This is a genomic window from Nocardia inohanensis NBRC 100128 (assembly GCF_001612945.1).
Lineage (GTDB): Bacteria > Actinomycetota > Actinomycetes > Mycobacteriales > Mycobacteriaceae > Nocardia > Nocardia inohanensis.
In genome coordinates, this window is the sequence record NZ_BDBK01000008.1 from 570,352 (window position 1) to 685,694 (window position 115,343).

A 115,343-nucleotide genomic window follows, 5' to 3' on the forward strand; every position below is an offset into this window, starting at 1 on the left:
ACCGCCTAGAAAGCGCGGCAGGACCGGATGTCGGTCGCCAGGATCGCCTTGGCGCCGAGATCGGCCAGCTGATCCATGAGCTCGTTGCCGTTCTTGCGCGGCACGAGCGCACGGACGGCGACCCAGTCGGGATCGGTGAGCGGCGACACGGTCGGCGACTCCAGACCGGGGGTGATCTGCACGGCCGCGTCGAGCAGATCCTTCGGGCAGTCGTAGTCCAGCATCAGGTACTGCTGGGCGAAGACCACGCCCTGGATGCGAGCGACGAGCTGATTGCGCGCCTTGTCGTTCTGATCCGCGCCCACGGCCTCGATCAGCACGCTCTCCGAATCGCACAGCGACTCACCGAAGGCGACCAGGTTGTGCTGCCGCAGGGTGCGGCCCGAGCCCACCACATCGGCGATGGCGTCGGCCACACCGAGCTGGATGGAGATCTCGACCGCGCCGTCGAGGCGGATCACCTCTGCCTCGATCCCGCGTCGCGCGAGGTCGGCGAGCACCAGATTCGGGTAGGAGGTGGCGATGCGCTTGTCGTAGAGGTCCTCGACCTTCCACTCCCGGCCCGCGGGCGCGGCATAGCGGAAGGTGGAGCGGCCGAAGCCCATGGCCAGGCGTTCCTGCACGGGCGCACCGGAATCCAGCGCCAGATCCCGCCCGGTGATGCCGAGATCCAACTCGCCGGAGCCGACGTAGATGGCAATGTCCTTGGGCCGCAAGAAGAAGAACTCGACCTGATTGGCCGGATCGAGCACGCTCAGATCGCGGGCGTCGGAGCGCTTGCGGTAGCCCGCCTCCGCCAGGATGGCGACGGCGGCCTCGGAGAGCGCGCCCTTGTTGGGTACTGCGACGCGAAGCATGGAGTGTCCTTTCGGGACGATGGAGTGGAAGTGACGACTACGGACGGACGGTCGAACGCCGCGCGGTACGCGCGGCGCGCTCAGCCGTCACAGATGTCGGTAGACGTCTTCCAGCCGCAGCCCGCGGCCCACCATCAGCACCTGCACCCAATACAGCAGCTGCGAGATCTCCTCCGACAGCGATTCGTCGCTCTCGTGCTCCGCGGCCAGCCACACCTCGCCGGCCTCTTCCAATACCTTCTTGCCCTGTGCATGCACGCCGGCGTCCAGGGCGGCGACGGTCCCGGACCCCTCGGGGCGGTTGACGGCACGATCCTGTAGCTCGGCGAACAGGGCCTCGAAAGTTTTCACGATCGAACATTCTTTCAGATCACCGCACACGCTCCCCCGCCGCTCCCCCGCCACTCCTCCGCCTCCCCGCTACTTTTGCCGATCGCCCAGGTGCGGTGCGACTTTCGTCGCGGACCGGCGGTTCGGGAAATGGCCGGGTCAGCCCGTCCCCCCGGAGTTACCCGAGCCGCCCGAAATCAGTTCGCCGCCGCAGCGCGCCCGCCTGCCGATTCCGCCGTCAGGGCGCGGCCGCGGCGGCCCGCTGCCGGGCCCGATACACCGAAGGGGCGATACCGAATTGCGCGGTGAATGCCTGGCGGAGAGTCTCGGCGGAGGCGAATCCGCATTGCGCCGCAATATCGTCGAGCCGCAGGCCGGTGCCCGTCAGCAGCCGTGCGGCGGCCTCCACGCGGGTGCGGCGCACATAGCGGGCCGGCGTCTCCCCCAGCTCGGCCACGAACAGCCGGGTCAGCTGCCGTTCGCTCAAACCGACCGCGGCTCCCAGCGCCTCGACGCCGAGGTTCCCGGCCAGATGTCCGGCGATGTGCTCGACGAGGCGATGCACCATTCGATGCGCGGGTTCCGGGTTCCCCACGAACACGCTCACCTGAGCTTGGTCCCCCGGCCGCCGCAGATAGGTGACCAGGCCCATGGAGATGCGACGCGCCAGCTCCGCGCCGTGGTCCTCTTCGATGAACGCCAAGGTCAGGTCGAGGGCACTGGTCACCCCGCCGGAGGTGGCGACCTCGCCGTGCCGCACGAAGATCGGTTCCGGGTCCACCTCGACGTTCGGGTAGGCGGCGGCCAGCTGCGCGGCGTAGTACCAGTGCGTGGTGGCGCGGCGGCCGTCGAGCAGTCCGGTGGCCGCGAGGACGCTGGCTCCGGTGCATACCGAGGCGACGCGCCGGGCCTGCCGGGCCAGCCGCCGGACATGACCGACGAATCGTTCGTCGGCGGCGGCATCCAGGTGGCCGAGGCCGCCGGAGACGATCAGGGTGTCGATGGTGGCGTTGAGCTGTTCCACGGCCTGATGCGCGCCGAGTGTCAGCCCCGAATCGCATTCCACGGCAGCCCCGCCCGGGGTGGCGATCGTCATTCGGTAGGGCGGGGCGGCGCCCATCCGGTTGGCCATGTCCAGGGTGGAGGTCACCGAAGCGATGTCGAGCAGCTCCACGCCCGGGTAGCCGACGACCACGACCAGCCGTTCCATACCGCCGATCCTAGTGAAACCGCCACGAATCCAAGCGATTCGGTCATGGGGCCGGTTCCGGCTGGTCCGGCCCGTGCTGCGGCGCGACCGTGATTTCCATGCACGACACCACGATTCGGCCGCGCGCCTTCGCGGTCTGGCCCGCACTCGCCGCCCTGCTGCTGGCCGCGGCCACCGCTTTCGATCTCAGCACCGGCGTCGATCTCGCCCAGATCGTCGCCGCCTCCGCCATCGTCTACCTCGGCAGTGCCGCGCTCGCCGATCCCCGCGCCGCCTGGCCGGTCTTCCTGGTCACCTTCGTCGTCATCGGCGTAGCGAAGGCAACCGGTTTCGACGGCACCTGGATACTGCTGGCGCTGGCGGTGCCCGTCGCGAGCTACGGCCTGCTGCGCCGCCGCGACATCACCCTCCAGGGGCTGGCCATGCTCGGCTTCGGCGCGGTGGCCGCCCTCGCGCTGCTGCTCGATGAACACATCGGTGCGTATCTGGTGGCCGCCGGGCTGCTGGCCCACACCGCTTGGGACATCCGGCATTTCCGCACCGGCCGGGTGGTGGTGCGGTCGATGTCGGAGTTCTGCATGGTGCTCGACACGGTGCTGGCGATCGTCGTCATCGCGCTCGAAATCACCTGATCCCGAGCCGAATACCCGCGTCTAGGCCATGGCGAAGCGCAGCAGCGCCTGCATATCGCCCTGCTTGATCTTGCCTTTGCGATCGAGGACCTCGAGCTGCCAATTGGGGCCGCTGCGGAAGGCGCGGGCAATGGCATTGGCATTGTCCGCGCCGAGCAGCGACGGCCAGATGTCGGCGACCTGCTGGGTGGAGCCGCCGGAGGCGTCGTAGATCTTGAACGAGATGTTGTTGGCCTTCTCGAAGGACGAGCCCTTCTTGAAGGCCGACGCCACGAAGATGATCGAGTCGATGGCGGTGGGCACGTTCCCGAAGGTGACGTGTACCGTCTCGTCGTCGCCGGAGGCCGCACCGGTCTGCTCGTCCCCGGTGTGCACCACCGAGCCGTTGCCGAGCGGGTCCAGGGAGTCCAGGCCGGCGAAGCGCACCGGCTCCGCGCCCTGCATGAGGACCGCGACCAGGTCCAGGTCGACGCCCTTCTTGCGGCGCGCGATGCCGAGCAGACCGCCACTGGTGCCACCCGAGGGGTCCCAGCTCACCCCTACGCTCATCTTGGTGATCCCCGCGAGATCCGCTGCACCATCTTCTTTTCGAAGCGTAATCACAAATCACACCCTACCCACCGAAACGGACACGGGTGTGGCGCAGCGGAATCCCCCGGATGAACGCCATCACTCTTCCAGCAACTCCACGAGTTCGGCTACCGCGCTCCGCAATTCATCGGCGAAGCCGAACATTTGCTGGGCCACCGATTTCGGGGTGGCCAGGTAGAGGTTCCAGCGGTCGGGCAGCAGCACGTAGGCGATGCCGATGCAGGTGGGGCTGGTGGAACCGAAACCGAAGTAGCGGATGTTCACCGAGGGTGCGGAACTGGTGCTGAGGTAGTCGTCGCGGGTGATCCGCCAGCCGGGGCTGTCGTAGAACGCCATGGGCGCCGTCGCACCCAGTTCGTCTCCGCGCCGCCGCTGGATCATCTGCAATTCCCACAGATGTTGTTCGGGCGCTTCACCGCGCTGGCACTCCTGCGCCCGCCGCACGTGCGCCTCGGCGGCGGTGCGCGCGGCGGCCCGCTTGGCGTCGGCGTCCGCCTCCGGATCGACCATGGCGGCAACGAATTCCAGCATCTCGGGGGTCACCACCCGCATCGCCTCGGTGCGGCCGTTGCGGAACTGCCGGGTGGCGATGGACTCGTAGGTGGCCCCCGTCAGTCCCTTGCTGCGCCGGTGTGCCAGCTGATAGCTGAGCTGCGCCAAGGCATCCGGGGACATGCGCAGGCTCTTGGCCTTGGCGGTGCCGAAGTCGAACGAGACGGTGGTGGTGGCATTGTCGGCGGCGTATTGCGCGAAGGCCGCGGCGGCGGTGGCGACCACCGATTTCTGCTCCGCGTCGAAGACGAACTCGATCGGTTCCACCGCGGGCATGCCCTGCGGCTGCGCGCCGGCGAGCGCGGCATGCTCGGCCACCGGCGTCTCCAGCAGGGTGTCCACGAACGACAGGATGGTGGTGCCGTCCAGTCCGCAGTGCTCGATATTGATGCCCGCCTGCCCGTCGGAGAAGACGATGAACGACACCGCCTTGTCGAACCAGCGGTTGCCGCTGTCGCCGTGCAGCAGTTGATCGCAGGCGTGCAGTTCGTCGCGCGGCGCGAAATCCTCCAGGCAGACGCAGAACAGCGCGGTCTCGATGGTCTCGAAGGCGGCGGAATTGGCCGGCTGCAAGGCTTTCCGCACCGGCGCCCACTCCACCCGGGCCATGGTGGTGAGATGCCCGGGCGAGGCGCTGATGGGCGGGCGGCGGGTGCCGGCCTTCATGACCGCGCGCAACCCGTCGGCCAGATCCTCGGGCGTATGCGGCACCCCGGCCGGGCCGAGCACATCCATCCGGAACATATTGCCGCGGTAGAACACCACGATATGCCGGGCCTGCGAGGGGCCCGGCCACTCGTCGCTGTAGGGCACCCGCACGCTGTCCTGCGGATCGCCGGGAATGCGGGTCTCGGAGAACAGGAATTTGTTCTGCGCCATGTTCAGCCGCGTCCCGCGCTGGGTGACCGGCGGAATCTCTTCCTTGTCCAAGCGCAGTTTGTAATCCACGGCCGCGGTGACCAGCGCCGCCGCCCGCTCGGCCTGATCGGCGGTGGTGGACTCGGCCAGCACCGTGTCATCGCGGAAGAGGAAGAAGAAGTTGGCGTTCAAGGCGATTCGATCGCGACGCCCCAGGTAGCGCGTGGGCCAGAATTCGTCCAGCCAGCTGCCCACGCCCGGCGTCTCGTCGAACCGTTGCAGGTCGGCGTGCAGGGTGCGGGCGGGGCTGTCGGGCCGCAGCAGGTCTTCGACGGCGGCCGCGGTGGCGGCGTACTCGTCGTCGCTGAGCAGCGGCGCGGACCAGTGCAGGAACCGCGTGCAGCTCTCCTCCAGAGTGGGGAGCGGCACGCGGGGCAGCTGGTCGTCGTGGGCGAAGGTCCGTTCGCTCAAGAGAGTTCCTCGGGGTCGATGGATAGGTTCACGGACGGTCGGGACAGGTAGAGCTGGGCGTACAACCAGCCGTCGGATTCCAGGCCGGTGGTGTCGATCCCGTTCTCCTCCAGCGTATTCAAAACTTTGGTCTGTTCGGCGTCGGAGGCGAATCTGCGCTGCCGGAACGCTCCGGGCATGCGCTGGGTGCGGTACCCGAGCGCGCCCAGCCGGGCGGCGATGGGATCGAAGGCGAACATGCGTAGCACGAAATGCGCCATCCAGGGGAGCTTTCCGCCGTGTGCGGTGGCGACCCGCAGCAGGGTGCGGTCGGTGATGTAGCCGACGCATCCGGTGGAGATGACCAGGTCGGCGGTGGCGAGCACCAGCCGTTGCGGTTCGGTGGGGTCGCTCGCTTCCAGGTCGGCGTGCACGGTGTCGTCGAGGAATCCGGCCTCGTGCGCGTATTTCAGGGCGGGGCCGGAGGCGTCCATACCGATGAACCGCACCCCGGGTAGTCGGTCCCGCGACCCGAGCAGTTCCCGGTCGGCGGCGATCAGATCGTCACCGTCGTGCTCGCGATAGTGCCCGGCGAGTTCGTCCATGCCCAGGTCCAGGCGCAGCAGGGCCGGGTTCACCCCGTAGGAACAGCCCAGGTCCAGCACGGTCGGCGCGCCGATGCCGGTGGCGGCGCGATGGTCGGCGATCAGTTGCCGGAAGTGCGGGGCCGCCAATTCCGGTATGCGGTAATCCAATTCGGCCATGCGGGCGTAGTAGGCGCGGGGATCGGGCCGCTCGTAGATGTCGTCGAACGAGGCTTTTCCGGTGTTGTGCAACGAAACCGGCATGCGGTCCCCTCTCAGTCGAGCAGTCCGTCGCCACGGACGGTGGCGGCGGCGAGATGATCAGGCAGTACCCGGCCGAAGAGTTGCCGGGTGCGTTCCACGGTGCCGATGACGCCGGGGCTGTCGCTGTAGGCGAAGATCGCCGAATGCCGTTGCACGGTGCCGCCGACCGGGGCCACCCGGTGCAGGGAGAAGCGGCCCTGGAACAGTTGCAGGTCACCGGGGCGTAGCTCCAGCCGTCGGATCAGGTGCTCGCCGTGGTCGGTGATGACGTCGTTGACGTCGGCGAAGTTCTCGGCGGTGCGGGAGCGGATGTTCGGGCAGTACTCGAACACCCCACCGCACTCCGGCTCCTGGGTGAGCATGCTGACGGTGAATTCGTTGGTGTCGAAGTGCCACGGATGCGACATGCCCGGGGCGACCACGTTCAGGCAGAGCCCGGCCAGCGGGTCGGTGTATTCGTGCAGTTCGTCCAGGCCGAAGCAGTCGGCGATGAAGCGCTGGAAGGTCTTGCTGGTGTAGAGGCGGTGGATGAGCGCCTGTGCGGGAATCAGATCCCTTGCCACGAAGGCGTTTCCGCGGCGCAGCACGATCCGGCCCGGATGGTCCGCGGGCAGATCGGCATCGAGCGGAATGTTGTAGGCATTGACCTGCTCCACCGTGTAGTAGGCGTGCGGCGCCATGGCCACGCCCTCGGAGCGCAGCGTTCGCACCCGCTCGGGCGTGATGAAGCCGCGTAGCACGCAGCACCCGTCGGCCGCCAGGTCGGCGCGCGCCGCCGCGACGACGGCTGCCCACCGGTCACTGCCCGGCGCGTCCAGCGGATACCGCACAAAGTCAACGCCGGGTACATCGCACGCGTCTACCCAGCCCCCGGTCCCAACCATGACGACCATTCTGGACGCAGCAACCGCCGACACGCCCGGAATGATCAGTGATTGTGGATAACCACTTTTCCTGTGCGCCAATAGTTTTCATGCGGTATGGTTCGGGCCAAAAGTCCGGTTCGCCGCCGGGTCGCCGAGCCGTGCTCGCACCGGAATGCCGAATGCCCGGAGATAGCTCAGGATGCCCGCTATGCCGCTGGCAGCCCGAGCCATTGCGCTGGATCGGCGTGCAGCTCATGTACTCCCTCTACCGCGCCGCCGACCACCGCGAATCCACCCTCGGCCGCACCTCGCGGATCGCCGAGGCGGCGAGCCTGATATCCGGGCGCTGAAGCGTCACGAACCGGTGCAAGCACACCCGAAAGCACCTCATTTCTGCTGCGTAACAATGGTTTTCGCACCGTTTGACAGCTCTCCGAATCCGGGTAAACCGGAGGTGAGAGGACTGCATCATGGGTATCGACGGATCCTGGAACACCATCACCCGCGCCTTGAACCAGGTCAGCGGCCCGGGCCGCCGCGGCACGGAGTGGATCACCTACCTGTGCCCGGTCCACGAGGCGGACGGCCGCCGCCATCACCCGTCCCTCGGTGTCGTCTACAACCGGCAACGCCGGCGCACCATCGTGAAATGCTTCGCCGGCTGTTCCGACGAGGAGGTTCTCGACCGGCTCGGCCTGCACGTCCGCGACCTCTTCGACGGCCCACCGGATCCGCTGCGGCCCCGGAATCGAACCGGCCCACCCCCGGCGCTCGCCCTGGCCGACCGAGCCGTCCTCGCCGCCGGATTGCCGCTCTCGGCACCCAAGCCCGACCCGGGTCCACCCCTACGCCGCCCGATTCGCGTCGCCGCCTACATCTACCGCCGCCCCGACGGCTCCCCCGCCGGCCGCGTGATCCGCCTGCGCACCCTACACGCCCGCGGCCACGTCAAATCCTTCTACCAGCAGCGCCGCACCGAATCCGGCTGGGAGCCGGGCGGATTCCCCCACCTCCCGTTCCACCTCCCCGAACTCCTCGACGCCATCAGCAAGTCCCGCGACATCTACATCTGCGAGGGTGAATCCGACGTCCTGACCGCCACCCACGCCGGTCTCACCGCCACCTGCAACGCCGGCGGCGCGAATGCCTGGCGCCCCGGCCATGCCGCCTGGTTCCGAGGCGCGCACCGCATCTGGATAGTCGCCGACCGCGACGCCCCCGGCTACCGGCACGCCGCGAAGGTCGCCGATTCCCTCCGCGACTTCGCCGACGAGCTCCGCGTGGTCCAGGCCCGCGACGGCAAAGACCTCACCGACCATTGCAATGCCGGCCATCTGGTCACCGAACTCGAACCCGTGCCGATACTCGACGCGCATTACCGCGGCGTATGACGGGCTATCCGAAGTATGCCGGGCTATCCGAAGAAGATGAGGAAATACGCACGGCCGGAAAGGATCCAGAGCGCATAGGCGATCGCCGCGATTCCCAGAACGACAGCGATGGCCGTATCGCCTCCGGTCGCCACATCCGAGGCACCGAACACGAAGCACAGGACCGCGAAGATCATCAGGATGCCCGCGACGATCACTCGCCCGATCCAGCCGAAAACCGTCGAGACGGCGCCCAGCGGATCCGATTGATCCTCGTGGGTCCAGAAACTCCATCCCGGTGGCGGCAGCGGCCATCTGGGGTCGGGCTGCCATCCGGCCGGTGGGGCCCAGCCGCGCGGCGGAGTGGGCCAGCCTGGTGGTGGATTGAATCGCACGCCGCACCTCACTAATAACAAAACCGACCGGTAATTCGGCCATTTGGGATTACCTGTCCCACAAGTGAAGCGAATTCGCGGTCGCGCCAATACTGCCATCGGGCTATCGATCAGCGGCTAAAGACCCTATCGCACGAGCTATTACAAACCACAGACTCGAATCACTTATGCGGCTGTCGAATACGTCAGACAGGAATTCCGTCGTGTCCGATCTCTCTCCGGTCCCGCAACTCTTGGGCCGTGCGCTCGTCCAGTCACCATCGTCGCCGCGACAGCTATGGCTCCGTCCGGCCTTGAGCGAACGCGAGGTCGAGGTCATGCTCGCCTGGATTCTCAGCGATTCCAAGAGCGATGTGTGCGGCAAGCTGTTCATCGCGCCGGGCACGATCAATACGCATCTGGCACGGATCCGCGATAAATACCATCGCGCCGGCCGGCCCGCGCCGACGAAGGCCGCGCTGCTCGCGCGTGCCCTCCAGGACGGCTATCTGCGCCTCGACGATCTCTGACCGCCGCACCGTCCCCCAAGCTCCGGCCTGGACTCAGTGGGGTGAGCCCAGGCCGGAATCCAGCTGTGCCACCAGCGTTTTCGGTGCGACCGCACGGTAGGCGTCCTCGACGATCTCCGCGATCTCGGCCCAGTCCACCGGCACGTCCAGGCCCACGCCCAGCCAGCCGCGATGCCCGACGTAGGGCGGGCGGAAGAAACGCTCAGGCTCGCTGCCGACCAGTTCCTCCTGCACGCCCGGCGGGGCGGCGCACCAGAATCCGAGGCGGCTGCCGTGGTGTTCGGCGGAGAACATGACGAAGGATTTCTTGCCGCGTACGAACCAGGTGGGTTCGCCGTGGCTGAGGCGTTCGGTCACTTCGGGCAGGGCCAGGCACAGGGCGCGCAGGGGTGCCAGCACATCGTCCATATCCGCAGGTTAGGTGATCGGTGCGGGGGTGTGGCTTGGACGAATGGGAATCGGTCAGGCGTGGCGGGCGCGGACCAGGTCGTGCAGGTGGTCGGCGGTGAGGCCGATGAGGGAGTCGCGGAAGACGCGGCCGGGGGCGTCGGGGACCGGGATCTCGCAGGGGATGACGATGACGGTGCAGCCGGCGGATTCGGCGGAGAGCGCACCGGTGGGTGAATCCTCGATGGCGACCGCGCGGTGCGGGGCCACGCCGAGCAGTTCGGCGGCGCGCAGGTACAGGTCGGGGGCGGGTTTGCCCTGGCCGACCTCGTCGGCGCAGACGGTGGCCGCGAAGTTCTCCCGGCCCAGGGTGTCGAGGCCGTATTCGGTCAGGGAGCGTTTGGTATTGGTGACCAGCGCCATCGGGACGCCCGCCGACCGGAAGGCCGCGAGCGCGTCCTGCGCGCCCGGCCGCCACGGGATCGGATCGTGGAACAGCTCGGTGACACGGCGTTCCAGCCAATGCCCGGCATCGCGGACCGCGTCGGGGGTGGGGTCCAGGCCGAGGCTGGTGAACAGGATGCGCAGCGCGTTCGGGCCGGAGGCGCCGATCAGGGCGTGGCGGATCTCCTCGGTCATCTCCCGGCCGAGCTCGACCGAGAGTTCACGGACCGCGATGTCCCACAGCTTCTCCGAATCCAGCAGCGTGCCGTCCATATCCCACAGCACCGCGTCCGCGCGCATCAGCGAATCACCGTTCCCTCTTACGACCTGACCGTTCCACTCACGAACCTGACAACGGCCCGCACCCGGCGGGCCGTTGTCCAGACTAACTACCTGCGATCGGTGCCGCTCACCCGCGCTGTGAGTCGGCGATCACCAGGCGGCCGCCATCCGAGGAGACCCGGAACCAGCGGCGTTCGGATTCGGTGAAGCCGTTCTTGTGGACATAGGTGATGGTGCCGGTCACGGTGTCGCCCTGCTGGGTCAGGCCGGAGGCGCTGACCGAACTGAACTGACCGAAGAACGCGGAGTAGGAACCGAATCCACCGGCGGAGCTCTGATATCCCGGCGACAGCATGGCCCAGGCGCCGTTCACATTGCCCGGCAGCTGGCCGTAGTAGCTCTGCACGAAGGCCACCTGCGCCGCGGCGTTCGGCGGCCCCAACGGTGCGGTCGTTGTCGGCGGCGGCGTAGTGGTGGTCGTACTGGGCTTGCCGCTGGGACTCGGGGTGGCGGACGGCACGCTGGAGGTCGGCTGCTGCGGAACCTGCCCCGCCGCGCTGGTACGCGAAGGCTGTTGTCCCGCACCGCCATCCGATGCCCCGGCGCCGGCCGAGCCGCCATCGGAACCGCCGCCCGTCCCGCCGCTGTCGGGCTGCACCGGCGCCCCGGTCGTACCGGCCCCGGTCGCGACCGGCGGGGTATTGCCGCCGCCGTCCCCGCGATTGAGCGTCGATCCGATGGCGAAGGCGATGATGATCGCGGCCGCCACGCCCAGCACCGCCAGAATGAGCGGACGGCGGTTGCCATCGTCCGCACCGGATTTCGCGGCGAACGGCACCGGCGGCACCGGCACATCGGGTGCGGTGCCACGCGCCCCGGTCCCGGACGCCCCCGTGCCGATGTACTCGGTCGCATCGCCGGAATTGGCGGTGGAGGCCCCGCTGCGCGAACCCGGCAGCACCGTGGTCGCATCCGAAGCGCCTGCTGCTCCACCGGTTCCGCCGCTCGTGCCACCGCCGCCGGAGGTGCCCGCGGCACCACCGGACCGACCGGAGTCACCGGATCGCGGACCGGACCCGCCCGTGCCGCTGCTCGAACGACTCGCGGCCGCGGCGATTCCGGCGGCCCCGGCGGCGATCCCGCCGCTGCCGCCGGTGCGGCCCTTACCGCCGGTCCGTCCGCTGCTGCCGCGACCGCCGGTACCGCGCGGCCCGAAACCACCGGTGCCCGGCCCGGATTCGTTCTCCCCGCTCACCGGCAGCACTTTGGTGGCGTGCAACGGCGCGACCGCCCGGCCATCGGCGACGGCCTGTAGTCGCTCGGCCGCCTGTTCCATGGTCGGCCGGTCATCGGCATCGGCGGCGAGCAGATCCACCAGCACCGGCCAGAGCGCGGCGGCGTGCGGCGCCTCCGGCACCTGTGCCCGCGCCACCGAATGCAGTACGGCCAAGGGATTGTCACCCTCACCGAACGGCGGCGCACCCTCCACGGCCGCGTAAAGCGTTGAGCCCAAGGCGAATACGTCGGAGGCCGGTTCCGGGTTCTCCCCGCGCGCCACTTCCGGCGACAGGTAGGCCGGGGTGCCGGCCAGGAATCCGGTGGAGGTGACGGTGACGTCCCCGGTGGCGCGCGAGATACCGAAGTCGGTGATCTTCACGGTGCCGTCGTCGGCGACGAGGATATTGGCCGGCTTCACATCGCGGTGCACGATCCCGGCCTTGTGCGCCGCGGCCAGCGCCGCAGCCACTTTCGCGCCGATCCGCCCCACCTCGGTGGGTTCCAGCCGCCCCTTCTCCCGCATGAGCGCGGCCAGGCTGACCGCGTTCACGTACTCCATGACCAGCCAGGGCTGGCCGTCCTCCTCGGCGACGTCGAACACGGTCACCGCATTGGGATGATGCAGTCGCGCCGCGATCCGCCCCTCGCGCATGGCCCGCATCTTGGCTTCGATGGCCGCCGACCGGGTCAGCCCCGGTCCGAGCAGCAACTGTTTGACGGCGACTGTTCTGCGCAATCGCACGTCGGTCGCACGCCACACGACCCCCATCGCACCGGTGCCGATCGGATCCGTTAGTCGGTACCGCCCCGCAATCAACCGGTCAGAACTCATGTGGTTGTGCCCCTCCTGCTGGCTATCGCGCCGAGCAACCCCTGCAACTCTGCGCGATAGCCCGGAAACCTCTTGAAAATCTTAGGCGTTGAAGTACTTCGCTTCCGGGTGCAGCAGGACGAAAGCATCCGTGGACTGCTCGGGATGCAGTTGCAACTCCTCCGACAGCATCACTCCGATCCGCCCGGCATCGAGCAGGTCGACCAGTTTGGCGCGGTCTTCCAGGTCGGGGCAGGCGCCGTAACCGAACGAGTACCGCGCGCCACGGTAGCCGAGTTTGAAGTATTCCAGTACATCGGACGGATCCTCATCGGCGACGGAATGTCCCTCCAGGGTCAGTTCTTCCCGGATCCGGCGATGCCAAAACTCCGCCAGCGCCTCGGTGAGCTGAACGCCGATACCGTGCACCTCGAGGTAGTCGCGATAGTTGTTGTCCGCGAACAGCTCATTGGCGAAGTCGGCGATCGGCTGACCCATGGTGACCAGCTGGAACGGCAGTACGTCCACCTGACCGGTCCGCGCCGCGTCCGCCCGCGACCGAATGAAATCGGCGATGCAGAGGAACCGGTCGCGTTGCTGACGCGGGAAAGTGAAGCGATAGCGTTCCGGCGCATCGGGTTTCGGTTCGGTGAGAACGATCACATCATCGCCCTCCGACACCGCCGGGAAGTAGCCGTAGACCAGCGCGGCGTGCTGGAGCACCCCCGAGGAGGTGAGCCGATCCAGCCAATACCGCAGGCGCGGACGGCCTTCGGTCTCCACCAGCTCCTCGTAGGACGGGCCTTCTCCGCCGCGTTGCCCGCGCAGACCCCACTGCCCGAGGAACAGCGCCCGCTCGTCGAGCAGCCCCGAGTACTCGTTGACCGAGAGCCCCTTCACGATGCGGGTGCCCCAGAACGGCGGCACCGGCACCGGCAGATCGGCGGCCACGTCCGAGCGCGCCGGGACCACCACGGGCACCTCTTTGGCCTTACGCTCCTCGGCGATGCGCTTGGAACGCTCATGCCGGGCTTTACGTTCGGCGGCCTTCTCGCGTTCGGCGATGGCCTCCGGGGAATTCCGGTCGATGCCGCCGCCGCGCTTGACGGTCATGATCTCGTCCATCAGCCGCAGGCCCTCGAAGGCGTCGCGGGCGTAGTGCACATCGCCCTCGAACACCTCGGTCAGATCCTGTTCGACGTAGGCGCGGGTGAGCGCCGCGCCGCCGAGCAGCACCGGGAACTGTTCGGAGACACCGCGGGAGTTCATCTCCTCGAGGTTCTCCTTCATGATCACCGTCGACTTCACCAGCAGCCCGGACATGCCGATGACGTCGGCCTTCTTGTCCACCGCGGCGTCGAGGATGGCCGAGATCGGCTGTTTGATACCGAGATTCACCACCTCGTAGCCATTGTTCGACAGAATGATGTCGACCAGGTTCTTGCCGATGTCGTGCACGTCGCCCTTGACGGTGGCGAGCACGATGCGGCCCTTGCCGGAGTCGTCGGTGGCCTCCATATGCGGTTCCAGGTGCGCCACCGCGGTTTTCATCACCTCGGCGGACTGGAGCACGAAGGGCAGCTGCATCTGACCGGAGCCGAACAGCTCACCGACCGTCTTCATACCGGACAGCAGCGTTTCGTTGATGATCTGAAGCGGCGGAACCTCTTTCATCGCCTCGTCGAGGTCGGCCTCCAGGCCGTTGCGCTCGCCGTCCACGATGCGCCGGGCGAGCCGCTCGAACAGCGGCAGCGCCGCCAGCTCCTCGGCCCGCGACGCCTTGGACGAGGCCGTGGAGACGCCCTCGAACAGCGCCATCAGCTTCTGGAGCGGGTCGTAGTCCTCGGTGCGGCGGTCGTAGACCAGGTCCAGGGCGGTCTGTCGCTGCTCCTCGGGAATCCGCGCCATGGGCAGGATCTTGGAGGCGTGCACGATGGCCGAATCCAGTCCGGCTTCGACGCATTCGTGCATGAACACCGAGTTCAGCACCTGCCGCGCCGCCGGGTTCAAACCGAACGAGATGTTCGAAAGACCCAGCGTGGTCTGCACATTCGGGTGCCGCCGCTTGAGTTCGCGAATGGCCTCGATGGTTTCGACGCCGTCGCGCCGCGACTCCTCCTGGCCGGTGCCCAGGGTGAAGGTCAGCGTGTCGATGATGATGTCGGACTCGTCCAGGCCCCAGTTGCCGGTGATATCGGCGATCAGCCGCTCGGCGATGGCCACCTTGTGCTCGGCGGTGCGCGCCTGGCCCTCTTCGTCGATGGTCAGAGCCACCACGGCCGCACCGTGTTCGGCGACCAGCGCCATGGTCTGCTGGTACCGCGAGTCCGGCCCGTCACCGTCCTCGAAGTTCACCGAGTTGACCGCGCAGCGGCCACCCAGATGCTCCAAACCGGCCTTCAGCACCGGGGTTTCGGTGGAGTCGAGCATGATCGGCAGTGTGGACGAGGTCGCCAGGCGCGAGGCCAGCTCCGTCATGTCCTTGGCACCGTCGCGGCCCACGTAGTCCACGCACAGGTCGAGCATGTGTGCGCCGTCGCGGGTCTGATCCTTGGCGATGTCCAGGCACTTCTGCCAGTCCTCGGCCAGCATGGCCTCGCGGAATGCCTTGGAGCCGTTGGCATTGGTGCGCTCGCCGATCATCATGATCGACGCGTCCTGCTCGAACGGCACCTGCGTGTAGATCGAGGACACGCTGGGCTCGTGTACCGGCTTGCGCACCGCGGGCGTCACCTCGCGCACGGCCTCGGCGACCTGCCGGATGTGCTCGGGGGTGGTGCCACAGCAGCCGCCGACCAGCGCCAGCCCGAACTCGGACACGAACTGGCGCATGGAGATCGCGAGTTCCTCGGCGGTCAGCGGGTATTCGGCGCCGTTCGCCCCGAGGATCGGCAGTCCGGCGTTGGGCATCACCGACACCGGCAGCTGCGCGTGCTTGGACAGATGGCGCAGGTGCTCGCTCATCTCGTCTGGACCGGTGGCGCAGTTGAGCCCGATCATGTCGATGCCGAGCTTCTCGAGCGCGGTCAGCGCGGCACCGATCTCCGAACCGACCAGCATGGTGCCGGTGGTCTCCACGGTCACGTGGGTGATGATCGGAATTCGGCGGCCGGCCTTCAGCATGGCGTTGTGGCTACCGGTCACCGCGGCCTTGACCTGCAACAGGTCCTGGCAGGTCTCGATCAGGATGGCGTCCGCGCCACCGTCGAGCATGCCGAGCGCGGCCTCGGTGTAGGCATCGCGCAGCGAAACGTAGGGCGCGTGGCCCAGGGTCGGCAGCTTGGTGCCGGGCCCCATCGACCCGAGCACGTAGCGCGGGTTGCCGAAGCTGGTCGGCCCCATTTCGTCGGCGACCTCACGGGCGAGGCGGGTGCCGCGCTCGGACAGATCCCGGATCCGGTCCGCGATGTCGTAGTCGGCGAGGTTGGGCAGGTTGCATCCGAAGGTGTTGGTCTCGACGGCGTCGGCACCGGCCTCGAAGTACGCGCGGTGAATGTGTCGCAGCACGTCGGGGCGGGTTTCGTTGAGAATCTCATTGCAGCCTTCGAGGCCGCGGAAATCATCGAGCGTGAGATCCGCGGCCTGCAACATCGTGCCCATCGCACCGTCCCCGATCACAACACGTTGTTTCAACGTGTCCAGTAGGGTGGTGTCGAATTCGGCGCGGCTGCGTACAGACATGTACTCAAGAGTAGTGGGAGGCCCGGACAATCCGGGCCTGGGACCGGCATGCCCGCCCCGCAGCGGCTTTGCGCGTCGCTGGCACGTCCCCCCTTTACACACACTAGGCTGACCGGGTGAACGCCAGTGAATCCCCGGTGCCAGCCGAATCGGACCTGCCTACGCTGCGGGATCCGGTCCTCGTCGCCGCTTTCGAAGGGTGGAACGACGCCGCCGATGCCGCCAGTGGGGCGGTCGAACATCTGGAGTTGATCTGGGACGCGCAACCCCTCGCCGAGCTGGATTCCGAGGACTACTACGACTATCAGGTGAACCGGCCGACGGTCCGCCAGGTGGACGGTGTGACGCGAGCCATTCAATGGCCTTCGGCCATGCTCTCGGTGTGCTCGCCGCCGGGTAGTGATCGCGATGTGGTCCTGCTGCGCGGGGTGGAGCCGAACATGCGGTGGCGCTCCTTCTGCAATGACATTCTCGAATTCGTGGAGCAGCTGGGCGTCACCACGGTGGTGATCCTCGGCGCGCTGCTGGCCGATACCCCGCACACGCGTCCGGTGCCCGTCACCGGGACCGCGTACAGCAAAGAGGCGGCCGAGCGTTTCAATCTCGAGCAGACCCGCTACGAGGGACCGACCGGTATTACCGGGGTGCTCCAGGATGCCTGTGTCCGCGCGGGCGTGCCGGCCATCTCCTTCTGGGCCGCGGTGCCGCACTACGTATCGCAGCCGCCGAACCCGAAGGCGGTCATCGCGCTGCTGCATCGCGTCGAGGACGTGCTGGATGTGGAGGTTCCGCTCGGCGGTCTGCCCGAGCAGGCCGAGGAGTGGGAGGCCGCGGTCAACGAAATGACCACGGGTGATGAGGAAATCGCGGAGTACGTGCGCTCCCTGGAGGAACGCGGCGATGCCGATGTGGATCTGAACGAGGCGATGGCCAAGATCGACGGCGATGCCATCGCCGCCGAATTCGAGAAGTACCTGCGGCGACGCGGGCGCGGCGGGTTCGGTCTCTAACGGAATTCATTCACGCGTCACTTGGGTGTGGTTGCCCTAACCTAAAAAGGTTGTCACTACACTTCCGGCAATGACCTCGCCTCGGATCGTCGCGCACCTGAACGCATTCGGCGACCGGTCGGCAGTAGTCGGTGGCGGGGCGGGCGAGCTGACATACAGCCAGCTCGCGACCCTCGTCACCGATTTCGCGGACCGGCTGGGCGGCGAACGCCGGCTGGTCGCGCTATCGGCCCGCAACGATATCGGTTCGCTCGTCGCGTATCTCGGCGCACTGCACGCCGGCTGCGCGGTGCTGCTGACCGGTTCGATCACCGATGAGCTGCTGCGCGTTTACGATCCGGACGTCGTCATCGAATCCGGTGATACGGGCGGGATTCCGCGGCCGCGGGCGCGGCGGGCCGGATCGGCGCATGCTCTGCACCCGGATCTGGCGCTGCTGCTGAGTACTTCGGGATCGACGGGATCGCCGAAGCTGGTGCGGTTGTCCTATGCCAATCTGCTGTCCAACGCGGCGGCGATCGCGGAGTACCTGGAGCTCGAGGAAACCGACCGGGCGGCAACGACATTGCCGTTCTTCTACTGCTACGGGCTCTCGGTCGTGCACTCCTACCTGTTGCGCGGCGCGAGCCTGCTGCTGACCGACCGGTCGGTGCTGGAGCCGGAGTTCTGGGACGACTTCCGATGTCATCGCGCGACCTCCTTCGCCGCCGTCCCCTACACCTTCGAGCTGCTGGACCGCGTCGGTTTCGAGCGAATGTCCCTGCCGCACCTGCGCTATGTGACCCAGGCGGGCGGCAAACTGGCCGCCGATCGAGTACGGCACTACGCCACCCTGAGCGAGTCCCGGGGCTGGCGTTTCTTCGTTATGTACGGCCAGACCGAAGCCACCGCGCGCATGGCTTATCTGCCGCCGGGCATGGCGGCCGAGCACCCCGACTGCATCGGAATACCGGTCCCGGGTGGATCTTTCGCCCTGGAGCCGGTGGCCGAAGGCGGCACCGAACTGGTCTATCACGGCCCGAATGTGATGATGGGCTACGCCGAATCGACCGCTGAGCTGGCGCTCGGCCCGGCGCTGACCGCCTTGCGCACCGGCGATCTGGCCTGCCGCACCCCCGCGGGCCTGTACCGGGTGATCGGCCGCCGGTCCCGCTTCGCCAAGATCTTCGGCCTGCGCATCGATCTGCAACGCATCGAATCCGGGCTGAGCGCAGCCGGATACACCGCCCTCTGCACCGATGACGCCGAAACCCTGGTGGTGGCGGTGGCGGGGCGCAATGCCGCCGCGGCCACCCAGCTCACGGCGCAATTGTCAGGATTGCCGGTTTCGGCGGTCCGGGTGTGCCTGGTCGAGTCCATCCCGCGCCTGCCCACCGGAAAACCGGATTATCAAGCCATAAGGAAACTTCCGGGCATTCGACCCACTCCGCGCGCGGATGTCCGCACCCTCTTCGCCGAGGCGCTCGGCCTGCCTCCCGCGCAGGTCACCCGCGACTCCACCTTCGCCGATCTGGGCGGCGATTCGCTCACCTACGTGGCGCTTTCGGTCAAACTGGACCACGCCCTGGGTCAGCTGCCGCTCAACTGGCAGACCATGACCGTGGCCGAACTCGAATCGCTGCCCCGCCGGCGCCGCCGCTTCGGCCGCTCCCTGGACACCTCCACGCTGCTGCGCGCGCTCGGCATCATCGCCGTAGTCGGCTCGCACATCGGGGTTTTCGTGCTGTGGGGCGGCGCACACGTGCTGCTCGCGGTGGCGGGTTTCAACTTCGCCCGGTTCGGGGTGACCGCCGCGCCGGCTCCGGCCCGGCTGCGCCGCACCCTGCGCACGGTGGCGCTGATCGCGGCGCCGACGGCGGCCTGGGTGGCGGGCACCATGGTCTTCAGTGATTACTACGGCTGGCAGAATGTGTTGTTGCTCAACAAGATTCTGGGCCCGCACGACAGCCCGACCGCCGGCCACCTGTGGTTCGTCGAGGTCGCCGTCTACTTCATGCTGGCCGCCGCGCTCCTGATCCGGCTGCCCTTCGCCGACCAGCTGGAGCGGCGCGCGCCGTTCTGGTTCGCGCTGGGGCTGCTGGGTGTGGCGCTCATCGTGCGATACCAACCGCTCGATTTGTATACGCCGCACGACATTCCGTTCTCCCCGCTCACCTTCTGGTTCTTCATGCTCGGGTGGGCCGCGGCGAAGGCCACCACACTCCGGCAACGGATACTGCTCAGCGGCGTGGCGCTGCTGACCGTGCCGGGCTATTTCGGTGAGCCGGAACGGGAACGGCTGATCCTGGGCGGTCTGCTGCTGCTCGTCTGGCTGCCCTCGGTGCGGGTGCCCGCGTTGATCGCCGGGGTCGCGGCGGTGCTCGCGGATGCGTCGCTGTTCGCGTATCTGCTGCACTGGCAGGTGTATCCGCTCTTCGGCGACCGGCATTGGGTCGCGCTGGCGGCATCGCTGCTGGCCGGCGTGGCGGCCGCGCGGCTCATGGCTTGGGCGCGCGGCATCGCGGCGACACGCGGTACAGACGGATCAGTGTTCGACGGCCCAGACCTGGGCGGCCGCCTCATGAGCCAGTTTCGCGATCAGAATGTCACGCGGAATCGTCTGGCCGGCAAGGTGATCGAGTGATGGCACCACCACGTGGTGAGCGTCGGCTCGCTTGAGTTCGGCGGTCAGTTCCGCGAATGCGGTGCCGTCGCCAGGGGTCGATTCATGGAAGGTGGCGGCGAAGCACATACCGGCCGACTGAGCCAGGCCGCACATGGCGTCCTCCAGCTCGTCACTGCGGCCGTCGGCCAGATCGTCACGCACGTACCCATAGATCAACGCTTCCACCCGAACCTCCGTTGGATTGGGGATCGCTGTTCTGAAGTGTGCCCGTCTCAAGCTTGGCGTACTCGAAAATGCAATTGCAGATGTCAACCCACTGACATCCAGATGCCCTATCCGGGTCCATCCGGCGTTAACTGGTGAGATACTACAGAGCGTGTCCGCAGGTGACGATCGACCCGTCTGGGCTGTCCGAATGCGTGCCGAACGCGATGCTCGGGGGTGGTCTCAGGCCGACGCGGTACGCGCCATGAGAGGCAAGTCGACCCACAATCTGCCAACCGACAGCACACTTCTGCGCAACTGGCGCAGATGGGAGTCCGGGGAGTCCCGCCCCGACGATTTCTACGCCCCCATCATCGCCGCGGCCTTCGATACGGTGACGGCGGCGTTCTTCCCCAAGGCGCGGCCGAACCGCGACGACGAGCTGCTCTCGGCCACCGGAATGGACACCCTGGAGTTCATCGGCCGGCTGCGCATGTCCGATGTCTCTTCCGCCACACTGGATGCCATTCGCATTACCGCCGACCGGTTGTGTTCCGAGTATCCCTGCTGCGACCCGCACGAATTGCATGCCGAGGGCACGGCCTGGCTGCGGCGCATCACCTCACTACTGGACGGTCGTCTCACTCTGGCCCAGCATCGCGAGGTGCTGGTACTCGCGGGTTGGGTTGCCCTACTGGTCGGTTGCGTCGATTACGACCTGGGGTGGCGCACCGCCGCCGAGGCCACCCGCCGGGCCGCGCTGTCGCTGGGGCAGGAGGCCGAGCACACCGAAATCATCGGCTGGGGCGCGGAAATGGCCGCTTGGTTCGCACTCACCCAGGCCAATTACCGCGGTGCCATCGAGGCCGCCGAGGCCGCACACGCGGCCACCGAACGACTCGGGGTGGGCGTGCAGCTGGCCGCGCAACGGGCCAAGGCGTGGGCTCGCCTGGGCGACCGCAAAGAGGTGGAAATCGCGCTGGGACAGGGTCGTTCGATCTTGGATCGGCTCGATCACCCCGCCAATCTGGAGAATCACTTCGTGGTCGACCCGCTCAAATTCGACTTCTACGCCATGGACTGCTGCCGGGTAGCCGGTGACAATCGCCGGGCCGAAAGCTATGCCCGCCAGGTCATCTCGAACTCCACCCGGCCGGACGGGACCGTTCGCAAACCCATGCGGGTCTCCGAGGCGCATCTGACGCTGGCGGTGGTGGCGGTGCGCGAACGCAATCTGGAGCTCGCCCTGGACGAGGGCACCCGGGCCTTCGCCGGCAAGCGGCGCTCACTGCCCTCGCTGATGTGGATCGCGGGCGAGGCGGCACGGGAGATGATCGAGCACTTCCCCGGGGATCCGCGCACCCGCTCCTACCTCGAGCAGTTGCGCGCCCTCACCGCGAGTTAGACGGGCAGGCCCAGACCTTTGGCCAGGGTCGGCCAGGACGCGAAGAACTCGTCGCGGAAGTACCCCCAGGCGTGCATACCGACGGGATTCAGCTCGACCGTGGCGGGAATGCCCAGCGCGGCCAGGCGCTCGGCGAAACTCCGCGTGCAGTAGGCGGTTCCGGCCTCCGTCGGGCCGTCCACGGCGAAATGGTCTATCAGATCGGGCAATTCGGAGAATTCGCCGGTGGTGTCGTACGGGCCGGGCAGGCCGGTGCCGCTGGAGAGGAAGAGTTCCATACCGCGCAGTTGCTCGGCGTGCACGTAGGGATCGTTGGCGGCCCACGCGGGATCACCGACCGGTCCGTACATATTGTCGGCATTGCCGCCGTTGACGCCGACGACCAACCGCACGAACGAATTCCCGACCGGATCGCTGATCTGCGAGCACCCGCTGTAGGCCGCCGCCGCGCGATACCGGCCGGGCGCGGCGATGGGCAGCGCGAAAACGGCGGTGGCGGAACCGGACACGCCCGCGAGCGCATTGACCCCATTGGTGCCGAGCGTGCTGTCGATCAGCGGCGGCAGTTCCCAGAGCAGGAAGGTCTGCCATTTGTTGACGCCCAGCACCGGGTCCGGCGCGCGCCAATCGGCGTAGTAGGCCGCCCTGCCGCCCACCGGCTGCACCAGGTTGACATCCTGCCCGGCCAGGAAGTCCAGCACCTCGGGGGCCCGGACCCGCCAGCTCTTGGTGGTCAGCCCGGCATCCGCGCCATTGAACAGGTACAGCGTGGGACGCGGGCGCGAATCATCGGCGGGGCGTTGCACATCGACGCGGATCGACTTGTCCATGGCGGCCGAGTACACCGTCAGGGTCCAGTGCTTGTCGTCGGTCTTGTCGATCCCGGTGATCCGGGACCCGTCGGCGGCCACGACCGCCGCGCCGGGGGGTTCCGCGGGCGCCGCGACCGGCCACAGCACCGTCGCGATCGCGAACCATCCGGCTGCCCAGGCTGTTCCGATCCGGCGCATGCTCACCCCTGCCCGTATTGTCGCCTGCTGATCTTATCGCCCATTAGGCTGCGACCCATGGACTTCAGTCTGTGGACCTGCGCCTTTCGAGGGCATGAGACCTACGCCCCCACCGAACCCGAGCTCGCGGTCCGCTTGCACGTCGCGACTCCGGCCGGGGAATCGTGGCGTTGTCTGCGCTGCGGCGATTTCGTGCCGGGCGAGCCGCGCCGGAGCGGTCCCGCCGACGACGCGCCCGAGGTGCCGCGCGGGCGGCTGCTGCGCGACCGCATCATCATGCGGCTGCTGGCGGCCGAGCGGGTGGGGCGCGCGCTGGTGCTGATCCTGCTCGGGGTGGGCGTGCTGAAGCTGCGCAGTTCGCAGGATTCGTGGAAGGCGGCCTGGGACAAGGAACTTCCGCTGGTGCGGCAGCTGGCCGACCAGGTCGGCTGGGATCCGGACCATTCCAAGATCGTGCATTGGATCGACGAGGCGTTCAGCTTCTCCCCCACCACGCTGGCCTGGGTGGCGGCCGGCATCTTCGCCTACGCGGGCATTCAGATCCTCGAGGGCGTCGGGCTGTGGCTGATCAAGCGCTGGGGTGAGTACTTCGCGGTCATCGCGACCTCGATCTTCCTGCCGCTGGAGATCTACGAATTGACCGAGAAGGTCACCTTCCTGCGGGTGGCCGCCCTGCTGGTCAACCTGGCCGCCGTCACCTGGCTGCTGTGGTCCAAGAGCCTGTTCGGGTTGAACGGCGGCGCGAAGAGGTACTACGCCGAGCATCACACCGAAAGCCTGCTCACCGTCGAGCGTTCGGCCCTCGCGACCCGATAGGGCGGTACGGCAAAGGGACCCGGCGCGACCGGTGCTGCCGCGCGGGTCCCGCTGACCGGGTGTTCAGCCCAGTGGCTGGGCGAAGCGCAGGTGGTTGCCCCACGGGTCGGCGAAACCACAGTCGCGCATGCCGTACGGCTGATCGACCAGCGGCTGCTCGACCGGCACGCCGGCCGCTTGCAGGCGCTCGAAGGTGGCGTCCACATCCTCGGTGCCGAAGATCAGGGTGCCCATGGCGCCGCTCTCCAGACGCGCGCGATTGGCCTGCTGGGCGGCCTCGTTCGGGTTCATCGCCGGAATCTCGAGCATGAACTCGATGCCGGGCTGCGCGGCCGGGCCGACGGTGATCCAGCGGGCGTCACCGAAGAACGGCATGTCCTGGCGCACCTCGAGACCGATCACATCCCGGTAGAACTCCAGCGCCTGCTGCTGGTCACCGACGAGCACGGCGACGTGGCTGAGTACGAGATCTTTTCCGATGGTCATGGCTGTCCTTCTTCCTTGCGGTCTTGCGTAACCGGGGGTCGTGGATGCAGACGAAGCCGCATCGACAAATTAATCGGTCCGGAGCGCTCGGTCGGGCCACTCGAACGAACGAGGCGAATCGGGCACTGGGCGCGCCGACACCCACGGCAATTCGGGACCGGTCGGTGCGCGGTATTAACCTTCTCCGGTGACCGAGTCCGCTGACGGATTGCTGCCCGACCCGAGAGGGGTCGATGCCGTGGAGTTCGCGCATGCCGACCGGCTCCGGTTGTTCTCCTTCGCGACAGCCGAGAAGCGGGGGGACTACCTGTGGGTTTTGCGTGCTTTCGATACGGCGCGGGCGGCGTACGTGGTGTTGCTGCACGCCTCCGATGTGGTCGAGACGCTCAATCGTTGCCCGGGAGCGCCGGGGTTCACCGCGACCGAGGTGGGGCCGCTGCTCGAGCAGTTGCATCAGTGGGGCGTGCTGGAGCGCAGTTACGACGGGACGCGGGCGGCGACGCTGGCCGAGTACCGGAACCGGCATTTCGTGTACCAGTTCTCGCAGGCCGGATATCAGGCATACCGGGCGGTATCGGATGTGCTGGAGGCGCGGCTCGACGAGGCTTCGCTCTCGCGCCTGGTGTTGCCGGAACTGCTGAGCGATCTGCACACCCTGGCCGAGGCCAACAAGACCGGTGACGCGCCGCGGGTGTACCGGGTGCTCAACCGCCTGGACCGGGCGCTGACCGATCTCGCCGAACGAGCCGCGCACTTCTATCTGACGCTGGGCGATCTGGTGCGGACCACCGAGGCGACACCGGAAGCGTTCCTCGCGCACAAGGACGCGCTGCTGGCGCACATGCGGGAATTCTCGATGGATCTGGCGCGCTTCGCACCGCGCCTGGCCACCGCGATCCTGGAGGCCGAGGCGACCGGGGTGGACGAGCTGATCGAGCGCGCCGCCCGGATCGACGAACGCGTGCTGCTGAATTACGAAGAGCGCGAAGCGGATTGGCGGGCGCGCTGGCACGGGCTGCGGGGCTGGTTCCTGCCCGACGGCGAGGGCGGGGTCACCGAATGCGAGCGCCTGCGCGAGGCGACCATGAGCGCCATCGCGGCGGTGCTGTCACTGCTGCGCCGGGTCACCGAAACCCGCAAAGGCGGCGTGAGCCGGGAATCGGCGCTGCGCCATCTCGCCGGCTGGTTCACCGCCGCCCCCTCCGCCGAAGCCGCGCACGCCCTGTTCGACGTGGTCTTCGGGCTCGGTAAACCCCGCCACCTGGCCATGCACCACCCCGACGCGGACGTGATTCCGGCCATCCGATCCTGGTGGGACGCACCGCCTTTGGAGATCGCCCGCACCCTCGCCGAAACCGGCCGCCCGCCCACTCCCGGCGCACCCGCCCGCCTGCAACGCAATGACGCGAGCATCCGCCGCCTGCGCGAAGCCCAGCTCGATGCCCAGCGCGCCCGCGCCGCCGCCGCGCGCTCCCTGGCCGCCGCCGACGTCTACGAACGCGAACTCGACGAGGGCGAAACCGAGGTGCTGCTCAAACTCCTGGACGCCGCCTCCACCGCCTGGGTACCGGTCAGTGGCAAGGTCGGCACCACCGGCTCCGACAACGGCGTCACCCTGACCGTCTCCCCTCACGAAGGCTCGACCGCCATTCGCACCACCCGCGGCCTGCTGCATCTCAACGGCCGCAGGGTCGAGGTTCGCGAAACCGCCGCCCTGCGTAAAAGCAAGGCCGCCAACGCAGCCGGCAGCCACCGCAAATCGGCCGGGGCCGGGGATCTCGATGGAAAGGACGTGGGCTGATGCACGCGCGGTCCATCGATTCGCTGGCTCTCGACAGTTATCAGCGGGCGGCGCGGGTGGTGCTGGCCAATCACCTGATCACGCGGAGTTACCCGGATCGGATTGCGTTGCCGTTGATCCGGCGGTGGGCGACGGAGTTGCGGGAGGATCTCGCCGAGCTGTTCGGGTATCGGCTGGAGGTCACCGAGACGACCGCGCGGTTGTTCCCGGTCCACGATCAACTGGAGTCGGCGCGGCCCGCGCGCACGCCCGCCGAGCGGGTGTTCGATCGGCGGCGGTACGCGTATCTGGCGCTGGCGCTGGCGGCTTTGGGGCGGGCGGGTGATCAGATCACCTTGTCCGAGTTGGCCGATCAGGTGGCGGCGTACACCGAGCGGGTGGAGGGGCTGGAGCTGGCGCCGGACCGGGCCGCGGATCGTGATGCTTTCGTGGACGCGGTGGGGTGGCTGTCGGCGCGTGGCGCGGTGGCCCTCGCCGATGGTGACGCGGGCGGCTGGGCCAGCGATCCCGAGGCCGGGGAGGCGCTCTACGACATCGACCGGGCCGTGGTGTTCGCGTTGTTCCGGCCGCCGCGGGCGGTGCAGCACCTCAACAGCGTGACCGGGCTGCTCGGTGAGGAGGCCGGGGGCGGCGATACCCGTGCTCCCGCACAGGCTCTCGCGGCGCGCAAGGTGCGGCGGGCGCTGGTGGAGCAGCCGGTCGTCTACGCCGACGAACTCGATCAGCCGGGCCGGGAGCTGCTGGCGCAGGAGAAGCTGGTGCGGGAAGTGGAGCTGGTCACCGGGTTGAAGGCCGAGCGGCGGGCCGAGGGGGTGGCCTTGATCGACAGTTCCGGGCGGCTCTCGGATGTGCGGTTCCCGAGCACCGGCACGCTCGCGCAGGTCGCGCTGCTGCTGGCGGGTGAAATCGCCGACCTGGTATTGGATCTCGACAATCCGGTGCCGCGCAGGCCCCGGCCGGAGCGGCCGTTCACCGATCTGGCCGGGCAGCTCGACAGCGCCATCCCGTTCACCACGGTGTTCGCGCCGCTCGCCGATCTGCTGGAGATGTATGTGCCGGAAGAGGATTCGGAGATCGAGGTGGAGGAGCCGGAGATCCCGGAGTACCCGTTCATCGAATCCTCGTGGATTCGCGACACCGTGCAGATGCTCACCGGCCGCTACGGCAACACCTTCGCCGCGCAATGGCAGGCCGACGTCCCCGGCTTGACCGCCGAAGCGGTCGGGCTGCTGGAGCGCCTGCGGCTGGTGGAACTCATCGACGGCGGGCTGCTCATCCTGCCCGCGCTGGCTCGGTATCGCGGCGCCATCGTCACCATCCGCACTCGCGCGGAGACCGAATTGTTCATCTCGCCGGCGCAGGTCGGCACCGAGGACGACACGGCCTCGATCGAGAAGGGATCCCGGAACTGATGTCCGACCTCATTCACGGTGGCGTCCGCTTCGTCCCCACTCGCGCGGGCATCGTCAACCTGTGGGACTACCGCGACCAGGAGTTCTGCTTCGCCGACGGCCGCCTGGTGCTGCGCGGGCCGAACGGGTCCGGCAAGACCAAGGCCCTGGAGGTGTTGTTCCCCTTCGTCTTCGACGGGCGCATCGAGCCCCGGCGGCTCAACCCGTTCGCGGGTGAAGAGCGCACCATGAAGTCGAACCTGTTGTACCGCAAGCAGGAATCGGCCTACTCGTATGTGTGGATGGAGTTCGCGCGCGGCAGCTGGGCCGAGCCCGAGACCGTCACCATCGGCATCGGTATGCGCGCCACCCGCTCGCAGGACAAGGTCACCCGCTGGTATTTCGTCGCCGATGGCCGGGTGGGCGTGGACTTCTCGCTGCTGGGCCCCGACGATCGCCCGCTGACCCGCAAGCAACTGGCCGAACAGATCGGTTCCGACGCCATCGTCGACCGCCCCGTCGAGTACCGCGCCGCCATCGACGCCCGCATGTTCGGTCTCGGACAGCAACGCTACGACCAGCTCATCAACCTCATTCTGACGTTGCGCCGCCCGCAGCTGGCCAAGAACCTCGACCCGCGCGGCCTGTCCCAGGCCCTCACCGACGGCCTGCGCCCCCTGGACGAGCAACTCATCCTCGATGCCGCCCGTTCCTTCAGCGATATGGAGGAGGTCGGCCGCACCCTCGAGGGCTTGGTCCAAGCCGACTCCGCGACCCGTGCCTTCGTCGGCGTCTACCGCAAATACCTGGCCGTCCAAGCCAAAACGGATATCGATCAGGTCCGCACCCGCCTGGACGCGGTCACCCACGCCGGCACCGCCCTGCACGCCGCGGCCGCGCTGCGCCAGCGCCGCGACACCGACCGCGCCGCCGCCGAGACCCGCGCCGAGGACGCCGATCGCGCCTACGAACAAGCCCTCTCCGACCGCGAAACCCTCCAGCGCTCCAGCGCTTACGAAGGCAAACAGCAACTCGACGACCTCGCCGACGCCGTCCGCCGCCTGGAAACCTCCTCCGCCGTCCACCGCGACAAGGCTTTGAAAGCGGGCCAAACCGTCGACCAGCGCGCCGAGGAGAACGAACGCTCCCGCGCCGCCGTAGCCAACGCCGCCTCCGCCCTGGCCCGCGGCGAGGACGAACTCCGCTGCGCCGCAGAAGAAGCCGGCATCAACTGGACCGCCCTCCCCGAACAGGCTCGCGCCGACCACCTCACCACCACCGTCCGCTCGCACGCCGAGGAACGCGACGCCGACGTCCGCGCCGTCCGCCGCGCCCTCACCCTCGTCGACCAGGCCGCCAACGAACGTACCCGCGCCGAACGCGCCGTCCAGCGCGCCGCCGAACTCAAGGACGCCGCCGCCGCCGAACTCGCCGAAGCCGAAGCCTCGGTAGCCCTGGCTCGCTCCAACACCGCCGTCGCCCTCCGCGACTGGTGGGACACCCACCGAGACGTCTACTCCCCCATCCGCACCGGCCTCTTCGAAGCCCTCAGCGACGCCGTCGCCCGCACAGGCACCGAAGCGGCCGAGCTGCCCGCGACGCCTGCCGAGGTGCTCGCCGAGCGAACCGAGCCGCTCACCGAAGAGGTCCGTACCCGGCGGCAGGAGGCGCGCCTGCGTGCCGCGCAGGCCGCGGAGCGGGCTGCCGAATTACGGGCCGAACGTGACCGGGTCGCGGCCGAACGTGATGACGCACCACCGGCTTTCGCGGGGCGGACCGATGCGCGGAGCGAGCGGGCGGGCGCGCCGTTGTGGCGGCTGGTGCGCTTCGCCGATCATGTCGGGGCCGGCGAGGCGGCCGGGATCGAAGCAGCCATGCAGGCGGCGAACCTGCTCGACGCGTGGGTGTGCGCGCACGACGAGTTGCCCGCGCATGCTTCCGAGCAGTTCCTCGTGCCGCTCCCGGCGGCCGAACGACCGACCGGCCCAACGCTCTCGGACGTACTGGTAGTCGAGGACGACACCGACACACTGACCGTGCCGCGCGAGGTCGTGGCCGGTGTGCTCGCCTCGGTCGCCCTGCATCGTGTCACCGGAACGAAATCCGGGAAAGCGACGGCGGCGCCCGGCGCTGCCCCGGTCTCCGGCACGTGCGCGGTATCCGGGGCCGAGGCACAGCCGGTGAGTGCGGGTGGCGCGGCGGTGGTTTCGGCGGACGGGCGGTATCGGTTCGGAGTGCTGGTGGGGCGGCATCACAAGGCGGATGCCGAATTCATCGGGACGACGGCGCGGGCGCGGCGGCGCGAGTTGCGGCTCGTCGAGCTGGCGGCGGCTATCTCGGCTGCCGAGCAGGATGCGCTGGACGCGACCGCTGAGGAGCGGGCCGCTACCGAGGAGCTCGGGCGGATTTCGGCTGCGGCCAAGGCGCTTCCGCGCACTACCGCTATTACCGCGGCTTTGCGGATGGTGTCCGAGGCGGCGGGTGTGCTGCGGACGCGGGCCGAGGGGACGGGGCAGGCGGAGCGGGAGCTGGATCAGGCTGTTGCCGAGTACACGGCCGCGGATAAGAAGGTCCGGGGGATCGCGGCCGATCACAAGGTGCCTCGGGATCCGGCCGAGCTCGATGCTCTGGCCGCCGCGGTACGGCATTTCGAGAATGCCGGGACCGCGCTGCTGCGGTTGCGGGGGGATCATCAGCGCGAGCACGAGCGGGCTCGGGAGGCCGGGGACCGTCTGGACGAGGCGAAGGATCTGGCCGAGGCGTTCGCGGAGGAGGCCGAGGCGGCGCGGTCGGGTTATGAAGAGCAACAGCGGAAGCTGGAGACGCTGCGGGAGGCGCTCGGGGCGGGAGCGGCCGATATCGATCGGGAGCTCGAGCTCGCCCGCGAGAAGATCGACGCGGCGCGGGCCGAGCAGAAGGCGGCCCGTAAGGCGGCGCACGAAGCCATCGAGGCGGTGGGTGCCGCCGAGGGGGCGCATCGGGCGGCACACGCGGCGCTGGGGACCGCTTTGACCGAATTGCTGGCGGATGTACGGCATCTCGCGCCGTACGCGCGCCCGGATCTGCTGAGCCTGCTGGGCGCGCCCGCCGACAGCCGCTGGCCGAGCAGTGACGCGGCCTGGTCCACGCCCGAGCAGCTGCTGTACCGGATCGAGAACAGCGATCCGGAGCAGGAGCCGAAGGTGCTGCCCGACGAGGTGGCCGCGCTGTTCGAGAACCTGGCCGCCGCAACCGCTTCGGTGCGGGCCGGCGATGCGGCGCGCAAGTCGACGCGCAGCGCCGTGACCACCGCCTTGCAGGAGTTCGACGCGGCGCTGACCGCGGCGCGGCAGGACTATCGGCTGAATTGGGATGCGGCGGACGGGCTTACCGTCGTCCAGGTGCACGACGACCACGGCCTGTCGTCGCTGGCGGACTTCGCCGAGCGGATCAACGCGGCGCGGCGCGATCAGGAACTGCTGCTCACCGACGCCGAGCGGCGCATCCTGGAGGACGCCCTGCTCACCGGCCTCGCGCAGCAGATCCACGAACGCACCTCCGACGCACGGGATCTCATCTCCCGGATGGGCGCGGAGATGAAACAGCGCCGCATGTCCTCCGGCAACACCATCGGCGTGCACTGGGTGCTGGCGGACAATCTCCCGGAACCGGCGCGCGCGGTGTGCAAGCTGCTCGACCGCGACTCCGCCGACCTCACCCCGGACGATTTGTCGGCTATTCGCGCACATTTCGCCGCGGAGATCCGTTCGGCCCGCGCGGCGCATCCGGAACGCTCGTATCCGGAGATTCTGGCTACCACCCTGGATTACCGTACGTGGCGGGTGTTCTCGTTCACCATTGTCACCGCGGACGGCTCCGAGGACCGGCTCACCGTCGCCCGGCATTCCACGCTGTCCGGCGGCGAGCAGTCGGTGTCGCTGCACCTGCCGCTCTTCGCCGCCGCGCACGTAATGCTGGATTCGGCCGATCCGCAGGCCCCGCGCCTGCTCGCGCTCGACGAGGCCTTCGCCGGCGTCGACGACAACGGACGAAGCGAACTTCTCGGTCTCTCCGTGCAATTCGACCTGGATCTGTTCATGACCGGGTACGACCTGTGGATCACCTACCCGCACGTACCGGCCTGCGCGCACTACGATCTGGCGCACTCGGCGGCCGAGAACACCGTCAGCGCAACGCTGCTCGTCTGGGATTCCGATGATTTGCTGGCCGAGCATGACGGGTCCGATTTGACGGCTGCCCTGGGTTCGCCGAACCGTCGCCGCCTGCCGCATGGACTGGAGGGTGCAATGCCCCTGGACACGGAGCTGGAACTGACGTCGTAAACCGGTCGCGGGAGAGTCGATTCCGCGTGTCGGAAGACGCCACGCCGTAAGGATTGGACCATTGGCAAATCAACAGTTTCGCCAATGGCGGTTCATCGACTAAAAATATCTCCCGTGCCACTCCCTACCGGAATCACCCGTCAGCCATCGACGCTCCGCTTGCAGGAGGCCCGATGACGATCGAACAGCCGCGCGAGGACGAGGTCACCCAGCTGGCTCGGCGGGTAGAGAAAGCCCGTGGGCGGCTGGCCTACCAATACGATCCCGCTCTGACCGACGCGCTGTCGGAGAACGAGCTCGTCGCCGAGCGCGAGCTAGCCGAGCGCATGCGCGAGCAGGAACGTGCTCAACGCTGGAAGCAGGCCGAGGCGGCGGCCGGTGCTGCCGACCGGGCTCGGCAGACCACCGAAGAAATCGAGAAGGCCGACATTCGCGATTTGCTGCTCGCCCGCAAAGCGATCGCCGCCCAGCGGCGGGAATCCAGCCCGCACGCCAAACTGGCGTCGCTGTACAAACATCGGGCGTGGAGCCAGCGCGCGCTCGCCGGTGTGGTCGCGGCCGGCATGCTCTGGTCCGCGGTCAACGTCCAGCACAATATCGCTCCCGGCGGTCCGAGCGATCCCCTCTACTGGTTCAGCTACCTGCTCGAAGGCATGATCTCGGTCTGCCTCGTGATCATCATGATCGGCACCAACAAGGTCGCCGAATGGGGTGTGATCGACAGCCGCAAGCAGGTCGTGGTCGCCGAGATGGCGCTGCTGAGCCTCACCGTCGTCCTGAACACCTACCCGTACCTGCGCGACGGCAGCTGGTACGACGTGGCGGTGCACGCCATCGCCCCGGTGATGATCGGCGTCGCGCTGCTCATCCACAATGCCGCCGCCTCGCGCTACGGTCTCGCCATCGTCCGTGCGACGGACCAGATCCGGGATCTACCGGATCCGGGTGAGCAGATCCGGCGTTCGGTGAACACCATGGTGTCGTGGCCGAGCCGCCCGACCGCGCCGGCACATGTGCCAGTCCCTACGCCGGCCCTGACGGCGGGCACCGGTGACTCCGAAAAGGCCGTCAAGGAAGAACCGCCGGTAGTGGACGCCGACGAACCAGTCGTCAAGACCACGCCGAAGGAAACGGTCAAGCCCGCCGAAAAGGACACGCGCACTTCGGCGACCGGTAAGTCTCGTCCGGCCGCCGAGGACGAGAAGTCCCCGCTGGCCGATCTGACCGATCCGGGGCCGCCGCTGAACGTGTACGACACCGGGCAGTTCCGGATCGCCGAGACCCTCGAGCAGGAGCTCGCCGAACTCCAGGCCGCCCGTCGCCGCGCCCGCGCCGCTTCGCGCTCGCGCAACGGCGCCGCTCTGGACGACTGAGTCGCCACGGCTGAATCCGATACGGCGGCAAGTGATCCCGTCGCGGGCTCGGTAACCCGACAATACCGAGGCCGCGGCGGTCCCCGCCGCCGCCGCGGCCTCTACGAAGAAAAGTAGACCGGCGGAGGCATCGCCGGTCCCGACCAACCGCCCGAATCGGGCATCGTTCGAGGTAGCGGCCCCGGCCGGATTTTCCGGACCGGAACCGGAAACCTCACAGCGAGGGTTCGCCGGGGTGTTTCAGCAGGTCATCGAGGAGCGCTGCCGCCGAGTCGATTTCAGGCATGTCGAGCCGGCGGTAGCGTTCGACGGCCGAGCGCAGCGCGTCCACCGCCGCGGGGCGGTCACCCAGTAGCGCCCGGCAGCGGCCGACACCGTCGAGCGCCGCCGCCTCCCAGAGCGTGTTCCCGATCAGCCGCGCCAGCTCCAGCGCTTCCTCGTGCAACCGCAGACCGGCCTCAGGATCGCCCGCCTGGCAATGAAATGCGCCCAGGCGGTTCAGGGTCTCGGTGACGCCGGAATGGTGCCCCAGCGCGCGATAGGACGCCAATGCGTCCCGCAGCAGTTCGCCGCCCGCCGCCTCGCCCGCCGATTGCCGCACCCAGCCCAGGTTTCCGAGGGAATCCGCCACCCCGACCGGGTTTCCGGAGTTGCGGAAGATCTCCAGCGCCGTCGTGATCGCTTTCGCCGCCGCCTCCGATTCGCCGGTGCGCGAGCGGACCCGGCCGATGATGTTCAGCGCCGAAGCCATCCCATCCGGATTGTCCAGCTCCAGGTAGATGGCGTGCGCCCGTTCGGCTTCCACCAGCGCGACCGGATACCGGCCGCGCTGGTACTCGCTGTACGCGAGATTGGCGGAGGCGAGGGCTTCCCCGGACCGGTTTCCGGCCTCGCGGAACAGCATTCGGGATTCCCGGAGCAGTTCGATGCCCGGCAGGTAATTGCCGTCCAGGTGATGCAGCCAGGCCAGCGCGCTCACATTGAAGGCCGCCAAGCCGGGCCGCCCGAGCGCCCGATGGAGCTCGGCGGCCTCCCGCAGCAGGCCGAAAGCGGATTCGCGATCGCCCGTCAGCTGACGCATCCACGACAAACCGTTCAGCACCACGGCGATTCCCGCCTGATCACCGATCTCGCGCTGCACCGCCATCGCCGCTTCGAGGGCCGCGGTCGCACCCGCGTAGTCGCCGCGCAGATGCCGCGCCCAGCCGAGATCACTCAGCGCCCGCCCCTCCCGATGGCGGTCACCCAGCCTGCGGTAGCGGGCCAGCACCTCCGCGAGCAGCTCTTCCCCGGCCTCGAATTCCCCGGCCAGCAGCCACAATCGCGCCCGGAGTTGTTCGGCCGTCGCGAGCAGGGCGGGCTCGGCCGGGTGCGCTTCGATGGCGGCCCCGAGCAGTTCGGCGACCAGCCCGTAGTCATCGGCCAGGTACGCCGCCGCACCCAGGTCCTTCAGGGCGAACGCCTCGGATCCCCGCGGGTCGATGGTGTCGGCGGCAACGGCCATCCGTCGCTGCACCGCGACCGCGTGCGAACGCCAGGTTCCGCTCAGATACAACTCTCCGACAAGCGCTTTCGCCATCGCCATCGCCTGGGACAGCGGGCCGGTAGCTGCGGCCTGCCGCAGGCACGCGAGCATGTTCGCACGCTCGACGCGCAGCCATGCCGATGCTTCGCGAAAGCTGGAGAATCGTGAGCGCGCGGGCTTTTCGCCTCCGGGCCGCACCGCTGAGCCCGCGACGTTCGGCCGCCGCGGCGCGTGCGCCGATCCGCCACCCGCACGGGTCACATCCCCGCTGTGCTGCGAATCCGTAGCCGCCCCGCTCGATTGCGAATCCCGTGCCGCCACGGCGCGCTGCGATTCCATTGCCGCATACGCGGTCCGCAGGTAGTAGGCGAGGATCCGCTCGCCCGTATCCACCCGCTCCGCCGGATCCTCGAGCAGGCTGTGCGCGTATTCGCGTACCAGATCATGCATCCGGTAGCGGCCGGGTGCGGTCTCGTCGATCAAATGCTCGACGTACAGTTCCTCCAACGCTTTCCGCGCCTCGGCCACCGTGCCGTCGTCCAGGGCCGCGACCGCGTACTCGTCGAAATCCGGCCCCGGATGCGCGCCGAGCCGGCGGAACAGCCTTCTGCGGTCGGCGGCCAGCAATCCGTAGGAGGTGGTGAAAGCGGCCCGCACGGCGCGCGGACCGGCCTCCAGCTCGGCCAAACGATCGTGGGTACGCCGGAATTCGGCGGCCAGGTCCGCGACCGTCCAGCGCGGCCGATGCGCCAGCCGCCCCGCCAGCAACACGATCGCCAACGGCAGATAGCCACACAGTTGCGTGATTTCGGTTGCGGCGGAGGTATTCTCGGGCGTGTCGGGGCGACCGGCCAAGCGGCAGAACAGCTCCACGGCATCATCCGGCGCGAGCACATCCAAAGTCACCGGCGCGGCCCCGTCGAGCGCGACCAGACGCCGCCGGCTGGTCACCAAGGTCAGGCACCCCTCGGCCCCCGGTAGCAAATCCTCGATCTGCCCATGATCGCGCGCATCATCGAGCACCAGCAGAATCCGCTTCCCACTGACCCGATGCCGCCACAGATCACGCCGAGCCGCAAGCGTTTCCGGCAGATTCCGCGGATCCACCCCCATCCCCGTCAACAGCGTCCCGAGCACCTCCACCGGTTCCGCCGGCCGCTGCCCCGGCGTATGCGCGTTCAACTCCACGAAATACTGCCCATCCGGGAACCGGCCCGCCAGCTGATGCGCCGCCCGCGTCACCAACGCCGTCTTCCCCACCCCCGCCATCCCGTCCACGGTATGAATGCTCACCACCCCGCGCTCCCCCGCCGCATCCACGATCCGCCGCAACTCCCCCTCGCGCCCGACGATCGTCCCGATATCCCGCCGCAACGCATTGACCGCGACCGGCGTACTACGCGGAACCGGCTGCCGCTGCGCCGCATTCCACACCCGTTCCCACTCGACCAGATCCACCAACTCGCCCCCGCCCTCCCCCACACGCCCCCGAGCCAACTCGAACAGCGTCAAAAGCACCGGCACCAACACATCGAACCGCGAAGGCACATTCCGCCCACTCCGCCAATCACTGACCCGCTGCACCATCCCCGAGCCGCGCTCCCCCGCCGCCCGCGCCGCCCGCATCCGCTCTTCCGCCGCCCGCGCCACCCGCTGCAACGTCGGATTCCCCGCCACCTCGAACAACTCCGTCAACCGCGCCGCAAAAACCACCCGAGCCGACCGCACCGGAGCCTCAGCCCCAGCTTCCACTTCGAACCTCACGCCACGATCATCTCCCGGCGGCGGTTCCGAACCCAGGGGACCCCCGACGAGGGCCCGCCGGTTCGGCATTCGACGCGAGCCGATCACGTGAGTCCGGGAATCCGCTGCGGCCGCTGTTCGGACGCCGCCGCAGCCGTTTCCCGGTTCGGCCTGGGCGGGGCTAGTGCGCTTTCACGGCGGTGTCGGCGGGGACTACGACGGCGGGGCGGGGCTGGTCGGGGCTGCCGAAGTGCTGGGCGTAGCCGAGCCAGCCGGTGCCTACGAAGACGGCGAGGAGGACGGCGGTGGGGAGGTCGAGGAGGAGCCAGGCTGTGGTGTAGACGGTTTCGCGGGGGGCGGGGCGGGTGATGCGGACGGGCGGGCGTTGATGGCCCATGCTGCTGAACCTCGATCGTTGCTGCCTGGCCTGCCTGCCCACCCATGCCTCCGTTGCTAGAAATGTGCCGAGATCAAGGATGCCGAACCGGTGACGACCGCACAGCGGCGAATGGGGGGACATCGAGATGTCCGGTGCCATCCGTTTATTCGTGGGGTGCGATGTGTGCGCCGGTGGAGCGTTCGGCGGTGCGGCGTGGGCCGGACCGGGTACAAAGTATGCACAAAAGGTGCTGGTGTGGGGGCACAATCATCGGACATACCGGTGGACACGCCCGAAATGTCAGCAACCGGTCAGGCCGGAGAAGTCACGTAGCACAACGTGATTGCGGTCGGCGCAGCTGCCGAGGGCGTGGTCGGGGTGCAGGCCGAGGTATTGGCTGCGGGTGCGGGTGCTCCAGCGGCGGGCGGGGTCGGAGCGGGTTTTGTAGAAGTTGATCATGTAGCCGCCCTCGTAGATCCGCAGCAGGGTGTAGCCGCCGGGGTACTCCTTGACCGCGGCGACCTCGAGGAATTCGACCTCCACCCGGGAGTCGGCACGGGTCACCCGATTTCGGTGGGTGTGGCCGCTGTGGTGCAGGAACACGCCCGGGGCCGCACGATAGATCTCGTGCAGTGCGGCGGCGTTCGGGCGGTCCAGGACGAAGCCGGGGCCGCCCGGATTGCTCACCGCCGCATGCCTGGTCACCGGATGGTGCCCGAAAACGAGCGTGGGACGGTCAGGTTCGGCTTGCAGCAGCTCACGCAGGCGGGCCAGCTGCGCGGGGTCCAGGGTGCCGCCGGAGCCGCGCAATCGCGTGGTGTCGAGGCCGATGAGACGCATACCGCCGATGAAGTATTCGACGAGCTGCCGGTGCGGGTGGAAGACCTGCCCGAAATGGTCGGCCTCGCCTTTGGGCGGCATATCGTGATTGCCCCGGCAGACGAAGTAGTCGCGGCCGTGTTCACCCCAGCCGTCGAGTCGCGCGCGCACGGCCAGGTTCTGCTCCAGCGTGCCGGAGTCGGTCAGATCACCCGCCACCACCAGGTGATCCACCGCCCGGTCCGCGCCGCGCATTTCGTCCAGCACCGCCTGGAACATGAACTCCGGATAGCGCGCGGAGTCGTGCCGCAATCCCTCGACCAAACCGGCCACCAGCAATCCACTGCTGTCCTCGCCGAAGTGCAGGTCGTTGGCGAGCGCGAAGGTGCGCAGCAACCGTCCCGGCGGCGGCGTCAGGGTGCGGAAAACGCCGGTGGATTCCGGGGTTCCGGCCCGCCGGGTGACCAGCGTGCGCGCCGGCCGCGCCCGGCACCCATCCGAATACGCCTCGAATCGATACTCCCGCCCCGGCTCCAGCCCGTCGATCTCGACCCAATGGAACGCGGTCCGCCGAGCATCGAAGTGCCGCACCCGAACCGCGCCGTCCACCAGCCCCATCCGCACCTCGGAATCCGCCGCCACGGGCCGCAACCGCCCGGCTCGATTCCGAGTCCGCGTAGTCCAGGTCAAAATCACCGACCGGTCGGTTACCGTCACCACTTCCAGATCCGACGCGACCACCGCATCCCGCCGCACCCGGACGGACTCCCCCGCGAACACCGGCCCCGGCACCCGCACCGCCACCGCGGCGGCCCCCGACGCCGCATTCGCCAGCCACATGGTTCGAAGTCTCGGGTCCACCATGAGAATTCCCTCCGCCGTCCGGCCGCCCCTCGAACACTAAGGGCGGCAGTTGAACACCCGCCCGCCGGCACATGACCGATCGACAGCGGATACCGGACATCTCGACTCCGCGGGTGGGGCACGTCCCGGTTGGGTGGCGGGTTCTGAATGCCCCCAGCACATCCAGAACCCGCTCCCGGGGCGCCGGCCGGCCCCCTCGTGCCGGCCGGAACCCCAGCTCTCACACCGCGATGCGGTGCAGCGGTTCTCTCGAAACAATGAGACGGTCGAACGGGTTTGTGTCTCAGCCCGATACGTTGTCCACGCTATGAAGGGCGGGGTGCCGAGGGCAGGGGGGCACCGACCGGGGATGGCATCGCTACAGGTCAGCGGGGCAGGCTGGTTTTCCGGACCGGAAGCGGAGGGGTCCGGACCGGAAGCCGCACGGTCGCGGAAGGCCCCGATCCGGGTGCGGAGCGAGCGGTCAGCGGGTGCTGGCGTCGGGGAGGCGGGCGGGGCAGGCCGCGCCGGGGACGGTGGCGAGTTCGAAATGCCACCACTCGTTGTCGTAGGTGCGGCACAGGCCCCAGCGGTTGCCGTTCTCCTCCAGCCATTGCGCGCCTTCGCGCGGTCCCACATCGATGGCCTGGCCGGAGACGTGGGTGGATTCCTCGGGCGGGAGCACCCAGCGGCGGGCCGCGTCGGGGCTGCCGTAGGTGCGAATCCCGTCCTCCCACAACGCCTGTTGCTGACCGGGCGACCGGTATCCGGAGGTTATGGAGAGGGTTACGCCCTGGGCCGCCGCCTCGGCGGCCGCACGGTCGAAGGCGGTGGCCAGCAGCGGGTCCAGGCCCTCGGTGTCGGCGGAAACGGCGGCGGCCGAAGGGAACTGGTCGGTTATGCCGGCGTCGCTGGCCGGAGCGGCGTGGGCGGCGGGCAGCGCGCCGCCGGTCAGGCCCGCTGCGGCCAGCACCGCCACCGCGGCCGCCCGCATCCCGCGCGGCGCTGCCGCACGGGATCGCAGGGCGGGCGGAATCGCCTCGTATGCGGTCGTATTCGCCTGGCGATCAGGTGTTTCCGCCCGCATCGACGCTCCTTCTAATGACTCAGACTCGTTCTTTGGACCGGGTGCGCACGCGCAGCGCGATCGGCTTCTGGGTTTCGGCGAAGAAGTCGTTGCCCTTGTCGTCGACGACGATGAACGCCGGGAAGTCCTCGACCTCGATCTTCCAGACCGCTTCCATGCCGAGCTCAGGGTATTCGAGAACCTCGACGGATTTGATGCAGTCCAGCGCCAGTCGCGCGGCGGGGCCGCCGATCGAACCGAGATAGAAGCCGCCGTGCTCCTGGCACGCCTTGGTGACCTGCGCGGAACGATTGCCCTTGGCGAGCATCACGAACGAGCCGCCGGCGGCCTGGAATTCGTTGACATAGGAGTCCATGCGGCCGGCGGTGGTGGGGCCGAAGGAGCCGGAGGCGTAACCGTCGGGGGTCTTGGCCGGGCCGGCGTAGTAGACGGCCATATCGCGCATGTACTCGGGCATCGGCTCGCCGGCGTCGAGGCGCTCCTTGATCTTGGCGTGCGCGATGTCGCGCGCCACCACCAGCGGCCCGCTCAGCGAAAGCCGGGTCTTCACCGGGTATTTCGAGAGTTCGGCGCGGATCTCCGACATCGGCCGGTTCAGGTCGATGCGGACCACGTCGCCGCCGAGGATCTCATCGGTCTGCTCGGGCAGGTACTGCGCGGGCTCGCGCTCCAACTGCTCCAGGAACACGCCCTCGGCGGTGATCTTGGCGCGCGCCTGGCGGTCCGCAGAACACGACACCGCGATGGCCACCGGCAGCGAGGCGCCGTGCCGGGGCAGGCGGATCACGCGCACATCGTGGCAGAAGTACTTACCGCCGAACTGCGCGCCGATCCCGAACTCCTGGGTCAGCTTGAACACCTGCTCCTCGAGCTCCAGATCGCGGAACCCGTGCGCGGCCATCGAACCCTCGGTGGGCATATTGTCCAAGTAGTGCGCGGAGGCGTACTTGGCCGTCTTCAAAGCGAATTCGGCGGACGTACCGCCGATGACCACGGCCAGGTGATACGGCGGGCAGGCCGCGGTACCCAGCGAGCGGATCTTCTCGTCCAGGAACTCCAGCAGCCGATCCGGATTCAGGATCGCCTTGGTCTCCTGGTACAGGAACGACTTGTTGGCCGACCCGCCACCCTTGGCCATGAACAGGAACTTGTACGCCGGATGGGTGGGATCCCCCGCGTCCGAATACAACTCGACCTGCGCCGGCAGATTGCTCCCGGTGTTCTTCTCGTCCCACATGGTGATCGGCGCCAACTGCGAGTACCGCAGGTTCAACTTGGTGTAGGCGTCGAACACACCCCGCGAAATCCACTCCGCGTCATCGGCTCCGGTGAGCACACCCTCGGACTTCTTACCCATCACGATGGCGGTACCGGTGTCCTGGCACATGGGCAGAATCCCACCGGCACTGATGTTCACGTTCTTGAGCAGATCCAGCGCCACGAACCGGTCGTTCCCACTCGACTCCGGATCGTCGATGATCTTCCGCAGCTGCGCCAGATGCGCCGGCCGCAGGTAATGGCTGATGTCGTGCATCGCCTCCGCGGTCAGCATCCGCAGCACCTCGGGCTCCACTTGCAGGAAGCTCCGCCCACCCGCCTCGAACGTGCTCACGCCTTCGGTGGTGAGCAACCGATACGGGGTGTCATCGGCACCGATCGGCAACAGATCCGAGTACAGGAAATCAGGCGCGCTCACGCGAATCGCACTCCTCGAGCAGGGCTGGGGGCTGTCAGCCGACGGTTCAAGCAGAGTGACTCTATCGACCGCCGCCTCGCCGCCATCCAGCAGGGACGGATTCCAGGCGGCCGCCGACCGCAGCCCACACGCCCCCGACCGGACCGATTGCAATTACAGATGCAAGCACGAAACCCTGGATCGTGAGCAGAAACACATGCCAGACTCGGTTCGTGTCGCATCCCGAAAAGGGCCCACTCGACCCCATCCGCCTACCCGGCGTGACTCAAACCGTAAGCAAACCAACAAGTTTGACAGCCAGTCTCGGCACCCGACTGCGCACACTGCGCGAAACCCGTGGATTCACCCAGGAACAGGCCGCGGAAGCGATCCACTGTTCGACATCGAAGATCAGCCGGCTGGAGGCCGGCCGCTGCCGGCGCTTCCACACCGACGATATTTCCGCGCTGCTCACCGTGTACGGCGTCGCCGGTAGCGAGCAATCGGCCTTCCTCGACATCGCGCAGCAGGTCAACCAGGCACGCCGATTCGACGAGCATGCGCCCGGTTTCAGCCCGCGGTTGGATCTGCTGCTCGAGCTCGAACCGGTCCTGTTCATCCGCCAGTACGAGCAGACGCTCATACCGGACGTACTACAGACACCCGAATACGCCTGCGCGGCACTGGAAATGACATGTTTCGATCGGTCCGACGAGGAGATCGACCGGCTGGTTCGGGAGCGGATGTACAGCCAGACCATCTTGAACCGCGACGACTGCCCGCGATTGTGGACCGTCATCGAAGAAGCCGCGCTGCATCGGCCCATCGGCGGCCGGCGGGTGTGGCGACGACAACTCGAATGGCTGCTCGAGCTCATTCAGCAGCGGCGCGTCCCGGTACAGGTCATCCAGAATCAGCGCTGCGGCCCCGCCTTGACCCGCGGCTCGTTCACCCATGTGCGATTCAAGGCGCAGACCCGACCCGACTTCGTCTGGGTACAGCGGCACAACGGCATGGCCTGTCTGGATTCGCCGCGCGATGTCGACCACTACCGCTTCGCGGCCGATTGGCTGGCCGCGGAGGCGATGGCCCGCCCGGAGACCGAGCACCTGATCCGCGAGCTGGCCCGGGAATGATTCGCTGCTTGCGAACAGGTACAGGTTGCACCTTCAACCGGGGGCGTGTTACCTGTCAGGATGCGTTTGTCTGCGGCGGGGAGGCTTTAGCATGGCATCAGAGACCGGGAGTGGAATCGTGACCGAGACCCGTTGGCTCGATGATGTCGAGATGCGCGCGTGGCTGGGGTATGTGTTCACGCGGGATCTCATTGCCGCGGCGGTGGGGCGGGACTCGTTGCGGGAGTCCAATTTGACGTATGTGGAGTACACGGTGCTGGCCCGGTTGGCGGATGCGCCGGATCATCGGCGGAGTTTCGCGGAGCTGGCGGGGGTGCTGGAGTGGTCGCAGAGCCGGCTTTCGCATCAGATCACCCGGATGGAGAAACGCGGACTGGTTGCCAGGGAGTCGATTCCGGACGATGCGCGGCGGACCGCGGCGGTGCTGACGGCCAAGGGGGCGCAGGTTTTGGACGGGGCGGCGCCATCGCATGTGGAGAGTGTTCGCCGTCACATGGTCGACGTACTCGACCGAGGTCAGCTGGCTGCGCTGGCCGATATTTACGACACGCTGCTGGCCCATCACCGAAGACCGGCGACCGGAAACGATCATTCTTCCTAGCGAGATACTCCCTGTTTGGTTTGGCACACACCGGGTACTGGGTAAGACTAGGCTCGGCACCGGCTTCCGACGGCGGTCGGCACCGAGCGTACGGCCGGCAACCCCGGCCACCGTTGTGAGCATCCGACCTGGCCTTAGCGAAAGGGGCAGGAATTTTCATGTCCGACGTGTCCATCGGCCTCTCGCCGGATTCACTGCCGGCGAGTTCTGTCGAGAATCTGCTTCCGCAGCTGGTCGAGCACCTGCGGCAGAACCGCACCGAACTGCGTGAGGAGTGGGCGCGTCGTATTACCGATGCCCAGCTGTTGACCGCCATGACCCCGGAGGAAATCTTCTCCGAAGCCACCTCGGTCTACGACAACTACGTCGAGGTACTCGAGACCGGTAGCGTCGAAGCGCTACAGGCCTACGCCCGTGATCTGTCCGAGCGCATCATTCCGCGAGGCGTCGAGACCGACGAGGTCGTCGGCATCGTGCTCCTGCTACGAGATGTACTGGCGCGCAGTTTGTTCGAGAAGTACCAATCGGACTTCGAATTGCTCAAGCGCGTGCTCGACGCCTACGAGCCCGCCGCCAACCGCATCGCCAACACCGTGGCCGTCTCCTTCGTGCAGGAACGCGAACGTGTCATCCGGCAACAGCAGGAAGCCATCCGCGAGCTCTCCACGCCGGTGCTCCAGGTGCGTGAGCAGCTGCTGATCCTGCCCATCATCGGCGTGCTCGACTCGCAGCGCGCCCGGCAGCTGACCGAACAGCTGCTGCGCGCCATCCGCGCCAATCGCGCCAAGGTGGTCGTCATCGACATCACCGGTGTGCCCGCCATCGACTCCACGGTCGCCAACCACCTGGTGCAGACCGTGGACGCCTCCGGTCTGATGGGCGCCAACGTCATCATCACCGGCCTCTCCTCCGAGATCGCGCTCACCCTGGTGACCATCGGCCTGGACCTGTCCAAGATGAACGCCGTCGGTGACCTTCAGGGTGGTATCGAAGAAGCGGAGCGGCTGCTCGGTTACGAGGTTTCTCGCGTGACCGATCGCGACGGACGGTAGCCGGGGCTCCCCCATGCCGGTACCCATTCTGAAACAGGGCACCTACCTCATCGCGTCGGTGCAGAGCGCACTCACCGACGCCGACACCGAGCGCTTGCAGGACGACTTGATGAAGTACGTCAGCAAGTATCGCGCACAGGGCATCATCGTCGATGTCACCGCAATCGACGTAATGGACTCCTTCGCGGCCAGATCGCTGCGTACCATCGCCCACATGACCAAGCTGCGCGGTGCGGAAACGGTCATCGTCGGGCTGCAACCCGAAGTCGCCTTCGCGATGGTGCAATTGGGCCTCACCTTCGAGGGCATGCACACCGCGCTCGACCTCGAGGAAGGGCTCGCCTGGCTGAACACCAAGGTGGCCAGTCGTTCTCAGCCGGTGAGCGCGCGGCCCCAGCAGCAGACCAGCCGCTCGCAACAGCAGATGAGCAACCGCTCCTCACAACAAGACGGTCGTGATCGTGGCCGCTGAAAACGTGGTGATCGCGGTAAAGGTGTCCAATGACATCGTCACCGCTCGGCAGGCGGGGCTGGAGCTGGCCAGTAGGCTCGGCTTCTCGCTCTCCGATCGCACCATGATCGCCACCGCCATCTCGGAGGTGGCGCGCAACATCACCAGTTACGCCGGGACCGGCGAGATCCGGCTCACCGTGCAGGACCGGGAGGGCCGGCGCTCCATGGTGGTCCAGGCCGCCGATCAGGGGCCGGGCATCAGCGATATCGATCGTGCGATGGAGGACGGCTACTCCACCGGACGTGGTCTTGGCCTTGGTCTTCCGGGCGCGCGCCGCCTGATGGACGGCATGCTCATCAAATCCGATCCGGGCCAGGGCACCCTCGTCGAAATGTGGAAGTGGGTGCCCAGCGGTGCGTGAGGACGGGTTCATCGGCGCGATCGAATGGGCTGTCGCGGGACGCGCACTACCCGGGCAGCGGGTCTCCGGCGACCGGTCCGTGGTGCTCGATGCCGGCGGCGGCTCGGTGCTGTTCGCGGTATTGGACGGCCTCGGGCACGGGGCGGCCGCCGCCGACGCCTCCGACCGTGCGGCGCAGGTGCTTTCGGAGAACCGGGCCGAGCCGTTGGATGTGCTGATGCTGCTGTGCCATCGCGCCATGGCGGACACCCGCGGCGCGGCGGTCTCGCTGGCGGTCTTCGACACCAGCGACAAGGTGACCTGGCTGGGCGTCGGGAATGTCGAATCCCGCATCGTGGCAGCGGCTCCCGGTAAACCCGCGGTGCGCGCCACGGCTCTGCTGACGGGTGGCATCGTGGGTTATCTGCTGCCGCCGAACCTGCAACCCCAGACGGTGGCGGTGCGCCCGGGCGACCTGCTGCTCATGTCCACCGACGGCATCACCACCGATTACGCGGACGGAATCGATTTGGCCAAGCCGACTTCCGAGCTGACCGCCGGGATTCTGGCGCGCCACGCCAAGGACACCGACGACGCGCTGGTACTGGCCGCGCGGCATCGTGGGCACACCGGGACGAAGAGCCGCACATGAGCACGGTGCTGGCGGCGTTCCGCGAGGCGTACACGAGTGCGCTGCGTTTGCACCTGCGGGCGCCGAATCACACCACTCTGGCCGAGGGGTACGAGCTCGGGCGGCGGGCGCTGGTCGAGGGGGTGAGCATTCTCGACCTGACCGAGCATCACTTCCGGATTCTGGAGCAGGAGGGGTTGCTGCCCGGACCGGTGTCGACCGAACGGTCGGAAGCGGCGCTGGAGTTCCTGTTGCAGACGATGGCGGCGCTGGACGTGGCCACGCGTGGGTTCCTGGACGGCACCCGCCGCTACGAGCAGGAGCGTTCGCGCGCGGACGATCTCGCCGGGCGCGACGCCTTCCGCACCGCCCTGGTGGAGTCGCTGCAAGACGGCTTCTTCGTGGTCGACGCGCAGGGCACGCTGATCGAGGTCAACTCGGCGTTCGGCGCGCTCACCGGGTACGGCCCCGACGATGTGCCCTACCCGCTCCCCCACCCCTGGACGATTCCCGAGTCCCCCCGCTACCCCGATCTCGGCACCGATGCCGCCCGCTTCGTCATGCCCATCCGGCATCGCGACGGCCGCCATCTATGGCTCGCGGTCAGCACCAGCTCTTTGGTGAAACCGGAGAACGGCGAACGCATCTTCGTCGGCACCCTGCGCGATGTCACCGCCGAACACGACGCCCAAGCCCGCGATCAGGCCGTCTCCCGCCTCGCCACCGCGGTGGGCGCGGCCACCAGCGTGGTCGAGGTGCTCACCGTCGGCCTGGAGGAACTGCGCCGCGCGGTCGGCGCCGAATCGGCCGTCGTCTCGGTCTGGCCCAATCGCAATACCGGCCCGGAACTGTATGTCTCCGAAGACGTTCCGCCGGGCGCCGCCGAGTTCGCACCGCGCAACGCCGTCCGATCCGACGCGGGTCACACCCGGCATCTCACGCACGGTGGCGCCTCGAACGGAGTGCGGCACACTGCCGAAGCGGACGGCCGGGAGTCCCGGCAGGTGCTGGATGCGCGGGCGCGAGCCCTGCTGGATCGGGCGCGGTTGCGGCCGGGGCGCACCTTGTTCGCGATTCCGGAGGGGGCATCGAGCTCCGAGGGGATCGTGGCGCCGCTGGGCGAGATGGCGGATTCGGCGCTGTGGCTGCGGTTTCCGGTGCCACGGGTGATCACGCCCGGGGATTGGGCGTTGTTCTCGCTGCTGATCGGGCATCTGAGCCTGGCGGTGCAGCGAGCACGCAACTTCGATCAGGCGCGCTCCACCTCGCTCACCTTGCAGCGGGCCATGCTCGGGCCCATCGAATTGCCGCCGCGGTTCTCGGTGCATTACGAACCGGCGCTGCCGCCGTTGGAGATCGGCGGCGACTGGTACGACGTGGTGCGGCTCGAGGACGGCACCATCGGCGTGGTGGTAGGCGATTGCGTGGGCCGTGGTCTCTCCGCGGCCGTGGTGATGGGTCAATTGCGTACCGCCGCACGGGCTCTGCTGTTGCGCGGCGCGGGACCCGCCCAGCTGCTCGCCGAGCTCGACACGGTGGCGGGGCGCATTCCGGGCGCCATGTGCACCACGGTGTGCGCGGCGATCCTGGATCCGGTGCGCGGTCTGGTGCGGTACTCCAGCGCCGGGCACATGCCGCCCATCCTGGCCGAACCCGGTACGCGCGGAAGGCTTCTCGAAGGCGGTCGCGCGGTCCCCCTGGCCACCTTCGATCCGCAGCGCCGGCCCGAGGCGACCACCGCCCTGGCGCCGGGCTCCACGCTGGTGCTGTTCACCGACGGTCTGGTGGAACAGCGCGGGGTGGATATCGACGACCGGTTCACCGAGCTGGCGCACGAATTGACCGATGCCGCCGGGTTGCTGCCGCGCGAGGTCGCCGACGCCGTACTGTCGCGACTGCGCCCCACCGGCGGCTACGACGACGACGTCGCCATGGTGGTGTACCGGCAGCCGCCGGCGCCCCTGCATCTGGACCTGCCCGCCACCGCCGCCGAATTGTCCGGGATCCGTAGGGCGCTCAAGTCCTGGCTGGCCGCCGCGGCCATCCCCAACGATGTCTCCACCGATCTGATCGCCGCCGCCAACGAGGCGGTCAGCAACAGCATCGAGCACGCCTACTTGGACGGCGTGCCCGGCGGCCGGGTGGAGCTCACCGCCGAATCGGGGATCGACACCGTCACGCTGGTCGTCACCGATTCCGGCACCTGGCGTCCGCTACCGGCCGATCCGGGGCACCGGGGGCGCGGTATCGCGATGATGCGCGCGCTCACCGACCAATTGGATATCGACCACACCGGACCGGGCACGCGGGTCCGCATGCTCGTGAAGCTCCCGGCGGTGGCCTTCTCCGCCGGACGCATGTGACGACACGAAGGCACAAAAGAGACAATGCCAGCGTGTTCGTTACGGAAACTGCGCGGTAACCGGGTTTTTCGCGCAACCGCCCAGTTTCTCGTCGACCGTAAAGTGGTAGAGGATGCAGCACGAACGGACGGATCATGGCAGATTGTTCTAACGTGACGAACGCAACCGGAGACGGATACCCCATGGGCGACACAATGACCACTGCGGTCTCCGACGCCGGCGACGAAGGCGTACAGGTGCTCACCGTGACCGGTGAGGTCGATCTGGCCACCGCGCCGGCGCTGGAGAACGCGATCGAATCGATTCTGGGCAGCAAACCACGCGGACTCGTCATCGACCTGTCCGAGGTCGGCTTCCTCGCCTCGGCGGGGATGGCGGTACTGGTGGCGGCGCATCAGCGCGCCGGGGCCACCCGGATCGCGGTGGTGGCCGACGGGCCCGCCACCAGCCGGCAACTCAAGATGACCAGTCTCGATCAGGTCTTCGCGCTGCACACCACCCTGGGCGAGGCGCTGACCTCGCTGAGCGGGCAGCAGAACTGAGGGGTACCGGGCACTCGCCCGGCCGTGAACAACCGAAACGGTCCCGGTCCCAGCGCATTTCGTGCGCCGGGACCGGGACCGTTCGGGTAGCGATCAGACCAGGTCGCGCAGCTGCTCGATGAGCTTGACGCGCTCGGCGGGGGTGCCCGCCAGCGGAACCACGTTCAGCACCGTCACACCGGCTTCGGCGAACGCGGCGACACGCTCCTTCACGAAGCCCGCCGAACCGATCAGGCAGGTGTCGCGCACCAGCTCGTCCGGCACCGCCTTGGCGGCCTCGTCCTTCTTACCGGCCAGGTACAGCTCCTGGATGCGGTCGGCTTCGGCGCCGTAGCCGTACTTGGTGGCGAGGGTGTGATAGAAGTTCTTGCCCTTGGCGCCCATGCCGCCGATGTACAGCGCCAGGTGCGGCTTGACGAATTCGCGCAGCGGTTCCACATTGTCGCCGATGGCCAGTGCCGGCCCGGCGTAGATCTCGAGCTTGCCGCGCGCCGGATCACGCTTGGCCAGACCGGCTTTCACCGCATCGCCCCACACCAGGTCGGCCTTCTCGGGCAGGTAGAAGATCGGCTGCCAGCCCTCGGCCAGTTCGGCGGCGAGCTCGACGTTCTTCGGGCCGAGCGCGGCCAGCAGCACCGGAATGTCTTCGCGCACCGGATGATTGATCAGCTTGAGCGGCTTGCCCAGTCCCGTGCCCTGCCCCTCGGGCAGCGGGATCGTGTAGTACTTGCCGTTGTACTCCAGGCGTTCGCGCTTCCACACCTTGCGGCAGATCTCCAGCACCTCGCGGGTGCGGCCGATGGGCGCGTCGTACTGCACGCCGTGGAAGCCCTCGATCACCTGCGGGCCGGAAGCGCCCAGACCCAGGATGAACCGGCCGTCGGAGACGTAGTCCAGGCCCGCGGCGGTCATGGCGGTGAGGGTGGGCGTACGGGTGTAGAGCTGCATGATGCCCGAGGCCAGCTGCACCCGTTCGGTCTTGGCCGCCAGATAGCCGAGCGCGCTCACCGCGTCGAACGAGTACGCCTCCGGCACGAAGACGATGTCGAGTCCGGCCCGTTCGAGGTCGGCGACCTCGGCGGCCACCTCTTTGAAGCCGTCGGTGTAGTTGATCGATAGCCCGATACGCATGATCGGGACCTTACCCACTATTGGCGATTCGACAGCGTCCGGGTCGCCCCCTTCGCACCGTTCCGCCGGGTGCCCCCGCAGCAGGTCCGGCCGCACCGGGCCGGCGGGACCGGGCGGCCCGGTGGCGGGCGGCGGGTCGGCCAACCGGTAGCGTGGGCGGCGAAATCGCTCGAATCGCACGCTATCCCAAGGGAGGCCACCCCTCATGACTCAGGACACCGCGCAGGCCATCACCACCTTCGGTGACTCGACCTTGCAGGGCTACCTGGATGAGCTGGCCGCCAAGGTCCCGGCGCCCGGCGGCGGCGCGGTCGCCGCGCTGCACGCGGCCCAGGGTGCGGCGCTGGTCGCCATGGTCGCGCGCTACACCACCCGCGCCAAGGATGCCGACAATCGCGAGGTCATCGACCGCATCATCGGGGCCGCCGATGCCGCCCGCGAGCGCGCGCTGGCGCTGGCCGATGCCGACGCCACCGCCTTCACTGCCGTCGGCAACGCCTACAAGCTCCCCAAGGAGACCGAGGCCGAGCAGACCGCGCGCACCGAGGCGATCACCGCCGCCCTGCTCGGCGCCGCCCGCGTCCCGGCCGCCGTGGTCGCCGAGGCCGACGAAATCGTCTCCCTCGCAACCGAACTCCTCCCCATCGGCAACCCCAACGTGGTCACCGACATCGGCGCGGCCGCCGACTGCGCCCGCGCCGCCGCCGCCAGCTCGCAGCTCAATATCGCCATCAACGTCGCTTCCCTGGGCACCGGTTCCGAACCCGAGTTCGCGCCGGTCCTCACCCAGATCGACGAGGTGATCGCCCGCGCCGACGCCCTGCACGCGGACGTGGTGGCGGCCATCGCCCGCTGACCCGGACTCCGTTCGGACCTGCGCGCCCGGCTCCCCAGGAGCTGGGCGCGATTTTTTTCACCCTTCCGACCGGGAGGTTCTCTACCCGACACGGCCGGGACGGCATAGACCCCACGCCGTTGGGTAGGTCACGAAGCGAGAACATTTCCGGTCGGCTCGGATCATCCGGTCATAGGCTGAGGATCCAGAACCACACCCTGGCGAAGGGATGGAACCATGCGGAACGCGATTCGCATTCTGATCGTGGGGACCGTGCTCGCGGCGGTGTCCGCGTTCGGATCGGGAGCCGCAGGCGCGGTTCTAGTTTCGTCGGATCTCCCGGCGGTGCAGGCGATTTCGCCGGGGCCGGGGCAGACGGTAGGAATCGCCGCACCGGTGAGCGTGCGATTCTCCGAGCCGGTGACCGATCGGGCGCGAGCCGAACGATCCGTCACCGTGAGCTCCGAAACCAGTCTGGCCGGGCACTTCTCCTGGGTAGACGACCGGAATCTGAGGTGGAGTCCGGCCGGATACCTGCCCGCTTCATCACCTATCACGGTGTCAGCGGGTCGCCTGCACACTCAATTCCAAACCAACGGCGGTGTCTCCGCCGACGGTGACATGTCGAATCACACGTTCACCGTGTACATCGGCGGTGCTCCCGTGCGCACCATGCCCGCGTCCTACGGCAAGTCCGGCTGGGAGTCACCGAGCGGGACTTTCCCGGTGCTGGAACGCTTCCGGTCGGTCACCTTCGATTCCCGGACCATCGGCATCCCGCTGAATTCACCCGAGGGGTACCTGATTCAGGGCGAGTTCGCCGAACGACTCACCTGGGGCGGGGTTTTCGTGCACTCCGCGCCGTGGTCGGTTGATTCCCAAGGCAACTCGAACGTCAGCCACGGCTGCGTGAATCTGGCGCCCGGTGACGCCGAATGGTTCTACGACAATGTCGGGATCGGCGATCCCGTCACCCTGCACTGGTAGTGCGCCGGTGAGCTGAGCCCGGGAACCGCGTTCCCGGGCTCGCTGCCGCTCAGCGCGCGGATTCGGCCGCCTGCACCACGTGCCGCATGAGCAGCGCGGTGGTGACCGGTCCGACGCCGCCGGGCACCGGGCTCAGGGCCGACGCCTTGCCGGTCACGGCCGCGGCGTTCACATCGCCGGTGATATTGCCGTTCTCGTCCTCATTGGTGCCCACGTCGATGACCACCGCGCCCTCGCGCACATGGGCATCGGTGATCAGCCCCGCCCGTCCGACCGCGGCCACCACCACGTCCGCGGCCGAGGTCACCGCCGGCAGGTCGGTGGTGCGGGAATGGCAGATGGTGACGGTCGCGTTCTCGGCCAGCAGCAGCTGAGCCAGCGGCTTGCCGACCACATTGGAGCGCCCGACCACCGCGACATGCTTACCGGCCAGCGCAACACCGTGGAACTTGGCCAGCTCCACCACGGCCTCGGAGGTCGCGGGCGGGAAGCCCGGCAGACCGGAGGAGAGCAGGCCCAGCGACAGCGGGCTCACCCCGTCCACATCCTTGGCCGCGGCGATGGCCGGGCTGACGTCGTCCAGGCCGATGCCCTTGGGCAGCGGGGTCTGCAACATGATGGCGTCCACGGACGCGTCGGCCGAGAGTTCGGTGAGCTTGGCGCGAATCTCCTCGACGGTGGCGTCGAGGCCGAGATCCACGTTCTCGCAAGCGATTCCATTGCGTTCGGCGGCGCGGTTGAGCGACTTCACGTACCAGGCGCTGGCCGGATCGTCATTGGCGATCACCAGCGCCAGCCGCGGGGCGGACCCGGCTTCGGTGAGCGCGGCGGCGCGCTGCTTGGTGTCGGCGTTGATGGCGGCGGCGAGTTCCTTGCCGATGAGCGAAGTCGTATCCACGGGGTCACAGCCTATCGGGCCGGTCGCAGGCCCTCGCACGCGACGCGGACGGCGGGCGTTCGCGCGCGTTCCCGGCCGAGATCGCGCTCAAACCCTCGAAAATCACTTCGGCAAATACCCGACAACCGCGGTGGTCAGTCGTATCGTGTCCCCATTCGGTACCGAGCCAATATCCAGCAAAGCGAGCAGATAGCCAGCAGCAAGCGTGCGTGACCCCTCCGAAAGGTCGACAGCAGTGCAGATCGCCAGGCGTTTACCCACTTTCCTCGTGGCCACCGCGGCCGCATTGACCCTGTTGGCACCGGGCACCGCCCACGCCGACCCGGAACCGCTCTACAACTCGGCGCAGGAGAACTTCACCGACGGCGACGAAGCCGCGGGCCTGGCCGACCTGCGCCAACTGCTCGCCGAATCGCCCGACGACACGCATGCGCTGTCCTTGCAGGCGATCTGGTCGGATTACACCGGCGACTTCGTCACCCGCGAGCTCGCGCTGAACCGGCTGCAAGGACTGGATCCCAAGCTGGCCGACGGCACCCGCACGGTGTTCCGGGCGGTCGGCGCGGGAGTCGGCACCCTGCCCAATCCGATTCCGGCCATTGCCGGTCCGCAGACCGGGATCGCGGTCTGCGGCTACGGGCTGCTGCCCGACGGTGCCATGCGCCCGGAACTGGTGAACCGCTTGCAGGCGGCCTGGTTGCAGGCCATCGCCTCCCCCATGTCGCCGATTCTGGTGAGCGGCGGCAACCCGCAGAACGGGATCACCGAGGCCGCGGCCATGCAGGGCTGGCTGATCGGGCACGGCATTCCGGCCAGCCGCATCGTCGCCGATCATCGCGCCGGATCGACGGTCCAGAACGCCCTGTTCGGCAGCGCCCTGCTGCGCGAGGCGGGCGCGACCAGCGCGATCGTGGTGACCTCCCCCAACCACATTCGCCGCGCGGTCGCCGACTTCATCGTGGCGGGCATGCCGGTGGTCGGCGCGACCACCTCCCTCGAGCAACTGGTCTCCCAGCTGCCCCCGCCGGCCCGCAGCAGCCAGCGCGGCATCTACCTCGACGCCACCCGCACCCTCCGCCTCCCCACCGAACGCTGACCGCTTCGCCGCGATCCGGACCTGCCATCTCATGCCGACAGGTCCGGATTTTTGCGCGTCACAGCACGCCCGAACCAAGTCACGCCGGCTGCCCGCCCTGTCTCGACGACCGCCCCGGCATGCTGGACACCGCCCCCGGGCGTGCACAATGACTCGGTGAGCGCTCCCGACACCGACATCCGAGACACTGACACGCTGGTCGCCCGGCTGCGGGCAGCGGGGTGCGTCTTCGCGGAGGACGAGGCGGCGCTGTTGCGGTCCGCGACCACCGATCCGGTCGAGCTGGAAACGCTTGTCGTCCAGCGCATCGCGGGGTTCCCGCTCGAGCATCTGCTGGGCTGGGCCGAGTTCCGCGGTCGCCGTTACGAGGTCGCGGCCGAGGTTTTCGTGCCGCGCCAGCGCACGGGATTCCTGGTCGAGCAGGCAGTTGCGCTCGGCAGCAACAGGATTCACTCGACCTCCGGCGGGCACAGCCTGGTCGTACTCGATATGTGCTGCGGGTGTGGCGCGTTGGGAGCGGCACTGGCGTCGGAACTTCGGGCCGAAGGGGTCGGCGTCGAGTTGACCGCCGCCGATATCGAACCGGCCGCGGTCACTTGTGCGCGGCGGAATGTCGAGCCGCTCGGTGGGCGGGTTTTCGAAGGGGATCTGTTCGAGCCGGTGCCCGCGGATCTGGCCGGCCGCGTCGATATTCTGCTCGCGAACACTCCCTACGTGCCTTCTGCCGAAATCGCCTGGATGCCACCGGAAGCGCGTGATCACGAGCCACGCCGCGCGCTGGACGGCGGGGCGGACGGGCTCGATATTCTGCGCCGGATCGCGGCCGTCGCCACATATTGGCTCGCACCCGGCGGTCATCTGCTCGTCGAGGAGAGCGAGGAGCAGGCCCCGCACGCGGCCGAAGTCATGCGCGAGCACGGACTGGCGGCACGAATCGCGGAGGATGACGAAATCGGCGCGACCGTTGTGATCGGTACGCGCGCATGATGATTCGCGGGATTCTCTTCGATATCGATGACACCCTCATCGATTATTCGGCCACGGCGCGGATCGGGATTCTGCGGCATCTGGAGGCGGAGGGACTGCTCGAGCGGTTCGACTCCCCCGATGCGGCGGTGGCGTTGTGGCGGGAGCTGGAGGAGCAGGAGTATCCGCGGTTCCTCGCCGGTGAGCTGACCTTCAAGGGACAGCAGATGGTGCGCACGGAGCGGCTGCTGGCTTATCTCGGTGTGGCCGTGACCGATCCGGAATCCTGGTTCGCCCGTTATGCGGCCCGCCGGGACACCGCCTGGAGTGCGTTCCCGGATGTCGCCCCGGCATTGAGCGAGCTGGCGGGAACAACGGCGCTGGGCGTCGTGTCGAACTCCTCACGCGACCATCAGCTGGGGAAGCTTCAAGCCGTCGGCCTGGCAGCGCATTTCGGCGAGGCCGTGCTGTGCTCATCGGAATTCGGTGTAGCCAAACCGGATCCGAGCATCTTCCACGCGGGCTGCGAGCTCCTGGGCCTGCCACCCGAGCAGGTCGCCTACGTCGGGGACCGCTTCGATATCGACGGCATCGGCGCGAGAGACGCCGGCCTGCACGCCTTCTGGCTGAACCGCGCCGCCGATCGCGTCGAAGTGCTGGACGGCGTGACCGTCATTCCCTCACTGGCTCGACTGCGCGCCGCCTACGCTGCCGGTTCCCGGCCAGCGTAACGGTGACGATGGCCGCCACCACCGGCGCCACGACCACGATCAGCATTCCGATCATCGCACTCACCTTTCCCGATTGTCGTGATGCGTATCGACAGAGCGCCGACGCGTGTTAATCGCCGCAGGTCAACCTCGCGATCGGACGAAATCCGTTTGGGCGGTGAGGGATCCGGGCGCGAAGACCTTGCGCGGGGCGAGCACGCCGACGCACAGGCCCAGCAGCTCACTGTCCTCGACCCGGGTGCGCGCCATGCTGTGATTCGCGCCGGCGATGTGCACGACCTCGACGCTACCGCCCAGCATTTCCCGATAGACCCGCTCGGTCTCGGCGATATCGACATTGCGATCGTTGCTCGCGAGCAGCAACAGCACCGGGATCCCGCGGCCGCCCAGCGCGGCGAGGTCGGCGGTGGCATCGGCGGTGAAGTTTTTCGACACGAACGTCCAGCGGTCACGCGACATCGGCTGTGACGCACCGGAATTCGCGAGGTACTCGTCATAGTCCGCACCGTCGCGCAACAGGGTGCGGGTGCGGTCGCTGACCGCGATGGCCTCCGCTCGCCGCCCCGGACTCGCCCCCTCGCGGCCGAGTTCGGCGAGCAGGTTGAAGCGACCCTGCCGCAGCCAGTTGATCGCCGGTGACACCGCGATGGCGAATCGGATGCGCGGCACCGTGTTCGCCACTTGCGGGAACACCCAGCCGCCCTGACTGGCCGCCCACAGCCCGATGCGGTCGCCGTCGACACCGGGCTGGGTCCGGACCCAGGAGATGGCCTGTCCGGCCTCCACCGCCCGATCGTGCAGGCTCTGCTCGAGCCAATTCCCTGACGAACCACCCACCCCGGGCTTGCTCCAGGACAGCGAGGCGTACCCGGCGGCCGCCAGCGCCTCCCAAATGGGCCGGTAGAACCCGTCATCGGTCGCTTCCATCGGCCCGTCACCGTGCAGGAAGACGATCACCCCGACGGGTTGCTCGGCGTCAGCGGGCAGCGCCAGTACACCGGAGAGGGTGCCGCCGGTCACCGGAATCGACACCTCGCGTTCGCGCAGACCGCGGTAGGTATTGCCGACGATCGTAGTGACCACGAGCACGACGGCGACCACCAGCAAAGTGGCGGTCGCGCAACGCACCCATCGGTTTCGCACCAACGATCGCAAATAGTTCAACACATTGACGATCGTAGACTATATGAACGTTCCGAGCGATGAGCGTTGCCGTGACACACCACGGGCCCGTGCGGAGAACTCCACACGGGCCCGCGACGCGAATCCCTATTTGCGACCGGTGAATTCGTCCATCGAGTGGTAGACGCCCACCGTATTGAGGTAGAAGTCGCGCACCTTCAGCGGCAACAGGCCGGAGATCGCCCGGTTGAGCTTGGAGGTCCAGGGCAGCACCACCAGCGGCGAGCCCTTCTTCATCTCGTTCCAGGAGGTGTCGACGACCTCTTCCTGCTCGAGGATCGGGGTGAACCAGAAACCCTTGGCGCCGTCGAACATTCCGGTGTTGATGTAGGTGGGGCACACCGTGGTGAAGGTGACGTGGTGGTTGCCGGACTGCTCCAGCTCCAGGCGCACCGAATCCGACCAGCCCAGTGCCGCCCACTTGGAGGCGGCGTAGACGCTCATGCGCGGGTTGGCGACCAGGCCGGCCGAGGAGGCGATGTTCAGCACCCGCGCCTCGGTGCCCTTGTTCGCCACCATCCCGGGCAGGAATTCCAGGGTGATGTACATGGGCGCAAGGGAATTGATGGCCATGGTCTTGTCGATGTCGGCCTTGTTGCTGGTCTCCCAGAAGTAACCGTTGCCGCGCACGATGCCGGCATTGTTGACCAGAACGTCGATGCCGCCGACCTCCCCGCGCACGGTCGCGCCCGCCTCGGCGATGGCGTCGCGATCGGACACGTCGACCACATAGTGGTGGATGCGGCTGCCGCCCAGCGCGGCCAGCTCGGCCGCGGTCTCCTTGAGCGCCTCCTCGTTGATGTCCCACAGCACCACGTCGCCGGCGCGCTCACGCACCGCCCGCTGCGCGAAGGACTTGCCCAGCCCCATCGCGGCACCGGTGACCAGGACCTTCTTGCCCTCGACCGTCTTCATACCCTGGAGTACCCCTGTCTCGTGTTCAGCAGATCACTTCTGCCGCAACGTCTTCATCACGCCCAGGTAGAGCGTCATCGTCTTGGCCCACAACTGCTCGGACATTCCCGGGAGCGGCGCGATGGGCAGCATCCGCTGCACCGCGATGGTCTGGGTGTCGATGTATTTCAGCAGGCCCTCGGGACCGTGGCGACGGCCGGTGCCGGAAATACCGAGCCCGCCCGAGGGTGCGGCGACCGAACCCCAGGCGGCGATGAAGCCTTCGTTGACATTGACCGAGCCGGCGTTGACGCGCGCGGCGATCTCGCGGCCGTGGTCGGTGTCGCGGCTCCACACGCTGGCATTGAGGCCGTAGGCGGTGTCGTTGGCCTGTTCGACCGCTTCGTCGTCGGTGCGCACCCGGTAGACGGAGACGACCGGTCCGAAGGTTTCCTCGCGGTAGACGGTCATGCCCTCGCGTACGCCCTCGAGGATGGTGGGCTCGTAGAAGTACGGGCCGAGGTCGGGGCGCGCCTTGCCGCCCGCGAGGACCTTCGCGCCCTTGGCCACGGCATCCTCGACATGCTTGCTGACGGTGTCGATCTGGCGGGGGAAGGTCAGCGAGCCGATCTCGTAATCGAAGTCGAGGGTCTTGCCCAGGCTCAGTTTCTTCGTGTTCTCGACGAATTCGGTGACGAACCGGTCATAAACCTTGTCGTGCACATAGATTCGCTCGATCGATTCGCACAGCTGGCCCGCCGAGGCGAAGCAGGCGCGCACCGCGATCTTGGCGGCGGCGGACACATCGGCGTCGGCGAGGACGAGCAGCGGGTTCTTGCCGCCCAATTCGAGCGAGTAGCCGATCAGCCGCTCCCCCGCCTGCTGGGCGATGGTGCGGCCGGTGGCGCTGGAACCGGTGTAGTCGACGTAATCGGCGCGCTTGATGACCTCGGTGCCGACCACCGCGCCGCGACCCAGCACCGCCTGCCACAGACCCTTGGGCAGGCCCGCGCGCTCGGCGATATCGATGGCCCACAGCAGCGTCAGCGCGGTCTGATTGTCCGGGCGGCCGATCACGGCGTTACCCGCGAGCAGCGCGGGCAGGGCATCCGAAGCGCCCAGTGCCAGTGGGTAATTCCACGGCGAGATGACCGCGACCACGCCCTTGGGCCGGTTGCGCACCTCCACCTGGGTGAGCACCGGCATCACGCCGCGCGGCTTGCGGTGCGCGAGAATGCGTTTGCCCTCGGCCGCGTAGTAGCGGGTATTGACCGCCACATCCGAGACCTCGTCGAAGGCGTGCACCCGCGACTTGCCGGTCTCGAGCTGGATGATGTCGAGGATCGTCTCCTGCTCGTCCAGCACCAGATCGTGGATGCGGCGCAGCAGCGCGGCACGCTCGGCCACGGGCACCCGCGCCCACTGCTGCTGCGCGGCGCGCGCGGTGGCGAACGCGGTCTCCACATCGGCGACCGAGGACTGCGGCAGGTCGGCGATCTTGGCTCCGGTGGCGGGCGCGAACACCTCCACCGCGGGCGCACCGCCCGCGACGGCATGGCCGAGCAGGCGCTGAACCAGGTCGAAAGGCAGCGCATCGGCGGCGGCGAGCTGCGGGGCAGTCGTCATTGGTCGCCCTTCCAGGGAGTGGGAAGCCATTTACTGAACATCGGTGTTACATGAACACCAGTGTTAGATTAATAGGCGTGACGCACCCCATGTCAACCCTCCCTGTGATGGTTCCCAACACCGCGCCCGGTCACCGATGACCAGCGCCCCCGTCACCCCGGTCCGTCGCGGCCGTCCCCCGCAGACCGAAGCCCAGGCCGATCAGGTCCGCGCCCGCATCGTGCTCGCCACCTCCGAGGTGTTCGCCGAGCACGGTTCGCGCGGCCTGTCGGTGGCCCGCATCATCGAGAAGGCCGGCCTGGCCCGCCCCACCTTCTACCGCTACTTCGCCAACGCCACCGAACCCCTGCACGCCCTGCTCACCCTCTCCAACGAGGACCTGGTCGGCGGCATGAGCAATGCCGTGGCCGACAGCAAGGAGCCGGTAGAACTCGGCATCAACATGATCGAGGCCTACCTCTACTGGGCCAACGGCCACGGCCGCATGCTCGGCCCCCTCTTCGCCGAACTCCACGACCCCGGCTCCCCCGTCTCCGCCTACCGCGAACAAGCCTTCGAGGACCTGCGCGCCCTGGTCCGCAGCAAATTCGACGCCCTCGGCCGCCCCGCCCCCGCCGACCTGAACCTCGAAACCGCCTTACAGATCTGCGAATTCGCCGTCTTCCGCATCTCCGCCGCCGCCCCCCACGGCGAACCCGACCCCGCCACCGTCGCCGCGGCCCGCGTCACCATGATCCGTGGCGTGCTGGCCATGCTCGGCACCCGCGCGGACGTCGAATACGCCCTCACCGTCCCCGGCCTCTTCACCCCCGAGCCGACCCCACGCGAGCCATAACTAGAACACGTTCCTGCTATGGTCGGACCGTCGCCGAACGCGCGCGACACCCGAAATAGCCACGGAGGGAACACCTATGCCGTTCGTAACCACCGACGACGGTGCCGAAATCCACTACCTCGACACCGGCGGCAAAGGCCCCGCCCTCCTCCTCGTCCACGGCTACTTCCTCGACGCCACCCAATGGCAACCCCAACTGGACTCCCTGACACCCGACTACCGCGTCATCGCCATCGACACCCGCGGCCACGGCGAAACCCGCGACCCCGGAACCGAATTCGACTACGCCCGCCTCGCCGCCGACCTCTGGACCGTAGCCGACACCCTGCACCTCGACCAGGTAGTCCTCGGCGGCCTCTTCCACGGCGGCATAGTGGCCCTCTGGGCAGCCCTCCAATCCCCCACCCGAGTCCGCGGCCTCATCCTCATCGGCACCCGAGCCGACGCCTACAACCCCGCCGAATACGCCGCCTACAAATCGATCATCCTCAAACAATGGGTCCTCGGCGACCAGCCCCTCGAAACCGTCTCCCGCCCCATCGCAGCCCAAATGATCGGCGGCGACCCCGAAACCCACCGCGCCCCCTGGCTCGCCAAGTGGCACGCCGCCGACCGCCGCCGCCTCGAACAAGCCACCCACGCCCTCCTCGAACGCAAGGGCATCGAAGACCGAATCCACGACCTGACCGCCCCCACCCTCCTACTACACGGCTCCCACGACGTCGTCTACACCGAAGAGCTGATGCAAAAACTGGCCCGCCAACTAGGCGGCCCCACCCACCTCGAAACCATCGACGCCCCCGAGGCCACCCACGCCGTCACCTGGACCCACCCGCACCTGACCGACCCGCTCATCCGCAGCTTCCTCGACACGCTCTAGTCGCCGACTTCCAACGCTGACGCACAAGTTTCGGCTGCGTCGGCACGGTGGCGGCGGTAGCGTCGGACTGTACGACCGGAGGGGGCGTCGTGGGTGGATCGAATGCTGAAGCGGCTCTTGGGCTGGAGTTGGGGACCTATCCCTGGCGGCTGCCGCCGGTTCCGTGGCGCGGTTATGCGTTGTGGGGCGTGGTGTGGATCGTTGTGGGGGTGGGGTGGGGGTTGGTGTCCGGCTCCGTTTCGGGTGGGTTGGGCTGGGCGGTCGTGCTGACTTGTCTGATCGCCTTGCCGGGATTGAACCGGCCACGAATGCGGGCGCGGTTCGGTGACCATGATGCGCGGGTGATGCTGTTCGAGCGGGGCGTGGTGGCGGTGGTCGCGCGCGGGGCGGTTCGGGTTGTGCACTATGACGGTGCGCGGGCGTATATGTATGCCGGGGAGTATGGTCCGGATGCGTTTCGGCGCAAGGAGGGGAGGTCGCGGGCGTATCGCGGGACTGTTACCGATGTTGCCGGGGAGAGGTTTTCGCTCGATGGGTACTTCGAGTCCGACTTCTTTCAGCGGGGTGGATATGTCGAGCCGGAAGTGTGGGTGCCCGCGATCCTGGATGGGATAGTTTCGGCTCAGATCGAGGGTGCGGAGGCGGCGCTGGGGCGCGGTGAGGTACTGGAGTTCGGGGCGATTCGGGTTTCCGACAGCGAATTATCGTCCGGTGGAGTGGGTTTCGTGTGGAGCACGGTTCAGGGGATCGAGGCTCGCGGCGGGAGGGTGGGGGTGGTTGCCAGCGGGGAATGGGTGCCTCTGGAGGGGGCGAGCGTTCCTTCGGTTCCCAACTATCGGTTGCTCATCGCGATTGCCGAACGGCGGTGTGGCGGGTTGCCAGGCGGTGGATGAGGCGGGCGGCGGTGCGGGCGGTGCGGGAGTCGATGTCGAAGTCGGGGTTGAGTTCGGCTATGTCGACGGCCGCTAGTTTGCCGCTGGTCGTTACCTTGTCGCAGACGCGTTGGATGGTTTCGAGGGGGACGCCGTAGGCGGCGGGGGCGCTGACGCCGGGGGCTACCGCAGCGGGGAGGACGTCCAGGTCGATGGTCAGGTAGAGGAGGTCTACCCGGTCGAGGAGGGCGTTGACGAAGGTGTCGACGGAGTCGGAATCTGTTGTGCCGCAGTAGTCGTCGAGGAGGTAGCGGACGTCGTAGTGGTGGGCGGTGTCGAAGAGGGCGGTGGTGTTCGACGGCTGGCTGATGCCCAGGACTCGGTAGGCGCAGTCGGTGGCGGCGGCTTTTTCGGCTTCCAGGATTTGCCGGAAGGGGGTGCCGGAGCTGGGGATGGGGTCGGCGCGCAGGTCGAAATGGGCGTCGAGGTTGAGGATTCCGAGGCGGGGGTGGGTGCGGCGGAGGGTGGAGGCGGCCAGGCCGGTGTAGGTGCCGAAGGCCACTTCGTGGCCGCCGCCGAGGACGATGGGGAGGTGGCCGCCATCGAGGGCGGCGGTTACGGCTGTGGCCAGGCGGGTTTGACCGGATTCGAGGTCGCCGTCGCCGACCACGACATCGCCTGCGTCGAAGAGCGATAGTGGTTGCGCCAAGGCCATGGAGGACAGGGCGGTGCGGAGCGCGGCGGGGCCGGCGGCTGCGCCTTGGCGGCCACGGTTGCGGCGGACGCCTTCGTCGCTGGCGAAACCGATCAGGACGGGGGCGGTTTCGGGGGACGCGGGCTGGTAGGGGCGGATCGCTTTGTGCCAGCGCAGATGTTCGGGGCCGTCACCGTCGCCTCGGCCGGTCCACGCCGCCGGCGGGATATCGACGGGGATTTCGGGTTTCATCGCGGGCCTCCTGCTACGAGATCGCCGTCTTTCCAGACTTCCCTGATCAAGGGCACGCCCGGGCGGTAGGCCAGGTGGATGTAGGACGGGGCGTCGAGCGCGAAGGCATCGGCGCGGGCACCTAGGCCGAGATGGCCGATGTCGGTGCGGCGCAAGGCCATTGCGCCGCCGCCGGTCGCGGTCCAGACCGCCTCGGCCGGGGTCATGCGCATTTCGCGTACGGCCAGGGCGATGCAGAACGGCAGGCTGGTGGTGTAGGAGGTGCCGGGATTGCAGTCCGCGCCGAGTGCGACGGTGACGCCGGCATCCAGCAGGGCGCGCGCGTTCGGGTACGGATGGCGGGTGCTGAACTCCGCGCCCGGCAGCAGGGTCGCCACGGTGGAACTGTGTGCGAGAGCGTCGATGTCGGCGGCGCTGGTGTAGGTGACGTGGTCGACCGAGGCGGCGCCCAGTTCGACGGCCAGCCGGACGCCGGGGCCTTCGCCGAGCTGGTTGCCGTGTACGCGGGGGGTGAGGCCGTGTGCCATACCGGTTTTCAGGACGGTGCGGGATTGGTCCTCGTCGAAGGCTCCGCGTTCGCAGAAGACGTCGATCCATTTGGCGAAAGGCGCGCACGCGGGGATCATCTCGTCGACGACCATCGACACGTAATCGTCTGCGCGACCGGCATATTCGGGCGGCGGAACATGGGCGGCCAGGAGCGTCACCTCGTCGCTGACCTCACCCGCGATCCGCACCCCGCGCAACTCGTCGTGGGTGGTCTGCCCGTACCCGGTCTTGCATTCCATGGTGGTGCTGCCCGAGCGCAGCGCTTCCTCGACCAGCCGCCGCGCGTTGGCGGCGAGCTGATCGTCGGTGGCCGCGCGGGTGGCGGCGATCGTGGTGCGAATTCCACCGGCGGAGTACGGAATTCCCTCCATGCGGGCCGCGAATTCCTCGGCCCGCTCACCGGCGAACACCGGATGGGAATGGCTTTCCACGAACCCGGGCAGCAGTGCCCGGCCGCCCAGACTCACGGCGCGGTCGGCGGCCGGTGCGGCGGCGCGATCGCCGACCCACGCCACCCGCCCGTCGGCGAAGACGATGGCCGCGTCGCGACGCAGGCCCAGCGGCCCCTCCCCCAGTTCGGGGTCATTGGTGACCAGGGTTCCGATATCGGTGACCAGGGTGACGGGGCCGCCCACGGTACTTCCTTTCAGGCTCGGGCCATTTCGGCATCCGGCGGATAGATCATGGTGGCGGGAGGGTTGGCGGTGCGCTTGGCCAGCGGGTAGTAGAGCGCGGCGGTGACCAGGATGCCGACGATCCACGAGATGTCCGCACCGCCGAGCTTGTCGGTGATGGGGCCGGTGTAGAGCTTGGTGGCCAGGAACGGGATCTGGACGCACACGCCGATCACGTAGCAGGCCAGCGCGGGCAGGTTCCACGCCCCGTACCGCCCGTTCACGTCGTAGAGCGCGGGAATGTCGATGCGCTCCTTGGAGATCAGGTAGTAGTCGATCAGGTTGATCGCACTCCACGGCGTGAACACCATCAGCAGCGCCAGCACGAAATTCTTGAAGTTGGCCAGGAAGTCGGCGCTGGCGGCGATCGCGATCAAGGTCGCGACCGTGGTGAAGCCGACGATGTACAGCGTCCGGGCCAGGGTCGAGATCCGGTTGCGCCCTTCGAAAGCCGTCACGGTGGTGAGGATGGACATGAACCCGCCGTAGGCGTTGAGCACGTTCACCGTCAGCTTGCCGATCACGATCACCAGGTAGATGAGGATGGCGACCGCCGCGGGCCCGGCCAGATCACCGATGAAGCCGACCTGATCCTTCATGAACGTCTTGCTCGCCACCGCCGCGACCAGCGCGCCGAAGGTCATCGACCACTGCGAACCGATCACGGTGCCCAGGAAGGTGGACCAGAAGGTGGCCTTGTCACTGGTCGACCGCGGCAGATAGCGCGAATAGTCGGCGACGTACGGGCCGAAGGTGAGCTGCCAGCTCGCACCCAGCGACACCGCGAGCAGGAACGTCGCGGTCTCGAAACCCTTGACGCCCACGTGCGCCGCCACGTCGTACTCGGCGAACAATCGGATGGCCAGATAGGTGAATCCGATGATGCCGACCACCGTCGCCACCCGCCCCACCAGGTGGATCAGGTTGTATCCGGTGACCGCGATCAGCGCCGTCAGCGCCCCGAAGATCACCATCCCCAGCACCGGCGAATCGATGTGCAGGATCTTGGCGATCGCCTGCCCCGCCAGCACCGTGCCGGTCGCCGCGAACCCCAGATACATCAGGATCGCCAGCAGCAACGGCACCACCGCGCCGCGCACCCCGAACTGCGCCCGGCTGGAGATCATCTGCGGCAGACCGAGTTTCGGCCCCTGCGCGGAGTGTAACGCCATCACCGCGCCACCGGCCACGTTGCCGATGAGCAGGCCGATGATCGCCCACAGCGCGTCCGCGCCGAAGATGACCGCGAGCGCGCCATCGACGATGGCGGTGATCTGCATGTTCGCCCCGAACCACAGCGTGAACTGGCTGCGGGGATTGCCGTGGCGTTCGGCGTCGGGGATGACGTCGATGGTGTGCCGTTCGGTGGCGAGAACGACCTCGGCGGGACCGTCTTGCGTCATGGTCTCTGCCTTCTTTCTGACTGCGACCGCGATGGATCTAGTGCTGCTCGGACATCGGGATGCGGACGCCGCGCTGCGCGGCGGTCGCGATGGCATGGTCGTATCCGGCGTCGACGTGCCGGATGACGCCCATGCCGGGGTCATTGGTGAGAACGGCCTCGAGCTTGCGGGCCGCCAGTTCGGTGCCATCGGCGATACACACCTGGCCGGCGTGGATCGACCGTCCCATACCGACGCCGCCGCCATGGTGAATCGACACCCACGACGCGCCGGAAGCGGTGTTGACCAGTGCGTTCAGCAACGGCCAGTCGGCGATGGCATCGGAGCCGTCGAGCATGGATTCGGTTTCCCGGTACGGGGAGGCGACCGAACCGGAGTCCAGGTGATCGCGGCCGATGGCAACCGGGGCGGAGAGTTCGCCGCTGGCGACCATCTCGTTGAATTTCAGCCCGGCGAGGTGGCGTTCGCCGTAACCGAGCCAGCAGATGCGCGCGGGCAGCCCCTCGAAGGCGACCTTCTCCCCCGCCATGGTGATCCAGCGGCGCAGGTGCTCGTTCTCGGGGAACAGCTCGAGAATCGCCTTGTCGGTGGCGGCGATATCGGCCGGGTCGCCCGAGAGCGCGGCCCAGCGGAACGGTCCCAGACCCTCCTCGAAGAGCGGGCGGATGTAGGCGGGCACGAAACCCGGGAAATCGAAGGCGCGGTCGAAACCGCCCTTGCGGGCTTCGTCGCGGATGGAGTTGCCGTAGTCGAAGACCTCGGCCCCTTTGTCCTGGAAGCCGACCATGGCGGCCACATGCGCGGCCATCGACGCCTGAGCCTGCTCGGTGAACCAGATCGGATCCTTCTCCGACATGGTCTTCATATCCGAGAAGTCCACGCCCAGCGGCAGATACGCCAGCGGATCGTGCGCGGAGGTCTGATCGGTGACGATATCGATCGGGGCGTCGGCGGCCAGCAGCGCCGGGAAGACCTCCGCCGCATTGCCTTCCACACCGATGGACAGCGGCCGGCGCTCATCACGCGCCGCGATCGCCAATTCCAGTGCGTGCTCGATATTGTCGGCTTTCACGTCCAGATACTTGTGCGCGATCCGCCGATCGATGCGCGTGACATCGCAATCCACGCAGATCGCCACGCCTTCGTTCATGGTGACGGCCAAGGGCTGCGCGCCGCCCATACCGCCCAATCCAGCGGTGAGCGTGATGGTTCCGGCGAGGGTGCCGCCGAATCGCTTGCGCGCCACCGCACCGAAGGTCTCGTAAGTGCCCTGGAGAATGCCCTGGGTGCCGATGTAGATCCACGACCCGGCTGTCATCTGCCCGTACATGGTGAGCCCGAGTTCTTCGAGCCGCCGGAACTCCTCCCAATTCGCCCAGTCGCCAACCAGATTCGAGTTGGCCAGCAGCACGCGCGGCGCCCACTCGCTGGTGCGGAACACACCGACCGGCTTACCCGACTGCACCAGCATGGTCTCGTCATTCTTCAGCGTCTTCAACGTCGCCACCATGGCGTCGAAGGCCGCCCAACTGCGCGCCGCCCGCCCGGTGCCGCCGTAGACGACGAGATGGTCCGGATGCTCGGCCACCTCCGGATCGAGGTTGTTCATGAGCATGCGCAGCGCGCCCTCCTGCTGCCAGCCCAGGGTGGTGAGCTCGCTGCCGCGGGGCGCGCGCACGGTCCTGGCCTCGTGGCCGGGGGAACTGATGTCCATGGTTCTGTCCTCGAATCTCGACGGGGTCCCGCGCCGGGCCCCGTGTGACGCCACACGCGTCGGGGCCGTGCTGTGTGCTGGGTCGCACTCTGCCAAAGTTGTATAGTCCTGTCTATACAACTGTCAAGCCGGGGGCATCCGGGCCGGTAGGCTGCCGGATCGAACGGTATCGGCGGGTTCAGCGGGATTTCAGCAGGCGAGGAGCGGGTGCGGGGCATGACGACGGGCGACGGCGAGAACGAACTCGCCGCACTCTTCGCGGAGACGGGCGGCGAGGCGGCGCCCGCATACGAGCGGGTCAAGAATCTGGTGACGGCGCAGATCCGTTCGGACCGATGGGTGGAGGGCGACCAACTCCCCTCCGAGCATAGATTCGTTGCGGCACTGGGACTTTCGCGCATGACGATCAACCGGGCCCTGCGGGAGTTGACCGCCGAGGGGCTGATCGTGCGGCAGGCGGGCGTGGGGACGTTCGTAGCGAGCACCAGGAAGTCCTCGCCGCTGTTCGAGGTGCGCAATATCGCCGACGAGATCGCACGGCGCGGCCATCGGCATCGAACAGAGGTAGTGTTCGTACGCGCCGAGACCATCGACCCGACCCACACGTTCCTACGGGAAACCCTGGGGTCCAAGGCTTTCCATTCGGTGATCGTGCACTTCGAAGACGAGGATCCGATCCAGGTGGAAGACCGGTACGTGAGCCCCGCACAGGCTCCCGGCTACCTCGATCAGGACTTCAGCGTCAGCACCCCGAACGACTACCTGAGTCGCGTCGCACCCCTGACTCGCGGCGAGCACGTCGTGGAGGCAGTGCTCGGCAGCGCTGAAGAATGCCGTCTACTACGCATCGACCGAAGCGAACCGTGCCTGCTGATCCGCCGCCGCACCTGGTCGGAGCAGGGACCGGTGAGCGTGGCCCGACTGGTGCATCCGGGCTCACGCAATCGCCTGGAAGGTGTTTTCGGGCGCTGAGTCAGCTGCGGACGTCGCCCACTCTTGTGGATCCCATCGAATCAAACAAACTTCCCGAAAAGACCGGCGGTCCGCCGGTGTTGGCCGTTCAGGAGCAGGTCAGAGAGGCGCAAGGATCGATGACAATCAGATCGCCCGAAGGGCGCAGGTAGATCTTGTGTGTGGTCGAGTCGGCGGCGATCCAATAGGTTTCGTAGCCGAGGTCGGTAGAGCGCAACGCGAATCGACGTCCGGCGGAGATCGACGACCTCATTTACGATCTTCGTGGCGACCACCGGGTCGCACAGTTGTCCCACGATTGGAATCGTTGTGCTCGTCTCGAAGATCGCTACCGGGCTCGCCGCCGCAGGTGCTGCCGTTGTATTCGCCGCCCCCGCTTCGGCATTGCCTTCGGCAGACCTTCAGCCGGTCGCGGGCACCCACAACTACGGCCCGCTACAGGACGCCCAATTCGGGTTCCTGCTCATCCAGCGCGATGGCATCGAGGCACTTCCCGGCATCCTCTCGGATTTCCCGGGCATCACCGAGGGTGGCCATGCGGTCTGCGATCTGCTCGCGAGCGGCCTGTCGAAGCACAACCTGGCCGAGTTCATCAGCGAGGAGCCCGGCGAATTCGACTCGGCAATGGCCTTCGTGAACGCCGCCGAGACCGCCTATTGCCCTGGCTGATACCGGGGCATGGCCGGCCCGACCCGAAACGTGCCGAGGCGGGTGCGTTCGGAATGCGTCAGGGTGACAATAGATGCCTGAGATCCGGGTAGCGTCGGCAGAATCGGCTGGTATGCAACGTATTCCGTTTGACGTAGAAGCTTATGCCCAGCGCGTGCAGGCGAGTCCCTGCTTCATCTGCGAGGTTGTTGCCGGCACGGACAGCGACGGCTGGCACGAGGTGGTCGCCGAGACCGAGGACGGCATCGCGTTCTTGTGTAAGTACCCGACGTTGCTCGGGCACGTACTGGTTGCACCGAAGATTCACTACGAAAATGTGGTGGGCGATTTCAGCGAAGACGCTTTCCTGCGGTTGATGAGGTTGGTGCACCGGCTCGCGAGAGCGGTAGAGCAACGGTTCAGGTCGAACGTACCTACTTGTTGAGTTTGGGCAGCCAGCAGGGCAATTCCCATGTGCACTGGCATATCTCGCCGCTGCCCCCGGGCATCCCATATCACCAGCAGCAGTTCCACGCGCTCATGGCGGAGAACGGGGTTCTGCCGTGGACGCAGGAGCAGGCCAAGGCATTGGCCGGACAGTTGCGAGCCGCCTTGGCTCATTGAGCCGAATAAGGTCACGAACGCACTCATCTGCCGCCGGTTGTGCTGACCGAACCGGCCAGCGCGGGCTGGGCGAAGGTCAACGAGCTGAGCTGAGCTGATCTGATCCAGTGCCAGCCGAACGCACCATATCGCCGATTACGACGCATTCTCGCTGCCCTTCACGGGTAGTCACGCACGCGAGCTAGCCGAGGTCCTCGCGGTCAGGTCCTGCAAGGTGCTATCAGCGGCGCATACGCAGCGAGCTATGTCAGACGACCGTAACTCGTATTCGCAGGGTGGTCGCCGTGGCAGAACGTGCAATGAGCGCGTGGCTTCCAGGCAGCGCGTGGCCGCCGGTCATTTCCGTCAGGACCAAGGTCTGCTGGCCCGCACAGTCGAAACCGGTGGCAAGGTCCGGGTTTCGGGCGGAGACCTCCCCGCATGTGACGAGCTCGGCGGCTGGTTGCTCTCCCGTCCTGGCCGTCTTGATTTGGAAAAATGGGGAGTCGAGGGCAAATTCGGATACCGGGCCGACGAATGACCCGTCGAGTGTGCAGATGGGCAATCGCGTCATATCGTGGCACGTCTCGGTCATTCCGATCAGATGCCAGTCATCCGGGATATGGGACTGGAACAGGTTGGCCATTCTTGTCTTGGCATCTTTTTCGGACAGTTCCGTTCGTACGACGTCGGGACCAACCACAGATTCTGCCGCACCTGCGAGCTCGGACAGCGCGAGGACAAGAACACCCGTGACCATTGCGGCCACCAATGCGAGTCCCAACAGCATGAACACCATTGCCCGTATACGACTTCCAACGACAGCGGACGAACCATGTTGCCGCACAGCAAATCCCATCCGAGCCTCCTCGACTCGGATCCTACCCACGTACCCTGCGGGCCGATGTTCGGAGTGCCGACACTCAGCTGGCGGCGAAACTGTACGGCAGCGCGATTCACAACACCGGTCGCGCATTTGCGCTCGGTGTCCGACGTTTCGCCTCGTGACCGTCGAGTTCCGGATTTGAACCAGATACAGCAGGATGGTGGTCGTGATCGCGAATTCTGCTGCCACCATGCCGGTTCCGGCCTGGTGGAAAATCAGTCAGACAGTAGTGGCCACCTTCGCAACGGCGTTCTGTATGTGCGTGCTCTGGGTGTTCGCCGCTCGAATCGACGGCCCGCACTTGCGGTTCTGGTGCGCTGACATCGGGTTGATAGTCGGTGCGCCATGGGTGTGGCTGTCTGCGGTCGGAGCGCTCCGCTACCACCGGTGGTGGCCGAGTGTCGTTCTGCCGGTGATTGTGTCGAGCACGGTAGTACTGGTGTCGGCAGGTGCTCCCGCCAGGCTCGGGTGGGCGATTTCACGTGCGGCGATGGAGAAGCTGGCCGCTGGCTGCGACGCCCAGGGTGTTCCCGCACGCGCAGGGTTCTACACGATCGAGGAGATCAACTACGGCCTCACGGCCTGTGCGTTCGACCTGGGTCCGGACCGGCAGTTCATCCGCGCCTACGAGGATGACCCGGGCCTCGACGTCCCCTTTTGTGAGAGCCTGGGTTCCAAGTGGTACTACTGCACCGAGCACCCGAATCTGCGCCAGATCATCTTCGACTGACAACGCCGTCAACTTCAGTCGAAGCCCTACCGACCGATTCCGTATCGAAACTCTCCCTGGCCCTCGAGGTACAAGGCCATGCCGAATTGAGTGTGCGTGGGCAGGCAAGTGGCCACGCAGCGCGGTCAGCTTCGAGCGAAAGTGCCCTCAAATAGCTCCCCCTCTATGTCAAGACGCCGATGTGGATGCGGGGTTAGCCTGGTGGGTGGGTCCGGGACGTGGCTTGTCTGAAGGATCAGGTGCGCGTTGAAGCCTGATCGCGCTGGAGGGTCCGACGCCGTGCAGGTCCATCAATGTCGACCCGGGGTCGAGGACCAGCGACCGTAGTTCTTTATCGGCGGCCTTGGTCTTGCGGTCGATCGTTTCCAGATCCTCGATCATTTCGGTGACCAGGCGCAGCCGAACCCGCGCCGCGGAAACGGTGGATCCGGCACAAGGTTTCGGTGCGGGCCCGGCCGAGCTCGTCACGGCATTCGCGCGGGAGGCCACCGCTAGTACGCGGCATGGGGCAGACCCCTCTTCAGCCACTCCCTGCACGGTGACCGGTGGGAGGCAAGCCATGTGAGAGCCACACCAATCCAGACGGTGGGCAGCCGCTTATAGGGAGCTTCCCGCCGGGCACCTGGACCTGATCCTGGCCGGGATCCGATCCTGACACCAGTCTCCTACTAGCCGCTGGTCGCGCTGCCGGAAACCGACTGCTGTGTGGAGTTGGAAGGTCAACGGGCACCGTGTCCTACGGCCGGCTGCTGTCCGCCGGAACACTGGTTGATCGACAAGTGTGCGATCTTCGGGGCCGACTTGCTGCCGACATCGATCTACCCGCGCTCCAAGGTCGCGCGAAGCTACCGACTACCATCGCACCCCCGGGGTATCCGTGATCTTGTACGGCCACGCCCTGACTCAGCACACCGGCATGCACCCGGCGTCGATTCCGGCTCAGCCGCGTTCGAAGACCATGGCCGGGTCGGTGACCTTGCCGTAGCGGAGTTTGGGGAGGTCGCGCAGGTAGTTCATGTGCAGCTTCCAGGGGGCGCGATCGCCTTGTTTGGGCAGGATGTCCAGGGCGCGCAGGACGTAGCCGGGTTCGAAATCGAGGAAGGGGGCGGTGCCGACCGAGGGGTCACGGACCGGGGTGGCTTTGGTGTAGCCGTGTGAGTCCATGTGGCGGAGCAGGCGAACTACGTACTCGCACACCAGGTCTGCCTTCAGCGTCCAGGACGCGTTGGTGTATCCGATGACGAAAGCATAGTTGGGGACGTCGGAGAGCATCATCGCCTTGTATGCCATGGCGTCGGGCAGGTCGACCTTGCGGCCGTCCACTACCAGGTCGATGCCGCCGAACGGGATCAGGTTCAAACCTGTTGCGGTGATGATGATGTCGGCGTCGAGTTCGCGCCCGGATGCCAGGCGCAGGCCGGTTTCGGTGAAGGTGTCGATGCGGTCGGTGACCATCTCCAGCTTGCCCTGGCGGATGGCGCGGAACAGATCACCGTTGGGTACCAGGCACAGTCGCTGATCCCACGGTTTGTAGCTCGGATTGAAGTGGGTGTCGATGTCGTAGCCCGGCGGCAGCCAGCGGGTTTGCAGGCCGCGAATCCACGAGCGCATGCGCTTCGGATAGCGTTGCGACACTTGATACATCACGGTGCTCAGGCCGACGTTCTTGGCGCGCGCCAGTGCGTAGGCGGCCTTGGCGGGCAGGAAGCGGCGGACGCGGTCGGCGAAGGCGTCGCGGGCGGGCATGGAGATGATGTAGGACGGGGAACGCTGCAACATCACGATGTGCGCGCCCTGTTCGGCCAGGGCGGGGCCGAGCGTGACCGCGGTCGCGCCGGAGCCGATGATGACGACCCGTTTACCGCCGACCTCCAGCTCGGACGGCCAGTGCTGGGGATGCACGATCGGACCCCGGAAGCGTTCCGTGCCTGGGAAATCCGGGGTGTAGCCCTGGTCGTAGCGGTAGTAGCCGGAGCAGGAGAACAGGAAGTTCGTGGTGAACAGCACTTCCTCGCCGTCGCGCTCGGCGATCACCGTCCAGAGGTTCTCGGCCGACGACCATTCGGCGCGAATGACCTTGTGCCGGTAGCGGATATGCTTGTCGATCCCGTTGTCGGCGGCGGTCTCGCGCACATACCGCAGGATCGAGTCGCCATCGGCGATGGCCTTGTCGCCCAGCCACGGCCGGAACCGGTAGCCGAGGGTGAACATATCGGAATCGGAGCGAATCCCCGGATATCTGAACAGGTCCCAGGTGCCGCCGCTGGCCTCGCGCATCTCCAGGATGGCGTAGGTGCGCCACGGGAACGCGCGCTGCACATGGAACGCGGCGTCGATCCCGGACAATCCCGCTCCGACGATGAGCACATCGACGTGCTCGGGCGTGCTGGTCATGCACTCAGGGTATCGACTCAGACAGTGCCGGTGTGGTGGACCGCGCTACGAACGGGAGAAGAATTCGCCGACCCGTTCGGCCACGCGCTCGGGGGCGACCTTGTCGATGCCGAAATGGTCCAGGCCGGGGAAGGTGTGGCGCTCGCAGTCCGGGATGGTGCGCGCGAGCAGGGCATGGTCGGGGTCGGTGCGGGGATGGCGGTCCTTGTCGCCGTCCAGCAGCAGCACGGCGGCGGTGATCTCGGCGTAGTTCGGGTAGGTGTCGTCCAGGCGGACGATCTCCCGATGCTCACGCAGGTTCTCGGCGAGCAAGCCGATGACCATGTCCTTCTCGGGGGCTTTCATGAACATCGGCATCATGCGGCGGAACATGAAACGCGGGATCTTGCGGATCTGCTCCGGGCCGAGCGCGCGGACGAATTCGATGAAGGCGTCGAAGGGTTTGTCCTGCGCCAGGTACTTCTCATAGGCGGGCATCCAGTCGGCCGGCAGGTCGCCATCGATCGAAACGCCCGGTTCGTACAGCGCGACCTTGGTGATCCCAGGGTTCCCGCGCGCGGCTTCCAGCGCGATGAGCCCGCCATAACTGTGACCGACCACCAGCGCTGCGCCCGTTTTCTCCTGAAGCGCACGCAGATCCGCGCAATCGTCGGCGACGCTGTAGCCGGGCCCCTGCGGACCGCTGGACCCGCGCCCGCGACGCTCCATGGTGTGCACGGTGAATCGCTCGCCGAGCGCCTGCGCGAACCGGCCGTACACGTAGGCGCGAGTCAGCGTGCCGGGCAATACGATCACCGCGGGACCCGATCCGATGGTCAGGTAAGCGATCCGCGTCCCATCCGCCGACACCACGGCATCCTCGACCTGCTCGACCTCGGATTCGGACATACACACCCCTCAGGCATCCCGACCCGAGCCTACGCCCGCATTCGCGGTTACTGGGCGCGAAGACCGGAGGCGCGCAGGACGCGGCGGGCGATCGCGGCGCGAATGGAGTCCTCGGTGCCCAGCACCCGGACATGCTTGCGGGCGCGAGTGATGGCCGTGTACAGCAGTTCCCGGGTCAGCAACGTGGATTCGGGGCCGGGCAGCACCACCGAGACATTGTCGTATTGACTGCCCTGGCTGCGGTGGATGGTCATGGCGTAAACCGTTGTGACACCGGGGAATTGGGTGGGATGCACCAGGTACGGTTCGGTGCCGCGTTGCAGGGCGGCGCGCAGGCTGCCGTCGGGAGCGCGGACGATGACGCCGGTGTCGCCGTTGTAGATGCGGGCCTCGTGATCGTTGGCGGTGACCAGCAGCGGCTGCCCCGGATACCAGTGCCCGGCACCGGGATCGGAGCTGATGCCGGCGGCGGTGACCCAGCTCGCGGCCAGCTTGTCCCAGCGATCCACGCCGTAGCTGCCTTGCCGATGCGCGCAGAGCAGGCGATGGGATTCGAGGGCGGTCAGGGCGGCGGTGGCATCCCCGGCGAGGGCGGCCGCCGTGGCGGATTGGGCGGCGCGCAGCACATTCGCGCGCACCTCGGTGACGTCCTCGGGGGTGTGCAGGGCCAGTTCGTCATCGCCCGCGGCGAGCAGTTCCAGGGCGGTGTCGGCGTCACCGGCACGGACCGCGACGGCGAGATCGGCGATGCGGCCGCCGAAGCGCCGGCCGCGAGTGAGTCGGACGATGCCGCCGCGCAGCCGCTCCCGCTCGCGCGGGGACAGCTCGTCAGCCGGAACGCCGACAGCCGAACGGCTTTCGCCGACACCGGCCGCGCCGGATCGCCCGGCCTCATGTTCCGCGTGCGGAACGACTCCGCCGACACTCCGCGCAGCCTCATGTTCCGCGTGCGGGACGACTCCATCGTCACTACGCGCCGCCTCACCCTCCGCGTACGGGACGACACCGCCGTCACTACGCGCAGCCGCAGCCGATGCGGTACGGGCGCGGGTCGCACCGTCTGCCAGGATTTCGTCGAGTACCGGATTGTCCTGTCCCGGAACGGGTCCGGCAACCAGGTCCGCGAGCACCGCGCCCGCGTCGACGGAGGCCAGCTGATCCGGGTCGCCGACGAGCACCAGGCGCGCGTCCGGCCGCACGGCGGGAAGCAGGCGGCTCATCATGGTCAGCGACACCATCGAGGTCTCATCCACCACGATGACGTCGTAGGGCAGCCGGTTGAATTCGTTGTGCTTGAACCGGCCCGCGCCGCCGCGCTGCCAGCCCAGCAGCCGGTGCAGGGTGGCGGCGGTCAACTCCGGCAATCCGATGTCACCTGCTTGCTCGCGCACCGATTCCTGAAGGCGCGCAGCGGCTTTCCCGGTCGGCGCGGCGAGAGCGATGCGCAGCGCGGGCGCGCCGGGGATCGCTTGCTGATGCGCCACCAGCAGCGCCAGCACGCGCGCGATGGTGTGCGTCTTGCCGGTGCCGGGGCCGCCCGCGATCACGGTCGTCCACCGGGTGGTGGCCAGCGCCGCCGCCAGCCGCTGCCGGTCGAACTCCCCGCCCGCCTGCGGCGGGAAGAGCCGATCCAGTTCGCGCCGGATCAATGACGCGTCCACCATCGGGCACGAGGCGGCGCGTTCGATCAGAGCCGCCCGGATCGTCTCCTCCTGCCGGAAGTACCGGTCCAGGTACAGCAGCGGGCTCGCTTCCGAACCGGCCGCCGGTTCGACCAGCCGCAACGGCCGCAACGGCCCCGCCGGGCTCCCGCACACCAGCGGGCTCACCCGCAGCGCCTCGATCACCCGGTCCACATCCGGCCAGGGCAGCGTCGCCGGATCGATGGTCGACTCCTCGGTCCCCTCCGCATCCACACCGATCTCGTGCATCCGCCGCACTTCCAGGCACACCGACCCGGACCGCACCGCACGCACCGCCAGCGCGGTGGCGAACAACACCAGCTCCGATTGCTCCCGCCCGAGCCGCCCCAACCGCAGCGCCACATGCAGATCCGCGGCCGACAGCACGCCCGCCGCATTGAACACCTGCAACGGCCCCGTTCCCCGCTGCGCCAACTGAATCGATGTCACGCCAAGCCCTTTCCCAGGCACCGCATGGTCACGACAGCGGTCTCCGTTCGAAGACACCGCAGCCGCCCGAAGTTCGCCGCCCGGCCATGCCGAACGCGGCGAAGACAGGTGCTCCGCTCGGTTGAACCTTCCGCGACGAGCTTTTCGCATCGCGTACTGCCCGAGCCGGTCATCGGCCCACCTCGGCCCCGGCGAGCAAGAGGGAAAGTTCCTCGACCATCGCCGGTGGCGGCATCCAGTCGAAAACGCCGGCGCCGTCCGGGGTTTGCGGGCCGATCATGCCGCGCACGAACAGATAGCGGATGCCGCCGAGGTGGACGGCGGGGTCGTAGCCGGGCAGGCGCCAGCGCAGGAAACGGTGCAGGGCAACGGAATAGAGGATGGCTTGCAGCGGGTAGTGGGAGCGCATCATCTCGGCGGCCATGCGGTCTCGGGTGTAGTGGGCGACGGTGAGGTCGCCGGTGCCGAGGCGGTTGGTCTTGTAGTCGACCACGACGAAAGACGGCTGTCCGGAGGCGGATCGGACGCGCAGGACGGCGTCGATACTGCCGGTGAGGTAGCCGCGCAACGGGGTGTCGTCGAGGTGCGCCAATTGGTCGGCATAGGGGGCGAAGATGTCGTCGGCGGGCAGGTGGCGGCGCAGCAGGCCGCCGATGTCGGGGACCGTCACCCGGGCGGTCACGGCATCGTCGCCGCCGGTCAGGGGCAGTTCGAAGTCGAGTTCGCTCAGGCGATCCCGGGTGGGGATGCTCGCCAGTGTGCCCAGCCTGCTGCCGCCGGCCACTTCAGAGGTACAGCCCTGCCGCGTGTCAGCACCGGTAGCGCCGGAATCTGCCACGGGCGCGCCACTGCCGTGCCCAGCGTGCCCGGCCTGCCCAGCCTGCCCGGCCTGCCCGGCCTGCCCAGCCTGCCCGGCCTGCCCGGCCTGCCCGGCCTGCCCGGAGCGAGCGGTGCCGAAGTCGATCGGTGTGTGCATGACCGCGAGCAGGGCGTTCGCGAGGACCTCCGGGTCGGCGTCGAACATCTGCTCGGTGACCGCGTACGCGGTGCGGGTGCGGATCTCGGCGGCCAGGTCGGGGGCGTCGGTATCGACGTATTCGAGGACCTCGTGGACGAGGGTGCCGAACTCCGCGCCGTAGGGCAGCGTGTTCATCAACGATGGTGCGGCGCCGGCGAAGACGTCGATTTCGGCGATGACCGACGGGGTGGCGGGTTCGTCGGCGATACCGCGACCGTCGGGGACGTCCCCGGCGGGCATGGCGTCGTGGGCGCCGGCGGTGAGGGCCGAGTAGGAAGTGCGCCGCCAATCCTGATCGAGGGTGCGGTCGAAGGTGGCGGCGGCCAAGGCTTCGGTGGCGGTGGCGGTGTGGTCGCGGCGCAGCCGTGCGGGGGCGGTCCGGGTCACCGGTTCGATGGCGATCACGCCCGGTTCGGCAGCGGCCGCCCATTCCGAGAAACGGGTCAGGACAACCGAATCGGCGGGTACCGGGGCCTTGTCGGCCACCGCGGGACTACCGGGTTCCCGGCCCAGCAGCATGCGATGCAGGGGCGCGGTCTGGGTGTCGAAGGCCGGTGCCCACCAGGCGACCACCTGTGCCCCCGCCCGGGTGAGCGCCACATAGAGCAGTCGCAGTTCCTCGGAGGCTTCCTCGGCCTCGGCGCAGAGGCGGCGGTTGGTGTAACCGGCGGCGTCGGGGCCGCCCACATCCAGCACGCGGCGGCCCTGCTCGTCATGGAAGAGCAGGGTGGGCGGGTTGCGCATCTTGGCGGCGTCCCAGGCGAAAGGCAGGTAGACGATGGGGAATTCGAGGCCCTTGCTGGCGTGCACGGTGGCGATCTGGACCGAGGCGGCGTCACGGTCCAGGCGGCGGCTGCGACCGGCAACGCTGCCGGAGGCCGGGTCGCGGACGCGGTCGGCCAGCCAGCGGGTGAGGGCGGTCAGGCCGAGCCCCTCGTGCATGGCGGCTTCGTCGAGCAGCTGGGCGATATGCCGCAGGTCGGTGAGCTGACGTTCGCCGCCTTCGAGAGCGAGCAGGCGGGGAGCCAATCGCGTTTCGGCACTGAGCTTTTCGAACACCGCTGCGAAACCGATGCGGGTGAACAGACGGGCCGATTCGCGCAGTTGAGCGCTCAGCCTGCCGACCAGATCCGCTCCGCCGGCGTCGATTTCGGCGGCGGACAAACCCAGCAGGGCGGTGCCGGCCGCCAGGCGCACCCGGTCGGCGCGGTGCGGCTGCTCCAAGGCGTGCAGCACCCACAGCCATTCGATGGCGGCGGGCATGCCGAATACGCTCGCCCCGCCCGCGAGCACCGACGGCACCCCGGCGCGTTCGAGCTCCTTGCGCACCAGGTCGGAGTGGTTGTGGTTGCGCACCAGAACCGCGATATCCCCGGGCCCGATGGGCCTTTCGCGGGCGGTGCCGGCGTCGATACGCATCCCCGATTCGAGCAGGCGCACGATATCGGCCGCCACATCCACGGCGATCCGTTCCCGCTGCCGCCCGACCGTCGGATACCCGGACCGGTTCAGCGCTCCCGCGCCCGTGCGCGGAAAACACCGCAGCCGCAAGGGAATCACCTGTTCGGGCTCGCCCGCCAGCCGCGAGAACGGCCGCGTCGCCGCCACCTTGTGCACGGTGATTTCCTTGTGCCCCAAGGCCGCTCCGCCTTGCAGATGATGCAGCGCCGACAGCAGCCCGGCGTCACTGCGCCGGTTGGTGGTCAGTTCGAGACGATTGTCCGCGTGCGCCACCGCATCCAGGTAGCTGAGCACCTCCGCGCCACGGAACGCGTAGATGGCCTGCTTGGGATCGCCTACCAGCACCAGCGTCGCGTGCCCGTGGAAAGCACGCCGCAAGATATCCCACTGCAACGGATCGGTGTCCTGGAACTCGTCCACCAGCGCCACCCGGAACCGCTCCCGGATCCGGCGGCAGGCCCGCTCCCCGTGCTCCGGATCGGCGAGTACATCATGCAACAGCACGAGCAGATCGTCGTAGTCACGCAAGCCCGAAAGTCGTTTGCGCCGTGCGGTTTCCGCCCGCGCCGCCGCTGCGAAAGCCACCCGCTCCCCCGCCGGGTCGTCCTCGAGCTCGGTCTCCGGCACCAGGATCGCGTGCCCGTCGTGCACGGCCGCCCGCGCCAGCCGCTGCGCATCGGCGGGCCCGAACGGCGCCTGCCCTCGCGCATACCGGCTCAGGTAAAGATCATCGGCAACGGTCGAGACCACATCCTCGATGCTCTCCACCAGCCGCACCCCCGGATCCTGCTCCCCCGCCAACCCCAATTCGTCCAGCATCCGCTGGCAGAAGCTGTGCGTGGTCGCGATGGTCCCGGAATCGAAATCCGACAGCGCCGCCAGCAACCGCTCCCGCCGCGCCGTCACCTCCGACGGGCTCGCCTGCGCCAGATACCGAACCAGCTCATCCCCCTCGGCCCGCGCCCGTTCCGGATCCCCCAGCGCCGCAGCCACTCCCACGAACCGATCCCGGGTCCGCTCCCGCAGCTCCTGCGTGGCCGCCCGGCTGAACGTCACCAGCAGCAACTCCGAAACATCGACCCCCATTTCGGCCACGAACCGCACCGCCAGCCCCACGATGGCGTAGGTCTTCCCGGTGCCCGCGCTGGCCTCCAGCACGGTGGTCCCCACCGGCAACGCCCCGGTCAGCGAGAACCGCCCGTCGGCCTCGTCACCCGGCTCCACGTCCCGCACCACCTCCGCAACACCCCCGAGCGCCCCGCCGAACAAATCCGCATCCCCTTCCGAACCCACGCTCCGGTCATCGTCCTCGACGCCGAATTGCCGTGCACCACCCGGCGTGCCCGCGGCGGGTTCCGTGCCGGATCCGTCATCGGCACGCGTGCCGACGGCGACGTGAGCCGCGTCCTCCACCTCCGCACCGGTGGCGGGGTCGGCGGCGAACAGGTCCGGGCTCTCCTGTTCCCCGCCCCGGCGGTGCCGGCCCGCACCGCCGGCGCTGTCACCGCGCCGGTGCGCGCGGGCGGCGGGGCGGTCGGTGTCCGGGTCGGTGAGCGAGAAGAGGTCGTCGGTCATCCGTTGCTTTCGGCGGGTGGGCGGAGTGGGTTCACGGCTGGCCTTGATTCTCGTTGGTGAGCAACGGATTCCAGAGGCGGCGCGCCAGGTCGCCGAAGCGGGTGGTTTCGGCGTCGGAGTTCAGCAAGTGCGTTTCGGGGGCGCCGGTGAGGTGATGGAAGCGGGGGGCGGGGCCGTGGATGTAGCGCAGGTAGCGGTCGGTGTGTTCACCGAAGCGGCCGGGACCGTCCTTGCCGCCGTCGAATTCCTGTTCGGCGGCGAGCAGCGCCTCTTCGAAGGTGGCGCCGGCCAGGCGGCGTTCGGCGTAGACCGAGGAGGCGGCGGGAGCGATGGGCAGGGGTTCGGTGAGTCCCAGATCGCGCAGGGCCACCAGATCCCGGAGCAGGGTGCGCGCGGTGGCGGCGTTGGGGGCCGTCAGCGTGGATTGCCATGCGGGACGGGACATCTTGCCACGGCCGATGGTGATGGCGCGCCAGCTTTGATGCGAGCCCGCGGCGGCCAGGGCGAGCAGGCGGGTCCAGGCGGCGATGCGATGTTTGGGGGCCAGACGGGAGTAGGTGGTGCGCAGCAGCGCGTCGTCGTGAACATCGGGGACAGTGCCGGTGAGACGGCGGCCGTCACCGAGATCCACGGCGATATCGACGGTACGGGCCGGGATTTCGTGCAGCGGCTGGGCCACCCGGACCAGCCGGTCGACGGTGGATTCGACCTCGTCGAGGACGGCACCGCCGAGCGCGAAGGGCGGCAGGGTGCCGCGGCGCCATTCGGCCGCGCGCAGGATATCGGGGTCCACCCCGGTGAGGCGGGCGGACAGCATGCGTTCGCCCATACTCCATTTGGTGAGGCCGTCGAGTTCGATGGGCAGGCGGTCGCCGATCTCCTCTTCCTCCTCGGGGACTCGAATTCCCAAGCGCTGCCACAGGAACGCGCGCACCGGGTGTTCGACGAAGGAGACCAGGTCGGCGAGCTCCACGTCACCGGGTTCGGAGACCGCGAGCGGGGCGGCCAGGAACGCGGGGCGGGTGACGGGCGGGCGTCCGGCGGCCTGCGCGCCCGCCAGCGCCACGGTGTCGAAGCTGAAGGGCGCGTCGAGCTGGAAATTGCGGCGGTCGAAGGGCTGCAACGGATGCCGGGTGATCACGGCGTCCATGGCGGAGGCGCCGACGTGCGCGCGGACCGTGTCCAGGACTTCGGCGAGCGGGATGGCGGGCGGGCGGTGCGCGCCGGTCACCGGATCGGATCCGGTGTGCAGCAACACCAGTCGCTCCCCGGCCGCCATGATGGCGTCGAGGAGCAGCTGCCGGTCCTCGCTGCGCGGGTCGCGGTCGCCGGGGCAACGGTGCCGGGCCAGCACATCGTCACCGTCGACACCGCCCGAGCGCGGGAAGACCTCGTCGTCGAGGCCCAGCAGCACCACCACGCGGTGCGGCACCGAACGCATCGGCACCATGCTGCACACGGTCAGCTCGCCGGTGCGGAAGTTGGCGCGCGAAGCCCGGCCCGACAGCCGGGCCCGCAGCAGGGCGCCGATATCGCTGAGCCGCAAGGGAGTCCGGCCCGCGAACTCCAGTGCGGCGGCGAGTTCACGGCGCGCCTGCACGCCCATCCAGGTCTGGGTGTAGGACACCTCGGTGAGCAGGTCCAGGGCCCGGCCCAGCACCGCCGCCCACTCGTCGGCGGGGCGTGCCGTTCCCGCCGGTTCCTCCAGGGTCGGCCCGCGCAGGTCACGCAGGCAGACCGCGAGCCGGTCCACGAACTCGGCGAACCGGCCGGCCAGATCGATGTCGTTGGAGTCCACATCGTCCAGGGGCAGCACCAGATCCAGCCAGTCCTCACTGGATTCCCCGGCCGCCACACCGAGCAGGATCCGGTCGACGGCCGCGTTGACGGTGTTCTGCGCGAAATCGCCGAGCCCGAACGCCTGCCGCTGCCGCTGCCCGATACCCCAGCGCGCGCCGGTCTCGGCGGCCCAGTCGCGCAACCGCTCGATATCGTCGTCGTCGAAGCCGCAGCGCAGCCGAACCGGTTCCGCCGCAGCGAGATCCAGCACTTCGGTGACGGTGACGCGGCCGTCGGCGAGATCCAGCAGCGTGCCGATCACCCCGAGCACCGGGTTCACCGCCCGCTGCGCGCGATCGGCGAGCCGCACCCGCAGCCCGTGCGCCGGATGCCCCGGCTCCGCGCCCTCCAGGGACCACTGCCCGAAGGCGGCGCGCACCAGCGGCGCGTAGCTCTCCACATCGGGGCACATGACGATCACATCGCGCGGTTGCAGGGCCGGGTCGGCGGCGAAAATGCCGAGCAGGCAATCACGCAGCACCTCCACCTGACGGGCCGCGCCGTGACAGGAGTGCACCGAGACGCTGCCATCGGCCAGGGCGGGTTCGGGCATGAGCGACCAGCGGTCCTGCCGGATGGCGGCCTGCAATTCGCTCAGCAGCGTGCGCGGCGCGGCGGTCTCGGGGCGCGGGTGATAGGTGTCGATGTGGTCGTAGCCGGCGAGCCGCTCTTGCAGTTCCCGCACATCCCGGCCCAGCGCCGCCAGCAGCGGATGCCGCACCCGCACACCGGAATTCGGCGTCACTTCGGCATCGGCCAGCTTGGTCCACAATGCCGGTGACGGATGCACCAGCCACAGATGCACCTGCCGCCCCACCGACAAAGCCGACAAAACTTCCAGCTGGTCGGTAGTCAACCGCGTCACGCCGAACAGCGAAATCCGTTCCGGCAGCGACACGCTCGCCGGTTCCGCCCGCAGCCGCGCACACGCCGCCGCCAGCCGTTCGGCCGGACTCGGCACCCCCACCGCCGCCCGCAACCGCCGCCACAACTCCGGCTGCCACCGCAGATCCTCCGGCAGCAGACCATCACCGCGCCCGGCGCCCGCATCGCCGGATCGCGCGGCCGCACCACCGAACGATCCGCCCGTCCACGCGTCCCGATCGCCGGTCCCCCGAGCCCCCGCGCCGTCGCTGTCGATACCGGCCGCCCAGTCCAGAATCATGGCGGGCCGTTGCGCCGCATACGTATCGAACAGCCCCGCGATCCGGGCGGCCGTCGCGTACCGCCGCCCGACCCGATACTGCCCGGCGTCCCCGTTCCCGAGATGGCGCGCCAGCACCCCGGCCCACGGTTCGCGGAGCACCTCGTCGAGCACCGGCAGCAACGCCCACACCGAGCGCTCCGGCGCCCACGGATCCTGCTCCGGATCGATCCCGGTCGCCTCGGCCAGCACCGCACCCACCAGCCCGGCCGGATCCGCGAAGTCGATATTCGCCGAAATCCCGTCGGCATACGACCCGCTACCCAGAACCGTCGCCAGCCGCTGATTCAGCCAGCGCTCGATCCCCTTGGCCGGCACCGCGACCACCTCGGGGGTGAACGGGTCGCCGAGCGGATCGGCGAGCAGCTCGGCCAGCGCGTCGGCGAGCGTGTCCGCACGCTCGGCCCGATGAATGTGCACGAGCTGTGTTTATACAGTCGGCGAACGACATGCAAACACCGGGTGCCCCGGCTCGCCGGGTGACACCCGCCACACGCCTCGGATTTGCTAGGGCGCGTCACTGGGGAATTCGACTGTGGTATGCGACAGTGCCTTTCGGGTGGAGGCCGGAAAGTGGTAGTGAAAGGCTGGTTAGCGTCGATGTCTGCGTCGGTGATTCCCCTGGTTCCCAGAACCGGTTTCACGGTCCGCCGAGTCGGTGAGCGCTGGGAGCTGATCAACTCGCGCCACTACGGGCGCGGCGTCGTATTGGCCGCTTGGCCGCGCGACCATCACACCGAGGCGTTCGAGCACTGCTATCGCCTCAACGGGCGCAGCATCGAAGAACTACGCGCGGCTTTCCGCTAGGACATCGAAACCCCGTGCGCGAGCGTCGATTCGATAACACACGAGGTATCTGAGCTCAAGACGTGCAAAGCACCCTTTGTGATGTCTATTGTGTCTCTTCGTGCGTTCTCCGATGGCCCGGCGCGTGGCCACCTCGACCTGTGTCCTCGCAGCGGCGGTATTGATCCCGGCTGCCCCGGTATTCACCCTGAACGCGGAAGCCCAGCCGGTGGCCACCCAGGGCTGCCTGCCGGGCTTCGACTGCGATATGTCCAATCGCATCACCGCGGCCGACAACTATCTGCGCTCGCGCCCCGGCGTCACCGGTTATGTACTGCGCGACCGGGTGAGCGGCGGCATTTACCGGAATGGCAACGCGGACACCATGTTCTGGACCGCCTCCACCATCAAACTGGCGATCGCGGAGGATCTGCTGAATCGCGCCCGGGTGGGCGCCATCAACCTGGACGGCGGGGACCGCGCCCTGCTCGAGTCGATGCTGGCAACCTCCAACGACCATGCCGCCGACGTGCTGTGGAACAAGTACGCGGGCATCGATCGGATGTCGTTCAACAACGCCTTCCGCGCCAACGGCATGTCCGGATTGGTGCCGCTGCCGCCGACCACCACCATCGAGCAGACGAAGCTGTTCCCGGACTGGGGTTTCCAGCAGTGCAGCCCGGCCGACCTGGACCGGCTGATGGACGACATCCTGACCCGCATGCACCCCGACGACCGCGCCTACCTGATCGATCGCATGCGCCGGGTGGACACCAACCAGCACTGGGGCGTGTGGGGTGCGGGCGCGTCGATGAACCCCGGCCTGAAGAACGGCTGGTCCAACGAGGTCGGCGGCTGGGTGGTCAATTCGGTCGGCTTCGCGGGCCCGAACGAGCGCTACACCCTCGCCATCATGACCGAGCAGGGCAATGAGGGCGGCTACGTGGAAGGCTCCGAAACCACCACGCAGCTCGCCAAACTCCTGCTCGCCGGGCGCTGACCGGTCTCGGTACCGACACGACCGTTCGCGACGATCACGACATTCCACCCTGACCGACCGTCCATATTGTATTTTCGGGGTAGTTGTCGTGATCGTCCGTTTTCCGATTGGTCCTGATTGGTCCTCGTGCCTCACGCCCTACTACCCTTGGGCGTGAAGTGTCGTAGTTTCACCGTCTGGCTAGGAGCAGGGACTAGATGAACGCCGATAAATCCGTCGCACAGCGCCATCGGGTGGTGGTGATCGGGTCCGGTTTCGGTGGCCTCTTCGCCTGCAAGCACCTGCGCAAGGCCGACGTCGACATCACCCTCATCTCCAAGACCTCCACGCACCTGTTCCAGCCACTGCTGTACCAGGTGGCCACCGGCATCCTGTCGGTCGGCGAGATCGCGCCCGCCACCCGCATCGTGCTGCGCAAGCAGGAGAACGTGCGGGTCATCATGGGCGAGGTCAACGATATCGACCTCGACGGCGGCACCGTCACCTCGCGACTGCTCAACTCCGACACCGTGACTCCGTTCGACTCGCTCATCGTCGCCACCGGCGCGCAGCAGTCGTACTTCGGCAACGATCACTTCGCCACCTACGCGCCCGGTATGAAGACCATCGACGACGCGCTGGAACTGCGCGCGCGCATCCTGGGCTCCTTCGAAGAGGCCGAACTCGCCACCGACCAGGAGACGCGCGACCGTTTCATGACCTTCGTGGTCGTGGGCGCGGGCCCCACCGGCGTCGAATTGGCCGGGCAGATCGCCGAACTCGCCGACCGCACCCTGGACGGCAGCTTCCGCAATATCGACACCCGCGACGCGCGCGTCATCCTGGTCGAGGGCGCCGGCGCGGTGCTCGCGCCGATGGGCCCCAAACTCGGCAGCAAGGCGGCCAAGCGGCTGGAGAAGATGGGCGTGGAGATCCAGCTCAACGCGATGGTCACCAACGTGGACGCGCGCGGGGTGACCATCAAGGAGAAGGACGGCTCCGAGCGGCGCATCGAGAGCGCCTGCAAGGTCTGGTCGGCCGGCGTGCAGGCCAGCGAACTGGGCAAGATCCTCGCCGAGAAGTCGAAGGGCACCGAGATCGACCGGGCCGGGCGGGTCGTGGTCGAGCAGGATCTGACCATCAAGGGCTACCCGAACGTCTTCGTGGTCGGCGACCTGATGTCGGTGCCGGGCGTGCCCGGGCAGGCGCAGGGCGCGATCCAGGGCGGCACGTACGCGGCCAAGGCCATCAAGGCCGAGGTGAAGGACGGCCAGAAGCCCGAGGAGCGCAAGCCTTTCAAGTACTTCGACAAGGGTTCGATGGCCACCGTGTCGCGCTTCAACGCGGTGTGCCAGGTCGGCAAGCTGGAGTTCTCCGGCTTCTTCGCCTGGCTGGCGTGGCTGGGCCTGCACCTGTGGTACCTGGTCGGCTTCCGCAGCCGGTTCGTCACCGTGCTCGAATGGTTCGTCTCGTTCCTGGGCCGCCATCGCGGGCAGATGGCCGCCACCGAACAGTGGGTGTTCGCGCGGCTCGCCCTGGAAGCGCTCGACGATCCGGACGAGGCGCGGGAACTGCACAAGCAAATCGGCGGCGAATCCCCAACGGGCAACGGCAAATCCGTGGCGAACAGTCCGACCGGTCAGCCCGCGGAGAAATCCGCGAGCTGACACGCCGACGTCACCGGGCGGCAAGTCCCGACCAATCCGGCACACCGGCCGGATCCGAATGTCGAACATCCATCGACATTCGTAGAAAGGTCATCCATGGGCAAACGCCAACCGGTTGATCAGATTTCGCCGCGCAAGCGGCGCCTCGGTTCCCTCGCCATCGCGGGCGCGCTCCCGCTGGTCGCGGCCTTCGGTAATACCGGAAACGCTGCGGCGGAAACGGTTTCGCCGGACGAGACCCAGCCCGCCATGGTGGAGAACCAGGCTCCCCAGACCCAGCCGGGGGTCACCCTCGACACCCCGTTCGGGCAGGTCACCGTGCCGGTGCCGCAGGCGCTCGCCGACGGTGCGCAGAACTACCTGGAGAACACCACCCCCACCGCGCTCGGCGTGGAGGGCAAGGCCGCCCAGGCCATGGCCGCCGAACCCGGCGCCATGACCGACCCGGCCGCGGCGACCGTGGTCCGGGTGGGCCGCAACTCCGCCACCGGCGTGCGGGACATCCCCAATGCGCCGCTGGCACCGGTCGATACGCAGAACCTGCGCTCGCCCGATCCGCTGCGGGCCGCCGAGGTGGCGCCCATCGCGGCGCCCGAGGGCAAGCTGCGCTTCGGTGACACCCAGGTCGACATCCCGACCTGGCTCACCGCCGAGCAGGCCGCTCAGGTCAATGCCGTGGCCGCGGCCGCGGAGGCCGAACTGGCGCAGACCCTGGATTCGGCGGGCTTCGAGCCCAGCCGGTCCGATCGCATCGCGGCCCAGACCGTCGGCACCGCCGCCGTCGGCGCGGCGGTGGGTGTCGGGGCGGCCGCGCCGGTCGAGGCCGTCGCACTGGTCATGGGCGGGTTCGTCGGGGCCATGGTCGGCACGCCGTTCGCGCCCGCCGGCTGGGTCTTCGGCCCGGCCATCGGGGCCACCGCGGGCGTGTCGCTGGTCGCGGTGCCCGCCGCTGCCGTGGGCGCGACCATCGGCGCTGCCGTGGGTGCGGTCAACGGTTTCACGGCTCCGGCCACCGAGGGCGCGCCGGTTGCGAACACCGCCGCGGCCGCGGACGAGACCGTCGCTTCCTGACGTCGTAGCAACACCTCCGTCGTATGACGGCGATTCAGCCAGGGCCGGGGCCTCTTCCAGGGGTCCCGGCCCTTTTGGGTGAATTTCCCAGCAGTTGGCTAACTTTCGGCAAAAACAAACCTTTCGGGTCTTCCGGACGCATACCAATCCAGGTGACCGACGGGTCCGAATGTCGGGCGTCGATGTTCCCCGGAAGAAAGGTCGTGCATGGCCGCAGGTAAGCACCGAGCCCTCAACCCGCATCGCAACAAGGTCGGCAACGTGGTGGCAGCGGGAGCGGTTCCGCTAGTCATGGCGATCGTCGGAACCGGAGCCGCCAATGCGGCGCCGGCCCAGCCGAATGCGGTCACGGCTCACGACGACGCACCCCAGCAGTGGCCGGCGGCCGACGCGCCGAACGTGATGCCATACGAGGGCCTGCAAATCCCCAACGACACCAAGAGCTCCATCCAGTGGTCGCGTGCGATCCCGGACAAGAGCTACTTGGCCCCGGTGGGTGTGCTGCATCCGCCGGTCCCCGTGGCGCCCGTGCCACCCATCGCCCCGCCTCCCGGCAAGTTCCGCTTCGGCGATGTGCAGGTCGATGCCCCGAACTGGATCGATTCCGAACAAGCGATCCAGATCAATGACAATGCCGCCCAGACGGAGGCGAACCTCGCCACCTTCCTGGACTCCATCGGCATGGAGCGCAGCCGATCCGACCGCATCGCCGGGCAAACCGTCGGCACCGCGGCCATGGGTGCGCTGGCCGGAGCGAGTTCGGCGATGCCGTTCGCGCTCACCTCCGCCACCGTCGGCGCGGCCGTCGGTCTGGTGGTCGGCCTGCCGTTGTTCCCCGTGGGGCTGGTCGCCGGTCCGGCGCTCGGCGCGGCGGCGGGTGCGGCGGTCATCACCGTGCCGGCAGCGGTCGCGGGTGCGGCGATCGGGGCCGCGGTGGGTGCGGTGAACGCGTTCAACGCTCCACCACGTGTCGTCGCCAGCTGATTTCGGTCCGACGACCGTCGCTCATTGCAGCGGATAACCGCGCGGCGGGAACCGGGGGTGAGGTCCGGTTCCCGCCGCGCGGCTGTGCACGGGGTGAATGTGCACGAGGTGTAAACGCTAGACGCGCAACAGGGTTGCGGTGCGGGTGTAGAGCGAGCCGCCCGCGGCCAGGGGCAGTAGCGCCGCGTCCATCCCGGTGGTTTCGGCAGAGCGATCATCCGGATAGGTGAGAACGCTCTCCACTGCCCGCGGGGCCGCGAGGGCGTCGTCGGTCGCCGCGTCCGCGCCCAGGTCCAAACGGTGCCGGAGCAAGGGGATTTCGCCGAGATCGGCATCCAGCGTGCCGGACCAGTAGCCGTGCTCCTCGCCCGTGCGGCCGATCTGCACGCGCTCACGCAGCCGCAGTCGCGCGCCTTCGGCCAGCCGCACCGAGGTCAGGGTTTCATGCTCGGCGCCGCCCGCGACCACGGTCGGCTCGGGATCGAAATCCAGGGTGCCGCCCGCCGCGACCTCGAAATGCCAGCGGGCCAGCGATTTCAGGGTCTCCCGGCCCGGGAGTGCGATGGTCGCGGCCACCGAGCGCACGTTCAGGGTCGCGCCGGGGCCGACGATCACGAAGATGTCGAGCACGTCGCCGCCCAACGGCGTGGCAGCCGTGCCGATGAAATGCACGGTGTCCACGCCGGTGCGCCGCGCCGACAGCCCGCCCACCGCGTGAATATGCGGCAGGGCGCCGGCGGTCGCGGCGATTCGCAGCTCAGTCCGCACCGCGCGCTCCGATGCAGTCGATGCGACTACGCACCGGATGGTCAGTGCGAATGCGCAACGCCCGCATCCTGTTCGGCGGCCAGGCGCAGCTGCTCGCGAACCCACTCCAGCACCGGGGTGGCGGCCGGGTCCTCGGTCAGCGAGGTGAACACGAACGGGCGGCCCTCACGGACCTTGGTCGAATCCCGGTCCATCACGCTCAGATCCGCGCCGACCATCGGGGCCAGATCGGTTTTGTTGATGACCAGCAGATCCGACCAGGTGACGCCCGGGCCGCCCTTGCGCGGGACCTTGTCGCCGCCGGCCACGTCGACCACGAAGATCTGGGCGTCGATCAGGCCGGAGGAGAAGGTGGCGGTCAGGTTATCGCCGCCGGACTCCACCAGGATCAGGTCCAGGGGCGGGTTGGCCTCGATCAGGTCGTCGATGGCGTCCAGGTTGGCGGTGATGTCATCGCGGATGGCGGTGTGCGGGCAGCCACCGGTCTGCACGGCGGTGATGCGCTCGTCGGGCAGGACCGCATTGCGACGCAGGAAGTCCGCGTCCTCGGTGGTGTAGATGTCATTGGTCAAGACCGCGAGCGAGAGCTCGTCCCGCAGCTGCCGGCACAGGGCCGCCACCAGCGCCGTCTTACCCGAACCGACCGGTCCGCCGACCCCGATCCGCACCGGTTCACCGGGCGTCCGCTCCCGCTTGGGGCGGTCATGGCTGTGCTCGTGGGGTTCCCCGTCGATGAAATGAGGTGGCATGCACCCATCCTGTCCGATACACGTAAACCGCGTGTTACCCACCCCGCCGACCAGCCTCGATCAGATCGGCACGGTGTGTCCGACACCGCAGACCAGGGGTCATGGCAGCGACTCGTAAGCCCCGCTAACCTCGGAATCGGGACAATTCGCGGCGCGCACCCCCGCTCGATCCGGGCCGAGTCACTCCCCACGTCACCCACGGACGCGTGACGCCTGTTCGAAAGGTACGGCACCACAAAGCTTTTGGAGCTCACTGATCATGACAACACACAACGCACCCACCGCGACCTTCCACCCCCAGCCCGCGCCCGCCCCCGGAGCTCCCCCGGCGCCCACCACCTGGCATCAAGGCTCCCTCTGGTGGGACGCCAAATCCGTCCTGGTCACCCGGCCCATCGCCGAGAACTCCATCGCGACCACACCCCACCTCGTGGTCCCCGCCGAATACGGCCGCCTGGCCTTCGTCCTCTCCTCTCACGGTGCCGAGGCGCAACAGTTGGCATACAACGGCCGCGTGCTCATCCAAGCCGGTGACTGGCGAGGTCGTCCCGCCCTCGGCTCCCGCCAGCACTACGGCACCGCCCACATCGTCAACAACACCTACCTGGCCGCCCAGATCCGCGAGGGGATGCGCATCAAGTACGGCGCCCGCACCGCTTTCGCCCGCATGGCCCATCGCCTGGCCCACGGCGCGGTCCCCTACGGCGATCTGGTGGCGATCGTGGAACTGCACCCCCATCGCCCCCTCATGATCGGGTCCTGAGCGCTTCGCCGATCGAATCCAAGGTTTCGGGTTCGAACGGCCCGGGCAGCGTGATGGCCCGCCGATGGTCGGTAACCCGCCAGGCGATCAGGTCGTAGGTGCGGACGGTCTCCGGTTCGCCCGCACCACGCGCGACCATCGATCCCCGCGCGAAGTCGTTCGCCACCGCACGGCCCTCGGCGACGGCGGACAGCCGCGCGGCCAGCACCCGCATCGCATGCCGCCCGGCCGCCGACGACGTGCTGCCGTATGCCTCGCCACATGCGGTGACTCCGGTCGGGAGATATGTCAGGTGGACCGTCTGACCGGGTCCGCCCCAGCAGCTGTGCCTGGTGCAGTAGGTGTCGACGCGGATTTCGGACTCCGCGCGGCCGGAGCAAGGTAGCCAACTCCCCCGCCAGCTCGTTCGCCAACCACATCCGTCAACCGAGAAAGGTGGCAGCGTGATCGATTTCCAGCTCCTCACCCCCGACGACTGGCGGCTGTGGCGGCAACTGCGGCGGGAAGCGCTCACGGAATCGGCTGCGGCGTTCGGTTCGACGATTGCCGAATGGTCCGGTCCCGGGGACACCGAGCCGCGCTGGCGCGGACGGCTGGAGGCCATGGCGTTCAATATCGTGCTTCGTCTCGACGGTTCACCCGCGGGCATGGTGAGCGGCGATTTCCTGGAAGACGGCACCGCTGAACTGCGCTCGCTGTGGATCGCCCCGTTCGCACGCGGGCGAGGTGTGGGCGATGCCGCGGTGCGCGCCGTGGTGGAGTGGGCGAACTCCGGCACGGTCGCGCTGTCGGTGAAGTCCGCCAATGCCGCGGCGATCGCGTTGTACCGGCGTCACGGATTCGTCGATGCCGGCGTGTCCGCTGACGACAGCGGGGAACGGCGCATGGTCCGCGCCGGTGAGGATTTCGCGGGCGGCGGGGATCAGGGCGAGGTCATCGTGGCGATCCCGGGGCCTCGCGACCAATCATGAGGCGAAGAGCGGCATATCGCGGGTGAGGTGGCGTTCGGCGAGGACGTCTTGGAGGGGGTCGGAGAGGGTGGCGAGGGATTTGGTTGCCTCGTGGGCGGTTTGGTCGCAGACGGCGGCCAGCCGGATGGTGCAGGCTGCGACGGCGGCCGGGTCGAGCGCCAGCAGGCGTTGGGCGGCGGTGGCCGCGCCGGTCATGGTGGTGTAGACGACCACCGCCGCGATGTCCTGCGGGGATTCGGCGGAGACGGCTCCCACGACGCCGAAGACGGTCGAGAGGTGGGGGCGGGGACCGAGAGTGCGCCAATCCGCTTGAGGCCAGACCTGTTTGGCGAGGCGGAGCAGGCCGCGGCCCTGGGCGCGGGAGGCGGTGCGGGCCGAGGGGGATGGGGTGCGGGCGTCGGCTTCTTGTTCGGCGCGGGCAGGGGTGAGCGTGCCCGCGCAGACCGCGGCGGCGAGGGAGGCGGCGACCAGGCCGGAGGTGCGGATGCGGCGGCGGAGGTAGAGCTCGACGGTGGGGACGTCGCGCAGGAGACCGGAGGTGATGGCCTCCTCGACGCCGCCGGAGTGCACGTGGCCGCCGATGGGGAGGCGGGAGTCGGCGAGGGTGAGCAGGGTCGCCAGGCTCATGGGCGCACATCCGGGTCGATCACCGGTTGATCGTAATACCGGGTCGGTCACGCGGACCCGGTCGGTGGGTACGACCCGAGCCGACTGCGCGGCGGGCTCAGCGGCGGAAGCTGCGTTCCATGAAACGCTGGGCAGCGCCGCGGCGGAGTTCGGACCACGCTTGGACGGGACCGGTCCACCAGGGGGAGATTTCCAAGGGGCGCGAGACCACCGCGTGGCAGAGCAGGTCGGCCGCTTCGTCGGCAGTGAGGCCGGGGACGCCGCTGAAGTCGCTGGGGGCGCTCATCCGGGTGTGGACGAGCGGGAGGTAGACGGAGGTGGTGGTGAGGCCGTCGGCGGCGATTTCGGTGGCCACGGTGCGGAGCCAGACGTCGAAGGCGGATTTGGAGGCGCCGTAGGCGGCCCAGCGGGGAGCCGGGGGCATGCGCAGGCCCCAGGTGGAGACGTTGACGATGTGACCCTCGCGGCGTTCGCACATGCTCGGCAGCAGGGTGAGCAGCAGCCGGACGGGGCCCAGGTAGTTGACGTCGATGGTGCGGGTGAAATCGTGGAAGCGATCGTAGGATTCGTTCAGGGGGCGGCGAATCGACTTGCCCGCGTTATTGATCACGACATCGATGTGGTCGTGTTCGGCGAGCAGGGTGCGGCCGAGAGCTTCCACCGCCGCCATATCGCTGATGTCGGCCCGATACACGTGGGCGATGCCGCCGGCGGCGCGGATATCGGCGGCCACCTGTTCCAGGTCGTCGCTGCTGCGGGCCACCAGCAGCACGATCGCGCCCGCCGCGCCGAGCTTCTGGGCCGCGGCTTTGCCGATGCCATGCGAGGCCCCGGTGATCAGCACCACACGCCCGGATACGGCCTCGCGCAAGGTTTTCTCGCGCGGGCGGGAAGTGGGATAGAAGAGTCTGGTGGCCACTCGCTCGGCGAGGGGTCTGCCGTTGGATTCTGGATTCGCACTGCTCTGTGCCGAATTCTCAGTCACGGTAACGACTCTAATCCCCGCGCTGTTTCCCGTTGGCGAACTGAGTGGAAATACGCTGGGCGCGAAGCAATTCCTCGATCAGGATGTATTCCGGTGCACGGGGAAGGGGAACGAACATGGTGACACCGAATCCGGATCAGGTAACGCCGGAGCGGGTTTCGATCGCGGGCTGGATCGCGCGGGCGATCGCGATGGTGATCTTCGTACCACCGCGGCTGGTGTGGGAGGGCTTGAAACTGCTCGGCCGTATGTTCCGGGCGGGGCTGCGGTACTTCCTCGAAGAACTACTGGCCCCGCTGGCAAAGCTGTTCTGGTACTGGGTAATCCGGCCGATCTGGGCTTTCGCGAAGAACTATCTGTGGGGGCTGCTCATCCAGCAGTTGCTGTGGGGCATGGTGCTGACCCCACTGGGTGCGTTCCTGCTCGACTTCCTGCTGCGCCCGTTGAAGAAGGCCGTCGAGGAATGGTTGTGGCGGCGCATCCTGCTACCGGGATTGCGATTGCTGGCCTGGTCGCTGATGCAGATCGGCAGAGGACTGCTCTTCCTGGGCAAATGGCTGATCGTGGTGCCGCTGGTGTGGTTGTGGCGAGATGTGCTGCGGCCCGGCCTGACCTGGACCAACGCGTATGTGATCCACCCGTTCGACCTATGGGTGCGGAATCGGGTGCTGGCGCCGCTGGGCCGGGCGGTCCGCTGGAGCTTCGAGCAGATCGGCAAGCTGCTGGACCTGCTGGCCGCGGTCTTCGAATTCCTGGGCCGCTGGCTGATCCTCTGGCCGCTTCGGATGCTGTGGCGCTGGCTGCTGCGTCCGGTACTGCTCGCGCTCGGCGCGATCGTGGTGTTCGGCTGGCAGGTGGCCACCACCGTGGTGAACTACCTGGTGGTGATCCCCTGCCGCTACCTGTACCGAACTGTGCTGCAACCACTTCTGGCCCTGCTGGCCACGATCTGGACGGCGTGTGTGACGCGCCCGATCCGCTGGGTGCACCAGCGGATCGTCACGCCCTTGAACAAGTGGGCCGCCGAGGCGATCGCCACCGTGTTCGGCAACTGACCACTCAGTGCACCGGCCGCGCCGGCGCCTCGGTCCGTTCCGGGGTGCCGGTCCGCGCGAACGCGGCGACCAGCGCCATGATCGCCAGCAGGATCGCACCGGCGGTGGTCGCCACGTGCATACCGTCGACGAAGGATTCGCGCGCCGATTCGATCAGCGCCGAATTACCGCCGGCGTGCGCGATCGTCTCCCCCAGCGTGGACCCGAAGTCCCCGCCGTTGCGGAACACCAGCGCCGCGAGCGAACCCAGCAGCGCGAGACCCAGCCCGTTGCCGAGCTCGAAGCTGGTTTCGGAGATGCCGACCGCCGACCCGGCCCGCTCGGCCGGAACCGACGACACCGCGACCTCGGACACCAGCGTGAACGCCGTGCCCAGACCCGCGCCCGCGACCACGGAACCGGCGATGTACCAGCCGATTCCACCGTGCACGCCGACACCGAGGAGCATCAGGTTGCCGACCGCCGCCATGCCGAGCGCCAGCACGAACGCGCCGCGGGTGCCGAGCCAGCGCCCGATCCGGGCGCCGCTCATGGAGGTCACGAACACCACGACCGCCATCGGAATGCCGAGCAGCGCCGCCTGCAAGGCGTCCCGCCCGGTCACCGACTGCAAGTACGTGCTGGTCAGGAAGCTCATCCCGGCCAGCGCCAGCATGCCGACGGTGCTGGAACCGATTGCCACCGAGAACAATCCGCGCTTGAACAGGCTCAGATCCAGCAGCGGTTCCGCCAGCACCCGCTGCCGGCGCACAAACAGCACCAGCAGCAGCGCACCGATCAGCCCGATCCCGATCACCGGCGCGTCGAAGCCCTCGGCCGCGAAATGCTTCACCGCGTACACGATGGGCAGGATGCCGCCGATGGACAACCCCACGCTCAGCAGATCCAGCGGTCCGCGCCCGGCCGCCTTGTGCTCGGGCAGCAGCAGCGGCCCGAAGACCAGCAGCACCAGCAGCACCGGCGTATTGATCAGGAACACCGACCCCCACCAGAAGTGGTGCAGCAGTACGCCGCCGATGATCGGCCCGACCGCCGACCCGCCCGCGAAGAACGCGGTCCAGATGCCGATGGCGGTCGCGCGCGCCCGCGCCTCGGGGAACATGGTGGAGATCAACGCCAGGCTGGAGGGCAGCAGGGTCGCGCCGCCCACCCCCATCAGGGCGCGCGCCGCGATGAGCACGGCGGCGTTCGGCGCGAACGCCGCGAGAATCGAGGCCAGCCCGAACACCGTCGCTCCGGCGAGCAGGATATTGCGCCGCCCGATCCGGTCGCCCACATTGCCCATGGTGATGAGCAGTCCGGCGATCATGAATCCGTAGATGTCGAGGATCCACAGCTGCTGGGTGGCGGAGGGATCCAGGCTGTCGGTGAGCGTCGGCATCGCCAGATACAGCACCGACATATCCATCGACACCAGCAGTACGGGCAGCAGTAGCACTGCCAGACCGAGCCAGGCGCGACGCGAGGTGGTGGCATCTGAGCGTACGAGGGTGCTCGGCATCACTTATCCTTCCGGGCGAGCTTCGAATGTGGAGGCCGCCCGATCCGAGCGACGCGTACGACGTACGCAACAGCCGGGTACAGTGTACGCATTCCCGGCACCGGAAGGAAACTACTAAGCCGATGAGCGAGGCCAAGCTCACCCGGGCCGCCATTGTCGACACCGCCATCACCCTGGCCGACGAGGCCGGACTCGACGCGCTGTCCATGCGCCGGATCGCCGACCGCCTCGGCGTCGGCGCCATGTCGCTGTACCGGCACGTGCCCAACAAGGACTCCCTGCTGGCCGCCATGACCGACGAGGTCTCGCGGCGCAACCCGTATCCGCCCGCCGACGGGCAGGACTGGACCTGGCGGGACCGGGTGCGGATCGCCGCGGAGGTGGATTGGCGGCTGTATCAGGAACATCCGTGGGTGCTGTTCACCTTCGCGGTGCCGCGCTACAACTTCGGTGAGCACAGCCTGATCGTGCTGGCCTGGCTGGTGGAGGGCTTCCACGAACTCGGCGTGGACACTCGCGAGGCCACCCGCATGTCGCTGTCGGTGTGGAGTTACATTGCGGGCGTGGCACTTCAGCAGGTGAGCGCGCTACTACTTCCCAAACGCGATACCGATGCCGACGACGAACGCTCGGGCCTGACCGCCCTGCTCGACGGCGTACCGCTGTGGCCCACGCCGCCCGCGTTGACCACGTTGCACGGCACCGGCGGCTCGGATCTGCTGGATCCGCAGAGCCTGCTCGATTCCGGGTTGCGCGCCCTGTGTGACGGTTTCGAGGCGGCCGCTCGCGCCTGACCGGCGATGAATTCGGCCGCCGGGCCTCGTCTGTATCGATGCGCGGGCCGTGGTCCCGTCCGGGTGCATGTCCGCGCACGGCGCGGCCTACGGCGTCGCGCAGCCGATCACCGACCCCGGTTCGGAGTGCTGGGGCGAGGTACACAATCCGTGCTGGATCGAATACGCGGCGGCGCGAACACCTGCCGATGCGATGGCCTTCTACCGCACGGTATTCGGCTGGCACTACACCGATGCCGCGTGGGAGAACGCGGCGCGTCCAGAACGTCGATGCGATCATCGCGCGGGCGGTGGATCTCGGCGGCTCGGTCGTGCAGCCCGCCCGGGACATGCCCGGCCCGTCCCGCCTGGGTGTCATCGCCGATCCGTTCGGCGCGCCCTTGGCCCTGATATCGGTCGGCGGCTAGTCCTCGATTTCGCCGTCGAGGTACACCCACGCACCCCGGTCGCGGCGGAATCGGCTGTTCTCGTGCAGCTGACCCGCCGTCCCGTGGGCGCGATAGTGCGCGCGGAATTCGACGGTGCCCTCGGTATGGAAAGGTCCGCCGCCGGTGGAGCCGAGCACCTCCAGGCGGTCCCAGCGCAGACCGGGATCGAAATCGACGTCGGCGGGCCGGGTTTCGGGGTCCCAGCTACGCAGCAGATACCCCTCGTCTTGCACGGCGAAGGCGCTGAATCGCGAACGCATCAACTGCTCGGCGGTGCTCGCCTTCACCTCACCGCGATGCAATCGCCCACAGCAGTCCGAGTAGTTGGCGGGCAGTCCGCACGGGCACTCCACGGGTTCCGGGCGGGAATTGCGGCGCTTCGACATGCCGCCTATTCAACCGTGTCAGTGCGCGGCGGGGTGGGCCGCGGTGTCCGAAGCGCTGACGGTCGGCTGTGGTTCGACCGCACCGGTGCGCGCGGACGCCGGGTGGTCGGCGTCCCACATGATGGCGGCCAGCACGCCGACCACCAGGGCCAGGGTGGCGACCGGCGCGGCCACGACGGCGATGCCGCGCAAGGACTTCCGGGCCCGCGGGCGCGACCCGGCCACCGCTCAGTCCTGGTCCAGCACAATGCCGTAGGCGAAACCGTCCCAGCCCTTGCCGCCGACGGTCTGCAAGACGGTGGCGTCCAATCGCGGTTCGGCGGCGAACAATTCGATCACGTCACGGCTGGCCTGGACCGCGGCGTCGGTGGATTCCGCATCGGCGATACCGCCCTGCCGCACCACATTGTCGACGATGATGACCGACCCGGGCCGGGTCAGCTTCAAGGCCCATCGCACATAGTTGGCGTTGTTCACCTTGTCGGCGTCGATGAACACCAGATCGAAGGGCTCGGGCCGTTCGGTCTCGAGCACGGGCAGGCTGTCGAGCGCCGCGCCGACCCGAATCTCCACCCGATCCCCCACCCCGGCGCGGTCGAGGTTCTCGCGTGCCACCCGCGCGTGCTTCTCCTCGAATTCGAGCGTGACGACCTGCCCGCTCTTACCGGCCGCGCGCGCCAGCCACGCCGTGCTGTAACCACCCAGGGTGCCGATCTCCAGAATCCGCTGCGCCCGAATGGATTTCGCGAGCAGATAGAGGAACTTCCCCTGCGGCGGCGAGACGTCGATGGCGGGCAGCCCGGCCTCGGCGTTCGCCCGCAGGGTGGGCGCGTCCTCCTCGCCCACGAGGGTGTCCACGAGATAGCGATCGACTGCGGCCCAATCGGATGAGGTCATGATCGCAGTCTGCCCCCGCACCGGACGGGCTTCCAGCATTACGCGCACCGCGAGAGAATTCGCACATTCCCTCGCGGCGGCCGCGACCTCAGAACAGGAAGTAGCGCTGCGCCATCGGCAATTCGCGGGCTGGTTCCTCGGCCCACACTTCCCCGTCGATGCGCACGGTGAAGGTGTCGGGGTCGACCTCGATGCGGGGCATGGCCTCGTTGTTGGGCAGGTCGGCCTTGCCGCGTTTGCGGACGTTGGCGACCGGGACCAGTCTGCGGTTCACGCGCAGGCGCGAGGCCAGGTTGTCCTCGATGGCGGCCTCGGAGACGAAGTGCAGCGAGGTGCCGGCCGCGACCACCGGCGACGCACCGAACATGGGACGCGGCAGGACCGGCTGCGGGGTGGGGATGGAGGCATTGGCGTCACCCATGGCGGCCCAGGCGATCGCGCCACCCTTGATCACCGCGTGCGGGCGGACACCGAAGAACGCGGGTTCCCACAGCACCAGGTCGGCGAGTTTGCCAACCTCGATGGAGCCGATCTCGGCGTCGAGGCCGTGCGTAACCGCCGGGCAGATGGTGTATTTCGCGACGTAGCGCTGGACGCGGTTGTTGTCGGCCGCGCCGTCGCCGGGCAGTGCGCCGCGGCGGCGCTTCATGACGTGGGCGGTCTGCCAGGTGCGCATGACGACTTCGCCGATGCGACCCATGGCCTGGGCATCGCTGCCGATCATGGAGATCGCGCCGAGGTCGTGCAGCAGATCCTCGGCGGCGATGGTCGAGGGCCGAATCCGGCTCTCGGCGAACGCCAGATCCTCGGGGATGGACGGGCTCAGGTGATGGCAGACCATGAGCATGTCGAGGTGTTCGTCGAGGGTGTTGACGGTGTGCGGCCGGGTCGGGTTGGTGGAGCTCGGCATCACGTTGGCGTACGAAGCGACGGTGATGATGTCGGGTGCGTGGCCGCCGCCCGCGCCTTCGGTGTGATACGAGTGGATGGCCCGCCCGCGAATGGCCGCGAGGGTGTCCTCCACGAATCCGGCCTCGTTCAAGGTGTCCGAGTGCAGCGCCACCTGGACGCCGGAGGCATCGGCCACGGTGAGGCAGGCGTCGATGGCGGCCGGGGTGGTGCCCCAGTCCTCGTGCAGTTTGAAACCGCCCGCGCCGCCGCGCAATTGCTCCCACATGGCCTCGGCGCGCACGGTATTGCCCTTGCCGAGCAGCAGGATGTTCACCGGCCAGGAATCGGTGGCCTCGAGCATGCGGCCCAGATGCCAGGCGCCGGGCGTGACGGTGGTGGCCTTGGATCCTTCGGCCGGTCCGGTGCCGCCGCCGACGAGGGTGGTGATGCCGCCCGCCATGGCCTCGTCCAGGATCTGCGGGCAGATGAAGTGCACGTGACAGTCGATGGCGCCCGCGGTGACGATGCGCCCGTTGCCCGCGATGATCTCGGTGGACGGCCCAACCACCAGATCCGGATGCACCCCGGTCATGGTGTCCGGATTACCGGCCTTGCCGATGGCGCAGATCCGTCCGTCGCGAATCCCGATGTCGGCCTTGATGATTCCCCAGTAATCGACGATCACCGCACCGGTGATGACGGTGTCGGGCGTCCCCTCGGCGCGGGTGGCGCGCGCCTGTCCCATGGATTCGCGCAGTACCTTGCCGCCACCGAAGACCGCCTCCTCACCGGCGAGTCCCGGTCCGCCGCTGCGGTCCTCGGTGATCTCGATGAGCAGGTCGGTGTCGGCCAGGCGAATCCGGTCGCCGACAGTGGGCCCGAAGAGTTCGGCGTAGCGGGCGCGGGAGAGTTCCATCAGGCATCCAGCTTTCCGGGCGGGGTGAGGCTGATTCCGTGCACTTCGCGGGCGCCACCTAGGGGGACCAGCGAAACCCGCTGCCCCAGACCGGGTTCGAAGCGCACCGCGGTGCCGGCGGGAATGTCGAGGCGGCGGCCGTGCGCGGCTTCGCGGTCGAAGCGCAGCGCGGAGTTCGCCTGTGGGAAGTGCACGTGCGAGCCGACCTGGACCGGGCGGTCGCCGTCGTTCACCACATCGAGTTCGATGCGGTCCGCGCCGGGGTTGATTTCGATAGTGCCTTCGGCACAGAGGTATTCACCGGGAATCACGCGCGTCATCCGATCGGGTGGTGGACGGTGACGAGCTTGGTGCCGTCCGGGAAGGTGGCCTCGACCTGCACGTCGTGAATCATCTCCGGTACGCCGTCCATGACGTCGGCGCGGGTGAGCACGGTGCGCCCGGAGGCCATCAGCTCGGCGACGGTGCGCCCGTCGCGCGCCCCCTCCAGCACGTGATCGGTGATCAGCGCGATGGCCTCGGGATGGTTCAATTTCAAGCCGCGTGCCTGCCGCCGCCGGGCCAGTTCGGCCGCGTAACTCAGCAGCAGGCGTTCCTGCTCGTGCGGCGTCAAACGCATTCGGGCTCCTCACCGAGGTCGCGGGGCGGTCGCCGGTCATTCTGACACGCCCCGCGTTACCTCTATGTTTCGGCGAGTCGGCCGCGCCGAGTTCAGTTCTGAGCGGCCAGATTCTGCAACCGCACCTGCCCGCGCGCCACGGTCCGATCCTGCTCGTCGGTGATGACGACGACCCACAGCTGCTGCGAGCGCCCGCGATGGACCGGCGTCGCCTCGCCCCGCAGCACGCCCTCGCGCACGGCCCGCAGGAAGTCGGTGTTGTTGTTGACCCCGACCACGGTCCCGCGCTCCCCCAGCCAGCAGCTGCCCGCCACACTGGCCAGGGTTTCGATGACAGTGCAGTACACGCCGCCGTTCACGATCCCGGCGGGCTGGAACAGCTGCGGCGTGACGACCCATTCACCGGCGACCTTGTCCGGTCCCATCTCGGTGAACTTGAGCCCGATGAGGTCGGTGAAGGTGCCCTCGCTGAACTGGTTCATCAGCTCGGGGGTCACGTCGGCCATCGACTTGATCGCCGAGAAATCTTGATCTGCCATGCGATCCACACTGGCACGCCCCCGCACCCCGGCCCCGCCGGACCCCCACCTCACCACTCCACACTTGCAAGTTAGGTAAGCCTGACCTACACTGAACTCGGCGTACGGATCGAGCGAGACCCAGAGGGCTGCTGTGGTTTCACTCTCCTGCCGGCGGTGGGTTCTGAGCAATCAGAGCCCACCGCCTTCTCGATTTTCAGCGCGGCTCGAGTGCCTCCTCGCATGCGAAGGTCAGGGTCTGCGCGTGGTTCGGATCGCCCGGGCGCAGATGCAACTCCCGGCTGCCGGGGTCCAGCACCACCGCCGCGACGGTGCGTTCGCGCCGAATGTCGCCGTGGTCGGGGACGCAGATCGGCGCGCGGCACAACAGCGCGAAATGGTCGGCGATCGTCGCGGAATCCGGTAGCGCCGCCAGTGCGGTGGTCGCGGCGTCGAGGCGCAGGCGCGAGGAGTTGCGGGCGAAGACGTTGAGTTCGTCGTGCGCGCTGAACTGCGGGTGCAGGAAATGATTGGCATGCACCGAGCGGTCGATTTCGCGAATATCGTTGTCCAGGAACTCGATGCAGCGGGTGTTCCGGCCGTCGGTGAGCGTGAGCGATCGGGATCCGGTGAGTGGCAGGGCCTCGAGGCGTTCCAGCGCCTGCCCGGTGTCGGCGCAGGTGTCGAGCAGGTGGCGGATGGCCAGGTAGGGCGGTATCCCGGGCGACCAGTCGCCGCCGAGCACCAGATTCAGGCCGATCGCGAGGCCGTCGCTGTTCACGCCCAGATAGCCGAGCAGTCCGGCGAAGCTCAATACCAGCACCCGGCGGCCCGAATCGCGGTGTGCGATGCGCAGTACCGCGAGTTGATCGTCCAGATTGCCGTTGAGATCGATGGTCTGGGCGAGCAGCACGCGCGGACCGGAGGTGGCGTAGGTGGTGCAGTCGCCCTGTGCCGGCACCTTGCGGTATCCCAGCAGCTCGCGGCGGATCTGGAGCAGCCACGCCTGCTCGGCGGTGATTCCGGCACCGGCCGCCAGACCCCGGACCTCCTCGGCGGCATCGGGGAGCGCGGCGGTGATCGCGCTTCGATAGGCCGTGATCTCGGGCCGCAGTCCGGTGAGGGTGACCGGTTCGGGCAGTAGGTGACCGAGCCGAGCCACCGCGTCGTCGAGGAAGCATCGCAGCCGACCGGCAAGCCGCGAACCGTGCTGGTATCCGATCTCGAAAGGCGTTCCAGCACAATCGATGACGGGAACTGCGCCGGGTGTGGTCATGCCGATGCGGTCGCCGCCGGACCGGTGAGCAGGCGTCGCACCCCCGGCCATTCCCCGGCCAGAATGCTGTAGAACACCGCATCGCGCCGCCGCCCGCCGGGCATGAAGTTGAAGCTGCGCAGCGTTCCTTCTTCCACCGCGCCGATATTGCGCAGCGCCCGCCGGGCACGAGTGTTGAGCTCGTCGGTCTTGAATTCGACGCGCAGCGCGCCCATGGTGTCGAACGCGTGCTCGAGCAGCAGCAGCTTTGCCTGCCGGTTGTGGCCGCGCCCGCGGAAATCCGCGCCCAGCCAAGACCATCCGATCTCGAGGCGGCCGTCGGCCTCTGCCAGATTGCCGTAGCTCATGCTCCCGGCGACCCGACCAGCGGCCTTGTCGATGATGACGAACACGACCCTCCGGCCCGCCGCGTGGTCGTCCAGGCAGGTGTCGAAGAAACGCTCGAAATCATCGCGGGTCTCGACCAGTGTCACGAAGTAGCGCCAGATCTCGGCATCCATGGCCACCGCGCGCACCGCTTCCCGATGGCTTTCGCTGATCGGCTCCATCCGCAGCTGCTCGTTCCCCAGCACCTGTTTCCCGATCTCGTTCCAGCTCACGCCGCACCGTCCGCGGGCGCGTACCGCGTCACCGTGTCGACGATGTCGCGCAGCGTGAGCATGCGGACGAGGTCGTCCTCGGTGAGCAGGGTCAGTTCGACACCGGCCCGGCCGCACACCGAAGTCAGCAAAACAATCTTGTTCAGTGAGGTGAGCCCGTAGGTCAGCACCAGGTCGCGGTCCGGATCCACCTGCTCGGGTGTCAGCTCGGCGACCGCGAGCGCGGCCAGCCGCCGGCGCGTGAACGCTTCGATATCAGGGTGCATGGATACCCTCCTGTGGGTCGTCGAGCGCGGTTCGGTACCGCGCGATCACGCGCTGGCGGCGTGGTTTGTACTGCGAGGTGAGCAGAGCGTTGTCGATGGTGAAGGGCTCCTCGGCCACCACGAGACGTGAGATCCGTTCGTCCGGCCGCGCGGCGAGATTCGCACGGGCGAGCTGCGCGGTGAGCGCGGCGATATCGGCGGGCATCGCGGCCGGGGACGCCACCGCGACCAGTTCGACTTCGGCGCGGCAGTACAGGACGCATGCGGCGATGCCGGTTCCGGCGTTCGTCAGGTTCTCCTCGATGGCCCGGGCGACGATCTTGCGCCCATTGCCCAGGATGATGGTGTCGTCGGCGCGCCCGAGGATGTACAGATAGCCGTCGGCGTCCAGGCGGCCGAGGTCCCCGGTGATCACGGTGCCGTCGGCCTCGAATACCTGTTGCGTCGCACCGGGTTCGGCGTACAGGTATCCCCGGCTCACCGGATATTCGGCGCGCACCCGCACAACACCCTCGTCATCGATCCGGACTTCCTTACCGGGCAGGACTTTTCCGACGCTGCCGGCTCGGACTGCGCCGGGATGGTTCTTGGCCACGATGCACGTCTCGTTGAGCCCGTAGCCTTCGAAGAGCGGCAGTCCCACCGCCTCGTAGAAGTCCAGCAGGGTCCGGCCCGCCGGCGCGGAACCGGTCCACAGGTAGCGGATCCGGTCGCCGAACACGCTGTTCGCCGCCGTGCGCAGCGCCGCGTCGCCGGTGCTGTCCGATGTGGCAGCCAGCTCCTCGATTTCGCGGCGCGCGGCCTCGAAGAAGGCGGGCACACCCATGACGCCGGTCGGGCGGATCGAGGCCATGACCGCGAATACCGAGGTGTGGGTGCAGATCGTGACGTCGTGCCCGTGGGCGAGGGCCGAATAGATCCAATAGCGCTGCTGCAACAGCGACAAGGGAAGGAAGATCAGCAGATTGTCGCCGGGCCCGTGCGCGAACAGCTGCTGGACGGCGGCCATCGAACTCGCGACACTGCCCGCCGTCGCACCGAGCCCCTTGGGGATGCCGGTGCTGCCGGAGGTGAATTTGATCGTGATCACGTCGTCGGTCGCGTACCGCACCGCGGGCGGAACTTCCGGTTCGACACCACCGCACAGCTTTTCGATATCACCGATGGGCCAGACGCCAGGTGTATCGACGGGGATGTCGGTGAACAGCGCCCGCAACCCGTAGCGCGCGAGCAGTTCCGCGGAAGGCGTGAACTTGCCCGGCTCCAATGCGGCCGTCTGGATGCCCAACCGCAGGGCGGCGAGGTCGAGCAGCACCCATTCCAGCCGGTTGGCGGCGAGGATGCCGATACGGTCCCCGGGGCCGAGGCCGATCGCACGCAGATACCCCGCGACCCGGCCCGCCCGATCGTGGAGTTCCCGCAATGAAATGCTCTGCCGCGCGGTGAGAGTCGCGATGTGGATGCGACCGCTCGTGGGCGGCGGCGCGATCACGATATCGATCACGGCGCTACCGTTTCGGCCAGTGCCTGCCGCATGTCCACCGGTGCGAAGAACCCGTTGCCGGACAACCGGATCGGCGTACCCGCCGCCACCGGATCCACCCCGTGCGGCCATTGCCGAGGACCGCGCTCCCCCAGCGCCTCGGCCAGCCGATCGGCGAAGCGAGGCATGACGGGGTTCGCCACGGCGGCCAGCAGCTTCGCGGCGGTCAATTCGAGGGTGATCGCTGTCCGAGTTTCGCTCTCCAGATATTCGCTCTCTTGAAGGCGGCTCTCGGTGGCCGCGAAAGCCCGTGCGTCGCTCACAATTCCGTCCAATTCCGCTGCCGCGCCACGCAGGGTGAATCCGTCCGGCCCGAGCGCATCGGTGACGGCGTCGAGGCGAATGCGCAAGCGGCGCACGAAGGCGAGATGGCTCGCGGTCCAGTTCCCCGCTTCCGGTGCGACGCCCCCGTATCGGTGATCGACCCGGTCGCCGAGCTCGCCGAGCCAGCGCTGCCAGGCCCCGATGAGTACCTCGTCCCGCACCCGTTCGTATTCCGCCATGGTGAAATCGGTGCGCTCGTGTTCGGCGCGAGTACGCGCGAGGAAGAACCGCACCGCGTCCACGCTGCCGGGATTCAGAATCTCCTTGCCCCAGATCGCATGCCGACGACTGGTGGAGAATTTCGCTCCGTCGAGCAGATAGAACTCGTTGACGTGATAGTCGATATCGGGCTGCCAGCCGGGAAAGGCGAGCGCATACAGAGCCGGATACAAGATCGAGTGATAGAAGCTGTTATCATAGCCGAAGAAGTGCACGATCTTCCAGTCCTGCTGTGGCGCAGCGGCTTTCCATCGTTGCCCGATGCGCTCGCCGAGTCTCTGAATGCCGTGCAGGAAGCCGAAAGACATTTCCGGCCAGACCCAGATGACCTGCCCCGCACCTTCCGGTTCGGCCGGCGCCACTCCCCAATCACCCGGATGGCTGACAGCGATATCCAGTCGTGCCCGGCGGAAAACCCGGTCGGTCAACTGTCGCAGCCGAGCGGGCACGCGACCAATGCGCTGATGCGCCAGCACTGTCGCGCGCAGCTCGTGCAGCGGCATCATGAAGCGGGTGACCGTGCTCGCCGCCGCCGGACGGCCCGAGGCGACCGCGACCGGTGCGCTCAGGTCGGCCACGGTGTTCGGCTCACCGCACTCCTCGCAGATATTGCCGCGCGTCGGTGCGTTGCAGGCCGGGCAGCCACCGGCGACGTCGACCTCGTAGAGGTAACCCCCGTCCGCGGGATCGATCAGCGCCGGGCCCGCGGTCGGCGTGACCCGACCGGAAGCCACCAGCGCGGAAAAGAACTTGCGAAGTCCCGCACGGTATTCCGGGTCGGTCCCGGTCACCGTGTACTGATCCGGTTCGATGTCCATCAGCGCGAGGGTGGCCGCGATCTCGGCGCTGTATTGCGCGGCGACCTCGGCTGGTTCCCGCCCTTCCCGGCAGGCCAGCTCGCGCACATAACTCTGGAAGTCGTCACTGCCGGTGAGATGCCAGGCCCGCTGCCCGTTCATCCGTTGGAACCGGACGTAGGCGTCGGCCCCCAGATAGGGACCGGACAAATGCCCAAGATGCAGATCCCCGTTCGGCGTCGGCGGCGTGGAGCAGACGAAGACCGGGCGATCTGAGAAGCTCGGCCGGGCGGTGGCGCGCACCGCGACATCGACCTGATCGCCGTCGCGCCAATACTGTGTGACGAACACCAGATCGTCATCGCCCACGTTCGCGAGCACATGCGGTTCGAAGGGCTCGAACACCGCCACGGTGCCGGTGCCAGCCGGGGTCCGATGCTCGTTCACCACGAATTCCCCGGTGCCGGAAACGATGATGATCTGCTCGGTCTCATCGTGCCGATGACTGAGCGTGCGCCCGCCCGGCGGCACCCGCCCCCACGCGGCCGCAGTGGCGAGCCCGTCGATGCCGCCCATCCCGATGCCGAAGGCCGCAGTGAGCGTGTCGGGGTCGTATCGGCGAATGATCATGCGGGACACTCCCGTTCGGCGGCGGGCTCGGCGGGCAAGCCAAGCGGATCGGCGGCCTCGGCGGCCACGTCGGCGGAAAGGCCAAACAAGTTGCAGGTCTCGGCGGGCAGGTCGGCGGCCTCGGCGGGCGGGTCGGCGGTCTCGGCGTGTAGGCCGAGCAGGTCGGCGGTCTCGGCGGCGATGGCAGGGCCGAGGCGGTAGCCGGAGCCGTTCGCGGCCCCGGCGAAGACGACGCGGCGGTCCCGGGGTGAGCATCGCACCACCGGTTCACGGTCGGGGCTGTAGGCATCGCAGAACGCCCGGCCGGAGACGGTGTGCGGGATCAGCCCGGGCGCGTATTTCGCCAGAATGCGTTGTCCGGCAGTCAGATCCGCCGCGGTCACCCCGGTCGGCGGATCGTCGGGCATCACGTCCCATATGTCGCTGGTGTAGCTGAACAACCAGTGGCCGCGTTCGGACAGCGGCAGGAGGAACGCGTCCTCGGCGTCGAAGATCACGGCTGGGTCCTCCGCCGCCGGGACCCGGTCGATGTGCAGGGCGACGACGCGTTTCACGCGAATGTCGAACGGCGCGAGAAACTCCTGCCACGCCGGTGCCCCGATCCATGGGCCGGGCGCGAGCACCACGCGGCCCGCGAGCACGTCGCGGCCGGTGCCCAGCCGCAGCAGCATGCCCGCCGGACGCGGTTCGACGGCCAGCACCCGCACGCCCTCGTGAATGCGCACGCGGGAACGGATTTCGCGCGCGATCCCCCGGGCGACGGCATCGACCTCGGCATGGGCGCAGGTGCCGTGCCATGCGCGATATCCGCCGGGGCAAGTCACCAGGTCACTCCGAATAGCAGGCACCGCGCGCAGCGTCGCACCGTCGAGATACCGTGTGCGAAGCCCGGATTCAGCTGCGGCGGGGGCGATGACGGTCATCGGCAGCACCCTCCGTTCGTCGGCGTAGTACCGCCGCCCGTAGGCCGCCATGCGCCGCACGCGCGCGCTGTGACCGCGCGGGATGTCCAGTCCGGCCGAGTGCCGGGTCGCGCCGCCGCCGATCGTGCCGCGGTCCACCATCATGATGTCCAGTTCGGGGCGGCGGGCGGCGATCTCGGCCGCGATCAGGCAGCCGAGCACGCCGGCCCCGGCGATCACGATGTCCACCGTCGTCGGATCGCTCATGACGGCAGCGACTTTCCGGGTTTGGTGGACCATTCGACGAAGGCCGCCAACTGGTCTCGCCCGCGCTCGCCGCGTATACGGTCGATGATCCGCCCGCTGCGCCAGGCGTTCAGGCTCAGGTTCGGGTCGGCGAGCCCGCGTTGTCCCCGCACCGCGTTCTGCAAGAAGATGTTCCGGTCCGGCGGCCCGTCCCAGCGCACCGCGAAGTCGGCGTCCACGGCGTACTCCGCGCCGTCTCGTTCGAGGCGATCCGCCAGTGGCGCGAGGAAATCGAGGGCGGCGGGGCGATATCCGGTGGCCCATACGATCAGGTCCGTCTCGAAATGCTCGAGCAGGTCCGTCTCGTCGCGATGCCGCACCGCGACCATCAGCTGCTCGCCCACCCGGGTCACGTCCACGACGTCCCGGTTCGGGTACAGCCCGATGACCTCTTCCCGGCGTTCGACGAAGCGGTGCAGGTACAGCCGCTGGTAGAGCTCGCGCGCGGTGCGTTCGGAGATGCCGTCGCTGGCCAGGTTCTGTTCCCGGTTGAACGCCGCGCGCGTCGCGGGTTCGAGCCCGTAGAAGTGATCGGCGTGGCAGGGCATGAAGAACTCGTTGGTGAAGGGCGAGTCGTCGATGGGAAAGAAGTTGCGCCGCCGCGACACCCACACCAACTCGCGCGGGAGTTCGGGTCCGCGCCGCGAGAGCAGATCCAGGACCGCTTCCGCGCCGGACTGCCCGCCGCCGATCACCACCACGCGGCGACCGCCGACCGAGGCGGCCCGCTCACCGAAGTCGGCGACGTGGAATTGGTTGCGCCCGAGCTGATCCCGCGCGAAGTACGGCACCCACGGCGTCGTCCCGACCCCGGCGACGATATTGTCGGCGGTCAGCACACGCTTGCTGGTGTGCACGGTGAAGGTGGTGTCGAAGTCGACCGCGAGCACTTCCTCACCGAACACGATGCGAGGGTTGCGGCGGCTCGCCCACTCCAGGTAGTTGCGGTATTCGCGCCGGGGCACGCTGTCGAAGCGCGCGTTCAGGAAGTGGTAGATGCGGCCCTGATCGTGCAGATAGTTCAGGAACGACCAGGGATTGGTGGGATCGTGCAGGGTGACCAAGTCTTTGAGCGGCGAGACCTGGAGTTCCGCCCCGCTCACGAGTTGCCCTTCGTGCCAGCCGAATTCGGCTTTGCGGTCGAGGAACAGGTGCGGAATCCCGGGATGCCGGTGCAGCAGGGCGGCCAGGGAGAGATTGGCCGGTCCCACCCCGATGCCGAGGCAGGCGTAATGCGCCGGGCGCGAATCACTCTGTGTCATGGGCGTCCTCGTTCCGGATCGTGGCGCTTCGATGGCCGAGCGTGGCGGCGATGCTCGCGCGCAGCACCTCCGAAGCACCCTCGTAGAGGCGCAATGAGCGGATCTGCCGGTAGAGCCGCTCGGTCACGCTGTCCTTGACCAGACCCGAAGCCCCGCAGATCTGTACGGCCGCGTCGACGACGCGCTGCGCGTGCTCGGTGGCGTGTAGTTTCGCGACCGCGCCCCGGGTCGCGAACGCCGGCGTGTTCCGGTCGCCCTCCCAGGCGGCGCGTGCCACCAGCAGCGCCGCCGCCTCCAACGCGACCTGGCTGTCGGCCAGGGTGGCGCGCACGGTGGGCAGATCCCACAGCGTGCCGCCGTAGGCTTTCCGGTCGCGGGCGTGCGCGAGGGCGGTGTCGCTGGCGCGGCGGCCGAAGCCGATCGCGGCGGCTCCCACCGTCATCCGGAAGCGTTCGAGCAGGTCCAAGGCGATGAGGAAACCGCCGCCCACCTCGCCGAGCACGGCGTCCGCGGGCACTTCGCACTGCTCGAATTCGATCCGGGCGAACGAGCGCGGCGCGACCAGGTCGATGGGCCGCACCCACAGGCCCGGGGTGGCGGCCGGAATCAGGAAGGCAGTCAACCCCAATGCCCCCGCGCCGCCGGTGCGCGCGACGACACAGAACACATCGGCGAGCGTGCCGTGCGCGATCCAGGTCTTGTGGCCGTCGAGGACGAACCCGCCGCGCCGGGCGCGCGCGGCCAGTTCCACGGCGGCGATGTCGGAGCCCGCCGCGTCCTCGGAGAGGGCGAAGCCCCCGATCAGTTCGCCGCGCGAGAGCGGCGGTAGCCAGCGCTGCCGCTGTGCGGTGCTGCCGTGCCGCCGGATCGGGGTGGCGGCCAGCGCCTGGATGGCGAAGGCATGGTCGGCGAGATCCTCTGTGTAGGCCAGGATCTCGCGCAGTACGCACAGTCCGCGCAGGTCCATCGCCGTGTCCGGTTCGGCCAGGAAGGTCAGCCAGCCGGCCGCGCCGAGTTCACGAATGATGGTGCGGCCCATCGCGTCCGGGTCGCCGGCTGGCACCCGCGCCCAGAGCCGGTCGTGCTCGGCGCACCAGCCGTCCATGGCGATGGCCAGTTCGCGGTGCCGCCGGTCGTAGAACGGGAGCGCGAGCAGGTCCGGATCGTAGGCGGGCGTGCGGGATTCAGTTCGCATGGCGGGCCATCAGCTTCCGCACCAGCGGCGCTTCGACGAACAGCGCGAAGGAGGCGTAGCCGCGCCACACGCGCCGCCACTGCTCCGCCACGGCGGCCGGTCCCACGCTGTCGCCGATTGCACCGAGATGGGAATTGATGATCTCGGCGGCCTGCCTGGCGTGTCCGGCGGAGACATTGTCGACGGTCAGATGGGCTTGTTCGTAACACGGGTCGAAGCCGTGGTGGCGCAGCTTCTGGATCTCGTGCAGCCGCAGCTCGCCGAGCCCGAAAAGCTCTATGCCGAGGGTCAATCCGAGCAGTTCGGGAAACCGGCTGTCCGGGAACAGCCCGAGGCTCAATTGATAGTTGGCGAAGGCATAGGACAGTTCGGGCAGTTCGCGTTCCCGCACGAACTCCGGCTCGCGGATGTGCGGCAGGGCGATGGACATGCTGTCGAGGACGCGGCCGATCAGGGTGAGGTGGTTCTCGGCGAGATCGCCATTGCCCATCTCATCGGCGTGGATGGCGTACAGGGCGGCCACGCCGGGCCGGTCGAAGCGCCCGGCATTGCCGACACGATGCAGCCAGGCGCCGTCCACCAGCGCCGCCAGGGCGTAGCGCTTCTGGTTGTCGATGACCGTCTCGCGCGCCGGGATCTCGGCGAGCGGACGGTAGGGATCGACCAGTTTCGTCCAATAGATCCGCTCGACGCGCGCCAGCAGCGCCTCCGGGCTGTAGTCGAAGAAGCTCGCGTCGGTGTATGTCCCGTCCTCGCCGCCGTCCCAGAGCAGTTGCGCGCGAGCCAGAATCCGGTCGGCGTAGTCCCGGGCCGCGACCAGGGTGTTCGGGTAGTTCTCGATATTCACCAGCCGGTGGAACAGTTCTCGCCCGCCGCGCTGCACCGGGTCGGTCACCTCTACGTCGGCGGGCCGGTATGCGGCGATCATCTGGTCCCAGTGGCGTGCCGTGTCCTCCCCCGCCGTGCACGGCTCACCGGCCGGGCCCTCGGGGTCTCCGGCGGCGACCGCTGCCGACCAGGCTGTCAGGATCTGTACTTCGTCGGCGTCGAAGATGCCGAACATGGGCCCGCCGAATGCGATGGCGTCCAGGAACCGGTTGCCGCCGTCCGGACGTGGACGCAGCCGCCCGGACCGGCGCAGTGCGGAGACCAGTTGCGCGACATCGAGTTCCGGGTCGCCGAGAGTGTCGGAGAGCAGTTCCCCGCCGAGCCGCACCGCGCCGTGCTGCGAGCCCGCGTAGGGCGCGTGCCGGGCGAATATCCGTCCCACCCGGGCGTCCAGCGACTGCCCCTGGTGCCAGTCGGCCAATTCCACCAGGGCGCGGACGTGTTCGGTTTCGAGCCGCAGCACCAGTCGCACGGCGCGCAGCAGTCGCCGTGTGTCCGGTATTGCGGTGCAAGAGGTTTCGGCGTCGGCGAGAAACGCGTCGAGCAGGCCGTCGAGATCCGGGCGCGGGTCGGTCACGCGGCCGAGCAGGTGGTCGTCGACCGCCAGCGCGCCGAACGCGTAATGGACGGCGACGATCTCGGGCAGGAAATTGGCGGGCAGCCGGCTCAGCGCCAGATACCACGATGCGGCCTGCATCGTCAGCCGCAACGGCTGCACCCACCTCGGGAAGTCACGGGAGGTGAGCTCCGGCGGGAACACTCCGGCCGCGGCCAGCGCGCGCCGCCGCGACCGCGCCGCCGACCGGCCCGGCTCGCCTGCGCCGCGCCGCGAGAACTCGTGCGCCAGTAGTCGATTGACAATTGCGGCGGGCTGAGTCGCGGGCTGGGAGACGATATCGTTCCAGCAGCCGTCGAGTAGCGTGAGCGGTGCCCGCTGCCGGAGGATCAACCGCACGGTATCGGGGTCGCGTTCCCGCAGGGTTCCGATCAACGGGCGCAGTCGCGCCCGCGTGGCATCGACTTCGGCCGCGATTATGTCGGCGGTGACATCCACCGGTTCACTGCCCGCATCGCCGTCGAGGAACGCGCCGACGATCCGCCGGGCGACGAGCACACCGGCCTCGCTCTCCTGATCCACCAGCAACTCCCGCCACACCACCTCCGGGCCGCCCGCCAGGATCCGCTCGGCGGCCGCGACGGCGGCGTGACTGAACTCGAACCGGCGCGGCGGCAGCGAGGTCGTCGTATCGCGGGGACGGGTGCTTGCATCCGGGGACATCAGCGCGGGATTCCGGCGAGATGGCGGGCGAGGGCGTGGATTTTCAACCCGGCCGCGAAGGCGTGCCCGCGCGCGTTGAAATGCAGTCTGTCGCTGCTGTAGATGCTCGGATCGGTGGTCAGCGGATGGTCCAGGAACTGCACGAACACGGCCCCGTGCGCCGCGGACACTTCCTCGGTGACGCGCGCGAGCGCCCGGGTGGCGGCGCTGACCGATTCGGCGTACTTGGCCGGAACCAGTTCGGCCTGGGTGAGATCGAGCAATCCGATGGTCACCACCTCCGCGCCCCGCGCGCGCAGCGCCGACACCATGGTGGTGAGCTCGGCCCGCACCCGGTCCGGGTCGAAGCCGGGCCGCAGCATATCGTTGCCGCCGCAGGTGACGAACGCCAGATCCGGGCCGAATTCCAGGGCGGCGTCGAGCTGGGTGGCGCGCACTTCGGCGGTGGTCAGGTCCCGGCGGCCGAGATTGCGGGCGGTGAAGTCCGGGTGGATCGCGCCCAGGACGGCTTCCAGGCGCTGCGACCAGGACAGGTCGGCGTAGCCCGGGACCGGCTCCCGAATGCCCTCGGCCACACTGTCGCCCATGGTGATCATGCGCTTCCACGGTGCGCCGCACAGCATTTCGACGGCGGTCGCGGTCGGCACCGCGTAGGGATCGGTGTCCTCGGTCAGTACGGTCATGGCAGCTCGATGTCCTTTCCCTCGATTGCGCCCGCACCCCGGGCGATGACGGCGGCGATCTCCCGGCCGCGCACCAGCCGTTCCTGGCGGTCGATCTCCTCGGCCAGCCGCTCGTCCTCGGCATTGACCGCGGCCCCGTCGACGGCGCTGAAACCGAAGACGCCCAGGTCTTTCAGCGCCTGCTGCATGCGCGGTCCGAACAGGTTGATATCGCGCAGGGTCGGCACGATGCGGGAGAACAGGCGGCGGCGGAACTCCCGCATGGCCGGTGAGCGCTTGGTCAGCGCGATGCATTCCTCGGCCCCGTAATCGAGTTCGCGCCACATCTCCTCGCCCGCGAACCGGTCCCGCAGCGTCCAGCACGCCTCGATGGCGAACTCCTCGCGCTCACGCAGTTCGGCGTCGCCGAGCTGCCGGTAGAAGTCGCGCAGCGCCAGCCGGCCGAAGGCGACGTGACGGGCCTCGTCTTGGAGCACGTAGGCATTCAGGTTGCGCGCCAGCGGATCTCGCAGCCGGTCGCGTTGAATGCTGAACGAGGCGAGCGCCAGCCCCTCGATGAGCACCTGCACACCGAGATAGGTGATGTCCCAGCGGCTATCGCGCACGATCGTCTCGAACAACCCGCGCAGCGGCAGCGACATGCCGTACCGCACACCGATCTTCGTCTCCAGCATGCGCTGATACACCTCGACGTGCCGGGCCTCGTCCATCACCTGCGTGGCGGCATAGAACTTGGCGGACATATCCGGCACCGTCTGCACGACCTTGGCCGCACACACCAGCCCACCCTGTTCCCCGTGCAGAAACTGCGAATACAGCCAACCCGCGAGATGACGGCGCACAGTGATCCGCTCGGCTTCCGGCAGCGCCCGCCACAGCTCCGAATCAGCGATCCACACGAACTCGTCAGGCATCCCGATGGGGTTATCCGGATCCACTTCGTGCGACCAGTCCAGCCGCACCTCGGCATCCCACTGCCGCTGTTTGCCTTTGCCGTACAGCGCCAGCAGCTGCTCGGATCCGGCATCGTAGTCCCAGTTGAAGACGGTGGCGCCGCCGCTTTCCAGCGTCCAGGTGCCGCCCAGTTCGGCCATGCGTTCGGTGTTCATCGCAGCACTCCCGCCTCGGCGTGCAGGCGCGAAGTCACGCCGGCGAACGCCCGTTTCGGCGCGGGACCGCCCGCCGCGTCGACCAGCAACGGAACACCGGGAGCGACCGCCCCAGGCAGCAGACGGTTGAACCGACTGCCGCAGCACGCTTCCCGGAATTCGGTCCCGCCCGCCAGATGCGCGAACGTGACATCGAGCGGCCGCCAGTGGTCACGCTCGTACACCTCCGTCCAGGCGTGGTCGCTGCCGACCAGTCCGAGCAGGTATCCGCGCCGGGTGCGCGCAGTGAGCCCGTGGGCACGCAGCCGATCGGTCAGCACCGCGCTCGCCACCACGCAGTCGGCGACACCGAGCTCCCAAGCCCGCCGATGGTCGCCGCGCAACCGTTCGGAGATCGCCTGGTAGACCACGCGCCCCGAGCCGAAGTCCGCCAGCTGTTCGTCGAAAGCCGCACGGACCAAATCATTTCCGACGCGATACCGCTCACCAGTCAGCCGAACCCGCACCCGGTACGGCGCACGCTGGTGGCCAGCCGCGACGACCGGTGCCGCGACCCTGTCATCAACCGGTCTTCCCATCTCCGGGACCGCCGCCAACTGCTCCTCACCCCGACCCAGCGAGCCCACGGCTGCCGCCAACCGCTCCCCGCCCGCACCCACCGAGCCCACGGTCGACGCGAACCTCTCCTCACTCGGACCCACCGAGCCCATGGCTGCCGCCAACTGCTCCCCGCCCGGACCCACCGAGCGCACCGCTGCCGCCAACCACTCTTCACCCGCACCCACCGCTGCCTCGGCCTGCTGCCCGCGCACGCCCACCGAGCTCAGTGCTGACGCGAACCGCTCCCCTACCACAACTACCGAGCCCACGGCTGTCTCGGCCTGTTCCATGGGCGGCGTGGTCACGTCCAGGGCCTGTACGCCCTCGGCGGTTAGGTCGGGAACCGCTGCCGCGCAATCACCCTCGAATCCTCCGGGCGGAACGACGGTGATCGTCCAGTCCAGTGGACGCAGCCAGGAGTCGGCGGTGCCGGCGGCGAAGCGCAGCAGCAGGCGCTGGGCCAGTTCGGGAACGGTGACCCCGCTGCGCGAGTGCACGCCGGCGTTGATCACGTCGG

103 protein-coding genes and 1 pseudogene (2 of these 104 only partly in view) are annotated in these 115,343 nt (G+C 68.2%); 44 read left to right on the top strand and 60 right to left on the bottom strand.

Annotated features, from left to right (window positions below):
- Window positions 1–9, top strand: the end of a protein-coding gene (locus tag NI1_RS18415; RefSeq protein WP_067821838.1) for a RecB family exonuclease. It extends 822 nt beyond the left edge of the window; the window shows 9 of its 831 coding nt (coding positions 823–831); its start codon lies beyond the left edge, outside the window; it ends in the stop codon at window positions 7–9.
- Here NI1_RS18415 and hisG read toward each other — a convergent pair.
- The 3 genes from hisG to NI1_RS18430 all read right to left on the bottom strand — a co-directional run bounded on the left by hisG (window position 6) and on the right by NI1_RS18430 (window position 2,397).
- Window positions 6–857: an ATP phosphoribosyltransferase gene (gene hisG, locus NI1_RS18420; RefSeq protein WP_067821840.1), complete on the bottom strand. Its 852-nt coding sequence runs from the start codon at window positions 855–857 to the stop codon at window positions 6–8. The genes NI1_RS18415 and hisG overlap by 4 nt on opposite strands.
- 87 nt (window positions 858–944) lie before the next feature.
- Window positions 945–1,208 carry a phosphoribosyl-ATP diphosphatase gene (locus tag NI1_RS18425; protein ID WP_067710097.1) on the bottom strand — a complete coding sequence of 88 codons (264 nt, stop codon included), beginning with the start codon at window positions 1,206–1,208 and terminating at the stop codon, window positions 945–947.
- A gap of 217 nt (window positions 1,209–1,425) precedes the next feature.
- Window positions 1,426–2,397, bottom strand: coding sequence for a GlxA family transcriptional regulator (locus tag NI1_RS18430; RefSeq protein ID WP_067821842.1), 972 nt, complete (start codon window positions 2,395–2,397; stop codon window positions 1,426–1,428).
- A gap of 98 nt (window positions 2,398–2,495) precedes the next feature.
- Here NI1_RS18430 and NI1_RS18435 point away from each other — a divergent pair, with 98 nt between their 5' ends.
- Window positions 2,496–3,029, top strand: a complete 534-nt coding sequence (locus NI1_RS18435; protein ID WP_067822627.1) for a hypothetical protein — start codon at window positions 2,496–2,498, stop codon at window positions 3,027–3,029.
- 21 nt (window positions 3,030–3,050) lie between these two features.
- On the opposite strand, the gene NI1_RS18440 is transcribed toward NI1_RS18435, so the two are convergent.
- The 4 genes from NI1_RS18440 to NI1_RS18455 form a co-directional block, all read right to left on the bottom strand.
- Window positions 3,051–3,632 (bottom strand): TerD family protein, encoded by a 582-nt coding sequence (locus NI1_RS18440; protein WP_067821844.1) that lies wholly within the window; start codon window positions 3,630–3,632, stop codon window positions 3,051–3,053.
- 66 nt (window positions 3,633–3,698) lie between these two features.
- A complete protein-coding gene (locus tag NI1_RS18445; RefSeq protein ID WP_067821846.1) occupies window positions 3,699–5,501 on the bottom strand; it encodes a choline/carnitine O-acyltransferase in 1,803 nt (600 codons plus the stop codon).
- The gene (locus NI1_RS18450; protein WP_067821848.1) at window positions 5,498–6,328 is read right to left on the bottom strand and encodes a class I SAM-dependent methyltransferase; all 831 of its coding nucleotides are present in this window, start codon (window positions 6,326–6,328) and stop codon (window positions 5,498–5,500) included. Before NI1_RS18450 ends, NI1_RS18445 begins: the two co-directional genes overlap by 4 nt.
- 11 nt (window positions 6,329–6,339) lie before the next feature.
- Window positions 6,340–7,212: a HalD/BesD family halogenase gene (locus tag NI1_RS18455; protein WP_067822630.1), complete on the bottom strand. Its 873-nt coding sequence runs from the start codon at window positions 7,210–7,212 to the stop codon at window positions 6,340–6,342.
- A gap of 161 nt (window positions 7,213–7,373) precedes the next feature.
- Between NI1_RS18455 and NI1_RS37985 the strand changes: the two genes are divergently transcribed.
- Window positions 7,374–7,544 carry a hypothetical protein gene (locus NI1_RS37985; RefSeq protein WP_157535180.1) on the top strand — a complete coding sequence of 57 codons (171 nt, stop codon included), beginning with the start codon at window positions 7,374–7,376 and terminating at the stop codon, window positions 7,542–7,544.
- A 120-nt stretch (window positions 7,545–7,664) separates the two neighbouring features.
- Window positions 7,665–8,585 (top strand): toprim domain-containing protein, encoded by a 921-nt coding sequence (locus NI1_RS39890; RefSeq protein ID WP_067821850.1) that lies wholly within the window; start codon window positions 7,665–7,667, stop codon window positions 8,583–8,585.
- Between the two features lie 23 nt (window positions 8,586–8,608).
- Here NI1_RS39890 and NI1_RS37240 read toward each other — a convergent pair whose 3' ends face one another.
- Entirely contained in the window at window positions 8,609–8,959 is a 351-nt protein-coding gene (locus NI1_RS37240; protein WP_084523380.1) for a hypothetical protein, read from the bottom strand.
- 203 nt (window positions 8,960–9,162) lie between these two features.
- Here NI1_RS37240 and NI1_RS18465 point away from each other — a divergent pair, with 203 nt between their 5' ends.
- Window positions 9,163–9,468, top strand: coding sequence for a LuxR C-terminal-related transcriptional regulator (locus NI1_RS18465; RefSeq protein WP_369690145.1), 306 nt, complete (start codon window positions 9,163–9,165; stop codon window positions 9,466–9,468).
- A gap of 33 nt (window positions 9,469–9,501) precedes the next feature.
- Here the strand turns inward: NI1_RS18465 and NI1_RS18470 are convergent, their stop codons facing one another.
- From NI1_RS18470 to metH, 4 genes are all read right to left on the bottom strand, one after another.
- Window positions 9,502–9,876, bottom strand: coding sequence for an MmcQ/YjbR family DNA-binding protein (locus NI1_RS18470; protein ID WP_067821853.1), 375 nt, complete (start codon window positions 9,874–9,876; stop codon window positions 9,502–9,504).
- A gap of 54 nt (window positions 9,877–9,930) precedes the next feature.
- Window positions 9,931–10,599 carry an HAD family hydrolase gene (locus NI1_RS18475; RefSeq protein WP_067821856.1) on the bottom strand — a complete coding sequence of 223 codons (669 nt, stop codon included), beginning with the start codon at window positions 10,597–10,599 and terminating at the stop codon, window positions 9,931–9,933.
- A gap of 109 nt (window positions 10,600–10,708) precedes the next feature.
- The gene (locus NI1_RS37245; RefSeq protein WP_245663308.1) at window positions 10,709–12,628 is read right to left on the bottom strand and encodes a serine/threonine-protein kinase; all 1,920 of its coding nucleotides are present in this window, start codon (window positions 12,626–12,628) and stop codon (window positions 10,709–10,711) included.
- A gap of 144 nt (window positions 12,629–12,772) precedes the next feature.
- Window positions 12,773–16,351: a methionine synthase gene (metH, locus tag NI1_RS18485; protein ID WP_067821859.1), complete on the bottom strand. Its 3,579-nt coding sequence runs from the start codon at window positions 16,349–16,351 to the stop codon at window positions 12,773–12,775.
- A 116-nt stretch (window positions 16,352–16,467) separates the two neighbouring features.
- Here metH and NI1_RS18490 point away from each other — a divergent pair, with 116 nt between their 5' ends.
- Window positions 16,468–17,361, top strand: coding sequence for a PAC2 family protein (locus tag NI1_RS18490; protein WP_067821861.1), 894 nt, complete (start codon window positions 16,468–16,470; stop codon window positions 17,359–17,361).
- Between the two features lie 70 nt (window positions 17,362–17,431).
- Complete coding sequence (locus NI1_RS18495) at window positions 17,432–19,984, top strand: AMP-binding protein (protein ID WP_067821864.1); 2,553 nt, start codon at window positions 17,432–17,434, stop codon at window positions 19,982–19,984.
- Here NI1_RS18495 and NI1_RS37250 read toward each other — a convergent pair.
- A complete protein-coding gene (locus NI1_RS37250) occupies window positions 19,886–20,191 on the bottom strand; it encodes a hypothetical protein (protein ID WP_084523382.1) in 306 nt (101 codons plus the stop codon). The two genes, NI1_RS18495 and NI1_RS37250, sit on opposite strands and share 99 nt — an antisense overlap.
- A 244-nt stretch (window positions 20,192–20,435) precedes the next feature.
- Here NI1_RS37250 and NI1_RS18500 point away from each other — a divergent pair, with 244 nt between their 5' ends.
- Window positions 20,436–21,575 carry a hypothetical protein gene (locus tag NI1_RS18500; protein WP_067822639.1) on the top strand — a complete coding sequence of 380 codons (1,140 nt, stop codon included), beginning with the start codon at window positions 20,436–20,438 and terminating at the stop codon, window positions 21,573–21,575.
- Here the strand turns inward: NI1_RS18500 and NI1_RS18505 are convergent.
- Window positions 21,572–22,585: an alpha/beta hydrolase gene (locus NI1_RS18505; protein ID WP_084523383.1), complete on the bottom strand. Its 1,014-nt coding sequence runs from the start codon at window positions 22,583–22,585 to the stop codon at window positions 21,572–21,574. The two genes, NI1_RS18500 and NI1_RS18505, sit on opposite strands and share 4 nt — an antisense overlap.
- 57 nt (window positions 22,586–22,642) lie before the next feature.
- Here NI1_RS18505 and NI1_RS18510 point away from each other — a divergent pair, with 57 nt between their 5' ends.
- Window positions 22,643–23,401 (top strand): DUF2127 domain-containing protein, encoded by a 759-nt coding sequence (locus NI1_RS18510; protein WP_067821866.1) that lies wholly within the window; start codon window positions 22,643–22,645, stop codon window positions 23,399–23,401.
- 63 nt (window positions 23,402–23,464) lie between these two features.
- Here the strand turns inward: NI1_RS18510 and NI1_RS18515 are convergent, their stop codons facing one another.
- Window positions 23,465–23,887, bottom strand: a complete 423-nt coding sequence (locus NI1_RS18515) for a VOC family protein (RefSeq protein ID WP_067821874.1) — start codon at window positions 23,885–23,887, stop codon at window positions 23,465–23,467.
- Between the two features lie 238 nt (window positions 23,888–24,125).
- On the opposite strand from NI1_RS18515, the gene NI1_RS18520 reads away from it, so the two are divergent.
- From NI1_RS18520 to NI1_RS18535, 4 genes are all read left to right on the top strand, one after another.
- Window positions 24,126–25,688 carry a TIGR02677 family protein gene (locus tag NI1_RS18520; protein WP_439957282.1) on the top strand — a complete coding sequence of 521 codons (1,563 nt, stop codon included), beginning with the start codon at window positions 24,126–24,128 and terminating at the stop codon, window positions 25,686–25,688.
- Complete coding sequence (locus NI1_RS18525; RefSeq protein ID WP_067821876.1) at window positions 25,688–27,100, top strand: TIGR02678 family protein; 1,413 nt, start codon at window positions 25,688–25,690, stop codon at window positions 27,098–27,100. Before NI1_RS18520 ends, NI1_RS18525 begins: the two co-directional genes overlap by 1 nt.
- The gene (locus NI1_RS18530) at window positions 27,100–31,401 is read left to right on the top strand and encodes a TIGR02680 family protein (protein ID WP_067821879.1); all 4,302 of its coding nucleotides are present in this window, start codon (window positions 27,100–27,102) and stop codon (window positions 31,399–31,401) included. Before NI1_RS18525 ends, NI1_RS18530 begins: the two co-directional genes overlap by 1 nt.
- Window positions 31,402–31,574: 173 nt before the next feature.
- Window positions 31,575–32,774 (top strand): hypothetical protein, encoded by a 1,200-nt coding sequence (locus NI1_RS18535; RefSeq protein WP_067821882.1) that lies wholly within the window; start codon window positions 31,575–31,577, stop codon window positions 32,772–32,774.
- Between the two features lie 214 nt (window positions 32,775–32,988).
- Here the strand turns inward: NI1_RS18535 and NI1_RS18540 are convergent, their stop codons facing one another.
- From NI1_RS18540 to NI1_RS18560, 5 genes are all read right to left on the bottom strand, one after another.
- Window positions 32,989–36,051 (bottom strand): tetratricopeptide repeat protein, encoded by a 3,063-nt coding sequence (locus tag NI1_RS18540; protein ID WP_157535182.1) that lies wholly within the window; start codon window positions 36,049–36,051, stop codon window positions 32,989–32,991.
- 172 nt (window positions 36,052–36,223) lie between these two features.
- Window positions 36,224–36,439: a hypothetical protein gene (locus NI1_RS37990; RefSeq protein WP_157535183.1), complete on the bottom strand. Its 216-nt coding sequence runs from the start codon at window positions 36,437–36,439 to the stop codon at window positions 36,224–36,226.
- Window positions 36,440–36,721: 282 nt separating this feature from the next.
- A complete protein-coding gene (locus NI1_RS18550) occupies window positions 36,722–38,080 on the bottom strand; it encodes a metallophosphoesterase family protein (protein ID WP_245663283.1) in 1,359 nt (452 codons plus the stop codon).
- A gap of 487 nt (window positions 38,081–38,567) precedes the next feature.
- Window positions 38,568–39,077: a M15 family metallopeptidase gene (locus NI1_RS18555; protein WP_067821893.1), complete on the bottom strand. Its 510-nt coding sequence runs from the start codon at window positions 39,075–39,077 to the stop codon at window positions 38,568–38,570.
- A gap of 112 nt (window positions 39,078–39,189) precedes the next feature.
- Complete coding sequence (locus NI1_RS18560) at window positions 39,190–40,866, bottom strand: fumarate hydratase (protein WP_169815593.1); 1,677 nt, start codon at window positions 40,864–40,866, stop codon at window positions 39,190–39,192.
- Between the two features lie 290 nt (window positions 40,867–41,156).
- On the opposite strand from NI1_RS18560, the gene NI1_RS18565 reads away from it, so the two are divergent.
- The 8 genes and pseudogenes from NI1_RS18565 to NI1_RS18600 all read left to right on the top strand — a co-directional run bounded on the left by NI1_RS18565 (window position 41,157) and on the right by NI1_RS18600 (window position 48,024).
- Window positions 41,157–41,981: a helix-turn-helix domain-containing protein gene (locus tag NI1_RS18565; RefSeq protein ID WP_067821896.1), complete on the top strand. Its 825-nt coding sequence runs from the start codon at window positions 41,157–41,159 to the stop codon at window positions 41,979–41,981.
- 118 nt (window positions 41,982–42,099) lie between these two features.
- Window positions 42,100–42,582 (top strand): MarR family winged helix-turn-helix transcriptional regulator, encoded by a 483-nt coding sequence (locus NI1_RS18570; RefSeq protein WP_067821899.1) that lies wholly within the window; start codon window positions 42,100–42,102, stop codon window positions 42,580–42,582.
- A 158-nt stretch (window positions 42,583–42,740) separates the two neighbouring features.
- Window positions 42,741–43,634: an STAS domain-containing protein gene (locus NI1_RS18575; protein WP_067709627.1), complete on the top strand. Its 894-nt coding sequence runs from the start codon at window positions 42,741–42,743 to the stop codon at window positions 43,632–43,634.
- Window positions 43,635–43,647: 13 nt separating this feature from the next.
- A pseudogene (locus NI1_RS18580) lies at window positions 43,648–44,016 on the top strand (STAS domain-containing protein); the annotation flags it as partial.
- 79 nt (window positions 44,017–44,095) lie between these two features.
- Window positions 44,096–44,509 (top strand): ATP-binding protein, encoded by a 414-nt coding sequence (locus tag NI1_RS18585; protein WP_157535184.1) that lies wholly within the window; start codon window positions 44,096–44,098, stop codon window positions 44,507–44,509.
- A complete protein-coding gene (locus NI1_RS18590; RefSeq protein WP_067821901.1) occupies window positions 44,502–45,140 on the top strand; it encodes a SpoIIE family protein phosphatase in 639 nt (212 codons plus the stop codon). The genes NI1_RS18585 and NI1_RS18590 overlap by 8 nt, the downstream gene beginning before the upstream one ends.
- Window positions 45,137–47,482: a SpoIIE family protein phosphatase gene (locus NI1_RS18595; RefSeq protein ID WP_067821903.1), complete on the top strand. Its 2,346-nt coding sequence runs from the start codon at window positions 45,137–45,139 to the stop codon at window positions 47,480–47,482. The genes NI1_RS18590 and NI1_RS18595 overlap by 4 nt, the downstream gene beginning before the upstream one ends.
- A gap of 194 nt (window positions 47,483–47,676) precedes the next feature.
- Window positions 47,677–48,024 (top strand): STAS domain-containing protein, encoded by a 348-nt coding sequence (locus tag NI1_RS18600; protein ID WP_067822651.1) that lies wholly within the window; start codon window positions 47,677–47,679, stop codon window positions 48,022–48,024.
- Window positions 48,025–48,117: 93 nt separating this feature from the next.
- Here the strand turns inward: NI1_RS18600 and NI1_RS18605 are convergent, their stop codons facing one another.
- Complete coding sequence (locus NI1_RS18605; protein ID WP_067822655.1) at window positions 48,118–49,155, bottom strand: LLM class F420-dependent oxidoreductase; 1,038 nt, start codon at window positions 49,153–49,155, stop codon at window positions 48,118–48,120.
- 205 nt (window positions 49,156–49,360) lie between these two features.
- On the opposite strand from NI1_RS18605, the gene NI1_RS18610 reads away from it, so the two are divergent.
- Window positions 49,361–50,011, top strand: a complete 651-nt coding sequence (locus tag NI1_RS18610) for a cyclodeaminase/cyclohydrolase family protein (protein ID WP_067821905.1) — start codon at window positions 49,361–49,363, stop codon at window positions 50,009–50,011.
- Window positions 50,012–50,227: 216 nt separating this feature from the next.
- Window positions 50,228–50,977 carry a L,D-transpeptidase gene (locus tag NI1_RS18615; protein WP_067821907.1) on the top strand — a complete coding sequence of 250 codons (750 nt, stop codon included), beginning with the start codon at window positions 50,228–50,230 and terminating at the stop codon, window positions 50,975–50,977.
- Window positions 50,978–51,026: 49 nt separating this feature from the next.
- Here the strand turns inward: NI1_RS18615 and NI1_RS18620 are convergent, their stop codons facing one another.
- Window positions 51,027–51,875 (bottom strand): bifunctional 5,10-methylenetetrahydrofolate dehydrogenase/5,10-methenyltetrahydrofolate cyclohydrolase, encoded by an 849-nt coding sequence (locus NI1_RS18620; protein WP_067821909.1) that lies wholly within the window; start codon window positions 51,873–51,875, stop codon window positions 51,027–51,029.
- A gap of 268 nt (window positions 51,876–52,143) precedes the next feature.
- Between NI1_RS18620 and NI1_RS18625 the strand changes: the two genes are divergently transcribed.
- The 3 genes from NI1_RS18625 to NI1_RS18635 all read left to right on the top strand — a co-directional run bounded on the left by NI1_RS18625 (window position 52,144) and on the right by NI1_RS18635 (window position 54,668).
- On the top strand, window positions 52,144–52,971 hold the full coding sequence (locus NI1_RS18625) for a YdcF family protein (RefSeq protein ID WP_245663284.1): 828 nt from the start codon (window positions 52,144–52,146) through the stop codon (window positions 52,969–52,971).
- A 156-nt stretch (window positions 52,972–53,127) separates the two neighbouring features.
- Window positions 53,128–53,958 carry a putative protein N(5)-glutamine methyltransferase gene (locus NI1_RS18630; protein WP_169815594.1) on the top strand — a complete coding sequence of 277 codons (831 nt, stop codon included), beginning with the start codon at window positions 53,128–53,130 and terminating at the stop codon, window positions 53,956–53,958.
- Window positions 53,955–54,668 carry an HAD family hydrolase gene (locus NI1_RS18635; protein WP_067821911.1) on the top strand — a complete coding sequence of 238 codons (714 nt, stop codon included), beginning with the start codon at window positions 53,955–53,957 and terminating at the stop codon, window positions 54,666–54,668. The genes NI1_RS18630 and NI1_RS18635 overlap by 4 nt, the downstream gene beginning before the upstream one ends.
- 123 nt (window positions 54,669–54,791) lie before the next feature.
- Here the strand turns inward: NI1_RS18635 and NI1_RS18640 are convergent, their stop codons facing one another.
- From NI1_RS18640 to NI1_RS18650, 3 genes are all read right to left on the bottom strand, one after another.
- Window positions 54,792–55,835, bottom strand: a complete 1,044-nt coding sequence (locus tag NI1_RS18640; RefSeq protein WP_245663285.1) for an alpha/beta hydrolase family protein — start codon at window positions 55,833–55,835, stop codon at window positions 54,792–54,794.
- A 102-nt stretch (window positions 55,836–55,937) separates the two neighbouring features.
- The gene (locus NI1_RS18645; protein WP_067821913.1) at window positions 55,938–56,765 is read right to left on the bottom strand and encodes an SDR family NAD(P)-dependent oxidoreductase; all 828 of its coding nucleotides are present in this window, start codon (window positions 56,763–56,765) and stop codon (window positions 55,938–55,940) included.
- 33 nt (window positions 56,766–56,798) lie between these two features.
- Entirely contained in the window at window positions 56,799–58,370 is a 1,572-nt protein-coding gene (locus NI1_RS18650; RefSeq protein WP_084523388.1) for a succinic semialdehyde dehydrogenase, read from the bottom strand.
- Between the two features lie 136 nt (window positions 58,371–58,506).
- Between NI1_RS18650 and NI1_RS18655 the strand changes: the two genes are divergently transcribed.
- The 3 genes from NI1_RS18655 (at window position 58,507) to NI1_RS18665 (ending at window position 60,978) form a co-directional block, all read left to right on the top strand.
- Window positions 58,507–59,205, top strand: a complete 699-nt coding sequence (locus NI1_RS18655; protein ID WP_067821918.1) for a TetR/AcrR family transcriptional regulator — start codon at window positions 58,507–58,509, stop codon at window positions 59,203–59,205.
- 76 nt (window positions 59,206–59,281) lie between these two features.
- A complete protein-coding gene (locus NI1_RS18660) occupies window positions 59,282–60,085 on the top strand; it encodes an alpha/beta fold hydrolase (protein ID WP_067821920.1) in 804 nt (267 codons plus the stop codon).
- 89 nt (window positions 60,086–60,174) lie between these two features.
- On the top strand, window positions 60,175–60,978 hold the full coding sequence (locus NI1_RS18665; RefSeq protein WP_157535185.1) for a DUF6585 family protein: 804 nt from the start codon (window positions 60,175–60,177) through the stop codon (window positions 60,976–60,978).
- Here the strand turns inward: NI1_RS18665 and hutG are convergent.
- The 4 genes from hutG to hutU are packed head-to-tail and all read right to left on the bottom strand — an operon-like array spanning window position 60,929 to window position 66,243.
- Window positions 60,929–61,903, bottom strand: a complete 975-nt coding sequence (hutG, locus tag NI1_RS18670) for a formimidoylglutamase (protein ID WP_067821925.1) — start codon at window positions 61,901–61,903, stop codon at window positions 60,929–60,931. The genes NI1_RS18665 and hutG overlap by 50 nt on opposite strands.
- Window positions 61,900–63,087: an imidazolonepropionase gene (gene hutI / locus NI1_RS18675; RefSeq protein ID WP_157535186.1), complete on the bottom strand. Its 1,188-nt coding sequence runs from the start codon at window positions 63,085–63,087 to the stop codon at window positions 61,900–61,902. The genes hutG and hutI overlap by 4 nt, the downstream gene beginning before the upstream one ends.
- An 11-nt stretch (window positions 63,088–63,098) precedes the next feature.
- Window positions 63,099–64,529, bottom strand: coding sequence for a purine-cytosine permease family protein (locus tag NI1_RS18680; protein ID WP_067821928.1), 1,431 nt, complete (start codon window positions 64,527–64,529; stop codon window positions 63,099–63,101).
- Window positions 64,530–64,566: 37 nt separating this feature from the next.
- Entirely contained in the window at window positions 64,567–66,243 is a 1,677-nt protein-coding gene (gene hutU / locus NI1_RS18685) for a urocanate hydratase (protein ID WP_067821930.1), read from the bottom strand.
- A gap of 216 nt (window positions 66,244–66,459) precedes the next feature.
- On the opposite strand from hutU, the gene hutC reads away from it, so the two are divergent.
- The 4 genes from hutC (at window position 66,460) to NI1_RS38865 (ending at window position 68,487) form a co-directional block, all read left to right on the top strand.
- Window positions 66,460–67,215 (top strand): histidine utilization transcriptional repressor HutC, encoded by a 756-nt coding sequence (gene hutC / locus NI1_RS18690; protein WP_067821932.1) that lies wholly within the window; start codon window positions 66,460–66,462, stop codon window positions 67,213–67,215.
- 309 nt (window positions 67,216–67,524) lie between these two features.
- Complete coding sequence (locus NI1_RS18695) at window positions 67,525–67,884, top strand: DUF732 domain-containing protein (protein WP_067821933.1); 360 nt, start codon at window positions 67,525–67,527, stop codon at window positions 67,882–67,884.
- A 73-nt stretch (window positions 67,885–67,957) separates the two neighbouring features.
- Window positions 67,958–68,308, top strand: a complete 351-nt coding sequence (locus NI1_RS38860; protein WP_218026770.1) for an HIT family protein — start codon at window positions 67,958–67,960, stop codon at window positions 68,306–68,308.
- A complete protein-coding gene (locus NI1_RS38865) occupies window positions 68,305–68,487 on the top strand; it encodes a hypothetical protein (RefSeq protein WP_218026771.1) in 183 nt (60 codons plus the stop codon). Before NI1_RS38860 ends, NI1_RS38865 begins: the two co-directional genes overlap by 4 nt.
- Before the next feature lie 247 nt (window positions 68,488–68,734).
- On the opposite strand, the gene NI1_RS18705 is transcribed toward NI1_RS38865, so the two are convergent.
- Window positions 68,735–69,265, bottom strand: coding sequence for a hypothetical protein (locus NI1_RS18705; protein ID WP_067821934.1), 531 nt, complete (start codon window positions 69,263–69,265; stop codon window positions 68,735–68,737).
- 244 nt (window positions 69,266–69,509) lie between these two features.
- Between NI1_RS18705 and NI1_RS18710 the strand changes: the two genes are divergently transcribed.
- Complete coding sequence (locus tag NI1_RS18710) at window positions 69,510–70,082, top strand: hypothetical protein (RefSeq protein WP_067821935.1); 573 nt, start codon at window positions 69,510–69,512, stop codon at window positions 70,080–70,082.
- 939 nt (window positions 70,083–71,021) lie between these two features.
- Here NI1_RS18710 and NI1_RS18715 read toward each other — a convergent pair.
- From NI1_RS18715 to recC, 5 genes are all read right to left on the bottom strand, one after another.
- Window positions 71,022–72,476: a flavin-containing monooxygenase gene (locus tag NI1_RS18715; RefSeq protein WP_067821938.1), complete on the bottom strand. Its 1,455-nt coding sequence runs from the start codon at window positions 72,474–72,476 to the stop codon at window positions 71,022–71,024.
- A 45-nt stretch (window positions 72,477–72,521) separates the two neighbouring features.
- Window positions 72,522–73,364 (bottom strand): alpha/beta fold hydrolase, encoded by an 843-nt coding sequence (locus NI1_RS18720; RefSeq protein ID WP_067821941.1) that lies wholly within the window; start codon window positions 73,362–73,364, stop codon window positions 72,522–72,524.
- A gap of 47 nt (window positions 73,365–73,411) precedes the next feature.
- Complete coding sequence (locus NI1_RS18725) at window positions 73,412–75,496, bottom strand: AAA family ATPase (RefSeq protein ID WP_067821944.1); 2,085 nt, start codon at window positions 75,494–75,496, stop codon at window positions 73,412–73,414.
- Window positions 75,497–75,665: 169 nt separating this feature from the next.
- Window positions 75,666–79,550 carry a UvrD-helicase domain-containing protein gene (locus NI1_RS18730; RefSeq protein WP_245663286.1) on the bottom strand — a complete coding sequence of 1,295 codons (3,885 nt, stop codon included), beginning with the start codon at window positions 79,548–79,550 and terminating at the stop codon, window positions 75,666–75,668.
- Between the two features lie 31 nt (window positions 79,551–79,581).
- Entirely contained in the window at window positions 79,582–83,013 is a 3,432-nt protein-coding gene (gene recC / locus NI1_RS18735; protein ID WP_067821946.1) for an exodeoxyribonuclease V subunit gamma, read from the bottom strand.
- Window positions 83,014–83,193: 180 nt separating this feature from the next.
- Here recC and NI1_RS18740 point away from each other — a divergent pair, with 180 nt between their 5' ends.
- The 5 genes from NI1_RS18740 to NI1_RS18760 all read left to right on the top strand — a co-directional run bounded on the left by NI1_RS18740 (window position 83,194) and on the right by NI1_RS18760 (window position 88,080).
- Window positions 83,194–83,400, top strand: a complete 207-nt coding sequence (locus NI1_RS18740; RefSeq protein ID WP_067822670.1) for a hypothetical protein — start codon at window positions 83,194–83,196, stop codon at window positions 83,398–83,400.
- A 100-nt stretch (window positions 83,401–83,500) separates the two neighbouring features.
- Window positions 83,501–84,379, top strand: a complete 879-nt coding sequence (locus NI1_RS18745; RefSeq protein WP_439957276.1) for a serine hydrolase — start codon at window positions 83,501–83,503, stop codon at window positions 84,377–84,379.
- Window positions 84,380–84,576: 197 nt separating this feature from the next.
- Window positions 84,577–86,025 (top strand): NAD(P)/FAD-dependent oxidoreductase, encoded by a 1,449-nt coding sequence (locus NI1_RS18750; protein ID WP_084523390.1) that lies wholly within the window; start codon window positions 84,577–84,579, stop codon window positions 86,023–86,025.
- Between the two features lie 96 nt (window positions 86,026–86,121).
- Window positions 86,122–87,096: a hypothetical protein gene (locus NI1_RS18755; RefSeq protein ID WP_067821951.1), complete on the top strand. Its 975-nt coding sequence runs from the start codon at window positions 86,122–86,124 to the stop codon at window positions 87,094–87,096.
- Window positions 87,097–87,303: 207 nt separating this feature from the next.
- The gene (locus tag NI1_RS18760; protein WP_067821953.1) at window positions 87,304–88,080 is read left to right on the top strand and encodes a hypothetical protein; all 777 of its coding nucleotides are present in this window, start codon (window positions 87,304–87,306) and stop codon (window positions 88,078–88,080) included.
- A gap of 117 nt (window positions 88,081–88,197) precedes the next feature.
- Here NI1_RS18760 and NI1_RS18765 read toward each other — a convergent pair whose 3' ends face one another.
- Together NI1_RS18765 and ureG are read right to left on the bottom strand one after the other, a co-directional pair.
- Window positions 88,198–88,848 carry an urease accessory protein UreD gene (locus NI1_RS18765; RefSeq protein ID WP_067821954.1) on the bottom strand — a complete coding sequence of 217 codons (651 nt, stop codon included), beginning with the start codon at window positions 88,846–88,848 and terminating at the stop codon, window positions 88,198–88,200.
- Between the two features lie 41 nt (window positions 88,849–88,889).
- Complete coding sequence (ureG, locus tag NI1_RS18770; RefSeq protein WP_067821958.1) at window positions 88,890–89,597, bottom strand: urease accessory protein UreG; 708 nt, start codon at window positions 89,595–89,597, stop codon at window positions 88,890–88,892.
- 259 nt (window positions 89,598–89,856) lie between these two features.
- On the opposite strand from ureG, the gene NI1_RS18775 reads away from it, so the two are divergent.
- Window positions 89,857–90,360, top strand: coding sequence for a hypothetical protein (locus NI1_RS18775; RefSeq protein ID WP_067821964.1), 504 nt, complete (start codon window positions 89,857–89,859; stop codon window positions 90,358–90,360).
- On the opposite strand, the gene NI1_RS18780 is transcribed toward NI1_RS18775, so the two are convergent.
- Window positions 90,344–90,574, bottom strand: coding sequence for a hypothetical protein (locus NI1_RS18780; RefSeq protein ID WP_067821966.1), 231 nt, complete (start codon window positions 90,572–90,574; stop codon window positions 90,344–90,346). The genes NI1_RS18775 and NI1_RS18780 overlap by 17 nt on opposite strands.
- A gap of 229 nt (window positions 90,575–90,803) precedes the next feature.
- Between NI1_RS18780 and NI1_RS18785 the strand changes: the two genes are divergently transcribed.
- The gene (locus NI1_RS18785; RefSeq protein ID WP_067821968.1) at window positions 90,804–91,331 is read left to right on the top strand and encodes a GNAT family N-acetyltransferase; all 528 of its coding nucleotides are present in this window, start codon (window positions 90,804–90,806) and stop codon (window positions 91,329–91,331) included.
- Here the strand turns inward: NI1_RS18785 and NI1_RS18790 are convergent.
- Window positions 91,326–91,958: an urease accessory protein UreF gene (locus NI1_RS18790; protein ID WP_067821970.1), complete on the bottom strand. Its 633-nt coding sequence runs from the start codon at window positions 91,956–91,958 to the stop codon at window positions 91,326–91,328. The genes NI1_RS18785 and NI1_RS18790 overlap by 6 nt on opposite strands.
- Window positions 91,959–92,055: 97 nt before the next feature.
- Window positions 92,056–92,943 (bottom strand): SDR family NAD(P)-dependent oxidoreductase, encoded by an 888-nt coding sequence (locus NI1_RS18795; RefSeq protein ID WP_245663287.1) that lies wholly within the window; start codon window positions 92,941–92,943, stop codon window positions 92,056–92,058.
- Between the two features lie 116 nt (window positions 92,944–93,059).
- Between NI1_RS18795 and NI1_RS18800 the strand changes: the two genes are divergently transcribed.
- Window positions 93,060–93,998 carry a hypothetical protein gene (locus tag NI1_RS18800; RefSeq protein ID WP_067821980.1) on the top strand — a complete coding sequence of 313 codons (939 nt, stop codon included), beginning with the start codon at window positions 93,060–93,062 and terminating at the stop codon, window positions 93,996–93,998.
- Window positions 93,999–94,002: 4 nt separating this feature from the next.
- Here NI1_RS18800 and NI1_RS18805 read toward each other — a convergent pair whose 3' ends face one another.
- A complete protein-coding gene (locus tag NI1_RS18805) occupies window positions 94,003–95,499 on the bottom strand; it encodes an MFS transporter (protein WP_067821982.1) in 1,497 nt (498 codons plus the stop codon).
- Between the two features lie 122 nt (window positions 95,500–95,621).
- Between NI1_RS18805 and NI1_RS18810 the strand changes: the two genes are divergently transcribed.
- Both NI1_RS18810 and NI1_RS38000 read left to right on the top strand, forming a co-directional pair.
- Window positions 95,622–96,293, top strand: a complete 672-nt coding sequence (locus NI1_RS18810; protein WP_067821983.1) for a TetR/AcrR family transcriptional regulator — start codon at window positions 95,622–95,624, stop codon at window positions 96,291–96,293.
- 233 nt (window positions 96,294–96,526) lie between these two features.
- Complete coding sequence (locus tag NI1_RS38000) at window positions 96,527–96,700, top strand: VOC family protein (protein WP_157535187.1); 174 nt, start codon at window positions 96,527–96,529, stop codon at window positions 96,698–96,700.
- On the opposite strand, the gene NI1_RS18815 is transcribed toward NI1_RS38000, so the two are convergent.
- The 19 genes from NI1_RS18815 to NI1_RS18905 all read right to left on the bottom strand — a co-directional run.
- Window positions 96,697–97,107 carry a YchJ family protein gene (locus NI1_RS18815; protein ID WP_067821986.1) on the bottom strand — a complete coding sequence of 137 codons (411 nt, stop codon included), beginning with the start codon at window positions 97,105–97,107 and terminating at the stop codon, window positions 96,697–96,699. The two genes, NI1_RS38000 and NI1_RS18815, sit on opposite strands and share 4 nt — an antisense overlap.
- Window positions 97,108–97,125: 18 nt before the next feature.
- Window positions 97,126–97,332, bottom strand: a complete 207-nt coding sequence (locus NI1_RS18820) for a hypothetical protein (protein ID WP_067821989.1) — start codon at window positions 97,330–97,332, stop codon at window positions 97,126–97,128.
- Between the two features lie 3 nt (window positions 97,333–97,335).
- Window positions 97,336–98,004 carry an O-methyltransferase gene (locus NI1_RS18825; RefSeq protein WP_067822674.1) on the bottom strand — a complete coding sequence of 223 codons (669 nt, stop codon included), beginning with the start codon at window positions 98,002–98,004 and terminating at the stop codon, window positions 97,336–97,338.
- Between the two features lie 88 nt (window positions 98,005–98,092).
- Window positions 98,093–99,814 carry an urease subunit alpha gene (locus NI1_RS18830; RefSeq protein WP_067821990.1) on the bottom strand — a complete coding sequence of 574 codons (1,722 nt, stop codon included), beginning with the start codon at window positions 99,812–99,814 and terminating at the stop codon, window positions 98,093–98,095.
- On the bottom strand, window positions 99,811–100,122 hold the full coding sequence (locus NI1_RS18835; RefSeq protein WP_067822677.1) for an urease subunit beta: 312 nt from the start codon (window positions 100,120–100,122) through the stop codon (window positions 99,811–99,813). The genes NI1_RS18830 and NI1_RS18835 overlap by 4 nt, the downstream gene beginning before the upstream one ends.
- Window positions 100,123–100,127: 5 nt before the next feature.
- Window positions 100,128–100,430: an urease subunit gamma gene (locus tag NI1_RS18840; RefSeq protein ID WP_067821992.1), complete on the bottom strand. Its 303-nt coding sequence runs from the start codon at window positions 100,428–100,430 to the stop codon at window positions 100,128–100,130.
- A gap of 92 nt (window positions 100,431–100,522) precedes the next feature.
- The gene (locus NI1_RS18845) at window positions 100,523–100,936 is read right to left on the bottom strand and encodes a PaaI family thioesterase (protein ID WP_067822679.1); all 414 of its coding nucleotides are present in this window, start codon (window positions 100,934–100,936) and stop codon (window positions 100,523–100,525) included.
- Window positions 100,937–101,165: 229 nt separating this feature from the next.
- Complete coding sequence (locus tag NI1_RS18850; protein WP_067822682.1) at window positions 101,166–102,224, bottom strand: C45 family autoproteolytic acyltransferase/hydrolase; 1,059 nt, start codon at window positions 102,222–102,224, stop codon at window positions 101,166–101,168.
- On the bottom strand, window positions 102,221–102,823 hold the full coding sequence (locus tag NI1_RS18855) for a GNAT family N-acetyltransferase (RefSeq protein WP_067821994.1): 603 nt from the start codon (window positions 102,821–102,823) through the stop codon (window positions 102,221–102,223). The genes NI1_RS18850 and NI1_RS18855 overlap by 4 nt, the downstream gene beginning before the upstream one ends.
- Window positions 102,820–103,089: a hypothetical protein gene (locus NI1_RS18860; RefSeq protein WP_067821996.1), complete on the bottom strand. Its 270-nt coding sequence runs from the start codon at window positions 103,087–103,089 to the stop codon at window positions 102,820–102,822. Before NI1_RS18860 ends, NI1_RS18855 begins: the two co-directional genes overlap by 4 nt.
- Entirely contained in the window at window positions 103,079–104,593 is a 1,515-nt protein-coding gene (locus NI1_RS18865; protein ID WP_218026772.1) for an AMP-binding protein, read from the bottom strand. The genes NI1_RS18860 and NI1_RS18865 overlap by 11 nt, the downstream gene beginning before the upstream one ends.
- Entirely contained in the window at window positions 104,590–106,602 is a 2,013-nt protein-coding gene (locus NI1_RS18870) for a class I tRNA ligase family protein (RefSeq protein WP_067821998.1), read from the bottom strand. The genes NI1_RS18865 and NI1_RS18870 overlap by 4 nt, the downstream gene beginning before the upstream one ends.
- On the bottom strand, window positions 106,599–107,771 hold the full coding sequence (locus NI1_RS18875) for an NAD(P)/FAD-dependent oxidoreductase (RefSeq protein WP_067822001.1): 1,173 nt from the start codon (window positions 107,769–107,771) through the stop codon (window positions 106,599–106,601). Before NI1_RS18875 ends, NI1_RS18870 begins: the two co-directional genes overlap by 4 nt.
- Complete coding sequence (locus NI1_RS18880; protein WP_067822004.1) at window positions 107,768–109,072, bottom strand: lysine N(6)-hydroxylase/L-ornithine N(5)-oxygenase family protein; 1,305 nt, start codon at window positions 109,070–109,072, stop codon at window positions 107,768–107,770. The genes NI1_RS18875 and NI1_RS18880 overlap by 4 nt, the downstream gene beginning before the upstream one ends.
- Window positions 109,059–110,267 carry an acyl-CoA dehydrogenase family protein gene (locus NI1_RS18885; protein WP_067822007.1) on the bottom strand — a complete coding sequence of 403 codons (1,209 nt, stop codon included), beginning with the start codon at window positions 110,265–110,267 and terminating at the stop codon, window positions 109,059–109,061. The genes NI1_RS18880 and NI1_RS18885 overlap by 14 nt, the downstream gene beginning before the upstream one ends.
- Window positions 110,257–112,434, bottom strand: coding sequence for an iron-containing redox enzyme family protein (locus NI1_RS18890; RefSeq protein ID WP_067822010.1), 2,178 nt, complete (start codon window positions 112,432–112,434; stop codon window positions 110,257–110,259). Before NI1_RS18890 ends, NI1_RS18885 begins: the two co-directional genes overlap by 11 nt.
- On the bottom strand, window positions 112,434–113,117 hold the full coding sequence (locus tag NI1_RS18895) for an SGNH/GDSL hydrolase family protein (RefSeq protein WP_067822012.1): 684 nt from the start codon (window positions 113,115–113,117) through the stop codon (window positions 112,434–112,436). The genes NI1_RS18890 and NI1_RS18895 overlap by 1 nt, the downstream gene beginning before the upstream one ends.
- Window positions 113,114–114,226, bottom strand: coding sequence for a diiron oxygenase (locus tag NI1_RS18900; protein ID WP_067822014.1), 1,113 nt, complete (start codon window positions 114,224–114,226; stop codon window positions 113,114–113,116). Before NI1_RS18900 ends, NI1_RS18895 begins: the two co-directional genes overlap by 4 nt.
- Window positions 114,223–115,343 carry the 3' portion of a transglutaminase-like domain-containing protein gene (locus NI1_RS18905; protein ID WP_067822015.1) on the bottom strand. It continues 166 nt past the right edge of the window, so only the last 1,121 of its 1,287 coding nucleotides appear in the window; its start codon lies beyond the right edge, outside the window; it ends in the stop codon at window positions 114,223–114,225. Before NI1_RS18905 ends, NI1_RS18900 begins: the two co-directional genes overlap by 4 nt.

Bases quoted from the DNA above. Each gene is read 5' to 3' on its own strand.
- hisG (WP_067821840.1), bottom strand. From the start codon at position 857: ATGCTTCGCGTCGCAGTACCCAACAAGGGCGCGCTCTCCGAGGCCGCC.
- NI1_RS18430 (WP_067821842.1), bottom strand. From the start codon at position 2,397: ATGGAACGGCTGGTCGTGGTCGTCGGCTACCCGGGCGTGGAGCTGCTC.
- NI1_RS18435 (WP_067822627.1), top strand. From the start codon at position 2,496: ATGCACGACACCACGATTCGGCCGCGCGCCTTCGCGGTCTGGCCCGCA.
- NI1_RS18450 (WP_067821848.1), bottom strand. From the start codon at position 6,328: ATGCCGGTTTCGTTGCACAACACCGGAAAAGCCTCGTTCGACGACATC.
- NI1_RS18455 (WP_067822630.1), bottom strand. From the start codon at position 7,212: ATGGTTGGGACCGGGGGCTGGGTAGACGCGTGCGATGTACCCGGCGTT.
- NI1_RS37985 (WP_157535180.1), top strand. From the start codon at position 7,374: ATGCCCGGAGATAGCTCAGGATGCCCGCTATGCCGCTGGCAGCCCGAG.
- NI1_RS39890 (WP_067821850.1), top strand. From the start codon at position 7,665: ATGGGTATCGACGGATCCTGGAACACCATCACCCGCGCCTTGAACCAG.
- NI1_RS18470 (WP_067821853.1), bottom strand. From the start codon at position 9,876: ATGGACGATGTGCTGGCACCCCTGCGCGCCCTGTGCCTGGCCCTGCCC.
- NI1_RS18475 (WP_067821856.1), bottom strand. From the start codon at position 10,599: ATGCGCGCGGACGCGGTGCTGTGGGATATGGACGGCACGCTGCTGGAT.
- NI1_RS37245 (WP_245663308.1), bottom strand. From the start codon at position 12,628: ATGGGGGTCGTGTGGCGTGCGACCGACGTGCGATTGCGCAGAACAGTC.
- metH (WP_067821859.1), bottom strand. From the start codon at position 16,351: ATGTCTGTACGCAGCCGCGCCGAATTCGACACCACCCTACTGGACACG.
- NI1_RS18495 (WP_067821864.1), top strand. From the start codon at position 17,432: ATGACCTCGCCTCGGATCGTCGCGCACCTGAACGCATTCGGCGACCGG.
- NI1_RS18500 (WP_067822639.1), top strand. From the start codon at position 20,436: ATGAGAGGCAAGTCGACCCACAATCTGCCAACCGACAGCACACTTCTG.
- NI1_RS18505 (WP_084523383.1), bottom strand. From the start codon at position 22,585: ATGCGCCGGATCGGAACAGCCTGGGCAGCCGGATGGTTCGCGATCGCG.
- NI1_RS18510 (WP_067821866.1), top strand. From the start codon at position 22,643: ATGGACTTCAGTCTGTGGACCTGCGCCTTTCGAGGGCATGAGACCTAC.
- NI1_RS18515 (WP_067821874.1), bottom strand. From the start codon at position 23,887: ATGACCATCGGAAAAGATCTCGTACTCAGCCACGTCGCCGTGCTCGTC.
- NI1_RS18525 (WP_067821876.1), top strand. From the start codon at position 25,688: ATGCACGCGCGGTCCATCGATTCGCTGGCTCTCGACAGTTATCAGCGG.
- NI1_RS18530 (WP_067821879.1), top strand. From the start codon at position 27,100: ATGTCCGACCTCATTCACGGTGGCGTCCGCTTCGTCCCCACTCGCGCG.
- NI1_RS18535 (WP_067821882.1), top strand. From the start codon at position 31,575: ATGACGATCGAACAGCCGCGCGAGGACGAGGTCACCCAGCTGGCTCGG.
- NI1_RS37990 (WP_157535183.1), bottom strand. From the start codon at position 36,439: ATGGGCCATCAACGCCCGCCCGTCCGCATCACCCGCCCCGCCCCCCGC.
- NI1_RS18550 (WP_245663283.1), bottom strand. From the start codon at position 38,080: ATGTGGCTGGCGAATGCGGCGTCGGGGGCCGCCGCGGTGGCGGTGCGG.
- NI1_RS18555 (WP_067821893.1), bottom strand. From the start codon at position 39,077: ATGCGGGCGGCCGCGGTGGCGGTGCTGGCCGCAGCGGGCCTGACCGGC.
- NI1_RS18575 (WP_067709627.1), top strand. From the start codon at position 42,741: ATGTCCGACGTGTCCATCGGCCTCTCGCCGGATTCACTGCCGGCGAGT.
- NI1_RS18595 (WP_067821903.1), top strand. From the start codon at position 45,137: ATGAGCACGGTGCTGGCGGCGTTCCGCGAGGCGTACACGAGTGCGCTG.
- NI1_RS18600 (WP_067822651.1), top strand. From the start codon at position 47,677: ATGACCACTGCGGTCTCCGACGCCGGCGACGAAGGCGTACAGGTGCTC.
- NI1_RS18605 (WP_067822655.1), bottom strand. From the start codon at position 49,155: ATGCGTATCGGGCTATCGATCAACTACACCGACGGCTTCAAAGAGGTG.
- NI1_RS18610 (WP_067821905.1), top strand. From the start codon at position 49,361: ATGACTCAGGACACCGCGCAGGCCATCACCACCTTCGGTGACTCGACC.
- NI1_RS18615 (WP_067821907.1), top strand. From the start codon at position 50,228: ATGCGGAACGCGATTCGCATTCTGATCGTGGGGACCGTGCTCGCGGCG.
- NI1_RS18635 (WP_067821911.1), top strand. From the start codon at position 53,955: ATGATGATTCGCGGGATTCTCTTCGATATCGATGACACCCTCATCGAT.
- NI1_RS18645 (WP_067821913.1), bottom strand. From the start codon at position 56,765: ATGAAGACGGTCGAGGGCAAGAAGGTCCTGGTCACCGGTGCCGCGATG.
- NI1_RS18650 (WP_084523388.1), bottom strand. From the start codon at position 58,370: ATGACGACTGCCCCGCAGCTCGCCGCCGCCGATGCGCTGCCTTTCGAC.
- NI1_RS18655 (WP_067821918.1), top strand. From the start codon at position 58,507: ATGACCAGCGCCCCCGTCACCCCGGTCCGTCGCGGCCGTCCCCCGCAG.
- NI1_RS18660 (WP_067821920.1), top strand. From the start codon at position 59,282: ATGCCGTTCGTAACCACCGACGACGGTGCCGAAATCCACTACCTCGAC.
- hutG (WP_067821925.1), bottom strand. From the start codon at position 61,903: ATGAAACCCGAAATCCCCGTCGATATCCCGCCGGCGGCGTGGACCGGC.
- NI1_RS18680 (WP_067821928.1), bottom strand. From the start codon at position 64,529: ATGACGCAAGACGGTCCCGCCGAGGTCGTTCTCGCCACCGAACGGCAC.
- hutU (WP_067821930.1), bottom strand. From the start codon at position 66,243: ATGGACATCAGTTCCCCCGGCCACGAGGCCAGGACCGTGCGCGCGCCC.
- hutC (WP_067821932.1), top strand. From the start codon at position 66,460: ATGACGACGGGCGACGGCGAGAACGAACTCGCCGCACTCTTCGCGGAG.
- NI1_RS38860 (WP_218026770.1), top strand. From the start codon at position 67,958: ATGCCTGAGATCCGGGTAGCGTCGGCAGAATCGGCTGGTATGCAACGT.
- NI1_RS18705 (WP_067821934.1), bottom strand. From the start codon at position 69,265: ATGGTGTTCATGCTGTTGGGACTCGCATTGGTGGCCGCAATGGTCACG.
- NI1_RS18710 (WP_067821935.1), top strand. From the start codon at position 69,510: ATGGTGGTCGTGATCGCGAATTCTGCTGCCACCATGCCGGTTCCGGCC.
- NI1_RS18715 (WP_067821938.1), bottom strand. From the start codon at position 72,476: ATGACCAGCACGCCCGAGCACGTCGATGTGCTCATCGTCGGAGCGGGA.
- NI1_RS18720 (WP_067821941.1), bottom strand. From the start codon at position 73,364: ATGTCCGAATCCGAGGTCGAGCAGGTCGAGGATGCCGTGGTGTCGGCG.
- NI1_RS18730 (WP_245663286.1), bottom strand. From the start codon at position 79,550: ATGACCGACGACCTCTTCTCGCTCACCGACCCGGACACCGACCGCCCC.
- NI1_RS18740 (WP_067822670.1), top strand. From the start codon at position 83,194: ATGTCTGCGTCGGTGATTCCCCTGGTTCCCAGAACCGGTTTCACGGTC.
- NI1_RS18750 (WP_084523390.1), top strand. From the start codon at position 84,577: ATGAACGCCGATAAATCCGTCGCACAGCGCCATCGGGTGGTGGTGATC.
- NI1_RS18755 (WP_067821951.1), top strand. From the start codon at position 86,122: ATGGGCAAACGCCAACCGGTTGATCAGATTTCGCCGCGCAAGCGGCGC.
- NI1_RS18760 (WP_067821953.1), top strand. From the start codon at position 87,304: ATGGCCGCAGGTAAGCACCGAGCCCTCAACCCGCATCGCAACAAGGTC.
- ureG (WP_067821958.1), bottom strand. From the start codon at position 89,597: ATGCCACCTCATTTCATCGACGGGGAACCCCACGAGCACAGCCATGAC.
- NI1_RS18775 (WP_067821964.1), top strand. From the start codon at position 89,857: ATGACAACACACAACGCACCCACCGCGACCTTCCACCCCCAGCCCGCG.
- NI1_RS18780 (WP_067821966.1), bottom strand. From the start codon at position 90,574: ATGCGGGTGCTGGCCGCGCGGCTGTCCGCCGTCGCCGAGGGCCGTGCG.
- NI1_RS18790 (WP_067821970.1), bottom strand. From the start codon at position 91,958: ATGAGCCTGGCGACCCTGCTCACCCTCGCCGACTCCCGCCTCCCCATC.
- NI1_RS18800 (WP_067821980.1), top strand. From the start codon at position 93,060: ATGGTGACACCGAATCCGGATCAGGTAACGCCGGAGCGGGTTTCGATC.
- NI1_RS18805 (WP_067821982.1), bottom strand. From the start codon at position 95,499: ATGCCGAGCACCCTCGTACGCTCAGATGCCACCACCTCGCGTCGCGCC.
- NI1_RS18810 (WP_067821983.1), top strand. From the start codon at position 95,622: ATGAGCGAGGCCAAGCTCACCCGGGCCGCCATTGTCGACACCGCCATC.
- NI1_RS38000 (WP_157535187.1), top strand. From the start codon at position 96,527: ATGCCGCGTGGGAGAACGCGGCGCGTCCAGAACGTCGATGCGATCATC.
- NI1_RS18815 (WP_067821986.1), bottom strand. From the start codon at position 97,107: ATGTCGAAGCGCCGCAATTCCCGCCCGGAACCCGTGGAGTGCCCGTGC.
- NI1_RS18825 (WP_067822674.1), bottom strand. From the start codon at position 98,004: ATGACCTCATCCGATTGGGCCGCAGTCGATCGCTATCTCGTGGACACC.
- NI1_RS18840 (WP_067821992.1), bottom strand. From the start codon at position 100,430: ATGCGTTTGACGCCGCACGAGCAGGAACGCCTGCTGCTGAGTTACGCG.
- NI1_RS18845 (WP_067822679.1), bottom strand. From the start codon at position 100,936: ATGGCCGACGTGACCCCCGAGCTGATGAACCAGTTCAGCGAGGGCACC.
- NI1_RS18850 (WP_067822682.1), bottom strand. From the start codon at position 102,224: ATGACCACACCCGGCGCAGTTCCCGTCATCGATTGTGCTGGAACGCCT.
- NI1_RS18860 (WP_067821996.1), bottom strand. From the start codon at position 103,089: ATGCACCCTGATATCGAAGCGTTCACGCGCCGGCGGCTGGCCGCGCTC.
- NI1_RS18870 (WP_067821998.1), bottom strand. From the start codon at position 106,602: ATGATCATTCGCCGATACGACCCCGACACGCTCACTGCGGCCTTCGGC.
- NI1_RS18875 (WP_067822001.1), bottom strand. From the start codon at position 107,771: ATGAGCGATCCGACGACGGTGGACATCGTGATCGCCGGGGCCGGCGTG.
- NI1_RS18880 (WP_067822004.1), bottom strand. From the start codon at position 109,072: ATGACACAGAGTGATTCGCGCCCGGCGCATTACGCCTGCCTCGGCATC.
- NI1_RS18885 (WP_067822007.1), bottom strand. From the start codon at position 110,267: ATGCGAACTGAATCCCGCACGCCCGCCTACGATCCGGACCTGCTCGCG.
- NI1_RS18890 (WP_067822010.1), bottom strand. From the start codon at position 112,434: ATGTCCCCGGATGCAAGCACCCGTCCCCGCGATACGACGACCTCGCTG.
- NI1_RS18895 (WP_067822012.1), bottom strand. From the start codon at position 113,117: ATGACCGTACTGACCGAGGACACCGATCCCTACGCGGTGCCGACCGCG.
- NI1_RS18900 (WP_067822014.1), bottom strand. From the start codon at position 114,226: ATGAACACCGAACGCATGGCCGAACTGGGCGGCACCTGGACGCTGGAA.